This window comes from Marinobacter sp. DUT-1 (assembly GCF_050379415.1).
Taxonomy (GTDB): Bacteria; Pseudomonadota; Gammaproteobacteria; order Pseudomonadales; family Oleiphilaceae; genus Marinobacter.
This window is the reverse complement of the sequence record NZ_JBNRLS010000001.1, coordinates 910470-1025812: the sequence shown is the minus strand read 5'-3', so window position 1 is coordinate 1025812 and position 115343 is coordinate 910470. Positions and strand designations below refer to the sequence as shown.

The 115343-nt window shown below is 61.1% G+C and carries 104 protein-coding genes (2 of these 104 cut by a window edge); 51 read left to right on the top strand and 53 right to left on the bottom strand.

The window, feature by feature from the left end; all coding sequences use genetic code 11:
• On the top strand, window positions 1-640 hold the 3' portion of the coding sequence (locus ACQUTG_RS04715) for a 50S ribosomal protein L11 methyltransferase (protein WP_428918266.1). Its footprint begins 20 nt before the window's first position; only the last 640 of its 660 coding nucleotides appear in the window; its start codon lies beyond the left edge, outside the window; the stop codon is at window positions 638-640.
• A 411-nt stretch (window positions 641-1051) separates the two neighbouring features.
• On the opposite strand, the gene ACQUTG_RS04710 is transcribed toward ACQUTG_RS04715, so the two are convergent.
• Window positions 1052-1456 carry a VanZ family protein gene (locus ACQUTG_RS04710; protein WP_428918265.1) on the bottom strand — a complete coding sequence of 135 codons (405 nt, stop codon included), beginning with the start codon at window positions 1454-1456 and terminating at the stop codon, window positions 1052-1054.
• 97 nt (window positions 1457-1553) lie between these two features.
• Between ACQUTG_RS04710 and cysZ the strand changes: the two genes are divergently transcribed.
• The 6 genes from cysZ to ACQUTG_RS04680 all read left to right on the top strand — a co-directional run bounded on the left by cysZ (window position 1554) and on the right by ACQUTG_RS04680 (window position 9564).
• A complete protein-coding gene (cysZ, locus tag ACQUTG_RS04705; protein WP_428918466.1) occupies window positions 1554-2303 on the top strand; it encodes a sulfate transporter CysZ in 750 nt (249 codons plus the stop codon).
• Window positions 2304-2345: 42 nt separating this feature from the next.
• Entirely contained in the window at window positions 2346-5204 is a 2859-nt protein-coding gene (gene rapA, locus ACQUTG_RS04700) for an RNA polymerase-associated protein RapA (RefSeq protein WP_428918264.1), read from the top strand.
• Window positions 5205-5358: 154 nt separating this feature from the next.
• Entirely contained in the window at window positions 5359-7809 is a 2451-nt protein-coding gene (locus ACQUTG_RS04695) for an acyl-CoA dehydrogenase (RefSeq protein WP_428918263.1), read from the top strand.
• A gap of 77 nt (window positions 7810-7886) precedes the next feature.
• A complete protein-coding gene (crcB, locus tag ACQUTG_RS04690; RefSeq protein WP_428918262.1) occupies window positions 7887-8267 on the top strand; it encodes a fluoride efflux transporter CrcB in 381 nt (126 codons plus the stop codon).
• A gap of 246 nt (window positions 8268-8513) precedes the next feature.
• Window positions 8514-8720 carry a cold-shock protein gene (locus ACQUTG_RS04685; protein ID WP_008172950.1) on the top strand — a complete coding sequence of 69 codons (207 nt, stop codon included), beginning with the start codon at window positions 8514-8516 and terminating at the stop codon, window positions 8718-8720.
• 133 nt (window positions 8721-8853) lie between these two features.
• Window positions 8854-9564 (top strand): lysophospholipid acyltransferase family protein, encoded by a 711-nt coding sequence (locus ACQUTG_RS04680; protein ID WP_428918261.1) that lies wholly within the window; start codon window positions 8854-8856, stop codon window positions 9562-9564.
• A gap of 41 nt (window positions 9565-9605) precedes the next feature.
• On the opposite strand, the gene ACQUTG_RS04675 is transcribed toward ACQUTG_RS04680, so the two are convergent.
• Window positions 9606-10409 carry a dienelactone hydrolase family protein gene (locus tag ACQUTG_RS04675; protein WP_428918260.1) on the bottom strand — a complete coding sequence of 268 codons (804 nt, stop codon included), beginning with the start codon at window positions 10407-10409 and terminating at the stop codon, window positions 9606-9608.
• A 162-nt stretch (window positions 10410-10571) separates the two neighbouring features.
• Between ACQUTG_RS04675 and ald the strand changes: the two genes are divergently transcribed.
• The 11 genes from ald (at window position 10572) to ACQUTG_RS04620 (ending at window position 22785) form a co-directional block, all read left to right on the top strand.
• Window positions 10572-11690 (top strand): alanine dehydrogenase, encoded by a 1119-nt coding sequence (gene ald, locus ACQUTG_RS04670; RefSeq protein ID WP_428918259.1) that lies wholly within the window; start codon window positions 10572-10574, stop codon window positions 11688-11690.
• A 14-nt stretch (window positions 11691-11704) separates the two neighbouring features.
• A complete protein-coding gene (locus ACQUTG_RS04665; RefSeq protein WP_428918258.1) occupies window positions 11705-12277 on the top strand; it encodes a glutathione S-transferase N-terminal domain-containing protein in 573 nt (190 codons plus the stop codon).
• Between the two features lie 339 nt (window positions 12278-12616).
• Window positions 12617-14026 (top strand): carbohydrate porin, encoded by a 1410-nt coding sequence (locus ACQUTG_RS04660; RefSeq protein ID WP_428918257.1) that lies wholly within the window; start codon window positions 12617-12619, stop codon window positions 14024-14026.
• 62 nt (window positions 14027-14088) lie between these two features.
• A complete protein-coding gene (locus ACQUTG_RS04655; protein ID WP_428918465.1) occupies window positions 14089-15333 on the top strand; it encodes an ABC transporter substrate-binding protein in 1245 nt (414 codons plus the stop codon).
• Window positions 15334-15339: 6 nt separating this feature from the next.
• Window positions 15340-16332 (top strand): carbohydrate ABC transporter permease, encoded by a 993-nt coding sequence (locus ACQUTG_RS04650; protein WP_428918256.1) that lies wholly within the window; start codon window positions 15340-15342, stop codon window positions 16330-16332.
• Complete coding sequence (locus ACQUTG_RS04645; protein WP_428918255.1) at window positions 16329-17171, top strand: carbohydrate ABC transporter permease; 843 nt, start codon at window positions 16329-16331, stop codon at window positions 17169-17171. Before ACQUTG_RS04650 ends, ACQUTG_RS04645 begins: the two co-directional genes overlap by 4 nt.
• A gap of 16 nt (window positions 17172-17187) precedes the next feature.
• Complete coding sequence (locus ACQUTG_RS04640) at window positions 17188-18798, top strand: alpha-glucosidase (RefSeq protein WP_428918254.1); 1611 nt, start codon at window positions 17188-17190, stop codon at window positions 18796-18798.
• A gap of 50 nt (window positions 18799-18848) precedes the next feature.
• Window positions 18849-19985 carry an ABC transporter ATP-binding protein gene (locus ACQUTG_RS04635; protein WP_428918253.1) on the top strand — a complete coding sequence of 379 codons (1137 nt, stop codon included), beginning with the start codon at window positions 18849-18851 and terminating at the stop codon, window positions 19983-19985.
• 27 nt (window positions 19986-20012) lie between these two features.
• Complete coding sequence (locus tag ACQUTG_RS04630; protein WP_428918252.1) at window positions 20013-21062, top strand: LacI family DNA-binding transcriptional regulator; 1050 nt, start codon at window positions 20013-20015, stop codon at window positions 21060-21062.
• Between the two features lie 21 nt (window positions 21063-21083).
• Window positions 21084-22040: a carbohydrate kinase family protein gene (locus ACQUTG_RS04625; protein ID WP_428918251.1), complete on the top strand. Its 957-nt coding sequence runs from the start codon at window positions 21084-21086 to the stop codon at window positions 22038-22040.
• A gap of 133 nt (window positions 22041-22173) precedes the next feature.
• Entirely contained in the window at window positions 22174-22785 is a 612-nt protein-coding gene (locus ACQUTG_RS04620) for a Yip1 family protein (protein ID WP_428918250.1), read from the top strand.
• 87 nt (window positions 22786-22872) lie between these two features.
• On the opposite strand, the gene ACQUTG_RS04615 is transcribed toward ACQUTG_RS04620, so the two are convergent.
• Together ACQUTG_RS04615 and ACQUTG_RS04610 are read right to left on the bottom strand one after the other, a co-directional pair.
• The gene (locus tag ACQUTG_RS04615) at window positions 22873-23979 is read right to left on the bottom strand and encodes a PilT/PilU family type 4a pilus ATPase (RefSeq protein WP_428918249.1); all 1107 of its coding nucleotides are present in this window, start codon (window positions 23977-23979) and stop codon (window positions 22873-22875) included.
• 81 nt (window positions 23980-24060) lie between these two features.
• Window positions 24061-26487 carry a xylulose 5-phosphate 3-epimerase gene (locus tag ACQUTG_RS04610; protein WP_428918248.1) on the bottom strand — a complete coding sequence of 809 codons (2427 nt, stop codon included), beginning with the start codon at window positions 26485-26487 and terminating at the stop codon, window positions 24061-24063.
• Between the two features lie 169 nt (window positions 26488-26656).
• On the opposite strand from ACQUTG_RS04610, the gene ilvD reads away from it, so the two are divergent.
• Window positions 26657-28333, top strand: coding sequence for a dihydroxy-acid dehydratase (gene ilvD, locus ACQUTG_RS04605; RefSeq protein WP_428918247.1), 1677 nt, complete (start codon window positions 26657-26659; stop codon window positions 28331-28333).
• Here ilvD and ACQUTG_RS04600 read toward each other — a convergent pair.
• Window positions 28330-30936 carry an EAL domain-containing protein gene (locus ACQUTG_RS04600; protein WP_428918246.1) on the bottom strand — a complete coding sequence of 869 codons (2607 nt, stop codon included), beginning with the start codon at window positions 30934-30936 and terminating at the stop codon, window positions 28330-28332. The two genes, ilvD and ACQUTG_RS04600, sit on opposite strands and share 4 nt — an antisense overlap.
• A gap of 223 nt (window positions 30937-31159) precedes the next feature.
• Here ACQUTG_RS04600 and pbpG point away from each other — a divergent pair, with 223 nt between their 5' ends.
• Complete coding sequence (gene pbpG / locus ACQUTG_RS04595; protein WP_428918245.1) at window positions 31160-32068, top strand: D-alanyl-D-alanine endopeptidase; 909 nt, start codon at window positions 31160-31162, stop codon at window positions 32066-32068.
• Between the two features lie 17 nt (window positions 32069-32085).
• Window positions 32086-32565, top strand: a complete 480-nt coding sequence (locus ACQUTG_RS04590; RefSeq protein WP_428918244.1) for an asparaginase domain-containing protein — start codon at window positions 32086-32088, stop codon at window positions 32563-32565.
• Here the strand turns inward: ACQUTG_RS04590 and rsuA are convergent, their stop codons facing one another.
• The 8 genes from rsuA to ACQUTG_RS04550 all read right to left on the bottom strand — a co-directional run bounded on the left by rsuA (window position 32566) and on the right by ACQUTG_RS04550 (window position 39911).
• Complete coding sequence (gene rsuA, locus ACQUTG_RS04585; RefSeq protein WP_428918464.1) at window positions 32566-33264, bottom strand: 16S rRNA pseudouridine(516) synthase RsuA; 699 nt, start codon at window positions 33262-33264, stop codon at window positions 32566-32568.
• A 5-nt stretch (window positions 33265-33269) separates the two neighbouring features.
• Window positions 33270-34298: a metal-dependent hydrolase gene (locus ACQUTG_RS04580; protein WP_428918243.1), complete on the bottom strand. Its 1029-nt coding sequence runs from the start codon at window positions 34296-34298 to the stop codon at window positions 33270-33272.
• Window positions 34299-34331: 33 nt separating this feature from the next.
• A complete protein-coding gene (locus tag ACQUTG_RS04575) occupies window positions 34332-35540 on the bottom strand; it encodes a lytic murein transglycosylase (protein WP_428918463.1) in 1209 nt (402 codons plus the stop codon).
• 168 nt (window positions 35541-35708) lie between these two features.
• The gene (gene phoR, locus ACQUTG_RS04570; protein ID WP_428918242.1) at window positions 35709-37031 is read right to left on the bottom strand and encodes a phosphate regulon sensor histidine kinase PhoR; all 1323 of its coding nucleotides are present in this window, start codon (window positions 37029-37031) and stop codon (window positions 35709-35711) included.
• A gap of 55 nt (window positions 37032-37086) precedes the next feature.
• The gene (gene phoB, locus ACQUTG_RS04565; RefSeq protein ID WP_343812475.1) at window positions 37087-37779 is read right to left on the bottom strand and encodes a phosphate regulon transcriptional regulator PhoB; all 693 of its coding nucleotides are present in this window, start codon (window positions 37777-37779) and stop codon (window positions 37087-37089) included.
• 76 nt (window positions 37780-37855) lie between these two features.
• Window positions 37856-38743: a 4-hydroxybenzoate octaprenyltransferase gene (gene ubiA, locus ACQUTG_RS04560; protein ID WP_428918241.1), complete on the bottom strand. Its 888-nt coding sequence runs from the start codon at window positions 38741-38743 to the stop codon at window positions 37856-37858.
• Window positions 38744-38827: 84 nt separating this feature from the next.
• Window positions 38828-39373, bottom strand: a complete 546-nt coding sequence (locus ACQUTG_RS04555) for a chorismate--pyruvate lyase family protein (protein WP_428918240.1) — start codon at window positions 39371-39373, stop codon at window positions 38828-38830.
• Window positions 39354-39911 carry a hypoxanthine-guanine phosphoribosyltransferase gene (locus ACQUTG_RS04550; protein ID WP_428918239.1) on the bottom strand — a complete coding sequence of 186 codons (558 nt, stop codon included), beginning with the start codon at window positions 39909-39911 and terminating at the stop codon, window positions 39354-39356. Before ACQUTG_RS04550 ends, ACQUTG_RS04555 begins: the two co-directional genes overlap by 20 nt.
• 300 nt (window positions 39912-40211) lie before the next feature.
• On the opposite strand from ACQUTG_RS04550, the gene ACQUTG_RS04545 reads away from it, so the two are divergent.
• The 3 genes from ACQUTG_RS04545 to tesB all read left to right on the top strand — a co-directional run bounded on the left by ACQUTG_RS04545 (window position 40212) and on the right by tesB (window position 42522).
• Window positions 40212-40379, top strand: a complete 168-nt coding sequence (locus ACQUTG_RS04545; RefSeq protein ID WP_008173532.1) for a rubredoxin — start codon at window positions 40212-40214, stop codon at window positions 40377-40379.
• A 17-nt stretch (window positions 40380-40396) separates the two neighbouring features.
• The gene (locus ACQUTG_RS04540; protein WP_428918238.1) at window positions 40397-41551 is read left to right on the top strand and encodes an NAD(P)/FAD-dependent oxidoreductase; all 1155 of its coding nucleotides are present in this window, start codon (window positions 40397-40399) and stop codon (window positions 41549-41551) included.
• Between the two features lie 113 nt (window positions 41552-41664).
• Window positions 41665-42522, top strand: a complete 858-nt coding sequence (tesB, locus tag ACQUTG_RS04535) for an acyl-CoA thioesterase II (RefSeq protein ID WP_428918237.1) — start codon at window positions 41665-41667, stop codon at window positions 42520-42522.
• Here tesB and ACQUTG_RS04530 read toward each other — a convergent pair.
• The 3 genes from ACQUTG_RS04530 to ACQUTG_RS04520 form a co-directional block, all read right to left on the bottom strand.
• Window positions 42519-45086: an EAL domain-containing protein gene (locus tag ACQUTG_RS04530; RefSeq protein ID WP_428918236.1), complete on the bottom strand. Its 2568-nt coding sequence runs from the start codon at window positions 45084-45086 to the stop codon at window positions 42519-42521. The genes tesB and ACQUTG_RS04530 overlap by 4 nt on opposite strands.
• Window positions 45087-45171: 85 nt before the next feature.
• Complete coding sequence (locus ACQUTG_RS04525; RefSeq protein WP_428918235.1) at window positions 45172-45618, bottom strand: flavodoxin; 447 nt, start codon at window positions 45616-45618, stop codon at window positions 45172-45174.
• Window positions 45619-45696: 78 nt separating this feature from the next.
• Window positions 45697-46800, bottom strand: coding sequence for a GGDEF domain-containing protein (locus tag ACQUTG_RS04520; RefSeq protein ID WP_428918234.1), 1104 nt, complete (start codon window positions 46798-46800; stop codon window positions 45697-45699).
• A gap of 205 nt (window positions 46801-47005) precedes the next feature.
• On the opposite strand from ACQUTG_RS04520, the gene ACQUTG_RS04515 reads away from it, so the two are divergent.
• Entirely contained in the window at window positions 47006-48568 is a 1563-nt protein-coding gene (locus ACQUTG_RS04515; protein ID WP_428918233.1) for an inorganic phosphate transporter, read from the top strand.
• 88 nt (window positions 48569-48656) lie between these two features.
• Window positions 48657-48923, top strand: coding sequence for a hypothetical protein (locus tag ACQUTG_RS04510; RefSeq protein ID WP_092003337.1), 267 nt, complete (start codon window positions 48657-48659; stop codon window positions 48921-48923).
• Between the two features lie 233 nt (window positions 48924-49156).
• On the opposite strand, the gene panP is transcribed toward ACQUTG_RS04510, so the two are convergent.
• The 4 genes from panP to ACQUTG_RS04490 all read right to left on the bottom strand — a co-directional run bounded on the left by panP (window position 49157) and on the right by ACQUTG_RS04490 (window position 53931).
• Window positions 49157-50833, bottom strand: a complete 1677-nt coding sequence (gene panP, locus ACQUTG_RS04505; protein WP_428918232.1) for a pyridoxal-dependent aspartate 1-decarboxylase PanP — start codon at window positions 50831-50833, stop codon at window positions 49157-49159.
• A gap of 190 nt (window positions 50834-51023) precedes the next feature.
• On the bottom strand, window positions 51024-51365 hold the full coding sequence (locus tag ACQUTG_RS04500; protein ID WP_428918231.1) for a DUF503 domain-containing protein: 342 nt from the start codon (window positions 51363-51365) through the stop codon (window positions 51024-51026).
• Window positions 51366-51598: 233 nt separating this feature from the next.
• Entirely contained in the window at window positions 51599-53299 is a 1701-nt protein-coding gene (locus tag ACQUTG_RS04495) for an acyl-CoA dehydrogenase family protein (protein ID WP_428918230.1), read from the bottom strand.
• A gap of 2 nt (window positions 53300-53301) precedes the next feature.
• Window positions 53302-53931 (bottom strand): TetR/AcrR family transcriptional regulator, encoded by a 630-nt coding sequence (locus tag ACQUTG_RS04490; protein ID WP_428918229.1) that lies wholly within the window; start codon window positions 53929-53931, stop codon window positions 53302-53304.
• Between the two features lie 275 nt (window positions 53932-54206).
• Here ACQUTG_RS04490 and ACQUTG_RS04485 point away from each other — a divergent pair, with 275 nt between their 5' ends.
• The 4 genes from ACQUTG_RS04485 (at window position 54207) to ACQUTG_RS04470 (ending at window position 59108) form a co-directional block, all read left to right on the top strand.
• A complete protein-coding gene (locus tag ACQUTG_RS04485; protein ID WP_428918228.1) occupies window positions 54207-54428 on the top strand; it encodes a hypothetical protein in 222 nt (73 codons plus the stop codon).
• Window positions 54429-54701: 273 nt separating this feature from the next.
• Window positions 54702-55724 (top strand): porphobilinogen synthase, encoded by a 1023-nt coding sequence (gene hemB, locus ACQUTG_RS04480; RefSeq protein WP_428918227.1) that lies wholly within the window; start codon window positions 54702-54704, stop codon window positions 55722-55724.
• Between the two features lie 54 nt (window positions 55725-55778).
• Window positions 55779-57923 (top strand): polyphosphate kinase 1, encoded by a 2145-nt coding sequence (gene ppk1 / locus ACQUTG_RS04475; protein WP_428918226.1) that lies wholly within the window; start codon window positions 55779-55781, stop codon window positions 57921-57923.
• A gap of 15 nt (window positions 57924-57938) precedes the next feature.
• Complete coding sequence (locus ACQUTG_RS04470) at window positions 57939-59108, top strand: DUF945 family protein (RefSeq protein WP_428918225.1); 1170 nt, start codon at window positions 57939-57941, stop codon at window positions 59106-59108.
• A gap of 60 nt (window positions 59109-59168) precedes the next feature.
• Here ACQUTG_RS04470 and ACQUTG_RS04465 read toward each other — a convergent pair whose 3' ends face one another.
• From ACQUTG_RS04465 to ACQUTG_RS04445, 5 genes are all read right to left on the bottom strand, one after another.
• Window positions 59169-59417, bottom strand: coding sequence for a YfhL family 4Fe-4S dicluster ferredoxin (locus ACQUTG_RS04465; protein ID WP_428918224.1), 249 nt, complete (start codon window positions 59415-59417; stop codon window positions 59169-59171).
• A gap of 18 nt (window positions 59418-59435) precedes the next feature.
• Window positions 59436-59912, bottom strand: a complete 477-nt coding sequence (gene coaD / locus ACQUTG_RS04460) for a pantetheine-phosphate adenylyltransferase (RefSeq protein ID WP_428918223.1) — start codon at window positions 59910-59912, stop codon at window positions 59436-59438.
• A 282-nt stretch (window positions 59913-60194) separates the two neighbouring features.
• Window positions 60195-61787, bottom strand: a complete 1593-nt coding sequence (locus ACQUTG_RS04455) for a GMC family oxidoreductase N-terminal domain-containing protein (protein WP_428918222.1) — start codon at window positions 61785-61787, stop codon at window positions 60195-60197.
• 26 nt (window positions 61788-61813) lie between these two features.
• Window positions 61814-62452 (bottom strand): hypothetical protein, encoded by a 639-nt coding sequence (locus ACQUTG_RS04450; protein ID WP_428918221.1) that lies wholly within the window; start codon window positions 62450-62452, stop codon window positions 61814-61816.
• A 184-nt stretch (window positions 62453-62636) separates the two neighbouring features.
• Entirely contained in the window at window positions 62637-64082 is a 1446-nt protein-coding gene (locus tag ACQUTG_RS04445; RefSeq protein ID WP_428918220.1) for a coniferyl aldehyde dehydrogenase, read from the bottom strand.
• Window positions 64083-64260: 178 nt separating this feature from the next.
• Between ACQUTG_RS04445 and ACQUTG_RS04440 the strand changes: the two genes are divergently transcribed.
• Window positions 64261-64929, top strand: coding sequence for a TetR/AcrR family transcriptional regulator (locus ACQUTG_RS04440; RefSeq protein WP_428918219.1), 669 nt, complete (start codon window positions 64261-64263; stop codon window positions 64927-64929).
• A gap of 193 nt (window positions 64930-65122) precedes the next feature.
• On the opposite strand, the gene yihA is transcribed toward ACQUTG_RS04440, so the two are convergent.
• On the bottom strand, window positions 65123-65761 hold the full coding sequence (gene yihA, locus ACQUTG_RS04435; RefSeq protein ID WP_428918218.1) for a ribosome biogenesis GTP-binding protein YihA/YsxC: 639 nt from the start codon (window positions 65759-65761) through the stop codon (window positions 65123-65125).
• A gap of 174 nt (window positions 65762-65935) precedes the next feature.
• Between yihA and ACQUTG_RS04430 the strand changes: the two genes are divergently transcribed.
• The 3 genes from ACQUTG_RS04430 (at window position 65936) to ACQUTG_RS04420 (ending at window position 68260) form a co-directional block, all read left to right on the top strand.
• The gene (locus ACQUTG_RS04430; RefSeq protein WP_428918217.1) at window positions 65936-66544 is read left to right on the top strand and encodes a c-type cytochrome; all 609 of its coding nucleotides are present in this window, start codon (window positions 65936-65938) and stop codon (window positions 66542-66544) included.
• A gap of 157 nt (window positions 66545-66701) precedes the next feature.
• On the top strand, window positions 66702-67337 hold the full coding sequence (locus ACQUTG_RS04425) for a thiol:disulfide interchange protein DsbA/DsbL (protein ID WP_428918216.1): 636 nt from the start codon (window positions 66702-66704) through the stop codon (window positions 67335-67337).
• Between the two features lie 62 nt (window positions 67338-67399).
• The gene (locus ACQUTG_RS04420; RefSeq protein WP_428918215.1) at window positions 67400-68260 is read left to right on the top strand and encodes an endonuclease/exonuclease/phosphatase family protein; all 861 of its coding nucleotides are present in this window, start codon (window positions 67400-67402) and stop codon (window positions 68258-68260) included.
• Between the two features lie 67 nt (window positions 68261-68327).
• Here the strand turns inward: ACQUTG_RS04420 and rpmG are convergent, their stop codons facing one another.
• From rpmG to radC, 3 genes are all read right to left on the bottom strand, one after another.
• The gene (gene rpmG / locus ACQUTG_RS04415; protein WP_008173465.1) at window positions 68328-68483 is read right to left on the bottom strand and encodes a 50S ribosomal protein L33; all 156 of its coding nucleotides are present in this window, start codon (window positions 68481-68483) and stop codon (window positions 68328-68330) included.
• Between the two features lie 11 nt (window positions 68484-68494).
• Window positions 68495-68731: a 50S ribosomal protein L28 gene (rpmB, locus tag ACQUTG_RS04410; protein WP_008939672.1), complete on the bottom strand. Its 237-nt coding sequence runs from the start codon at window positions 68729-68731 to the stop codon at window positions 68495-68497.
• Between the two features lie 220 nt (window positions 68732-68951).
• Window positions 68952-69626 (bottom strand): RadC family protein, encoded by a 675-nt coding sequence (gene radC / locus ACQUTG_RS04405; RefSeq protein WP_428918214.1) that lies wholly within the window; start codon window positions 69624-69626, stop codon window positions 68952-68954.
• Between the two features lie 189 nt (window positions 69627-69815).
• On the opposite strand from radC, the gene coaBC reads away from it, so the two are divergent.
• From coaBC to argA, 7 genes are all read left to right on the top strand, one after another.
• Entirely contained in the window at window positions 69816-71012 is a 1197-nt protein-coding gene (coaBC, locus tag ACQUTG_RS04400; RefSeq protein ID WP_428918213.1) for a bifunctional phosphopantothenoylcysteine decarboxylase/phosphopantothenate--cysteine ligase CoaBC, read from the top strand.
• Complete coding sequence (dut, locus tag ACQUTG_RS04395; RefSeq protein ID WP_428918212.1) at window positions 71009-71470, top strand: dUTP diphosphatase; 462 nt, start codon at window positions 71009-71011, stop codon at window positions 71468-71470. The genes coaBC and dut overlap by 4 nt, the downstream gene beginning before the upstream one ends.
• A 92-nt stretch (window positions 71471-71562) precedes the next feature.
• The gene (locus ACQUTG_RS04390) at window positions 71563-74190 is read left to right on the top strand and encodes a phosphomannomutase/phosphoglucomutase (RefSeq protein WP_428918211.1); all 2628 of its coding nucleotides are present in this window, start codon (window positions 71563-71565) and stop codon (window positions 74188-74190) included.
• 62 nt (window positions 74191-74252) lie between these two features.
• Window positions 74253-75149 carry an acetylglutamate kinase gene (gene argB / locus ACQUTG_RS04385; protein ID WP_113861308.1) on the top strand — a complete coding sequence of 299 codons (897 nt, stop codon included), beginning with the start codon at window positions 74253-74255 and terminating at the stop codon, window positions 75147-75149.
• A gap of 20 nt (window positions 75150-75169) precedes the next feature.
• Complete coding sequence (locus ACQUTG_RS04380) at window positions 75170-76420, top strand: acetylornithine deacetylase (protein ID WP_428918210.1); 1251 nt, start codon at window positions 75170-75172, stop codon at window positions 76418-76420.
• Between the two features lie 56 nt (window positions 76421-76476).
• A complete protein-coding gene (gene argE / locus ACQUTG_RS04375) occupies window positions 76477-77646 on the top strand; it encodes an acetylornithine deacetylase (RefSeq protein ID WP_428918209.1) in 1170 nt (389 codons plus the stop codon).
• 13 nt (window positions 77647-77659) lie between these two features.
• Complete coding sequence (gene argA, locus ACQUTG_RS04370) at window positions 77660-78967, top strand: amino-acid N-acetyltransferase (RefSeq protein ID WP_428918208.1); 1308 nt, start codon at window positions 77660-77662, stop codon at window positions 78965-78967.
• Here argA and ACQUTG_RS04365 read toward each other — a convergent pair.
• Complete coding sequence (locus ACQUTG_RS04365) at window positions 78941-80011, bottom strand: aminopeptidase (protein WP_428918207.1); 1071 nt, start codon at window positions 80009-80011, stop codon at window positions 78941-78943. The genes argA and ACQUTG_RS04365 overlap by 27 nt on opposite strands.
• 162 nt (window positions 80012-80173) lie before the next feature.
• Here ACQUTG_RS04365 and ACQUTG_RS04360 point away from each other — a divergent pair, with 162 nt between their 5' ends.
• Both ACQUTG_RS04360 and ACQUTG_RS04355 read left to right on the top strand, forming a co-directional pair.
• Complete coding sequence (locus ACQUTG_RS04360) at window positions 80174-83929, top strand: DUF1631 family protein (RefSeq protein WP_428918206.1); 3756 nt, start codon at window positions 80174-80176, stop codon at window positions 83927-83929.
• Between the two features lie 19 nt (window positions 83930-83948).
• Window positions 83949-84815: a phosphoribulokinase gene (locus ACQUTG_RS04355; protein WP_428918205.1), complete on the top strand. Its 867-nt coding sequence runs from the start codon at window positions 83949-83951 to the stop codon at window positions 84813-84815.
• A gap of 2 nt (window positions 84816-84817) precedes the next feature.
• On the opposite strand, the gene ACQUTG_RS04350 is transcribed toward ACQUTG_RS04355, so the two are convergent.
• The 3 genes from ACQUTG_RS04350 to ACQUTG_RS04340 all read right to left on the bottom strand — a co-directional run bounded on the left by ACQUTG_RS04350 (window position 84818) and on the right by ACQUTG_RS04340 (window position 87238).
• Window positions 84818-85663, bottom strand: a complete 846-nt coding sequence (locus ACQUTG_RS04350; protein WP_428918204.1) for a pirin family protein — start codon at window positions 85661-85663, stop codon at window positions 84818-84820.
• Between the two features lie 133 nt (window positions 85664-85796).
• Entirely contained in the window at window positions 85797-86588 is a 792-nt protein-coding gene (speD, locus tag ACQUTG_RS04345) for an adenosylmethionine decarboxylase (RefSeq protein WP_428918203.1), read from the bottom strand.
• A 227-nt stretch (window positions 86589-86815) separates the two neighbouring features.
• On the bottom strand, window positions 86816-87238 hold the full coding sequence (locus tag ACQUTG_RS04340) for an OsmC family protein (RefSeq protein ID WP_428918202.1): 423 nt from the start codon (window positions 87236-87238) through the stop codon (window positions 86816-86818).
• Between the two features lie 246 nt (window positions 87239-87484).
• On the opposite strand from ACQUTG_RS04340, the gene crp reads away from it, so the two are divergent.
• Window positions 87485-88126: a cAMP-activated global transcriptional regulator CRP gene (gene crp / locus ACQUTG_RS04335; protein WP_007153756.1), complete on the top strand. Its 642-nt coding sequence runs from the start codon at window positions 87485-87487 to the stop codon at window positions 88124-88126.
• Here the strand turns inward: crp and ACQUTG_RS04330 are convergent.
• The 6 genes from ACQUTG_RS04330 to ACQUTG_RS04305 form a co-directional block, all read right to left on the bottom strand.
• Window positions 88123-89010, bottom strand: coding sequence for an alpha/beta fold hydrolase (locus ACQUTG_RS04330; protein WP_428918201.1), 888 nt, complete (start codon window positions 89008-89010; stop codon window positions 88123-88125). The two genes, crp and ACQUTG_RS04330, sit on opposite strands and share 4 nt — an antisense overlap.
• A 104-nt stretch (window positions 89011-89114) precedes the next feature.
• A complete protein-coding gene (gene modC, locus ACQUTG_RS04325) occupies window positions 89115-90197 on the bottom strand; it encodes a molybdenum ABC transporter ATP-binding protein (RefSeq protein WP_428918200.1) in 1083 nt (360 codons plus the stop codon).
• Window positions 90194-90871 (bottom strand): molybdate ABC transporter permease subunit, encoded by a 678-nt coding sequence (modB, locus tag ACQUTG_RS04320; RefSeq protein WP_428918199.1) that lies wholly within the window; start codon window positions 90869-90871, stop codon window positions 90194-90196. The genes modC and modB overlap by 4 nt, the downstream gene beginning before the upstream one ends.
• A gap of 29 nt (window positions 90872-90900) precedes the next feature.
• Window positions 90901-91710 carry a molybdate ABC transporter substrate-binding protein gene (gene modA, locus ACQUTG_RS04315; protein WP_428918198.1) on the bottom strand — a complete coding sequence of 270 codons (810 nt, stop codon included), beginning with the start codon at window positions 91708-91710 and terminating at the stop codon, window positions 90901-90903.
• A gap of 120 nt (window positions 91711-91830) precedes the next feature.
• Window positions 91831-92781 carry a sterol desaturase family protein gene (locus tag ACQUTG_RS04310; RefSeq protein ID WP_428918197.1) on the bottom strand — a complete coding sequence of 317 codons (951 nt, stop codon included), beginning with the start codon at window positions 92779-92781 and terminating at the stop codon, window positions 91831-91833.
• 107 nt (window positions 92782-92888) lie between these two features.
• A complete protein-coding gene (locus ACQUTG_RS04305) occupies window positions 92889-93710 on the bottom strand; it encodes a glutathione S-transferase family protein (protein ID WP_428918196.1) in 822 nt (273 codons plus the stop codon).
• A gap of 61 nt (window positions 93711-93771) precedes the next feature.
• On the opposite strand from ACQUTG_RS04305, the gene ACQUTG_RS04300 reads away from it, so the two are divergent.
• Window positions 93772-94749 (top strand): META domain-containing protein, encoded by a 978-nt coding sequence (locus tag ACQUTG_RS04300; RefSeq protein ID WP_428918195.1) that lies wholly within the window; start codon window positions 93772-93774, stop codon window positions 94747-94749.
• On the opposite strand, the gene ACQUTG_RS04295 is transcribed toward ACQUTG_RS04300, so the two are convergent.
• The 4 genes from ACQUTG_RS04295 to ACQUTG_RS04280 all read right to left on the bottom strand — a co-directional run bounded on the left by ACQUTG_RS04295 (window position 94725) and on the right by ACQUTG_RS04280 (window position 98858).
• Complete coding sequence (locus tag ACQUTG_RS04295) at window positions 94725-95558, bottom strand: substrate-binding periplasmic protein (RefSeq protein ID WP_428918194.1); 834 nt, start codon at window positions 95556-95558, stop codon at window positions 94725-94727. The two genes, ACQUTG_RS04300 and ACQUTG_RS04295, sit on opposite strands and share 25 nt — an antisense overlap.
• Window positions 95559-95690: 132 nt before the next feature.
• Window positions 95691-96746, bottom strand: a complete 1056-nt coding sequence (locus ACQUTG_RS04290) for a quaternary amine ABC transporter ATP-binding protein (protein ID WP_428918193.1) — start codon at window positions 96744-96746, stop codon at window positions 95691-95693.
• Between the two features lie 10 nt (window positions 96747-96756).
• On the bottom strand, window positions 96757-97791 hold the full coding sequence (locus ACQUTG_RS04285; RefSeq protein WP_428918192.1) for an ABC transporter permease: 1035 nt from the start codon (window positions 97789-97791) through the stop codon (window positions 96757-96759).
• 95 nt (window positions 97792-97886) lie between these two features.
• Window positions 97887-98858 carry an ABC transporter substrate-binding protein gene (locus ACQUTG_RS04280; protein ID WP_428918191.1) on the bottom strand — a complete coding sequence of 324 codons (972 nt, stop codon included), beginning with the start codon at window positions 98856-98858 and terminating at the stop codon, window positions 97887-97889.
• 282 nt (window positions 98859-99140) lie between these two features.
• Here ACQUTG_RS04280 and ACQUTG_RS04275 point away from each other — a divergent pair, with 282 nt between their 5' ends.
• From ACQUTG_RS04275 to ACQUTG_RS04265, 3 genes are all read left to right on the top strand, one after another.
• A complete protein-coding gene (locus tag ACQUTG_RS04275) occupies window positions 99141-100241 on the top strand; it encodes a M14 family zinc carboxypeptidase (protein WP_428918190.1) in 1101 nt (366 codons plus the stop codon).
• Between the two features lies 1 nt (window position 100242).
• Window positions 100243-100980, top strand: coding sequence for an alpha/beta fold hydrolase (locus tag ACQUTG_RS04270; protein ID WP_428918189.1), 738 nt, complete (start codon window positions 100243-100245; stop codon window positions 100978-100980).
• Between the two features lie 110 nt (window positions 100981-101090).
• Window positions 101091-101708, top strand: coding sequence for a glutathione S-transferase family protein (locus tag ACQUTG_RS04265; RefSeq protein ID WP_428918188.1), 618 nt, complete (start codon window positions 101091-101093; stop codon window positions 101706-101708).
• Here ACQUTG_RS04265 and ACQUTG_RS04260 read toward each other — a convergent pair.
• The gene (locus ACQUTG_RS04260) at window positions 101699-102814 is read right to left on the bottom strand and encodes a GGDEF domain-containing protein (RefSeq protein ID WP_428918187.1); all 1116 of its coding nucleotides are present in this window, start codon (window positions 102812-102814) and stop codon (window positions 101699-101701) included. The genes ACQUTG_RS04265 and ACQUTG_RS04260 overlap by 10 nt on opposite strands.
• 181 nt (window positions 102815-102995) lie before the next feature.
• On the opposite strand from ACQUTG_RS04260, the gene ACQUTG_RS04255 reads away from it, so the two are divergent.
• Window positions 102996-103610 (top strand): DUF4202 domain-containing protein, encoded by a 615-nt coding sequence (locus ACQUTG_RS04255; protein ID WP_428918186.1) that lies wholly within the window; start codon window positions 102996-102998, stop codon window positions 103608-103610.
• Window positions 103611-103656: 46 nt separating this feature from the next.
• Here the strand turns inward: ACQUTG_RS04255 and trpC are convergent, their stop codons facing one another.
• From trpC to ACQUTG_RS04210, 9 genes are all read right to left on the bottom strand, one after another.
• A complete protein-coding gene (gene trpC, locus ACQUTG_RS04250) occupies window positions 103657-104478 on the bottom strand; it encodes an indole-3-glycerol phosphate synthase TrpC (protein WP_428918185.1) in 822 nt (273 codons plus the stop codon).
• 170 nt (window positions 104479-104648) lie between these two features.
• Window positions 104649-105677 carry an anthranilate phosphoribosyltransferase gene (gene trpD / locus ACQUTG_RS04245; RefSeq protein WP_428918184.1) on the bottom strand — a complete coding sequence of 343 codons (1029 nt, stop codon included), beginning with the start codon at window positions 105675-105677 and terminating at the stop codon, window positions 104649-104651.
• A 14-nt stretch (window positions 105678-105691) separates the two neighbouring features.
• Window positions 105692-106276: an anthranilate synthase component II gene (locus tag ACQUTG_RS04240; RefSeq protein ID WP_428918183.1), complete on the bottom strand. Its 585-nt coding sequence runs from the start codon at window positions 106274-106276 to the stop codon at window positions 105692-105694.
• Between the two features lie 16 nt (window positions 106277-106292).
• On the bottom strand, window positions 106293-107780 hold the full coding sequence (gene trpE, locus ACQUTG_RS04235) for an anthranilate synthase component I (RefSeq protein WP_428918182.1): 1488 nt from the start codon (window positions 107778-107780) through the stop codon (window positions 106293-106295).
• A gap of 236 nt (window positions 107781-108016) precedes the next feature.
• Window positions 108017-108706, bottom strand: a complete 690-nt coding sequence (locus ACQUTG_RS04230) for a phosphoglycolate phosphatase (RefSeq protein ID WP_428918181.1) — start codon at window positions 108704-108706, stop codon at window positions 108017-108019.
• Complete coding sequence (gene rpe, locus ACQUTG_RS04225; protein WP_428918180.1) at window positions 108703-109389, bottom strand: ribulose-phosphate 3-epimerase; 687 nt, start codon at window positions 109387-109389, stop codon at window positions 108703-108705. Before rpe ends, ACQUTG_RS04230 begins: the two co-directional genes overlap by 4 nt.
• 184 nt (window positions 109390-109573) lie before the next feature.
• Window positions 109574-110332, bottom strand: a complete 759-nt coding sequence (locus tag ACQUTG_RS04220; RefSeq protein ID WP_428918179.1) for a molecular chaperone DjlA — start codon at window positions 110330-110332, stop codon at window positions 109574-109576.
• A 6-nt stretch (window positions 110333-110338) separates the two neighbouring features.
• Window positions 110339-111019, bottom strand: a complete 681-nt coding sequence (murU, locus tag ACQUTG_RS04215) for an N-acetylmuramate alpha-1-phosphate uridylyltransferase MurU (protein ID WP_428918178.1) — start codon at window positions 111017-111019, stop codon at window positions 110339-110341.
• A complete protein-coding gene (locus ACQUTG_RS04210; RefSeq protein ID WP_428918177.1) occupies window positions 111016-112062 on the bottom strand; it encodes an aminoglycoside phosphotransferase family protein in 1047 nt (348 codons plus the stop codon). Before ACQUTG_RS04210 ends, murU begins: the two co-directional genes overlap by 4 nt.
• Before the next feature lie 285 nt (window positions 112063-112347).
• Here ACQUTG_RS04210 and ACQUTG_RS04205 point away from each other — a divergent pair, with 285 nt between their 5' ends.
• Window positions 112348-114648: an LPS-assembly protein LptD gene (locus ACQUTG_RS04205; RefSeq protein ID WP_428918462.1), complete on the top strand. Its 2301-nt coding sequence runs from the start codon at window positions 112348-112350 to the stop codon at window positions 114646-114648.
• A 60-nt stretch (window positions 114649-114708) separates the two neighbouring features.
• Window positions 114709-115343 carry the beginning of a peptidylprolyl isomerase gene (locus ACQUTG_RS04200; RefSeq protein ID WP_428918176.1) on the top strand. It continues 712 nt past the right edge of the window, so 635 of the gene's 1347 nt are visible here — the first part of the coding sequence; its start codon is at window positions 114709-114711; the stop codon falls past the right edge of the window.

Below are 115343 nucleotides of genomic sequence, written 5' to 3'. Positions count from 1 at the left end.
CGAACACTTGCGCAAGACCCTGAGCCGGGGCCGGGTGGCAGAGACCCGGCCCGCGGGCTGCCCGGAAATTTCCCTGTGCCTGTTTGACCCGGCGGTGCTGGAGGGCCCCCTGTCCCATGACGAAGCCCAGGCGGTGGTGGCGGAGCCGGCCTACTGGTCGTTCTGCTGGGCCAGTGGTCAGGTACTGGCGCAATGGATCCTCGAACATCCTGATGTTGTCCGGGGCAAGGTGGTGCTGGACTTCGGGACCGGGTCGGGTGTGGTCGCTGTGGCGGCCGCACTGGCCGGTGCGTCGCGGGTGATCGCTTGTGACCTGGATCCGGCGGCCCTGGACGCCGCGGGGGCCAACGCAGCTCTCAACGGTGTGACCCTGGAGTATTGCGATGATTGGAACCGGCGCCCCGAGGGCATCGATCTGGTGACCGCGGCAGACGTACTCTATGACCCGGAAAACCGCCCTTTGCTGGAGGTATTTCTGGCCGCGGCGTCAGAGGTCTTGCTGGCGGATTCCCGGGTCAGGGATCTTGGTAATGACTGTTATGAAAAACAGGCAGTGATCGAAGCCAGAACCTGGCCGGATCTCAACGAATTCGAGGAATTCAACAGGGTGAGGATCTATCGGGCAAAAGCCGGGGGCTGAAAAAATAAAGGGTGACCATTTGGCCACCCTTTCGGAACAGGTCGGCGCGTCCATGCGCTGGGGCAACTGCCTTGTTGCTGGTCCCTGGTCTCCGCTCCCTGGCGCCAGCATCCTAGCCGGCTTTCCGGTTAATTTTCCCTTAAGCGAGGCGTCCCTGTGTCCTTGCCTCTCCCCGCGCTCCGTGCCGGGGTGCATCCAATGCGTCGTCCACTTCCTTGTCATCCCTGACGAAATCACTATAGCAAGGGAGCGTTGACAAACGTGTGACGGGGGCGGGTATTACCTTTTGAATGCTGTATCACATTCTGGCTGTTTCAATCAGATCAATGGGTTAGCTTGAAATGAAGCGCGTTAACCGATGCCCTCGCACTCATTGATGCTGAAAGCTCGCACAGCAATGTAGGAAATATCTCACAATGAATCGGGCGAATCTCTTAAGTCCAGCTTTCCGGCCCTGGGCAGCCCCGGCCAGGGCAGCAGGCCAATAGCGATACCGACGCCATCGGCAAGCAGGTCTTTCAGGGAAAAATCCCGGTAGGGCAGGGTCGCCTGCACCAGTTCAATGGCCAGGCCGAACAGCAACAGTGCCGGCACGTACCAGAGTGCCCGCAGTTCCGGCCAGGCCAAACGGGTCAGGATGGTCAACTCCAGGAAGGCGATCAGGTGGTTGATCTTGTCGCTGGGGGTGGACGGCATGGGGTAGCGGGTGTCCATGGTGGCCAGAACCACGATGGCGATGAGGGACGCCGCCAGCGCTACCCGCCAGAGTGTCCGGTTTTGAAGCAGAGCCAGACCGTGTTGTTTGAATGATGCCATGGGGAGTTTCCGAGGGTCCTTCCGGGCTGTGGGATGTTTGCCAACATGATATGCTTTGCGCCCCGTCACTGTCATTGAAGCGGAGGATCAGCCAGCCATGCTCAAGGGTAACTTTTTTCGCGGACTGGGTTACCTGGGGGAGGGTTTCCGCCTGATTCGACAGCCCGGCCTGCGCCTGTTCGTCGTCATTCCCATTGTCATCAACATCTTCCTGTTCGGAATCCTGTTCTATTTCATGGCCGAGGGCTTTGCTGCGCTGATTGCCATGGCCATGGGTTTCCTGCCGGACTGGACCTGGTTGCAGGCCCTCGACTGGCTGTTCTGGATCCTGTACGGCGCGGTGATCCTGCTGATGCTGGCCTACGGGTTCGTCATTGTCGCCAATCTGATCGGTTCCCCGTTCTACGGTTACCTGGCGGAGCTTACCGAGAAGCATCTCACCGGCCAGGAAATCAATACCGATGACAGCTGGGCGGTAATCATCAAGGACATTCCCCGTGCCCTTTGGCGGGAGGTCCAGAAAATCCTGTACTACCTGCCCCGCGCTATCGGCCTGTTCATCATCGGGCTTATTCCCGTGGTCAACCTGGCGGCGGCGGTGCTGTGGTTCCTGTTCAACTGCTGGATGATGGCCCTGCAATACGTGGATTTCCCGGCGGATAACCACAAGGTCAGTTTTCCGGCACTGCGCCGGCTATTGGGTGATACCCGGCTCTCGGCCCTGGGGTTCGGGTTGCCCGTTGCGCTGGCGGCAATGGTGCCGGTACTGAATCTGGTGGTGGTGCCTGCGGCGGTTTGCGGCGCGACTGCTTACTGGGTGCGGGAAAACGGCTCAGCTCTCAAATAAGTTCTGCAAAAATTCTGCACGTAATATCGGTTTGGAGGCTTCTTGGAAACATCGGATTTTGTCATTGGTCAGCGCTGGGTCAGTCACAGCGACACCGGGCTGGGTCTGGGGATCGTCACGGATATCTCCGGGCGTCGGGTCACCCTGGGTTTTCCGGCCGCGGACGAGGAGCGTACCTATGCCATCGACAACGCGCCACTGTCCCGCATCGTGTTCCAGATCGGCGAGGACATAGAGACCTTTGACGGCGACCGTTACATCGTCCGGGCCGTGGAAGATATCGGCGGTGTGCTTATGTACCACGCCGATGACGGTGAGAATATCCACCAGATCTCCGAAGTGAAGCTGGCCGGCTCGGTCAATTTCTCGGCCCCGCACCAACGTCTGTTTGCCGGCCAGTTTGACCGTAACGGAGCGTTCCGGTTGCGTTATGCCACCGTGCAACACCAGGATCGTCTGCGGGCTTCGCCTGCCCAGGGTCTGATCGGTGCCCGGACCCAGCACCTGCCACACCAGATCTACATTGCCCAGGAAGTGGCCCGGCGCCACGCGCCGAGGGTCCTGCTGGCGGATGAGGTCGGCCTGGGCAAGACCATTGAGGCCGGCCTGATCCTGCATTACCAGTTACACACCGGTCGCGCCAAGCGGGCGCTGATCGTGGTGCCGGATTCCCTGATTCACCAGTGGCTGGTGGAAATGCTGCGCCGGTTCAACCTGCGCTTTTCCATCATCGACCAGGAGCGTTATGACGCTCTCAAGGACGATGAGGATGACATTGACGCCCTGGTGAATCACATCTTCGGCGACGAAAATTCGGAAAATCCGTTCGAGACCGATCAGTTGGTCCTGTGCAGCCTCGATTTCCTGACCAACAACGCCAGCGCCCGCGAGGATGCCCTGGCCGCCGGCTGGGATCTGATGATCGTCGACGAGGCCCATCACCTGGCCTGGGCGCCGGAAGCGGCGAGCCCGGAATACGAGGTGGTGGAATCCCTGTCGGCCCGGACCCGGGGGTTGCTGCTGCTTACCGCCACACCGGAGCAGGTGGGCGTTGCCAGCCACTTTGCCCGGTTGCGGTTGCTGGATCCGGCCCGTTTCCACGATCTGGAGACATTCCGGGAAGAGGAATCCCAGTACGAAAGCATCAACCAGGTGGTGCGTCGCCTGCAGCAAGATGAGGCGATCAGTGATGCCGACCGTGAGGCCCTCCGCGGCTGGCTCGGCGATGAACTGGACCAGCTGGAGCAGGAAAGCGATGCCCGGCAGGCGATCATCGACGCGTTGCTCGACCGCCACGGCACCGGCCGGATCCTGTTCCGCAATACCCGTGCGGCGATCCGGGGCTTTCCCGAACGCCAGCCGGAGCCGGTCCAACTGCCATGCCCGGAACTCTATGACGGCCTCGATGTGGGCCTGGAGGGCCTGAGTCCCGAGCACGGCCGGGCCGAGGAGCGCTGGCTGGCCGAGGATCCCCGGGTCGCCTGGCTGGAGAAGACCCTGCTGGGCCTACGTCCGGCCAAGGTGGTAGTGATCTGCGCCCATGCCGAGACAGCCATGGCGCTGGAGCATTATCTGCAGCTGCGCGCCGGTATTCGCAGCGCGGCCTTCCATGAGCACCTGAGCCTGGTGGAACGGGATCGGGCGGCGGCCTATTTCGCCGACAGCGAGCAGGGCGCCCAGGCCCTGATCTGCTCCGAAATCGGCAGCGAGGGCCGGAATTTCCAGTTTGCCCATCACCTGGTGCTGTTCGACCTGCCCGCCAACCCGGACCTGCTGGAGCAGCGCATCGGCCGGCTGGACCGCATTGGCCAGACCGACGCCATCCGGATTCACATCCCGTACCTGGAGGGTACTAGCCAGGAGGTCCAGTATCGCTGGTTCCATGAGGGACTGAATGCCTTTGCCGAGAGCTGCGCCGTTGGCGTGGCCGTGCAGGAGGCGGTGCAGGACCGCTGGCAGCAGGCCATCGATGGCGACACCGGTGTGCTGGACGAACTGACCGAAACCTCTGCCCATGAAACCGCGCGGCTCAAGACCATGTTGCAGAACGGGCGGGACGCCCTGATCGAACTGAATTCCTGTCGCCGGGACGTGGCCGAGGAGCTGATCGGCCGGATCGAGGAGGAAGAGGCTTCCGCCCAGGTCCGGGATTACATGATCGAAGCCTTCGACATCCTTGGCGTGGACGTGGAAGACCATGGCGAGCACTCGGATGTGCTCAGGCCCGGTGAGCATTACCACGCCGGGCATGTCACCGACCTGCCGGAGGACGGCCTGACCGTGACCTGGAGCCGGGAACAGGCCCTGGAACGGGAAGACCTTGCCTTTATGAGCTGGGAGCACCCGATGGTGACCGGCGTGATGGATTCGGTGACCAGCTCAGGGCTCGGCAAGGCGGCACTGGCCAGCCTCTCGGTAAAAGCTTTGCCACCGGGGACGTTGCTGATGGAGGCCCTGTTCACCGTGCATTGCCCGGCGCCGGAGTCGTTACAACTGACCCGTTACCTGCCGGTATCGCCCCTGCGGCTGCTGGTGGACGTCAATGGCAAGGAGCTGTCTGCCGCCTTGCCCCACGACCGGCTGAATGAGCTGTGCTCCAACATCCGCCGCCGCACCGCACAGGCGATCGTGCCCCAGATCCGGCCCCAGGTAGAGACCATGGTGGATCACGCCGAGCGCCTGTCAGAACCCCATCTGGAGCCCTTGAAGGAGAAAGCTCTGGCCGGTGTCGAGGCCGTGTTCGGCCCGGAAATCCGTCGGCTTGAGGCTCTGCAGAAGGTCAACCCGGCCATCCGGGATGAGGAGATCGACTATTTCCGCAACCAGCTGGCGGCGGCCCGGGAGGCGGTTAGCCATGCCAGCCTGGCCCTGGAAGGGATCCGCGTGATTGTGACCGCCTGATGGCGGTAACCCCCTGACTGAGAAGCAATTGCTGGCCAGCCCTCATCTGATGAGGTACCGTGAACGTAACACAGTGTAGTCTTGGTGCTCCGGGGCCGGCTGGCAGCCGTCAGCCGCCGGAGTTCTCGCAATCCATGGAGGACAGAGAAAACCTATGATGACTTTCATTCTGTTTGTGGTAGCGCTGGCGGGTCTGCTGATCGTCATGCGCCGTGAGGCGGGGGCCAAACCCGCCATCGGTGTGATGGTGGTGGTCGGCTTCCTGTCGTGGATCTTTGCCTCCGGCTGGCTGGCACTGGTACTGTTTCTCGGTGCCGCTGCCACGGCCGCAGCCGGCTTGCCGGGCTTCCGCCAGGGTTGGCTGACCCCCCGCATCTTCGCCATGTTCAAGAAGGTGGCGCCCAAGGTGTCCGATACCGAAAAGGTAGCCCTGGAGGCCGGCACCGTCGGTTGGGACGGGGAGCTGTTCACCGGCCGCCCGGACTGGCACAGCCTGCTGATCAACCGCAACAACGGCCTGAGCGAGGAAGAGCAGGCCTTCGTGGACAGCCAGTGCACCCATGCCATCTCCATGTGCAACTCCTGGGATATCGCGGTGGAGCGGGCTGACCTCCCGAAAGAACTCTGGGACTTCCTGAAGAAAGAGAAGTTCTTCGGCATGATCATTCCCAAGGAATACGGTGGCCTGGAGTTCTCTGCCAAGGCGCAGACCGCGGTACTGCAGAAACTGGCGGCGAACGAGATGCTGATGGTCACCGTCGGCGTGCCGAATTCCCTCGGCCCCGGCGAGTTGCTGGTCAAGTACGGCACCGAAGAACAGAAAAAGTACTACCTGCCGCGCCTGGCCGATGGCCGGGAGATTCCCTGCTTCGGCCTGACCGGCCCGCGCGCGGGTTCGGACGCCACCTCGCTGCCGGATACCGGCATCGTCTGTAAGCAGGAAGTGGACGGTAAGGAAGTGCTGGGTATCCGCCTCAACTTCGAGAAACGCTGGATTACCCTGGCACCGGTGGCGACCGTCGTCGGCCTGGCCTTCCGAATGTTTGATCCGGATGGTCTGCTCGGCGACACCGAAGACTACGGCATTACCTGTGCCCTGATTCCCCGGGACACCAAAGGCATGGAAATCGGCCGTCGCCACTGCCCGATCGGTACGCCATTCCTGAATGGCCCGATCCGTGGCAAGGATGTCTTCATCCCGCTGGACTACATCATCGGTGGCCAGAAGATGGCCGGTGAGGGCTGGCGCATGCTCGTTGAGTGCCTGTCGGTCGGTCGCTGCATTACCCTGCCGTCAGGCGCAGCGGGCGCTGCGGCCTATTCGGTGGGGACTGCCGGTGGCTTCACCCGTATCCGCCGGCAGTTCAACACTCCGGTGGCCGAGATGGAAGGCGTGCAGGAGCCCCTGGCCCGCATCGCTGCCAAGACCTACATCGCCCAGGCCGCGGTGAATCACACCGCCAACATGATCGACAACGGCCAGAAACCGGCGGTGCCGTCGGCGATTCTGAAATACCACCTAACCGAGTTCCAGCGCGGCATCCTCACCGACGCCATGGATGTCCACGGTGGCAAGACCGTCACCCTGGGGCCCCGCAATTACCTGGGCATCGGCTACAGCGGCGCCGCGGTGTCGATCACCGTGGAAGGCGCCAACATCATGACCCGCAGCCTGATGATCTTCGGCCAGGGCGCGATCCGTTGCCATCCCTACGTTCTCGAGGAACTGGCGGCCAAGGACAACGACGACATCCGGGCCTTTGACAAGGCGTTTTTCGGCCACGCCGGCCTGATCTTCGGCAACGCGTCCAGGGCCTTTACCCAGGCGCTGGGCCTGGGCCGTGCCGATGTGCCTTTTGACAGCTCCAGCCGTCGCTACGCCCAGGCGGTGGCCCGGTTCAGCGCCGCGTTTGGTCTGTGCGCCGATGCCGCCATGACCACCCTCGGCAGTGAGCTGAAGATGCGTGAGCTGATATCTGCCCGGCTGGGGGACATGCTGTCCAACCTGTACCTGGCGTCCATGGTGCTGAAAAACTGGCACGAGACCCAGCCGGTCGAAGGCGAGCGGGAGGTGATGGAATACAGCCTGGAGCTACTTCTCAATCGCACCGAGAACGCCCTGGATGAATTCCTGCAGAACCTGCCGAACCGGTCGGTGGCGCTGGCGCTCCGGGCAATCACCATGCCCCTGGGGCGTCGCTGGGATGCGCCCCACGACAGCCTGGCCCGCAAGCTGGCCAGAGCCATCTCCACCGATACCCCGATCCGCCACAAGCTGCTGGCCAGTATCTGGAGCACCGACGGTGAGGGTACGGTCGAGAACCCGGTGGCCCGCTATAACGGTCTGCTGAAGGATTACGACAAAGCCGAGCAGCTTTACCGCAAGGCAACCAAGGCGTATGCCAAGGGTGAGCTGCCGATGACGGCGTTGCATCCCGAGGAGCGCTTTGAGGCAGCTCTCAAGGCAGGCATCTATACCAAGGAAGAAGCGGACTTCATGCGGCAGTACGAGGAGGTTGTGCTGGAAATGCTGACCGTGGACGATTTCCCGTTCGATGCCTTTGCCCGCAACCAGGAAACCGTGATCGACCACAATCCGGCTTGATCATCGCCGGATATTCCGTAGTGTAATGGAAGGCGCCCCGTCGGGCGCCTTCTGTGTTAGGGGTGGAGTTTACTGGCATGTGGCTATCGGTTCTGGCGGTAAGTATGGGTGCGGTGATCGGTGCCAACCTGAGGTGGGCACTGGGGCTCTGGCTCAACACCACCTACCATGCCATTCCCTATGGGACCCTGATCGCCAATCTCGGTGGGGGGTGGCTGATTGGCCTGCTCATGGGGTACTTCACCCATGGCACGTCGCTATCGCCCGAGTGGCGCCTGTTTGCCATCACCGGCCTGTGCGGGGCCCTGACCACCTTCTCCACGTTTTCCCTGGAAATGTTTGCGGCGCTCCAGGAGGGGAAGTGGGGCATGGCGATGGCCGGCATTCTCGCCCACGTAGTGGGCTCTATCCTGATGACCGCCCTCGGTTTTTACACCTTTTCCCTGATCAGGGGATGACTCCCTGGCGGTGGGTATCTTTACCTACATAAATCTTTGAAATTTCGCTTGGCATTCCCGGGATTCCCGCGTAGAGTTGGATCTCAAGGAAAGAGTCAGTAAAGCGTTTCATGAATAAGACGTACCTGTAGTCAGTAGTGCCGTCCTGTTTTTGATTAAGCGAGTTCTGTATTTCCGCAAACGCTGACCGAGCGCCGCTGTGGTGTGAGGCAGTAGAGTAAATGATTGATTTCAGGAAGTTTAAGTATGTCTACTACTACCGGTACTGTTAAGTTCTTCAACGAAGCTAAAGGCTTTGGCTTTATCACTCGTGAAGGCGGCCCGGACGTATTCGTTCACTACAGCGCCATCCAAGGCTCTGGTTTCAAGACCCTGGCTGAAGGCCAGCAGGTCGAGTTCACCGTAACTCAGGGCCAGAAGGGTCCTCAGGCGGAGAACGTTGTTGCTCTGTAATCCTTGACGGATTCAGCAACACGCAAAAAAGGCAGCTTCGGCTGCCTTTTTTTGTGATTTCCCCGGCAATATGTAATCTTTGTCCCCCTGTTGCTCGTTTAACCGGTTGTCGAGAAATACAGGGATTCCCTCCATGCTGTTGCGATTTCTGAAGGCCACCTGGATCCTGTTCTGGGCGGTCCTGCTTACCCTGATCCTGTTCCTGCCCATCGTGATTGCTGCGCTTGCCGGCAAACGGGGTGATGCGGCTTTCCACGGTACCCGGATCTATGCCTGGATCATCCTGAAAGTGTGCGGCATCCGCCTGCGAGTCAGTGGCAAGGAACATATCCAGCCGGGCCAGCGCTACGTCATTCTCAGCAACCACGCTTCCTATTTCGACCCGCCTGCCCTGGTGCTGGCTCTTGGCCTGCAGTACCGGTGGGTGATCAAGAAGGAGCTGCGCAAGGTGCCCCTGTTCGGCCTGGCGCTGGAGACGTCCCGTAACCTGTTCATCGACCGGTCAAAAGGGGCGGACGCCCTCGAGAGCATCAAGCAGGGCGTCGCTCAGCTGCCGAATGGTACCGGTATCCTGCTGTTTCCGGAGGGAACCCGCTCGTGGGACGGCAAGTTGTTGCCCTTCAAGCGGGGCGGATTTGTGATCGCCCGGGATGGCGAACTGCCGATCCTGCCGGTCACCATCGCCGGCTCCCATGAACGGCTGCCCAAGGGGCATGCCGCCTTTACCTGTGGCGAAATCCACATTGTCATCCATCCCCCGGTGAGTGCATCGGACAAGCCGGTGGAGGTACTGATGGACGAGGTGCGGGCAACGATCGGTGATGCCCTGGAGCAGAACAGGTAGGGGCGCGCCCCGGAGCTTTCGGGACGCGCTCTGGTTGCACCTTACTGGGTGAAGATCCGCTGGTAGAACTCCATGGTGCCTTGCCAGGACCGGGTGGCAGCTTCTTCGTCATAACCGATGGGCATGTTGAATTCCTCGGCTACTTTGTCGGCGCCAGGGTTGGTGAAGGAGTGCCGGACACCCGGAAAGGTCACCAGGGTCAGGTCCACTTCGGCATCCTGCATTTCCTTGACCAGGGCGGCGACCTGATCGGAGGGGACCATCTGGTCGGCGCCGCCGGTGTAGACCTGGACCTGCGCCTTCACCTCACCTGCCTGGGCCTTGATCGGGCTACCCAGGGCGCCGTGAAAGCTCACCACACCATCAAGATCGACGCCCAGGCGGGCCATGTTCAGCACCACGGCACCACCGAAGCAATAACCCTGGGCGGCAATGCGCTCGTCATCGACACTTTCATGGTTCTGCAGCAGTTCCCTGGCCTTGAGGAAGCGCGCCTTCATCTGGTCCATGTCCTTGGTGGCTTCCTGCATGAATTTCTGGGCTGTGTCGGGGTGGTCAGTGACTTTGCCCGAGCCGTACATGTCCAGCGCCAGGGCGGTGTAGCCGGCGGCCGCGAGCTTTTCGGCCTGGTCCCGGGCGAACTCGTTATGGCCCCACCACTCGTGAACCACCAGCACGCCGGGGCGCTGACCTTCATCCTCATCGTCCCAGGCCAGATAACCGGTGAAGGTCGTGTCGCCAATGGTGTATTCGATGGTTTCGGTCTGCATTTCGGCGAGAACTCCTGTGCTGGCGAGGGTGAGGCCAAGAGTGGTTGCCAGGGCTGTCGTTTTTATCGGGTTCATGCTTCCTCCTGTTCCTTCTGGTTCTGGTTTTCTTGTGCCGTTTGATACGGCCGTGGCCGGAAACCCGATGCATTCAATTGCGTCATCCGGAATACCGTCCTTTTTACTACACTTGAGCCAGAGACTCACGGATTCACTTTGGCACAGTGCAGGAGATTGTCCATGAAAGTCGGGGTTCCGAAGGAGATCAAGAACCATGAGTACCGGGTCGGCATGATTCCGGCGTCGGTTCATGAAGTGTGTGGTCATGGTCATGATGTGTATGTAGAGGAAGGAGCCGGAACGGCCATCGGCTTTTCCGATGACGATTACCGGCAGGCCGGTGCCCGGTTGGTGGCCACCGCAGAGGAGGTGTTTGAACAGGCGGAGCTGATCGTCAAGGTCAAGGAACCCCAGGCCGGCGAACGGACCCTGCTCAGGCCCGAACACACTCTGTTTACTTACCTGCACCTGGCTCCCGACCAGGCGCAGACCGACGACCTGGTGCAATCCGGGGCGACCTGCATTGCCTATGAAACCGTGACCGATCACGCCGGCCGGCTGCCGCTGCTGGCCCCCATGTCCGAAGTGGCCGGCCGTATGTCGATCCAGGCGGGTGCCCATTGTCTGGAGAAATACCTCGGTGGGCGGGGAGTTCTGCTCGGTGGCGTGCCGGGGGTCAATCCGGCCCGGGTCACCATCATTGGCGGTGGTGTGGTGGGGCAGAATGCCGCCGCCATGGCCGTCGGCCTGGGCGCCCACGTGACAGTGGTGGACCGCAACATGGAGGTGCTCCGGCATCTGGACCACCGCTTCGGTAACCAGATTTCCACTCTGTTCTCCACGGCCCACACCCTCGACCAGGCAGTTATCGAGTCGGACCTGGTGATTGGCAGTGTGCTGATTCCCGGTGCCTCGGCGCCCAAACTGATCACCCGGGACATGGTCCGGCGCATGCCCGAAGGCAGTGTCATCGTGGATGTGGCCATCGACCAGGGCGGGTGTGCCGAGACCTCGAAACCCACCACCCATGACAATCCCACGTACGTGGTCGATGGTGTGGTACATTATTGCGTGGCAAACATGCCCGGTGCGGTGGCTCGAACGTCCACCCTGGCGCTGAATAATGTCACCCTGCCGTTTATTGCTGCCCTGGCCTCCAAGGGGCCGAAACAGGCCCTGAAGGATGACCGCCATCTGTTGGCGGGCCTGAATGTCATGGCCGGCAAGGTGACCTACAGGGAAGTGGCCGAAGCCACCGGGTATACCTATACAAACCCTGAAACCCTGCTGGGAACCTGACAACCGGAGCAGATATGAAGCTGATTGGATCCACCACCTCTCCCTACGTGCGCCGCATCCGTATCCTGCTGGATGAGGAACCTTATGAGTTCATCAACCTGGATATCTACGGCGAGGACCGGGACGAGCTGCGGCGCAACAATCCGGCGCTTAAGATTCCCATGATCGAGGATGATGGGCAGGAAATCTACGACTCCCGAATCATTGCCCGCTACATCAGCGCCAAACAGAACCGTGATCCGTTGACCTGGGACCAGCAGAACCAACTGACGCTGATCGATGGCGCCAATGATTCTGCGGTCACCCTGCTGTTGTCCAAGCGTTCCGGCATTGATGTCGACGCCGATGTGATGTTCTTCAACCTGCAGCGGGAACGGATCATGACCACCCTGCGGACTCTCGCGGCTCAGGTCGAGGAAGGGCAGTTCGAGGCCTGGAACTACCCGGCGATCTGCCTTTACTGCCTGGTGGACTGGCTGGATTTCAGGGACCTGGTGGACTTCACCGGCGTTGAAAGCCTGCTGGCGTTCCGGGACAGCCGCAAGGAAAAGCCCTGGGTAGCCCAGACCGATCCCCGTCAGGCCTGATCTTTCCCCTGCCTTCCTGCTTACGGGTGGTCCATTACGGGCCATCCGGAGCCCCTGAAATTTAAGTTGAATTTAAGTTCTCCTGACGGTTGCAGAAGTGAACTATCGCTTTTATCTTTGGTTGTCACTTAATCAATTAAGATCGGGCTCGGATCACCGTCTCCGGCTTGATGGTTAAGCAAGGATACTGGCTTGAGGCATTGATCGTGGCACCAGAACAGGAGACGCTCCACACCTGACCCCGACGGACCCATTTTTTTGGTCTATCGACTTAATGCATTAAGTCAGCATCGACTGGACGAAAATAAACCTTACAAAAACAAGACGAGGTTCCGACAGATGATCTTTGGTAAATCACCAAACCCCAACCCTCTGGCCCTTGCGGTCACCCTGGCACTTGCCAGTACGTCCCTGGCAGCCCAGGAGCAGCAGAGCGTCGAGGAGCGCCTGGTGGCCCTGGAAGAAAGGCTGGCCGAAGTCGAACCCAAGGCCACTGGCGACGAGGGCTTCTCCTTTAACACTTATGCCCGTTCCGGGCTACTGCTCAATGGCGACCTGCAAAGTGCCCCGGGAGGTCCTTACCTGACCCCGGCAGGCTCCGTGGGCGGTGCCGTGGGGCGTCTGGGTAACGAGCCGGACACCTATCTGGAAGCCATCCTCAACTACAAGCAGGTAGCCGAGAACGGCACCAAATCCCACTACCGCCTGATGATTGCCGATTCCACCACCTCCAGCAACGACTGGACTGCCGGTGACGGCGCCCTGAACGTGCGCCAGGCCTACGTGGAGTTCAGCAATCTGGCCAGTTTCACCGGTATTTTCGAGGACGCCTCGATCTGGGCCGGCAAGCGCTTTGACCGGGATAACTTCGACATTCACTGGCTCGACAGCGACTTTGTCTTCCTGGCCGGTCTGGGTGCTGGAATCTATGACGTGAAATTTACCGACTCGGTGAAGTCCAACTTCTCCCTGTACGGTCGTAGCTTCCTGGATTTTGCGGCTGACACCGATTTTGTGCCGGAAGGCAGTTACAGTACCGATAACCTGATTCTCACCGCCAACAACTACTTCGGCAATGTCCAGTGGATGATCAGTGCCATGAAGGCTCAGGACAATGACGAGCGTGTTGTCGAAGGCAATACCGAGGCCTCGGAGACCGGCGTCCACACTATGCTGGCCTACCACGGCGACAGCTTCTTCGGTGTGTCCGAAGGCAACTTCAAGGTGGCGGTGATGCATGGTCAGGGCCTTGGGGCCGAGACCAAGAACATCGGCGCCGATGGTGACCTGCACGAGGATGCGGTCAGTACCCGCCTGGGTGTCTACGGCACCACCTATCTGAGCGAGAATTGGCGCTTTGCCCCGGCGATCCTCGCCGAGACCAGCGAGGATCGCTACATCAAGGGGGACGAGTACCAGTGGCTGACCTTCAACGCCCGACTGGCCCAGGAGTTCACCGCCAACTTCGAGATGCAGTACGAAGCATCCTGGCAGACCATGGACATCACCACCCTGGGCTATGCTGATCGAAACACCGTCGATGGCGACTACAGCCGCTTCACCATTGCACCCACCTTCAAGCCCCAGGTCGGCGGATTCTGGAACCGGCCCGAAATCCGTGTGTTCGCCAGTTACTCCACCTGGGACGATGAGCTGGAGAACTACGCGGCGGGCGACGCCCTGGGCGCGGACAGTGAGTTCGACAGCGGCCAGTGGACCTTCGGGACACAAATGGAAATCTGGTTCTGAGACAGACAACAACAAACTGAATTGAGGTGATCACTATGTCCAGATTTACCCTGAAACACTGGATGATCGGGAGTGCAGCCGCCTGCCTGATGAGCGGCGGATTGCAGGCAGAAACCATCACCATCTCCTGCGGCGCCGTGGGTGCCGAGCGTCAGCTTTGCGAAGAAGGTGTTGCCGCCTGGTCCGGGAAGACCGGCAACGAGGTTCAGGTGGTGTCCACCCCCAACTCCGCCACCGAGCGTCTGTCCCTGTACCAGCAGTTGCTGGCCGCCCAGTCTGGCGACGTGGATATCTTCCAGATCGATGTGGTCTGGCCGGGCATGCTGGCCCAGCACATGATTGATCTGACCCCGCACATGGACGGCGCCGAAAGCGGGCATTTCGAAGCACTGGTGCGCAACAACACCGTCGATGGCCGGCTTGTTGCCATGCCCTGGTTCACCGATGCCGGGGTGCTGTATTACCGCAAGGATCTACTGGAAAAATACGATCAGCCGGTGCCCCGGACCTGGCAGCAGCTGACGGACACCGCTGAAGCTGTCATGAAGGCTGAACGCAAGGCGGGCAACGACAGGTTCTGGGGCTTTGTCTGGCAGGGCCGCGCCTACGAGGGGCTCACCTGTGACGCCCTGGAGTGGGTGGCCAGCCATAACGGCGGCACCATTGTGAACGCCGACGGCGATGTCACCATCAACAATCCACAGGCGATCAAAGCCCTGGGCCTGGCCAGCGGCTGGGTAGACACCATTTCTCCGCGCGCCGTCCTGAACTACACCGAAGAAGAGGCGAGGGGCGTGTTCCAGTCCGGCAATGCCCTGTTCATGCGCAATTGGCCCTACGCCTGGAGCCTGGCCCAGAGTGATGACAGCCCGGTGAAGGGCAAGGTCGGCGTGGTGGCGCTACCCAAAGGTGGCGAGGACGGACGTCATGCCGGAACCCTGGGAGGCTGGCAACTCGCGGTGTCGAAGTATTCGGAGAACCCGGAGCTGGCGGCTGACCTGGTGCGTTACCTGACCAGCTACGAGGAACAGAAGCGCCGGGCGATCGAAGGCAGCTACAACCCCACGCTCCCGGAGTTATATCGGGATGAAGAAGTTTTGGCGGCGGTGCCGTTCTTCGGCGAACTGTTCGAGACCTTCAAGAATGGTGTGCCGCGGCCATCCTCGGTGACTGGCGAAAGTTACGGCCGCGTGTCCAATGCTTTCTTCAATTCCGTTCACAGCGTGCTGTCCGGCGAGGCGGAGCCGGAGCAGGCCATGGGCGCGCTTGAGCGCGACTTGCGTCGTCTGGGTCGCCGGGGCTGGTAACGGGTCATGTCACACACCACTCCAGCACCCGCAGAAACCGAAGCGGTCGGCAAGACGCCGACCGCCTCTGTCCCCGCCCGGCGGCAGGCCAGTAAGGTGCGCCGCCAGCGCCTGCGAGCGGCATGGGTGTTCCTGATCCCCATGCTGCTGGTGCTGGCTGCGGTGGCGGGATGGCCGCTGTTCCGGACCATCTGGTTCAGCTTCACCGACGCCAGTTTCGCCAACATCAGCGAGTACAGCTGGGTCGGTTTCGAGAACTATCTGGTCTATGACGATGGCATGTGGTTCGGGGTCCTCGCAGATCCCACCTGGTGGCAGGCGGTCTGGAACACCCTGTTCTTCACCGTGGTCTCCGTGGGCGCCGAGACGGTGCTGGGCCTGATCATTGCCCTGACCCTCAACGCCCAGTTCCGGGGCCGTGGCTGGATTCGGGCCGCCACCCTGATTCCCTGGGCCATTCCCACCATTGTGTCGGCCAAGATGTGGGGCTGGATGCTCCACGACCAGTTCGGGATCATCAACGATCTGCTGATGACCCTGGGTATCATCGCCGAGCCCCTGAACTGGACCGCCAACGCGGACCTGTCCATGTGGGCGGTGATCATGGTGGACGTCTGGAAGACCACGCCGTTCATGGCGCTGCTGACGCTGGCGGCCCTGCAGATGCTGCCCTCGGACTGCTACGAGGCGGCAAAAGTGGATGGCATCCATCCGGTCCGGGTGTTCTTCAGAGTCACCCTGCCGCTGATCACCCCGGCGCTGATGGTGGCCATCATCTTCCGGGTGCTGGATGCCCTGCGGGTGTTCGATGTCATCTACGTGCTGACCTCCAACAGCGAGGACACCATGTCTATGTCGGTCTACGCCCGCCAGCAGTTGGTGCAGTTCCAGGATGTCGGCTATGGCTCGGCGGCGTCCACCGTGCTGTTCCTGATCATTGCCCTGGCGACCATCACCTATCTTTACCTCGGCCGCAAACAGATCGGAGGTGAGGCATGAACTCCCGTTTGCTGAAGAAAATTGCGGGCAAGATCGGGTTTACCATCCTGTTGGCAGCGATCCTGCTGTTCACGGTGTTCCCGTTCTATTACGCCATCCTGACCTCGTTCAAGAGTGGCTCAGAGCTGTTCACGGTGGAGTACTGGATAAGCTCTTTCGACTTTGCCAACTACGCGGCGGTGCTGGGGCAGGGTTCGTTCGTCAAGAGCATCTGGAATTCCGTCCTGGTGTCCTTCGCCACGGTGCTGATCGCCATGGGGTTCGGGCTGACCGCGGCCTATGCCCTGGGGCGGGTCCAGTTCCGGGGCCGCAGTGCGGTGCTGATGATCGTGCTCGGGGTCTCCATGTTTCCCCAGGTGGCGGTGTTGTCCGGACTGTTCGAGGTGATCCGTGCCATGAACCTCTACAACGATCCGCTGGCGCTGATCTTCTCCTACACCATTTTCACGCTGCCGTTCACGGTGTGGATACTGACCACCTTCATGCGGCAGCTGCCCAAGGAACTGGAGGAGGCCGCCATTGTGGATGGCGCATCGCCCCTGACCACCCTGTTCAAGGTGTTTGTACCGCTGATGTGGCCAGCCATGGCCACCACCGGGTTGCTGGCGTTCATCGCTGCCTGGAACGAGTTCCTGTTCGCACTCACATTCACCCTCACCGACGACCAGCGCACGGTGCCCGTGGCCATTGCCCTGATTACCGGCGGCTCCCAGCACGAGTTGCCCTGGGGCAACCTGATGGCGGCCTCGGTGATCGTAACCGTGCCATTGGTGGTGCTGGTGCTCATTTTTCAACGTCGAATCGTGTCCGGCCTGACGGCGGGCGCGGTCAAAGGTTAATCAAGGAGTTTTCTGTATGACCCAGCCATGGTGGAAAGGCGGCATCATCTACCAGATTTATCCCCGCAGTTTTCTGGATACCAACGGGGATGGCATCGGCGACCTCAGAGGCGTCACCGAGAAGCTGCCCTACGTGGCCTCGTTGGGGGTGGATGCGATCTGGCTGTCGCCGTTCTTCACCTCGCCGATGAAGGACTTCGGTTACGATGTTTCCGACTATCGCGGTGTGGACCCGATGTTCGGCGATATGGCCGACTACCAGACCCTGGTAAGGGAGGCCCATCGTCTCGGCCTGAAGGTCATCGTCGATCAGGTGCTGAGCCATACCTCGGACGTCCATCCCTGGTTCGAGGAAAGCCGCCAGAGCCGCGACAATCCGAAGGCTGACTGGTTCGTGTGGGCCGACCCGAAACCCGACGGCACGCCGCCCAACAACTGGCTGTCGATCTTCGGCGGTAGCGCCTGGACCTGGGACAGCCGCCGCGCCCAGTATTACCTGCACAACTTCCTGGCCAGCCAGCCGGACCTGAATTTCCACAATCCGGAGGTGCGCCGGGCCCAGCTGGACAACATGCGTTTCTGGCTGGACATGGGCACCGACGGTTTCCGGCTGGATACGGTGAACTTCTACTATCACAGCCAGGGCCTGGAGGATAACCCGCCCGTGCCCGCGGATCAGCCCAGGACCTTCGTGGCCAGTGGCGTGAACCCCTACACCTACCAGCGCCATGTATACGATCTGAGCCAGCCGGAGAACCTGGATTTCCTGGCGGACCTGCGCCGGCTGATGGACCATTACCCGGACACCACTCTGGTGGGCGAGATCGGTGACGACAAGCCACTTGAGCGCATGGCCGAATACACCCGGGGCAACGGCCGGCTGCACATGGCCTACTCATTTGACCTGTTGTCGGACCGCCATGGTCCGGACTGGGTCGGTGACGTGGTGCGCCGGTTCCAGCATGGTCTGGGCGAGGGCTGGCCCTGTTGGGCCCTGAGTAACCACGATGTAGCGAGGGTGGTAACCCGCTGGGGCGAAGGCGTGGACGATCCGGCGGCGTATGCCCGAGTTCTCATGGCCCTGCTGCTGTCCCTGCGTGGCAGCGTGTCCATGTACCAGGGCGAGGAACTCGGTCTGCCGGAGGCCCGGGTGCCGTTTGAAGCCCTGCAGGACCCCTATGGCATTGAGTTCTGGCCGGAATTCAAGGGGCGTGACGGCTGCCGGACACCCATGCCCTGGACGCCGGAACCCGGCGCCGGATTCACCACCGGTGATCCCTGGCTGCCCATCGACCCGGCCCACCGGGAGCTGTCGGTTCAGGGCCAGGAGCAGGATCCGGATTCCACCCTCAACCGGGTGCGCAAACTCATCCAGTGGCGCCAGCAACAGCCAGCCCTGGTGGAAGGTGACCTGGAACTGCTCGAGGACACCGGCGATGCCCTGTGCTGGATTCGCCGAACCGACGAGCAGAGGCTGCTGGTGGCCGTGAACCTGACCGGCAGCGAGATCCGGACGCCCTTGCCCCTCGCTGTCGGCAGGGTCGTCAGTGACCCCGGCTTCGAGGGCCGTATCGAGGGCGGCGACCTCGTGCTGCCGCCCTACCAGGCCCTGTTTGCAGAACTTTAAACTTCGGAGCGCCCGGCCGGAGCCGGGCGATCAACAGAGGAGTCTCCACCATGGCTTGCGTGGAACTGAAGAACATCAACAAGACCTTTGGTAAAGAAGAGATATTGCCGTGCGTGAACCTGCGCATCGAAGACGGGGAGTTTGTTGTCTTTGTCGGTCCGTCCGGTTGCGGCAAGTCCACCCTCCTGCGCCTGATCGCCGGCCTGGAAGACCCCACCGGTGGTGACATCGAGATTGACGGCGAGGTGGTGACCGAACAATCCCCCAAGGAGCGGGGTGTGGGCATGGTATTCCAGTCCTATGCCCTGTACCCCCACATGTCCGTATACGAGAACATCGCCTTCGGACTGAAGCTGGGCAAGGCCAACAAAGGCAGGATCCGGGAGTGGGTGGAAAAGACCGCCCAGGTCCTGCAGCTGGAAAAACTGCTGGACCGCAAACCCAGGGAGTTGTCCGGTGGCCAACGCCAGCGGGTCGCCATTGGCCGTGCCATGGCCCGGGAGCCCCGGATCATGTTGTTCGACGAGCCGCTGTCCAACCTTGATGCCAGCCTCCGGGTCCAGATGCGTACCGAGATCGCCAAACTGCACGACCGCCTGCAGTCCACCATGATCTATGTGACCCACGATCAGGTGGAGGCCATGACCCTGGCCGACAAGATCGTGGTGCTCAACAAGGGCAATGTCGAACAGGTCGGTACTCCCTATGAACTTTACGAACACCCGGCCAGCCTGTTTGTGGCCGGCTTCATCGGATCGCCCAGGATGAACCTCATGCCGGGCAGGATCGCCGGAGGCACAGGCAACGACAGGACGCAGGTCGACGTGGATGGACTTGGTACACTGGCGATCAACCGCGACACTGCTGCGCTGGCAGAGGGCGACGCGGTCACGGTGGGCGTCCGGCCCGAGCACTTCCACCTGGAAGTTTCCGGACCGGATCACGGTCTTGAGGTGGTTAACGTCGAGTACCTGGGCAACGAGGCCTACGTTTACATCGAGCTGCCGGCCATGGAAGAGTTGATGGTGGTGCGCCAGCCGGTACCCTGTGAGATCACGCCCGGCCAGAGGGTGGCGTTGAGTACCGACGCGCACCTGGTCCACGTCTTCGGCAGCAACAACCAGGCATTGCCAGCCCATGCACGACAGCCGGAAACCGCCGGACTGGCCGCGGCGGCGAGCCGTTGACCATAGAAACACACCGGTGGAGAAATCATGACCGTCAGTAATACGCCGAAACGGCTAACCGTGAAGGCGATGGCCGAGAAACTCAATGTCTCCACGGCCACCATTTCCAATGCCTTCAATCGGCCGGACCAGCTCTCTGAGGCGAAGCGGCGCTGGATTCTCGAGGAGTGCAAGCGCCTGGGCTACATGGGGCCGAATGCGGCCGCCCGCAGTCTGCGGACCGGACGTACCGGCATTGTCGGGGTGATGCTGGCGGACAACCTGGCCTACAGTCTGACCGATCCGGTGGCCAACGAATTCCTGCACGGGGTGGCCGAGGTTCTCGATCGGCGACACATGAACATGCTGCTGCTCTCCAGCCACGATGAACAGCGCAGCCGACTGCAGGAATCGATGGTCGATGGCTTTGTCATCTACGGCTGGCTCAAGGAAGAAGAAACCTACCAGCGCCTGAAGCAGCACGGCAAGCCTGTGGTGGTGGTGGACTTCGATCTGGAAGGCTGTACCTGGGTCAACATCGACAACTACGACGGCGCCCGCCGTAGCGCCGAACATGCCCTGCGCACACCGCCGGAACAGGTGGCCATTCTGGGCCTGAGGCTGGTGGACACTGATCGGGTCTGCCGGATCCGGGATCGTGAGCTGTTCAGCGAGACCCGGGCGATTTCGGTCCGGCGCCTCAACGGTTACCTTGATGCCCTGGGAGCGGCTGGTTACCAGGTGCCGTCGGAGCGAATCTGGTCCACGCCCACCAACACTCACCAGGATGCCTACCAGGCCGCGCGCGAGGCACTGACCAGTTCGCCCCGGCCAGACCTGCTGCTGTGTATGAGTGATCGCATCGGGCTGGCAGCCATCCAGGCAGCATTGCAGATGGGGCTGAGGGTACCGGACGATGTCCGGGTCGTCGGCTTCGACGGCATCCCGGAAGGCGCCAATATCCATCCATCTTTGACCACCGTCTACCAGCAGAGTGCCGAAAAGGGCCGGGTGGCGGCCCGTATCTTCCTCGGTGAGCAGGAGGACCGGAATGTCCTTCTGCAGACTCACTTGCTGGTGCGTGAAAGCTGCCCGTAACTGTTCGAGAGGTTCCAGACGATGTCCGATATTCTGTGCTTCGGCGAAGCGCTGATTGATATGCGGGGTGAGCAGGGCGAAGGTGGTGTACATTATGTACCACAGCCCGGCGGTGCCCCGGCCAACGTGGCGGTCGGTGTTGCCCGGCTGGGCGGACGCGCCGGGTTTGTCGGCCAGGTGGGCAATGACGTGTTCGGTCAGACGATTGTCCGCGCGTTGGCCGGTTATGGTGTGGATACCTCCCGGTTGGCGATGTCGGACTCGGCACTGACGGCGCTGGCGATAGTGTCGTTGGATGACCAGGGCGAGCGCAGTTTCAGCTTCTACCGCAACGCCACGGCGGACCTGCTGTACCGGCCGGATCAGTTGCCGGAAAGCGCGCTGGGGGCCTCCCGGATCTTTCACCTGTGCTCTAACACCCTGACCGAACCGGCAATTCGCGAGACCTCACAGCACCTGATGGCACGGGCTCGCCAGGCCGGTTGCCTGGTCAGTTTCGATGTCAATTTCCGGCCCGGACTCTGGCCGGCATGGCAGGAAGCGCCGGAAATCATCGGGCAGATCGCCCGGCAGGCAGACATCGTCAAGTTCAGCCGGGAGGAGCTGGAACAGCTCTATGGCGAGAATGCCGGGGCCGTGCCGGACACCCTTCAAGAGCAGGGAGTGCCGTTGGTGGTGGTGTCGGACGGCGCCGCTACCCTGCGAGCGTTCGCGGGTAGGGAACCCTTGCTGATCGAGCCGCCGCGGGTCCGTGCCGTGGATACCACCGCGGCTGGGGACTCCTTCGTGGCCGGGCTGCTCTTCCGGCTCTGGCAGGACCGGGTTTCCGGCGCCGGTTTTCGGCAGTGGTTGACGTCGGAGGGTGTGCTCGCCGATGCCCTGAAATTCGCCAGCCGCTGCGGTGCGATAACCGCAACCCGGTTCGGCGCGTTTGATGCCTTGCCAGAACCAAAGGATCTGAAAGCTTTTTCTAAATGACAAAAAGGCATTAAAGCTGCCTTTCCACCCCCTCATTCTTGACTATAGTTAAGTTCAGGTACCGTTCTCAGATCCAGCAGCGTGCGGGAAACGTACCTGACCATACCAACAACAGCAAAAAAAGGGGGTGTCCATGCTCCTGCAACATGCCTTCGGTCTTTTCACGCACCCCGATGAAGAGTGGGTGTCCATTCGCAAAGAACATGAAACTCCGCGACGACTGTACGTGGCCTACGTTCTGGTTCTGGCGGCGATCGCACCGGTTTGTGCTTACATCTCGACGGCCTATTTTGGCTGGACGGTGGGTAACGAGCGGTTGATCAAACTGACAGAAATCAGCGCCCTGCAACTGAGTGTACTGACCTATTTCGCCATGCTGGTGGGGGTTTTCGCCCTGGGTTATGCGATTAACTGGATGGCGAAGACCTATGGCGCCAAGGAAGAGCACGTGCCGTCCAACGGCATTGCACTGGCGGCATACTCCTGCACACCGCTGTTCCTGGCAGGCTTCGCCCTGCTGTATCCGGTGCCCTGGTTCAATGCGATCGTATTCCTGATTGCTGCCTGCTATGGCGCCTGGCTCATGTATGACGGCCTGCCGATCGTCATGGGTATCGAAAAGGAGCGGGCGGTCATGTATGCCGGTGCCTTGCTGACCGTGGCCCTGGTGATCCTGGTGTCCACCCGTGTCGGTTCCGTCATTCTCTGGAACTTCGGCGTCGGTCCGGTGTTCGTCAGCGGGTGATCAGCGACAGCGTCGCCCGACCATCACGAAATGCAAACGAAAGAAGGGAGCCGGGTGGGCTCCCTTCGAGGTTTTAGCAGCGGGCTTTCAGTTGCCGTCGTCGATGCGGAGTCCCGAGCTGGCCGAGCCCATCTTGCCTTGTTCAAGACGGATGGCCACTTCCAGATTGTGTCTTGAGTCTGCATTGGAGAAGGCCTCGTCCTTGGTGATTTTGCCTTGGTGGTAAAGGTCCAGGATGGCTTGATCGAAGGTCTGCATGCCCATTTCCCGGCTCTTTTCCATAACCTCGCCAATGCCGCCAATCTCTCCTTTGTTAACCAGTTCCTTGATGTAGGGACTTGCAAGCATCACTTCGACTGCCGGGACCCGTTTGCCATCCACACTGCGTAAGAGGCGTTGGGAAACCACTGCCCGCAGGTGCAGGCTGAGATCCATGAATAGTTCCCGGTGGGCCTCATCCGGGAAGAAGTTCACAATCCGGCGCAGCGTCTGGTCCACATTGCTGGCGTGCAGGGTGGAGATACACAGGTGCCCGGTCTCTGCGTAGGTTAGCGCCTGTTTCATGGTTTCCCGGTCCCGGATCTCGCCAATCATGATTACGTCCGGGGCCTCACGCATAGCGCGCTTCAGAGCGTCGGCGTAGGAGTGGGTATCGACACCGACTTCCCGCTGGTTGATCACGCTCATGCCGTGTGTGTGGGTGTATTCGATAGGGTCCTCGATGGTGAGAATATGGCCACTGCGGTGCTGGTTCCGGTAATCGATCATCGACGCGAGCGTGGTGGATTTGCCAGAGCCGGTGGCACCCACGACCAGGATCAGGCCCCGGGGTTCCATGATCAGCTGCTCGAGCATGCCGGGCAGGCCAAGGGACTCAATCGAGGGAATGTCGGTTTTGAGGTAGCGGATGACCATCGCCACTTCGCCACGTTGCCAGAATACATTGACCCGGAACCGGCCGATGTGGTCCACCCCGATGGCCATATCCAGCTCCAGATCCCGTTCGAATGAGGCCCTCTGGCGATCGTTCATCACCGAATACGCCAGCTTCTTGACGGCGCCGGGCGGAAAGGGGGTCTGGGTCAGGGGCCTGGTCTGGCCTTCGATCTTGATCATCACCGGCGTGCCGGTGGAAAAGTAGAGGTCCGATGCGCCTTTGTCGGCCATGATTTTGAGGTATGCGGGCAACTCCATAAAACTGTCTCGCTATCCACGGTTCGAAATACAAATGCTAGCTCAGAAACCAGAGACTTGCCGCCGAAAGTGCTCGCTGGCTCAGGCAGTGGGCAGCCCCCGGGTAATGACCGAGGGATCTCCCCGACCTTCGACAGCAGCCAGTTCTGCGCTCGACAACCATTCGCCCGGCGGCTGTTCCATGACCTGGGCACAGGCGGCCAGCGCGTGGCCCCAGGAACACTGGTTGGCAAACAGCATACCGGCCACGTTCAGGGTCCCACCCTGATTGATGTAGCCCAATACCCGGGAGTGGGCCGGCTCCGGAAACAGGGTATGCAGGTGCCCGCGGAAGACTTCCGGGCGCATGTGGGTCAGGCAGACCCGGCGCTTCAGACGGTGGGGGAAGAGCCGTTCCCGCTCGAATTCGGAGGCGCAGACGGCGGCCTCATAGGCGTCCCGGGGCTGGCGGAAACGGCCGGGTTCCTGCACATAGACCAGACGGAAGGGGGTTCCGGTCTCCCGCAGGCGCTCGCAGGCCCGGATTGCTTCTGACAGCTGATAGGCCCCATTGGCAACCAATAGCAACGGTTCCCCTGCACAGGTGTCCTCATCCACTACCAGGGCGCCGTGCCGGGCCAGGGTGTCGGCTTCACTGGCGTCAAAAACACAGGGGCGCTCCCGCTTGGGCACCACCATGCAGGTCAGCCGCCCGCGGTCGCTATAGACTGAAGGCAGCGCGGCCAGGGTACTGTTGTAATCGGCCGGGAAGATCACCCGGGAGACATCGTTCATCTCGCCCAGCAGGCTCTCGCAGAAGGTGGTGTCCTGATGTGACTGTTCATTCTTGCCGTTCTCCCAGGTGTGGGAACTGGCAATAACCGGGAAACCGAGCCAGCGCGCGGGCCGGCCCACGGCTTTCTGGTGCCGGGCGAAAATCAGTTCCTGCCGGATCGCCCCCAGCATCTTGACGCAGAAAGCCTCATAGCTGGCTACCAGGTTGATCCCGGCCTTGTTGGCCAGGCACGCGGAGATCACTGCTTCCTCGTTCAGCACGGTGATGATCTTGCCGTGGATATCTTCCTGGTCATTTTCGGGATCATTCACCCGGTGTTTGAGTGTTTTCAGGACACCAGTCAGCCGGTTGCTGGCAAGTTCGTCCGGGTTGCCGACCCGTGCCCGAAGGGCCGGGTTCTCGGCAACCAGCGCCCGAAAAAAGTGGTCCACCGCCTTCATCGGTGATGACGACGGCTCCCGGCATGGTGCCAGCCGGGGAATGACCGGGTCCTCCGGGTTGCGGCGTGCCAGGGGATGATCGCGCTCCAGGGGACGGTTCTGGAGGCCATGCTCCCCCAGTTTCCGGACCGCGTCCTGCAGTTCGTCCGGGCTGACCCAGAGTGGCGTGATATGGGTATGGAACAGTTCCCGTGCCCGGGCGTCGATCCGGGGGTTGCCGGGCAGGGGCAGGTTGTGGGCGGCATTGCTGCCGGCGCCATAGAAACCGTAACCCTTGACCGTTTCGGCGATGCCGTAAGGGATGCGCACCGGATAGCGTATCTCGCCGCTGGCCGCGGCTTGCCCGTGATCCTTCAGCGCCTCCTCCATGGAGAACAGGGCACAGACAAAGGCCGCCGGGTCGCGGCCGTCGAAACGGACCGGATCAAAGCCCCGGTGGCTCAGATGCGCCTCGAACCGTTCGAGCCCCTCCCGGGTGCCCAGCTCGGTGCGCTGCTCGATGCGTCGGCCGTTGGCAATCATGATCGGCAGAACCAGCCCGCAATCCTCCTGGCGCCACCAACGGGGAACCCAGTCACTGCCACGCTGTTCCTCGGCGGCGCCATCAGAGAGAAATGCCACCAGGGATTCGCCCGGCAACGGCATGTGGGCGTACTGGAGTTCCGCGAAACCCAGGTAGCCACCTTCAATGATGCCCCCGGCGGTATGCGGGTTGACGTGGCTGCCGATCGGCGCCGCCATGGAACCATCGGGTTTCTGGCGGTAACCGTAGAAATCCTCAGCCAGCCGCGTCAGGCCCTCGGCGCCGAGGTACCGCTCCTGTTGCTCGGGATGGAGATTGCCGGTCAGGACGTTGAGTGCGTCCACCGCGGCCACGCAATGGCCCTGGCCCATCAACCAGCTCCGGGTCTCGCCGGTAAGGCTATTGAGGGCGAGGTAGGCAGCGTAGGCCGGGACCATGTTGAGTGCACCACCGGTATGGCCCTCCGGGCTGGTTTTGAAATCCTGGGGGGTAAGGGGTGCTCCGGTGGTGTCCACACGTCGGGTGTAGGTCATGTGCACCACCAGCCACAGACCGGCGCTGGTCAGGCGGTCCAGCGCCGCCAGTCTTTGATAGACCGCTTCTGTGTCCGGTTGCAGTCCTCGCTGCACCAGGCGCTCGGCCAGCGATTGAACCTGTGCGCAGGTGGCCTCTGAATGACGGACGACCCCGTAGCCACGGCGCCACAGAGCGAATGCCGGGCGGGAATGGCCGGTGCTGGGCACCGGCTGGGATTGTGTTGGCGATGGCATCGGATGCCTCCGTGGCTGGACAGATCTGTCAACGATTGTAGAGGCTGGTGGCATGGGGGTGCTTGATGCAGGTCATTCGGGACTGCATATTGTTTCCGGCCGGTATTTTGAGGTTAACCGCCGAATCTGAGATCCTGAACCGATAATTCCTGAAGATCTGGAGGCTGCCATGACAGACGACAAACGCCGTCAATACTCATCTCCGGTGGTGGATGGCATTGGCAAGTCCGCCAGTCGTGCCATGCTCCGGGCCGTGGGCTTTACCGATGAGGATTTCCGCAAGCCGCAGGTGGGCATTGCCTCGACCTGGAGCAATCTCACGCCCTGTAACATGCATATCAACCGGCTGGCCGAGGAATCTGCTGACGGTGCCGATGAGGCGGGCGGCAAGTCTCTGATCTTCAATACCATCACCGTGTCCGATGGCATCGCCAATGGTACCGAGGGCATGAAGTACTCCCTGGTTTCCCGTGAGGTGATTGCCGATTCCATCGAGACCACCGCCGGCTGCGAGGGCTTTGACGGCCTGGTGGCTATCGGCGGCTGCGACAAGAACATGCCCGGTTGCCTGATGGGGCTGGCCCGGCTGAACCGGCCATCGGTGTTCGTCTATGGCGGCACCATCATGCCCGGCAAGAACCACACCGACATCATCTCGGTGTTCGAGGCGGTAGGCGCCCATGCCCGGGGCGACCTGGACCTGATCGAGGTTAAGCAGATCGAGGAGACCGCCATACCCGGTCCGGGCTCTTGCGGAGGGATGTATACCGCCAACACCATGGCATCGGCCATTGAGGCCATGGGCATGAGCCTGCCCGGAAGTTCGGCCCAGAATGCGGTCTCCGAAACCAAGGCGGAGGATTGCCGGGCGGCAGGTGCGGCGGTGCTGAACCTGCTGGAACTGGGTATCCGGCCCTCGGATATCATGACCCGCAAGGCGTTCGAGAATGCCATCACCGTGGTCATCGCTCTGGGCGGCTCTACCAATGCGGTGCTGCACCTGCTGGCGATGGCCAGTACCATCGGTGTGGAGCTGGATCTGGAGGACTTCACCGAGATCGGCAAACGGGTACCCGTGCTGGCGGATCTCAGGCCCAGTGGCCACTACATGATGTCCGAGCTGGTGGCCATTGGCGGTATCCAGCCCTTGATGAAGATGTTGCTGGAGCGGGGGCTGCTGCACGGTGACTGCCTGACGGTGACCGGCCGGACGCTGGCAGAGAACCTGGCGGACGTTGAGCCCTATCCGGAAGGCCAGGACATCATTCATGCCTTCGGGGATCCCATCAAAGCAGACAGCCACCTGCGTATCCTCTACGGTAACCTGGCGCCCACAGGGGCAGTGGCCAAGATCACTGGCAAGGAAGGTACCCATTTCACCGGTCGCGCCCGGGTCTTTCATTCCGAGGAGGAGGCCCAGGCACGGATTCTTGACGGCACGGTGGTGGCCGGGGATGTGCTGGTGATCCGCTATGAAGGCCCGAAAGGCGGCCCCGGCATGCGGGAAATGCTTAGCCCCACGTCAGCGATCATGGGCAAGGGGCTCGGCAGTGACGTGGCGCTGATCACCGATGGCCGTTTTTCCGGTGGTAGCCACGGGTTCGTGGTCGGTCATATCACGCCGGAGGCGGCGGAAGGCGGCCCCATTGCACTGGTGGAGGATGGCGACACCGTGACCATCGACGCAATCAGCAACCGCCTCGAGCTGGACGTATCTGAGGCGGAGATGGAGCGTCGGCGACAGGCCTGGCGGGCGCCGGCGCCGAGGGTGACCCGGGGAGTGTTGGCCAAATACGCCCGAACCGTCAGTTCGGCATCCAGAGGCGCGGTCACAGACCTGCCCTAACTCGCCCCCGGCCGCACCGGTGGCCCCCAGTAGTAGCCCTGGCCGTACAGGCCTGGGAACTGCTGGAGCCAGATGGCGATGGCTTCGTCCTCGACCCCTTCCACCACCACATCCAGATCCAGGCTCTCGCCCAGTTCCAGGGCCACCTGAAGAATCTTCTGGCGCCTGGGATCAGCCATGATGTCCTTCAGGAAGCTGCGGTCGATTTTCAGCTCGTCCAGGTCGAAAGTGGCCAGGGTGCCGAGAGAAGAATGCCCGGCGCCAAAATCGTCGAGGGCGATACGAAATCCGGTGTCACTGAGCTCGCCGATGGTCTTTCGGGCGATGCGGGGGTCGCTCATCATAGCCGTTTCGGTTATCTCCAGAAGAATGTTCTCTGGAGCCAGGCCGTGGCGGTGGGTAATGCCGGCAGCGACCCGGTGGAATCCGGGCCGGGCCAGGTCCTTGGCGGAGATATTGACCGAGACTGCAATCTGCGGCCCGAATCGCTTGCGCAACGCCGCAAAGTCCCGGCAGGCGCGATCCAGTGCCCAAAGCGTCACCGGGTGGATCACCCCCACCTCTTCCGCCAGGGGAATCCACTGGTCCGGTGACACCCGGCCGAACTCACTGTGATGCCAGCGGATCAGGCCTTCCAGGGAACCGATACGTCCGTCGCGGATGTTGACCTTGGGCTGGTACTCCAGCCACATCTCACCGGCTTTCAGGGCCGCCTCGACATCCAGGATCAGGAGTTGCTGACGGTATTGCCGGTGCGCAACCGAGGGGTCATAGACGGACAACGGACGGCTGTCATCCAACGACGCGAATCCGGCGGACGACAGCACGGAGGCTGCATCCCGGCCATGCTCGGGAGCATGGGCGAGCCCGAGTGTTGCAGCCCAGGAGAAGGAAAACCGCCCTTCCCGGAAGTTCTCGCCCAGCCAACCGGTGATGGCGGTCAGGGCCGGGTCGTCCTGGCTTCCGTCCTGGTCCCGGTAGAAGGCGAAGGCGTGGTTGGCGGTGTCGAGCGTGGCCAGGGCATGGCCGTTGATGGTCACCAGCCGACCGGCCAGGCTGCGTTTCAGGAAGCTATTGAGTTGTCGAAGGTACTGCTTCAGCAGATCTTCGGCGGTGCGATACCCCAGGGCCTGTTCGACCTCGTTGAACCGGGCCAGCCGGACGATGCAAAGGCTGAAGGGGGTCTGGCTGCTGTCAATGGTTTCCAGGGTCTCTTCCAGGACGGGACGGTTGGGCCGGCCGGTTACCCGGTGGGTTTTCATCAGCTGGTCGTATCGTTGCTCGATCCTGGTGCGTAACTGTCGCTCCTGGCGGACCCGGATATCGGAACCCATCCGGCGCTTGCGTTCCTGCACCAGCAACCGGCCAACGCCGCTGGTCAGGATCAGCGAGCCAAGGGCGGCTCCCAGGAAGAAGGCCGAGTCGGTCAGGTAGTTGACCGGCAGCCAGCCGACAGTACGCATGGATGTGACGATGGCACCAATGAGAATGGCCAGGATCGATAGGGCAAAATAGCGGCCGTAGACATGCCGCCGATGCCACAGGGCAAGGCTGAAGATGAACAGACCACCCAGGGCGCCGATCACCAGGAAGGCGTCCTGTCCAACCCAGGCCAGGGCGAAGGGTGCTGCCAGCAAGTGCAGTCCGCCCATTACACTAAGCAGCCTGAGAACCACCGCCGCGACCTTGCCCACTGACAGGAAATGGGGCGTGAACTCGCACAGGGCGATCAGACATAACGGCAGGGTGACGCCGAGCAGTGCGTTGAGCTCAGGGCGTTCGGGCCAGAGCAGCCAGAGCCCCAGGCCTTCCATGATCAGCTGGCTATAGATAACCGCGACCATGAGCACGCTCAGCCAGGCCAGACCGGGGCGTCTGAGCCTGAATACAATGCTCAGGTTCAGCAGCAGGGCGAACACCAGCAGGCCGGTTATGAAGGCTTTCCAGGCGAGGTTGGCAGCCCCCTGGCTGATGACTTCGTCAGCCCGGGCCAGGGAGACGGGCAGAAGTACCGGACCGTTATTCCGGACCTCCACCAGCAGTGTTGTCGTCCCCGGTTCCAGGGTCACCGGCCAGATCCACTGGGGCAGGCCGATAAAGCGGTGATCGAACGGATAGAGATCGCCCAGGGTCGCCAAGTGCTCCATGCGTCCGTCCGGATGGATCAGCACCGGAGTCAGGTGGTCCAGGTAGGGCGCGTCGACTATCAGCTTTCGGTCCACCGGGGCGCCGGAGGTGTTGCTCAGCTGCAGACGATAGGTGACCGGCCGGTAGGGGTAGCCTGCGCCAGAGTGATCCAGGTCTCTCGAGGTCCAGCCATCCGCGCGCTGCCAGGAGCCGGTGGCAAGTACCGTTTGCAACGGCCCGATCCGGTAATCCGAATGCGTGGGCAGGGTCACGCCACGGGCGTCTGCCATTGAAGGGTATTGCGGCTCATCGTGGACCATGTTGGCGGGTAGCAGCCACAGAGTGGCAGCCAGCCCGTAGGCAACGCTTGCCGCCAGCAGGACCAGGGGCAGCCATCGTCTGAGGCGTGTCGCGGGGTATCGCAGGCCGACAACCGGAGCTGGTGCGTTGGCGTGGCTTTGGGCATGCGAATCCATTCGGAGGGAGTCCTGACTGCCGGTGACGTGACGGTTGCACAAGGGTTACATTAATTAACGAAATGTAACTTCATGAATTAACGGAAATTTTACAGATTTTTAAGTTATTTTGCATTTGCTGGCCAGTACGCTTCGGGGAAAATGTGACATGTCAGACATTCGTCTCCGCTGATATAGTGGGGCGCTATCACCGAGGCTCGATACAGGGGGAGCAGTGACAGGTATGATCGGGAAATTGAAAAGCGGGGCGTTGCTGCTTCTGGTGATGGTTCTGGCGACCACCACGCAGGCCGGTACGGGTCCGAATCTGGCGTCGGTGAACGCTGCGGTGGCCCGCGTTGGTGACGATAACCTGGTCTTTGGAAAGAACGCGGACCGGCAGGTGCCCATCGCCTCCGTCACCAAACTGATGACGGCCCTGGTCGTGCTGGAATCCGGCCAACCGCTGGATCAACCACTCACCTTCCATGAACGTCACACCCCGGCGGCCAATAATGCCTACACCCGGATCCGCGTGGACTCGACCCTGCCCCGGTCAGAGGTGATCCGGATTGCCCTGATGTCCTCGGAGAACTTCGCCGCCTACACCCTGGCCAGCAATCATCCCGGCGGCTACGACGCTTTTGTGGACGCGATGAATGAAAAAGCCCGGGCTCTGGGTATGTCAGGTTCCCGGTTCGTGGATCCCACCGGTTTGTCGGCGCTCAATGTCTCCACGGCTTCGGACCTGGTTCGCCTGGTCAATGCCACCCTGAAACATCCCGAGATCCGGGATTATTCCACCACCGGTTACTACCGCGCTCACTTCCGGAATCCCAGGTACAGTCTTTCCTTCGGCAATACCAACCCGCTGGTGCACCGGGACAGCTGGGGGGTCGAGCTGAGCAAGACCGGTTACCTGTCCGAGGCGGGGCGTTGTCTGGTGATGGTTTCTGATATGAATGGCGAGAAGATTGTAACCGTCCTGCTGGATTCTCTGGGGACCCGGTCGCCGCTCGGGGATTCCGGGCGCATCAAACGCTGGCTGGACACCGGAGAGCCCGGTAGCGTCGCAAAGGCGGCCCGGCGCTATGAGCAGGAGAAGAACGCGGCCTATGCGGTTGCCGACAACGGCCCCTCCACAGTGAACTGACAGGGACAGCTTCGACCATGATCGAGATCTTTACCACCGGCGGCACCATCGACAAGGTGTATTTCGACGCCAGCAGTCAGTTCGAGATCGGCGACTCCCTGTTGCCCGAATTGTTGTCGGAATCCAACATTCACGACGGCTATCGTATCCATGAGGTGTTGCGCAAAGACAGCCTGGATATGACTGAAGACGACCGGGCCAGGGTGTTTGATGCGGTGGCCGGTTGTGAGGGGCAAAAGATCCTGATTACCCATGGCACGGATAGCATGGCCGAGACGGCGGAACGCCTGTCGTCCCTGTCCGACCGGACCATCGTGCTGTTCGGAGCCATGCAGCCGGCCCGGATGCGCCGTACCGATGCCGTGTTCAATCTGGGCTTTGCCTGGTCGGCGGTGCAGCTGCTGCCGCCGGGCGTCTACATTGCCATGAATGGCGAGGTGTTCGAAGCCGGGGCGGTCCGCAAGAACCTTGAGGCCAAACGGTTCGAGCGGATCTGATCAGCCCTGACTGACGCTGGCGATCTCCTGCCCGGTCAGAGCGCGATATTCACCGGGGGCAAGTTGCGGGTCCAGGGCGATGTCTCCGACCCGGATGCGATGCAGCGCCTTCACGTGGTTGCCCACGGCGGCCAGCATGCGCTTGACCTGGTGGTAGCGCCCCTCGGAAATGGTCAGCTCAATCACGGTGTCATTCACCCGTCTGACCTTCGCCGGCCGGGTTTCTCTCTCTTCATTACGTAACACCACGCCTGTCACCAATGCCTGCTCCGCCACGTCCGTCAGTGGTTCCCCGAGAGTGACCCGATAGGTCTTCGGACAATCGGTCCGGGGCGAGGTGACACGATGGGACCACTGGCCGTCGGTGGTCAGCAGCAACAGGCCGGTGGTGTCCAGATCCAGGCGTCCGGCGATGTGCAGGTCCCGGGACAGCCCTGGAGGCAGCAGGTCCAGAGCGGTGGGATGTTCGCTATCAGTGGTGGCACTGACCACGCCTGCGGGCTTGTTCATCATCAGGTAGCGCTCGCCGGGCAGGATCAGGGGCTCGCCGTCGAGAGTGACGCGGGCATCTTCGGGAATTTTCCGGTTGGCGGTTCTGCAGACGGCGCCGTTGACGGTAACCGCGCCGGTGCCAATCGCCCGCTTGGCTTCCTTGCGGGACAGTTCAGTGCAATTGGCGATGAACTGGTCCAGGCGCAGAGGCATCAGCAGCTTTGTCCCGGCGCCGGTGTGCTCAGGGAGGCAAGGCAGAATACGTCGCTTCGGCCGGTCACCCGATCCCAAAGATGTGCCATGGCCTGGTCATTGACGGCCGGCCTGGGCAGGCGGCTGCTGGTGACCGGCAGGAACCGACCACCATTATTGCGCGCAATATCGAAGGTGAAGGGGTGCGCTCCGGGGAGGCCAAGGCGGATGTCGGTAGCGGTAACCCGGTTGCCGTCGGTGCCGTAGTCCAGGAACCCTCCGGTGAACCATTCCAGGCGACGTACTTCCGGTAGATCGGCCACGGCTTGCGCCAGTTGCGGGTCGCGGGGAAAGGTTTCCAGGGTTAGCGGCTGATCACCGTCGAGGAAGCCGGTAACGATTTCTACGCGTTGCTCGTCGTTCATGGCGGTGGCCCGCCACAACACCGTGTTGAACGGCATCGGCTGGACCATGAGCCGGGCGTTGTCCATTCCGGCCTGTGCCAGCGCGGGCGTGACCCGGTTGGTGATGATCTGCTGTGCGGCCAGGGTCCAGCCAAGATAAAGGGTGGAGAGAGTCAGGCCAACGGCAATGGCACGCGTGCCCGGCGGTCGGACCAGGAAAAGTAGACATCCGGCCAGCAGTGGCAGGGTGTAGGCCGGGTCGATGATGAAAATGCTGTTGATGGCAACCGGTCGGCCAAACGGCCAGAATAACTGGGTACCATAGGTGGTAAAGGCATCCAGTATCGGGTGGGTCAGCAGAACCAGACCGGTCAGCAGTAGCCATCGTTTGAAGTCCAGCATGGGTTTCCAGCGCCACAGCAGCCAGGCCAGCAGCAGTGCCAGCGGGGCCAGCACGAAGAGCGAGTGGCTGAAACCACGATGCTGGGTAAAATTGGCCACGGCGGAGCCATAGTCGATGACCACGTCCAGATCGGGCAGTGTGCCGAGCGCACCGCCGATCAGGAGTGCCGTCCGGCCCAGGGTCTTGCCAGCGACCGCACCGGCGATGGACGCTCCGAGGGCAACCTGGGTTATGGAATCCATGACGCTTTATCGACCTCTGTCTTACGTATCGAATCAGTTAGCGATAGATACGTTCAGTCTGGCCAGAACGGCTTGTCCTGGATAGCCGTCGGCAACCATGCCGGAGGCGGCCTGGAACTTGCGAATGGCCGATCTTGTGGCCGGACCGAGGATGCCGTCCGGTTTGCCGGTGTCGTAGCCGCGATCAGTCAGGGCCTCCTGCAGTTCCATGATGTTGTCCCGGGAAAGGGCCGGTGCATCCTCCGGTGGCGGGTTCTGCAGCTTGCCGGCACCCGCCACCCGGTCCGCCAGGTGGCCGACCGCGATGGCGTAGAACTCGGAGCGGTTCCAGCCCATGATCACCCGGAAGTTGTCGTAGACCAGAAATGCCGGTCCCTGGTGCCCGGCAGGCACCACGAGTTTGGCCTTGATGTCTGCGCGGGACAGGGCATTGCCAAAGGCATCGGTGATGTCCATCTCCCGCCATTCGCTCAATGCCAGGCGCCGGCCATCGGCCAGGCTGTAATCGAAGCCGTCGGGCAGCAATACCTCGCGCCCCCAGCGGTAGTCCCCGTCCCAGCCCATGGACTGCAGGAATTTTCCGGCAGACATCATGGCATCGGGCAGGCTGTTCCAGAGATCCCGGCGACCATCGCCATCGGCGTCCACCGCATGCTGGAGAAACACCGTCGGCATGAACTGAACGTGTCCCATGGCTCCGGCCCAGGATCCCTCCATCTGGTCGGCGGGTATCGCGCCCTCATCGATGATGCGCAGGGCGGCGATCAGCTGCTGGGTGAAGAAGGTGCTCCGGCGGGCATCGCAGGCCAGCGTGGTCAGGGCGTTGGGCACGGACATCTTGCCGAAATAGCTGCCGAAGTTGGTCTCCAGGCCCCAGAACGCCACCAGATAAGGCGCCGGAACCCCGGTTTCATCCGTCACCCGCTGCAGCAAGTCCCGGTGCTCGGCGAGCATCTCCCGGCCCTTACTGACCCGGGCCTCATTGACCCGACGGTTCAGGTAGTCGGCGAAGGTGGTGGTGAATTCCGGCTGCCGGCGATCCAGTTCGATCACCCGGTCCAGGTGTTCCACCTGCGCCATTACCTGGCGGGCGGTGGCCTGGCTGACGCCAGCCTCGATGGCTTGTTGCTCGAGCCGGGCCTTGCACTCGATAAAGGCCTGCTGGTTGATTGGCTCAGCCTGCTCCTGGGCGAAAGCGGTGCCAGTGGCGGACCCCAGGAGGCTGGCAATGATCAGGGCCAGGGGCCCGCGGGATGTCCTTGAGAGAGTGAAGCGCACTCGATACCTCGAACCGGATAGTCTTGGGTGGAAGCTGTTGTTGTCATGGTAGCGTGTTTTCAGGCTGTGAAAATACCGCAATCACCGGGAGGGGATGACAATTGTTTAAGCTTCCGGTTCCCCGGAAGCCGTTTAATCGTTCGCCGTGGTTTCCGGTACCCGCTCGACCAGCCTTTCCCGCGGGAAGTGGCAGATGAACTCGCTGCCCTCGCCAATCCGGCTGCGGATTTCAAGGTTGCCATCGTGGTTCAGCAGTACGTGCTTGACGATTGCAAGCCCCAGCCCTGTGCCGCCGGTATCCTTGTGGCGGCTCGGGTCGGCCCGGTAGAAGCGTTCTGTCAGGCGGGGGATATGTACGGGATCGATGCCTATGCCGGTGTCCTTGACCGAAAGGTGCGCACCCTCCCGGTTGGTGGTCCAGGAAACAGTGATGTGGCCTTTAGCCGGGGTGTATTTCACGGCGTTGAACACCAGGTTCGAGAAGGCGCTGCGTAACTGGCTTTCATCACCCCGCAGCAACCGGTGGTCGGTAAGATCGATGGTAAACTCATGCTGCTTGTCGCCACTGAGCGCCTTGGCATCGTGACAGATCTGTTCGATCAGGGCGTCGACGTCGGTCAGGGAATCGTCCACCGTCTGCTCGCCGGTCTCGATCCGGGACAGAAGAATCAGGTCGGTGATCAGGGCTTCCATGCGGGAGGACTGGGCCGCCATGGTGTTGATCGCACGTCGCCATTTCGGGGGTAGCTCGTCGGCATGGTCCACCAGGGTTTCCAGGTAACCGCTGATCACCGTCAGCGGGGTGCGCATCTCGTGGGACACGTTGCCGACGAAGTCCCGCCGCATCTGTTCCAGCTGGTAGAGGCGGGTGACGTCCTTGGCGACGATCAGCCGGTCGTCATCGCCAAACAGGCTGATCTGGATCTGCAGATGGATGTGGGGCTTGGCCGGAGAGTTGATCTCCAGCGGTTCCCGGTAGTCCCGGGAATCAAAGTAGCTCTTGAACGACGGGTTTCGAATCAGGTTATGGATGTACTGGCCCTGGTCGGTATTGCGTCGGAAACCCAGCAGGTGTTCGGCCGAGCCGTTCCACCACTCCATCGCGCCCCGGGAGTCGGTCATGATGACCCCGTCGCGCATGGCATTGGTGGACTCCTGCACCCGGTTGATCCGTGCACGCAGCCGGTCCTGGGTGCGCAGGTGGTTCTGGTGCAGCTTGTTCAGGCCATCGAAAATATCGCCCCACATACCAATGCTCTGGGGAGCTTCATCGGTGCCGCTGGGGTTGGCCAGCCAATGATAGAGGCGGCGCGCCTGGACCAGGGTCCACCACAGGTAGACCACCAGCCCGAAGGTCAGGCCCCACAGCGGCCTGTCGAAAATGAAGCCCACCAGTGTGGTAATGGCGAGCCCGGCAATGATTATCCGCAGGTAGCGTGACCAGTTATGGTGCATCGAAAGCTGCCTTGTGTCAGTTCCGGCCTGATGCAGAATGGATGGCCGGCAGTGCTTATGCGGCTCTGGTGGAGAAGCGGTAACCGGTTCCCCGAACAGTCTGGATCAGGTGGTCGTACTTGTCCCCCAGTGCCTTGCGTAACCGCCGGATGTGGACATCCACGGTGCGCTCCTCGACGTAAACGTTGCCGCCCCAGACCTGGTCCAGAAGCTGGGAGCGAGTATAGACCCGTTCCTGGTGTGTCATGAAGAACTGGAGCAAACGGTATTCGGTCGGGCCCATGGTCAGAGCGCCTTCCTCAGTCGTTACCCGGTGGCCGACCGGGTCCAGGGTGAGGCCATCCACTTCGATCGGGGTGTCGACACCGGGCGGGGTGGCACGGCGCAACACCGCCTTGAGACGGGCAACGAGCTCGCGGGGGCTGAACGGCTTGGTGATGTAGTCATCGGCTCCCACTTCCAGGCCCTGGATCTTGTTGTCTTCCTCGACCTTGGCAGTGAGCATGATGATCGGTATGTCGGCGGTGGCCTCGTCTTTCTTCAGTCGCCGGGCCAGCTCGACGCCGCTGGTGCCCGGTAGCATCCAGTCGAGCAGGACCAGATCGGGTTGTTTGTCGACAATCAGGGCATGGGCTTCCCGGGCATCCGCTGCCTCAATGTAGTCGTAATCTGCCATTTCGAGGGCCACGGCAATCATTTCCCGGATGGGGGCCTCGTCATCGACGATCAGGACAGTTTTTCCGTTCATGGTTTGTAACCTGTGTCAGACCTTGATTTGTTGCTGCCTCATTACAACGCCGAAGTATGACAAGTATATGACAGCCTCAGCGGAACAACAGGTCGATCACCAGCCCCGCAAAGACCGCAAAGCCGGCCCAGTTGTTGTTCAGGAAAGCCTTGAAGCAGCCCTCCCGTGCCCGATCCCGGGCCAGGTACTGATGATAGACAAACAGGCCGGCCATGACGGCAACGCCGAGGTAATAGAACACGCCCAGCTCCGCCCGGTGGCCGACCATCACCAGGATCAGGATGACCAGAGCCTGAAGCATGCCGATGATAGCCTTGTCGGCATCCCCGAACAGGATGGCGGTGGACTTGATACCGACCTTGAGGTCATCGTCCCGGTCGACCATGGCGTAGAGGGTGTCGTAGGCGACGGTCCAGAGCACGTTGGCGGTAAACAGCAGCCAGGTCAGCTGGCTGAGTTCGTTGGCCTCCGCCGCCCAGGCCATGGGGATGGCCCAGGAAAAGGCGGCGCCCAGGAACAGCTGGGGCAGGTGAGTGTAGCGTTTCATGAACGGATAGATGAACGCCAGGAGGACCCCGCCAAAGGACAGGTACAGGGTCAGGGTGTTGGTGAACAGGATGACCATCAGGAACGAGACCAGGCACAGGCCGGCGAACAGGGCAACCGCCTCCCAGGCCTGGATGCGTCCGGCGGTCAGCGGTCGGTCCCGGGTACGCTTGACGTGTTTGTCCCAGTCCCGGTCGGCATAGTCGTTGATGGCACAGCCGGCGGCACGCATGAAGAAAACGCCGAGGGTGAAGACGATGACATTGCCGATGCCGGGGTTGCCGTCCCCGGCGAGCCAGAGTGCCCAGTAGGTGGGCCAAAGCAGGAGCAGTGAGCCGATGGGGCGATCGATTCGCAGCAGCCTGGCGTAATCAGTCAGGCGGCTCTGGACATGTTCGGGCATGGCGTTCGGGATCATGGCGCGCATCCGGTTGCAGCAAATGGAAAAACCGACAGATCTGCGGATTATAGCCAGCCGGTTCCCGCCGGTTAAAGGCCGGGCTCAGGAATAAAGGATCGGCAGCAGGTATTCGCCCACGAGCAGGGCATGATTCCCGTCATGGAAGATCGAGCGGCGGGCCAGGCGGGGTTGTTCGCTGCCCTGCGGAACACACAGGCCGGTTTCCAGGGGGCCGCGTTGCCAGCGGGGGCTGCTGAACAGGTAGGCACCGAGGGGTTTGTTGCCCAGGTTGCGAAGGATGCGGTTGCGCCCCTCCAGGCAGTCCAGGGGAATGATGGTGCGGGCCAGCACCCAGGGGCGCCCGTCACCGCACAGGCGGACCTCGCGGATCCACGCCTGCTCGCGCTCGGGTATGGCAAGACGTTTGGCCTCCTCGAGAGTAGGGCGACCGAAGCCTTCCCGCTGGATCTCGACGTGGAAGGACTGGCGGCATTCTTTCTGCAGCGCGCGGGTAAAGGAGCCCTCCAGTTGCAGCCAGTAACTGGCCGGGCCACGAACCTCCGGGTTGCGGAGGCTGGCTGCGGCAAGAGAACGGTACCAGCGGGTCAGGGGAATGCCCGGTTGGTGCTCAGAGTCCCTTGACGGCATAGATCCCGGGGGCGTTGCGCCAGTAGCCTTTGTAGTCCATGCCGTAACCGAACAGGAAGCGGTCTTCCACTTCCAGGCCGGTGAAGTCGGCCTTCAGGCCGGGGCGGGCCTTGCGGTCATGCTGCTTGTCCACCAGCACCGCGGTCAGGACCTCGGATGCCCCATGGGCCAGGCAGTAGTCCGCAATCGCGCACAGGGTAGTGCCTTCGTCGAGAATGTCATCAACGATCAGTACGGTACGGCCATTCATGTCGGCTTCGGGCTGGAGCTTCCATTCCAGGATGCCGCCGGTGGTTTCCTGGCGGTATCGGGTAGCGTGGAGATACTCGGCCTGGACCGGGAAGGTAAGCCGGGTCAGCAGCTGGCCGGTAAGGATCAGGCCTCCGTTCATTACACAGAACACCAGCGGATTGCTGTCCTTGAGACGGGCGGTGATGTCGTCAGCCAGCTGGCCGATGGCAGCCTGTACCTGCTGTTCGTCAACCAGGCAGTCGGCCTCGGCCATGACCTGGTTCATTTCGGCGACGGTATCGGTCATAACGGTCGGATCCTGTCTAAAACGGGCGATTATACCGGAGTGGTTGGTCAGAAGGGAGGGGCGGTTTCGGGGGCCAATATCTGTATTTATGGCTATTGGCAGAAAACTCTCCGGGTGGCCGTCCGTAATGGCATTGGTGTCGGGGAAGGCGGCCGGTATGATGACCCGTAAAGCCATGGTGGCCTGCAATGACAGGAGTCAGTAGCCGGGAACAGGCAAAATAACTTGCGTGTACGATTGTCGGACAATTAATATGCGCGCAGCGTTTCAACTATATGCGAATGTTCGGGGAGAGTATTGATGAAAAAGTGGCAGTGCGTGGTCTGTGGACTGATCTATGACGAAGCCGAGGGCTGGCCGGAAGACGGTATCGAGCCGGGTACCAAGTGGGAAGATGTCCCCGAGGACTGGGTGTGCCCGGATTGTGGTGTGGGCAAGGAAGACTTCGAGATGATTGAGATCGGTTAACGCACGGGAGTACCGCTATGTCTGAACAGGCCCCCATCGTTATTGTCGGGACCGGTTTGTCCGGCTACTCCCTGGTCCGGGAGTTCCGCAAACAGGACAAGGAAACCCCGGTGGTCATGGTTACCGCCGATGACGGCGTCAGCTATTCCAAGCCCATGTTGTCCACCGGGTTCACCAAGGGCAAGGATGCCGATGGCCTGGCCCAGGCGTCCACCGAGGCCATGGCGGAGCAGCTCGGTGTCCAGCTCCGGACCTTCACCACGGTGACCGGTATCGAGCCCGGGGCCCACGAACTGATTCTCGGGGATGAAAGACTGAAATACAGCAAGCTGGTGCTGGCATGGGGGGCAGATGTGATTCGCCTGACCATTGCCGGTGATGGCCAGGAGCGTGTGTTCTCCATCAATGATCTGATGGACTATCGGGCCTTCCGCGAGGCGCTGGCGGATGGCCAGCGGGTGGCGATCATGGGCGCCGGTCTGATCGGTTGCGAATTCGCCAACGATCTGCGTAATGGCGACTACGAGGTGGACGTCATCGCGCCGTCGGAAGTGGTGATGCCGGGCCTGTTACCCGAAGCGGCCGCCAACGCGGTCCAGCAGGAACTTGAGAACCTGGGCGTGCGGTTTCACCTGGGGACCGTGGTCGATCGGATCGATCGTCACAACAATGGCGTCAGGCTGACCCTGGCCAACGGCGAGAGTCTTGAGGCGGATGTTGTTCTTTCCGCTGTGGGTCTGCATCCCCGCACGGGCCTGGCCGAAAGCGCCGGCCTGGATGTCAGCAAGGGCATCAAGGTGAACCGCGCCCTGGAAACCTCCGCCCCGGACATCTATGCCCTGGGGGATTGCGCCGAGGTGGATGGTCATGTGCTGTTGTATGTGCTGCCGCTGATGGCCTGTGCCCGGGCGCTGGCCAAGACTCTCACCGGCGACCGCACGGAGGTGAGCTATGGCACCATGCCGGTGATGATCAAGACCCCATGTTGCCCGACGGCCGTGTGTCCCCCCCCGTCCGGCGCCGACGGTCAGTGGGAAGTGGAAACCGAGGGTACCAGTGTGCGTGCGCTGTTCCGCACTGATGCGGGCGAGGTGCTGGGGTTTGCGGTGACGGGTCGCTTCGCCGTGGAAAAACAGGCCCTCGCAAAGGAAGTGCCACCCATTCACACCTGAGCCCTCCATGGCCTGTGGCAGTGGTGTCGTCTCAGGCCATGCATGCTTGTCATTGCGAAAAAGCCGTACTTGGGGTAGAAAACCCCTTCGTGAGCTAATTAACAGGAGCAGGCATGCTAGAAGTCACACAGAAGCTGGTGGAGCTGCTGGACCTTTCGCCCATCGGCGACGATCACTTCCAGGGCGACAGTGAAGACCTGGGGTTTCCCAACGTGTTCGGTGGCCAGGTTCTCGGCCAGGCGCTGATGGCGGCCAGCCGCACCGTTGAGGGTCGTCTGTGCCATTCTCTCCATGCCTATTTCCTGCGTCCGGGCAACCACAGCATGCCGATCGACTACGAGGTGCAGCGGGTTCGGGACGGTGGCAGCTTCTCCGTACGCCGGGTGATCGCCCGTCAGGACGGCAAGGAAATCCTGACCGGCTCCATGTCTTTCCAGGGCGAGGAAGCGGGGTTCGTGCACCAGTTTGATATGCCCACCGCACCCGATCCGGATACTCTCAAGTCCGAGCAGGAGCTCGGCAGGATCCTGGCGCCGCAGGTGCCGGAGCGGTTTCGGGAAACCCTGACGCGGGATCGACCTATCGAAATTCGCCCGGTGAATCCGGTCAATCCGCTGCAGCCGGAGAAGCGACCGCCCTACAGGCAGAGCTGGTTGCGGGCCCAGGGGCCGCTGCCCGAGGACCCGGTGCTGCACCGGTGCCTGTTGACCTATGCCTCCGATTTTCACTTCCTGGCCACGTCCATGCAGCCCCATGGCCTGACCTTCACCAGCAAGAATATGCAGGTGGCCAGCCTCGACCACGCCATATGGTTCCACCGGGATTTCCGCATGGATGAGTGGCTGCTCTATGACAAGGACAGCCCCAGCACCTCGGGCGGCCGGGGCTTCAACCGGGGCAACTTCTATAATCGGGACGGAGTGCTGGTGGCATCCACCACCCAGGAAGCCCTGATCCGAAAACGTTCCTAACCCAGCTTGCGAGAGGGCTGGCGGCCATTGGTATTGAGCCAGTCCAGGAACTCATCCACTGGTAGCGGCGGCGTGACCAGATAGCCCTGGATCATGTCGCAGCCCATATCTCTCAGTAGATCCGCAGTCGCCTGATCCTCCACGCCTTCCGCCACGACCTGGTAGCCCAGGTTGTGGCACATGTCGATGGTGGTCTGGACAATCACCCGGTCGCCGGCCTCGCTGGGCAGTTCTGTGACCAGGGACCGGTCGATCTTGATCTCGCTGGCGGGCAGCTGCTTGATGTAGGAAAGCGATGAGTAGCCTGAGCCGAAGTCGTCAATGGAGACCCGGATTCCGGCCGTGTTCAGGGCATTGAGGGCCTCCAGCGAGTTGGCCGGGTCCAGCATCATCGAGGTTTCGGTGACCTCGAAAGTGACTGCGCCCCGGTGGCCATCGTACTGATTCATCAGGCGTTGCACGTAGAGGGAAAAATCCGCCTCGCGCAGGTTGTTGGGCGAGATGTTGGCGGACAGCTCCAGGTCCCAGCCCTGTTCCAGCAGTCGTGTGCGAAGGCGGAGGGACTCCTCCAGCACCCAACGGGTCAGCGGCTTGATCAGCCCGGTTTGCTCCGCCAGAAGGACGATCTCATCCGGGCTTACTGTCTTCTGGCGCCCGGGCCACCGGATCAGCGCCTCCATTCCAACCACCCGGCCTGTGACCAGGGATTGCTTGGGTTGCAGGTAGAGCGCCAGCTGGTGGCCGTCCAGGGCCTTGCGCAGTTCCGAAACCATAGTCAGCCGATCCGCGCTGTAGGCATCCCGGGAAGGCTTGTAGTAGGCCATACCCCGGTCCCGGGCTCGCTCGGAACCTTCGGCGATGATGGCGCGGCGGATCAGGGTGTTGGCGTCGCTACCATGGTCGGGGAAGATGGCCACACCCATGCGCGGGTCCAGGGGAACCTGCATGCCCAGGTAATCGATTGACTGCCGCAGGCTATCCAGGCCGAGAATCACGGACCTGGGGGAGGCTTCCGCCAGGGTGGCATCGACAATAAAGCCGAAGGACTGCTGGTCGAGGGAGGCCAGAAAGTAGTTGCGCTCGTCGGTCTGCTCGACCGGCCGGGCACCCGGTATGGTCTGGATTACGGAATTGTAGTGCCGGGCGGCGAGTTCCAGGATCCGGTCGGTGTTGCGGTGGCCGAGGGTTTTGGTGACCGAAGAAAGGTTGTTCAGATGCACCACGGCGACGCCGTAGCGCTTTTCGGGATGCCGCATGATCAGGTCATTGAGCATCATCTCGAAGCTGCTGCGGTTTGGCAGGCCGGTCAGAGGGTGGTGCAGAGCCTGATCCATCAGCCTCAGTTCCACGCTACGGCGGGCTTCGAGGGCGTGGAGCTCGGCTTCCCTGGCGAGCACCTTGTCCTGGCGTTCCTGGTAGATCCTGCTTGCCATGGCCAGGGCGAGCAGGACGGCCTGCAGGGCCGAGCCGATCTGCATGGCATAAACGCTCAGGAAGCTGTTGGGTAGCAGGCCGTACTTGTTGGCTGCCGTCACCGCACTGCCCAGGGTCAGCGCACCCCATGCCAGGGTGTAGTAGATGGCCTGCCGGTTGCCCCGGAGCCATTGCTGGGGGCCGAGCAGTGTCAGCAGCAGACAGCTGGGTATTGTCAGGGCGACCACCAGCCGGATTGCGGTGTTGTAGTCGGTCAGGAAAGTGGCCAGCGCCGCAAAGGTATTGAGGATGATCGCGAAGCTCACGATCCGGGCGGTGGCGGGGCTCTGGTTCTTTAGTTGGAGAAACGCATGGGCGAACCAGAGCGTAAAGACCATGGCAAAGGGAATGCCCAGCACCATGGACCGGTTCTGTATCTCCGGATTGGCCGGCCACAGCAGTTGGTAGGCAATACCATTCAGACTGCCGATAATCACCAGGTAACCCAGGGTGGAGAGCACGTACAACAGGTAGATCTTTTCCCGCAGCGCGACGAAGATGAACAGGTTGAAGCAGATGACGGTAATCAGGATGCCGTAATAGACGGCATGGATCAGATCTTCGAAAAACGCGCTTTCGAAGAAATCCTTGTCGTGCCACAGGTGCACCGGCACCTGCACGGCTCCGCTGGTGCTGACTTCCAGCAGGATCTGCTGATTGGCGTCAGGCGCATGCTCAAAACGGAACAGGAAATTGCGATAGAGCACCGGGCGTTCGAGGAAAGGCAGCCGGTCGCCGGCCGTGGCCTCGGTTACTACCTCGCCGTTTTCCAACAGGAAGAAGCGGATGTGGTCCAGGTGAGCGTAACCGATTTCCAGCAGATTGATGTCGCCCCGTTCAGGAACCGGGAAGCGCAGCCACACGGTTTTTCGGATATAGCCGAAGTTCGGGCTCGGGTCTTCCAGTGATTGCCAGCCGTCCATCGCCAGGGCCTGTGCCGGGGTTGCCGGTGAGTCCGTGTCGGTCAAAAGGAAATCCATGTCCGGACGCACGCTTTCACCGGCAGCAAAGGATGGGGCTGCCAGGAGCGATAGGGCCATCAGGGTGAACAAAAGCTGGAGCGGGCGGGTCAGGGTCACAGGTTGTCGCATTTCTTATCGTTGTCTCCCGAGTATGACCCGTCGTTACCGGTGGCTCAAGCGCCGGATCGGCCTTCGCTGCGTTAGCAGAATCCGCTCAGAGTTGCCGGATCCAGTTGCTGACCCAGGGCAGTGCTTCGCTTTCCGGCTCCAGGGTTTCCATGGCATCGATGCGCAGGGTGTCTCCCACTTTCCGGGCGGCGGTCTCGTACAAGGCTTCCTCTATCAGCTCGCCGGCTCCGCAGAAGGTGTCGCCGTAGGAGCTGTCTCCGAGCACGATGATGCCAAAGGGGCGCCCGGGTTGCTGCGGTAGTTGCTCTCTCAACTCCACATAGAAGTGCAGCAGGTTCTCCGGGATCTCGCCCTGGCCCGTGGTCGAGGTGCAGACCAGCAAAGGCTCGTCATTGGTCGTGATGTCGGAGAGTTTCGGGTTCTCCAGCACGGAGACCTGATGGCCTTCCGCCTCGAGTTTCTTCCGGATCTCCCGTGCGGTCATCAGGGCACCGCCGTAAACGCTCCCGACCAGAATGCGTATCGCTGTCATTGTGAGTCCTGTGAATGTTGGCGTATTCGGGCCTTGTACCCGAGTCGCGCCTGATCATAGCGAGCGAGATGCACGGTCTCAAGAAGGCGAACCCACGGGGTGGTCTTCGCTCCGGCTGCGAACTCTGGGTGCGATGCGGTTGCGGCCTGCGTCCTTGGCGTTATAGAGGTTGAGATCAGCCTGTTTCAGCAGATCATCGATGGAGGCGGCCTTGGCGATGGAGCAGACCCCGGCACTGATGGTCACCGGCAGGTGGTGATTCTTGAAGCCGAACCTGGCCTCGGCCACCTCCGCCCGCAACCGTTCGGCCAGGGTAAGAGCCTGCAGCAGGGAGGTATCCGGAAGCAACAGGAGGAATTCTTCGCCGCCCCAGCGGGCGGCCACGTCGGTCTGGCGGATAACATCCTGCACCAGGGCCGAAAACTGGCGCAGAACGGCGTCTCCGGCGTCATGGCCGTAGTCGTCGTTGATGGTCTTGAACAGATCCAGGTCGATCAGCACGATGGAGAAATGGTGTCCGGCACGTTGGTACCGGGAAAATTCGCTGACCAGCCGGTGTTGCATGTCCCGCCGGTTTGACAGGCCGGTCAGTTCGTCGGTCCTGGCAGCATGCTCGTGGGTCACCACCAGTTCCAGCAATTCATTGCGGGCCTTCAGCCGCCCGGCTTCCAGTACGAAGCAGAAGATGGACTCGAAAGTGAGGGTGGCAAAGAAGCGGATCTTGAAGTCACTGGAATACTCCGCAGTGATGAACGGCAGATCGGGGAACTGGAACACCACGGCGGCAACCAGGTAACAAACAAGCAGGACCGCCGTGCCGGCTTTCAGGTTGGTCAGGAAAAACAGCAGGGGCGGAAAGACGTAGAACCAGAGTGGGCCGGTGTTGCTCTCGCCGCCCGAGGCAATCAGGTACACGAACAGCAGGCCCACCACCACAATCAGGCCGCCTTTCTGGCGCGCCCCGTTGCCGCTGAAGGCAAAGTACACCATGTTCAGGCCCACCAGAACGGAGCAGGACCAGAGCACCCAGGCATGCAGCGTGTGCGCTGAGTACCACGCCTTCAGACCGATACCCAGCAGGAAGACGATGGCCGCGGATGATAGCCATGTCAGTAACCGCGATACCTGCGCATCCTCGCGTGCACCGGCAGCCTGGTGACTGATTGACTGGGGCTGGCTCATAGGGAGTTCAGGATTTTATTGTATTTTTTGGCGTCATATCTGGCCATTATGCGCCAATCTGTTGTGCATTCGCGGTCCTGGATCACACTTGCGGATGCTGCGTATCCACATGACGGTCAGGTTTCAATTTCGTGACAAAAAAATTATAGTTGCCGCGCGGCCCACCGGCCTGATTACATTCTGACCAAATGAGACCTGATCTGTTATGGCCCGTTCAACCGGATTCCTGGATACCGTCCTCACCAGCCCTTCCACGGAAAGATACAGGGTCGGAATCAGCCTGCTGTTTCTTCTCGGCATCTGGCTGACTGTTGGTTCTTTCAGCGATGGAATGCCCGGCAGCATGCTGTTGATGGCTGCGGCTGTCATAGGCGGTTACATGGCGATCAACATCGGTGCAAATGATGTCGCCAACAACGTGGGCCCGGCCGTGGGCTCCGGAGCGCTGTCCCTGGGGGCGGCAGTCCTTCTGGCTGCAGTCTTCGAGGCTGGCGGCGCGCTGATTGCCGGGGGCAATGTGGTGTCCACCATCAAGGGGGGTATCATCGATCCGTCCAGTCTGGATGATGGTCGGGCGTTTATCTGGCTGATGACCGCGGCACTTCTGGCCGGTGCCCTGTGGCTGAATCTGGCCACCTGGATGGGCGCGCCGGTATCCACCACCCATTCCATTGTTGGCGGTGTCCTTGGGGCTGGTATTGCCGCCGGTGGCTGGGGCATTGCCGACTGGGCGGTCATGGGCAAAATTGCCGCCAGTTGGGTGATCTCGCCGGTCCTCGGCGGGGCGCTTGCGGCCCTGTTTCTGTTCGCCATCAAGAAAACCGTGCTCTACCGCCAAGACGTGGTGCCGGCGGCCCGCACCTTTGTCCCCTGGCTGGTGGCCATCATGGCCTGGGCGTTCGGCACCTACCTGATGATCAAGGGCGTCAAGAAAGTCATCAAGGTGGACTTCCTCGAGGCTTCCCTGGTGGGCCTGGTCGCGGCCGCGGTGGTGTTTGTGATTGTTCGTACCCTCGTCGGCCGGAAGGCCTCCACCATGGAGAACAGCTCCGCCGGGGTAAACACTCTCTTCACCTGGCCACTGATCTTCGCCGCTGCCCTGCTCAGCTTCGCCCACGGTGCCAATGACGTGGCCAACGCCATCGGCCCGCTGGCAGCCATCAACGATGCCCTGTCCGCCGGCGCTGTCGTCGCCTCCGCCAGTATCCCCCTGTGGGTGATGATGGTCGGGGCCCTGGGTATTGCCGTCGGCCTGATGCTGTTCGGCCCACGCCTGATCAAGACCGTGGGCAGCGAGATCACCGAACTGGACAAGACCCGGGCGTTCTGTATAGCCCTCTCTGCGGCACTGACCGTGATCCTGGCGTCCCAGCTGGGGCTGCCGGTTAGTTCCACCCACATCGCCATCGGTGGTGTCTTCGGTGTCGGTTTCCTGCGTGAATACCTGAAGCGCAATTACGCCACCCAGCTGCACAAGATCATCGAGCACCACGACCCGGATGAGCAGGAGCGTCTCAAACCGTTCCTGGACGACTTCCGCAATGCCTCGGTGGAAGAGATGGAGAGCCTGCTCAAGCAGGCCAAGAAACAGAAGCAGCAGGTGCCGCTGTCCAAGTCCGAGCGCAAGCGCCTGAAGAAGATTTACAGGGAAGAAATGGTCAAGCGTTCACACCTGGTAAAGATTGCCGCAGCCTGGATCATTACCGTGCCGGCCTCTGCCATCATGGCCGCGATCCTGTTCTTTACCCTCCGGGGCTTGTTGATCTGACCGGGCTGGTTGTCTAAACCGAGTTTGGTCATACTATCTGAAAAAGGGGGTGTCTCGCCCCCGAGCCTATCTGTCCGGGGAGTGAAGTATGAGTTCATCCGTTGAAAGCCGTCAGGCTAAGATGATTGACGAGCTGAGGACCTTCATCAAGAAGGTGCTCAGCGATCCGACCATTGCCGTGAAGTCCATGGAAATCGCCCGCAAACACCGCGGCCAGCCCAACGCCAACGAGCTGATTGCCGAGGAAATCAGTGCCAGCACCAATATCCGGATTCCGGAGAACTGGAGCGAGGCGGACCGGATGTTCCTGGATATCATCCACGATGTGCTGGATGACGAAGAGGCGCTTTACTGATCAAGATATTGCGAGACCTTCGTAATGTCTGGCCAGGGCCGAATGCGCACGATTGGTCTGACTGAACCTCGGAGCGGGGAAGGGGGAGGGATCTCCCAAAACCGTGCGGAGCCATGGATGGCGGAGCCGAGCGTACAGGGACGTATTCACAGCGTGTTTTGGGAGATCCCTCCCCTTTTCACGCGGACTTAGGTTAACCCCCTTGCCTTGAAGCCTGTCTAGCACCCCAGACCTCAGGCCTGTCGTGCGCTCGGCTCGTGTTGCTTGAGAACCGCGTCGGCCATCTGGTGCAGGATCGTCATCTCGTCAGAAATCCCTTCGTCTTTCGACAGCTCCCGCTGTTCTTTCAGAATATCCGACAGGATTTCCCTGGTGGTCAGCGGATTGGCCAGCACCACCCGGAAAACGATACACGGGAAGTGGTAGTAACGGGCCGGCTCCAGCCGGGTCCGGGAGACGAACGCCTTGCCCCGCTCCCGCTGGGTTTTCTGGATAAACTTGGTGATCCGGTTCAGGCAGGTGTTCAGCTTTTCCGCCTGTAGCTCATCCGCCACCGCAAGCGCCTGCTGCACGTCCTCCGGGCAGTAGCGGTAGGTGAGGATGTTCAGCTCCGGCTTGGTGACCAGTTCGAAATCCGCCTCGGCGTTGATCATGTCGGCAAACGTGTGGGCCTTCTCGATACCCTGGTCGATCAGGATCTCGTAGCCCTCGCGGCCGAGGATCTTCAGGCCGGAATGGATCAGCATGGACATGCCCGGGCGGGAGCCTTCCAGGGTGGTGCTGCCCAGGTCCCGGGAGCCCTTACGGATGATGTACTGGGCGTGATGTTCCACCGCGGTTGGCAGGGTGGGGTCCTTGAACACCACCAGGCCGGCGCCCATGGGCACGTACAGCTGTTTGTGGGCGTCGAAGGTGACCGAGTCCGCCTTCTCGATGCCGCGCATCAGGGGCTTATAGGTACGGGAGAACAGGGTCGGCCCGCCCCAGGCGGCATCCACGTGGAAGTGGGCGCCGAATTCCCGGGCTATGTCGGCCACGGCATCCAGCGGATCCACATTGCCGGTTTCGGTGGTGCCGGCCACGCCACAAATGGCCAGGACCTTGATCTTCTGCTTCTGCAATTCCAGACACTTGCCCCGCAGGGCATCCGGCTGAAGACGGTTCTCGTCGTCGGTATCCACCGGCACCAGGGCATCGCGGCCGAGGCCGAGGACGTCGGCAGCCTTGCGCAGGGAGTAGTGGCCGCGGCGGGACACCAGGATGGCAGCACCTTCATAACCGTAGTATTTCAGGGCCCGGAACAGACCTTCCTGGTGCAGACCGCGGAAGCTACCTTCCGCCGGGAAGGCGCGGTTGCGTGCGACCCACAGGGCAGTCAGGTTGGCAATGGTGCCGCCGGAGCACATGACACCCAGGGTGTGGCGGGGGTCGTGCATCCACTTGCGGTAGAAGGAACCGTCTTCCTGGTACACCAACCGGTGAATCATGCCCAGCACCTGGCGCTCCATGGGCGTAAAGGCCTTGGAGGTTTCGGTCTTCACCAGGTTCTGGTTCAGGGCGATCATGATCTTGGACAGCGGCAGCATGAAGTAGGGCAGCGCCGAGGTCATGTGCCCGATGAAGGCCGGGGACGCGGTGTGTACCGAGTTGGCCACGAGCTTGTCCAGCAGGAACTGGGCCTGCTCGGACACGAACACGGGTTTCTCCGGGATGTTGTACTCGGCGAAGTCTTTCTCGACTTCCGACAGGTCCCGTTCGACCGCAACGATGTGCTCCTGCAGGAAGCCTGCAAGGTTGCGGGAGATGTCCTGGTCGATTCGGCTGAGAGTGGATTCCGGTGCCTCGGGCACGGTGAATACACGGTACATCGCCTCGACCGAGGCCTGGGCGGATTTTTTCTTTCCGGTCATAGGCACCACACAGAATCAGTGGTCGTCCGCGGGGCTGGTTCCGGATGCCCCCCGGATTCGGCCGGATCCATGTCCGGCATTGGCAAACTGTAAACCTGCATCTGGCAGGTGCGCTGACGTCCCTGAGGGGGCGTAGTATACGGCCTGGCAGGCGGCTGCGCCACACGCCACTGCCACGGAGCCCCGGGAATCAGAGAATTTCGCGCTGCACTTCCAGTATGGCAGCATCAATGCGTTCCTGGATTGCTTTTTCAACCAGGTCCAGGCGTTGGCTGATCTGCTGGGAAGAGGTGCCCAGGGCGGCGATGGTCCAGGTGGCGCAGTCGAGGGCCTCAAGGTCAGCGGTCTCGGCCACCGCCAGGTCCGGTTCTTTGCCCCAGACGGCCCGCAGTGCGGTGAACACCTTGCGTTTGGCTTTGAGGTCTTCGCAGCCATAGAGCTGGAAGTGCAGGGTCATAACGCCCACATGGGGGGTGATGACGGGCTGCTGGCGGTTGCTTTCGTTGAGCAGTTTTCTGAGTGCTTCAGACATAGACTTGGGTGCAGGAACCGACGGGGAACCCCTTTCCAAAACACGCTGTGAATACCCCTCTGGGGTCCAGCCAGCAATCCTAGATTGCTGTCGTTCTGCTATCGCATGAAGCTTCGCTTCATCAGCGCTCTGCTTCCCCCCTGTACGCTCTGCTCCGCCATCCATGGCTCCGCAAGGTTATGGAAAGGGGTTCCCCGCCGGTTCCCGGATCTCTCGGTTGGATTCTATTGTCTCTAGCCTACTACAGGGGTGGCACGTTTGATAATGGCCGCGGCGTCGGTGCCCGAGGGCAGGTTGCCGTAGTTCATGCCGCCGTTGCTCTCCAGTCGGGAGGCGCAGAAGGCGTCGGCCACCGCACTGGGGGCATTGCGGATCAGCAGTGAGGCTTGCATGGCCAGCGCCATGCGATCCACCAGATTGCGGGCGCGGTACTGGAAATCGCTGATGTCGGCGAAGTCGTTCTGCAGCTGTGCCAGGAAGCGGTCGAAGCGGGCGTCGGCGCCTTTGGCCTCGGTGGCCTCGCGGAAGAAGGCCTCGAGGGTGTCGGGTTCTTTCTGCATGGCCCGGAGGGTGTCCAGGCATTGCACGTTGCCGCTGCCTTCCCAGATGGCGTTGACCGGGGATTCCCGGAACAGGCGGGGCATGATGCAGTCTTCCATCACGCCGCTGCCGCCGATGCATTCCATGGCCTCGTAGGCGTGGTTGGGGGTGCGTTTGCAGATCCAGTATTTGCCGACCGGGGTCGCCAGGCGGGCGAGCAGGCGTTCGTGTTCCTGGTCCTGGTTGTCCAGGGCGCGGGCGATGCGCATGGTGTAGGCCAGCGCCGCTTCACTTTCCAGGGCGAGGTCGGCCAGGACGTTCTGCATCAGCGGCTGGTCGATAAGACGGTTGCCGAAGGCGCTGCGATGACGGCAGTGGTGGGTAGCCTGCGCTACGGCCTGGCGCAGGCCGGCAGAGCTGCCGATCATGCAGTCGAAACGGGTCATGGCGACCATCTCGATGATGGTGGGAACGCCTCGGCCTTCCTCGCCCACCATCCAGGCCAGGGCGCCGCGAAGTTCCGCTTCACTGGAGGCGTTGGCGATGTTGCCCATCTTGTTCTTCAGGCGCTGGACCTGCCACGGGTTCTTGGTACCGTCCGGGCGCCAGCGGGGCATCAGGAAGCACGACAATCCGCCCGGAGCCTGGGCCAGGACCAGGAAGGCATCGCACATGGGCGCAGAGACGAACCACTTGTGGCCCACCAGTTCGTAGGCCTGGCCGGGGCCTTCTGTGCCGATCGGGTAGGCAAGGGTGCTGTTGGCCCGGACATCGCTGCCGCCCTGCTTCTCGGTCATAGCCATGCCGATGGTGACGGAACTCTTTTCGGTGTGTGGCACGTTGCGGGGATCGTAGCTGTTGGCCAGGATCTTCTGTTCCCATTCCCGGGCCAGCTCCGGTTGTTTGCGGATCGAGGGGATGGCGGCAAAGGTCATGGTGACCGGGCAGCAGTGGGCCGCCTCGACCTGGGAGTGCATGTAATACTGTGCGGCCCGGGTAACATGGGCGCCGGTGCCGGGGTTGGTCCAGGGGCTGCTGTGCAGGCCGTTTTCCAGGGCGATGCGCATCAATTCGTGGTAGGACGGGTGGAAGTCCACTTCGTCGATGCGATGGCCGAAGCGGTCGTGGGTATTGAAGGCCGGTTTGTTGGCATTGGCGCGAAAGCCGAGATCGATGGTGGCAGCCTTCCCCGCCAGGTCGCCGAAGGCACGCAGGGTGTCCACGGCGTGGCCGGCGCCTTCCCGTTCCGCGGCCTCCCGGAGCGCCTGGTCGTGGTCGAACAGGTTGTAGTTCTCCAGGGCTGGCGGCTGGTTGGTGACTTCATGGGTCACCGCAAGGTAGCGGTCCCCGGTGAAGGGTGCGCTTACTTCGGGCTTGGGCTGACGGGCGGTCATGGCTACCTCCTGGTGCCGGTCAACCCCTGCATGCAAAAACGGATGATGGAGTTGACCAGTTTGTTTTTGTCGATATCGGCAATGGTTATCTGGCCGGCCAGCGTCGGTGACAGCGGGCCCACCAGGCTTTCAGCAATGGCGCCGACCAGGCAGGTACTGCTCTGGCGGGCGTCCTGATCCGGAATGCAGCCTTCCTCGATGCCATCCCGGATCGCCTTTTCAAACAGTTCGGCGTAGGCCCTGCGATAGACCAGCCGTTCTTCTTCCAGTTTCGGGTCCACCGGCTCGGCAATCAGTGCCCAGGCCATCATCGGCCCGCGCATGGCCCGTTCCGCGAACTGGCGGAGCGCGGCCTCGAGCCTGACGGCGGCATCCCCGTTGGTATTCAGGGCTTCCGCGACCTTATCCACTTCACGCTGGGTAGCGGTCCGGAAGATTTCCGCAAACAGGTCCTCTCTGGATTCGAAATGCCGGTAAATAGTTCCCGTGGCAACGCCGGCCACGCCCGCAATGCGGGTAATACGGGCACTCCGGAACCCTCCGTTGGCGACGCATTCATAGGTGCAGTCGATGATGCGTTGGCGTGCCTGCGCCTTGCGCTGGCGCATTTTCTCCGTTTCGCGATAGGCCATGCCGGCTCCTTGTAAGCAGTGAATCATTATTCATTTCTTGTGTCAACGAATCAGGGTGCGCATCCCCTGTTATTTTGTCACGTAAAATCATGGGCTTATTTCTTGTTACAAAAAATTACAAAAAAGGCGTTGCCAGGAAATAGCGCGGTAAACAAAACGAGATTATAAAGACGCCAAGACGAGGCCGCAGGCGGTATTTTCGTCGAAACAGAGTGAGTTCACCCGCCGGGTCGGACATCACTTTCGGACCTGTTTTCGTTGATGGAGAGAAGACCATGAGTGAATTCGACGAAAGCAACCTGGAGCAGTCAGGAAACTGGAGCAGCGACAGCGACGACACCCATTCCGTTGCCGGTCGCGCCCGGGTACGTGCGCAGCTGGAGGCTGACATTGCAGCCTTCTTGCAGCAGGGCGGCCAAATCCAGCAAGTGGATACCGCCTTCCGTTCCGACTCGCCTCGCAAGGTGGACGTGGGGTTCAATAATCGTTCCCTCTGATTTCGGCAGGGGGTGGAGCAGCTCCGCCCCCTGTCCCTTGACTGGCCGTTTCACGATATTTTGCTGCTGATGATAGCAGCTGGCTGGGTAGTTGGCCGACTCTGTCCATTGCCCCATACGGGGCCTGTTGTCATATAACTGTCACCGACCCCTGCTACGGTCTCCCCGGCAACTGCAACCACGGGCCCTTGCCGTGTATCATGGCGAGAGCAGGCGTTCCGGCGCCAGGCAACCAGTCCATCCCTACACTGTTGCTTTACCAGGAGGTTACCCGTGCCAAGTTCCACGTCCCGTTCGTTCCCCGCGACCCGTTTGCGCCGCAACCGGGCCAGCGACTTTTCCCGCCGGCTGGTCCGGGAAAACCAGCTTACTCCGGACAACCTGATTTATCCGGTCTTTGTGCTGGAGGGGGAAGGGCAGCGGGAGACGGTGCCGTCCATGCCCGGTGTTGAACGTCTGAGCATTGACCTGCTGGTTGAGCAGGCAGCGGAACTGGTGGATCTGGGGATTCCCGCGGTGGCCCTGTTTCCGGTGGTGCCGGCGGACAGGAAGAATCTATCAGGCTCCGGTGCCTGGGATTCCGACGGCCTTGCCCAGCGGGCAGTGCGCGCCCTGAAAAAAGCTTTTCCGGAACTGGGGGTTATTACCGACGTGGCGCTGGATCCGTTCACCACCCATGGCCAGGATGGCATCATCGATAATGACGGGTATGTGTTGAATGATGTCACCGTTGAAGCCCTGGTAAACCAGGCACTGTCTCACGCCGACGCCGGCGCCGATGTGGTGGCACCCTCGGACATGATGGATGGCCGGGTTGCGGCTATCCGGGACGCCCTGGAGACTGCCGGATATGTGAACACGCGGATACTGGCCTATTCTGCCAAGTATGCGTCGAGCTACTACGGCCCGTTCCGGGATGCGGTGGGTTCTGCGGCCAATCTGGGTAAAGGCAACAAGGCGACCTACCAGATGGATCCCGCCAACAGCGACGAAGCCCTGCACGAGGTGGCGATGGACCTGGCCGAGGGGGCTGACATGGTGATGATCAAGCCCGGCATGCCCTACCTGGACATCGTGCACCGGGTAAAGAAAGAGCTTCAGGTGCCCACCTTCGTATACCAGGTGAGCGGTGAATACGCCATGCACATGGCAGCAGCGGAGAACGGCTGGCTCGATGGCGACGCGGTGATGATGGAGAGCCTGATGGCCATGCGCCGGGCCGGCGCCGACGGCATCCTGACCTATTTTGCGGTTCGGGCCGCCCGTCTGATGCGGGAACAGCGGTGCGGATCCTGACACACTGGAACGCAGCCCCGGCCAATCGGGGCGCAAGCGCGGAATCGAGGAACGATGACAACTGAAACAGCGAAAACACAGGCGGTGGTGGATGGTGACCAGAGTGTTCCGGCGCCGGTGGCAGTCCCACCCACCGGTGAAGAGATCAATCTGGATGCCAGCGAAAACTACTTCAATCGGGAACTGAGTCTGCTGCAGTTCAATTATCGGGTGCTGAAGCAGGCTCTGGACACCACCCATCCGCTGATCAACCGCCTGATCTTCTGCTGTATTTTCAGCAGTAACATGGACGAATTCTTCGAGATCCGGGTTGCCGGTCTGCGCCAGCAGATGAAGTATGGCCGTGAAACCATCGGTGCCGACGGGATGATGCCGGAGCAGGCCCTTGGCGAGATCAGCCGGGTTGCCCACGAGTATATCCACGAACAATACGACATCCTCAACAATGTCCTGATTCCGGAAATGGAGCGGGAAAACATCCATTTCGTCCGCCGCCGGGAATGGACGCCGGAACAGGCTGAATGGGTGCGCAACTACTTCGAGGACGAGATCCTGCCGGTGGTCAGCCCCATCGGCCTGGATCCGTCCCACCCGTTTCCCCGCCTGGTCAACAAGAGCCTGAATTTCATTGTTGAACTCGATGGCAAGGATGCCTTCGGCCGCGAGACCGGCATGGCGATCGTGCCGGCACCCCGGTCCCTGCCACGACTGGTACGTTTGCCGGACGAGGTCTGTAATGGCGGTGAAAACCTCGTGTTCCTGTCCTCGATGATCCACGCCCACGCTGACGAACTGTTCCCGGGCATGGAAGTGAAGGGCTGCTACCAGTTCCGTCTGACCCGTAACGCCGACCTCGAGTTGGAAGACGACCTGGAGGATCTGGCCTCGGCCCTGCGCGGTGAGCTGCTCAGCCGCCGTTTCGGCGACGGCGTACGACTCGAAGTGGCAGACAATTGTCCACAGGAACTGGTGCAGTTCCTGTTGACCGAATTCGGCCTGACCGAGCGTGATCTGTACCAGGTGCATGGACCGGTGAACCTGACCCGGCTGATGGCGGTCGGTGGCTTGGTGGATCGGCCGGACCTGACCTATTCCGGCTTTTCACCCTCCATCCCCCGGCTGATCCGCAGTAAGGAGTCGATGTTCGACGCCATCCGCAAGCGCCCGATCCTGCTGCTGCACCCTTATGAGAACTTCAGTCCGGTCGTGGATCTGTTGCGTCAGGCTGCCAAGGATCCCCAGGTACTGGCCATCCGCCAGACCCTGTATCGCACCGGTGCCGATTCCGAGATCGTCGAGGCCCTGGCGGACGCGGCTCGCCGCGGCAAGGAAGTCACTGCCGTCATCGAATTGCGGGCGCGCTTCAGTGAGGCCGAGAATCTGGAGTTGGCCAGCCGCCTGCAGGAAGCGGGCGTGATCGTGGTGTACGGCGTGGTGGGTTACAAGACCCACGCCAAGATGATCCTGATTGTACGCCGCGAAGAGGGCCGCCTGCGGCGTTACGTGCACCTGGGAACCGGCAACTACCACGCCGCCAATGCCCGGTTGTATACTGACTACAGTTTCCTGACCTGCGACGAGTCCATCGGTGACGACGTCAACAAGCTGTTCCAGCAGCTCACCGGCATGGGCAAGGCCCTGAAAATCAAGAAACTGTTCCATTCACCGTTCACCCTGCACAGCCGCCTGTTGAGTCTGATCGACCGGGAAGCGGGTTTCGGCGAGAAGGGCCGGATCATTCTCAAGTTCAATGGTCTGACCGAGATCCAGCTGATCAAGGCGCTGTACCGGGCGTCCCAGGCCGGGGCCAAGATCGATCTGATCATCCGGGGGATCTGTTGCCTGCGCCCGGAAGTGCCCGGGCTGTCCGATAACATCCGGGTCCGTTCGATCATCGGCCGGTTCCTGGAACACACCCGGGTCTACTATTTCGGTAACAACGGTCGCCCGGAGGTGTACTGTTCAAGTGCCGACGGCATGGAGCGGAATCTGCTCAGCCGGGTGGAGACCGCCTTCCCCATCGAGGACCCGGCGCTGGTGGCGCGCCTCCGGGAAGACCTGGATACCTACCTGGCCGACAACTGCCAGTCCTGGATGCTGCAGCCGGATGGCAGCTACATCCAGAATCAGCCGGCCGAGGATGAGGAACGCTTTGCATCCCAGCTGGTCCTGCTCGAGCGACTGACGGGCAAAACCTGACAAACGGAGGCGCCAGTGAAGCGCGCATGGATTGTGGCTGGTGTGGCACTGCTGGCTGGTGGTGGCATCCTGCCCTGGGGCGTTGGGTACCTGACCGAGCATCAGTGGCAGCGGGCGGTCACCGAGGTGAACGACACCCAGCCGTTCATGCAGGTGGACACCCGAGATTACCAGCGCGGCATACTGGGCGCCGAGGTGCGCGGCACGCTGGTGCTGCAGGATCCCGAAGCCGGCGAGAACCGCCCCCTGGAGTTCGTCGCCCACGTCACCCACGGGATAACCGGCAGCCTGATGACCTTCGAGCCGGCTGGCGGCTGGTCCTCAATGGAGGCTGACTGGTTTCCGGGCGAGGATCCCACATTGACCCTGGAAACCCGGCTCTGGGGTGAGGTGACGCTGAAGCTGGATCTGCCCGAGTTGACGATCTCCGATCCCGATATGGAGGTTCGGGTTGTGGGCCTGCAGCTGGACCAGTCCCTGGAGCACCTGAGTGGCGATGTCTGGACCGGGCAGGGGGAAGTGCGGCTGGATTCCCTGGGGGTCTCCCCGGTCGGCGGCTCGCCGGTCAGTCTGTCGGACGTGATTGTCACCAGTACCAGTGAACCCCGGGACGACGACACCCGCCTGGATTCCCGGGTCGAGTTCAACCTGGGTCAGGTGGATGTCTTGGATGGGGCCTATGGTCCGCATCGGCTGGTCTTTGCCCTGGACAACCTGGAGGTCGCCAGCTGGAATCAGTTGGCGAACGGGATGGCTGAGCTTCAGGCCAACACCCTGGAGGGCGGTCAGAATACCGGGTTCGAGCGGCAGATGCAGGCCATGGAACAGGTCAACCAGGCGTTTCGACGCCTGGCAGCGGCGGGTTTTTCCATGGCCATACCGGAGCTCAGAGTAGCGACACCGGAAGGTGATATCCGGGGCCATATGGAAATCCGCCATCCTGAACTGGATGCGGAGCAAGCGTCGTCAATGCTGCTGGTGATGCAGGGGCTGACCGGTGATCTGAATCTGACCTTGCCCCTGGCACTGGCCGAGCAGAACCCGGCAGTCATGCTGCAGTTGGCGCCACTGATCAAGCAGGGGTTGTTGGTCCAGGAAGGGGACCGCCTGGTGATGAAGGGGCAAATGGAAGATCTGCTTCTGACGGTGAACGGTATCGAGATCCCGTTGCCGCCTCTGCTCTGATTTTTACAGGTCCGGATACAGAAAAGCCCCGGACTCCGGGGCTTTTCTGTATCCGGTCACTCAGTTGCCGGTCAGGCGATGGTATTTCTCCATCAGCTGTTCGCGGTTTTCCGGGCGCTCGGGATCCAGCGGAATGCAGTCCACCGGGCATACCTGCTGGCACTGGGGTTCGTCGTAGTGGCCGACGCACTCGGTGCACTTGTCGGGATCGATCACGTAGATCTCATCACCCGGGGAAATTGCCTCGTTCGGGCATTCCGGTTCACAGACGTCGCAGTTGATGCATTCGTCGGTAATCATCAGGGCCATCTTGCGGGTACCTCAGACTCAGTTGAACTTCTGCTTCAGAGCGGCCTCAACGGCGGGATCGACGAATTCTGATACATCTCCGCCCAGGGAGGCGATTTCCCGGATCAGGGTGGAGGAGATGTAGGACAGGTGGTTCGAGGGTGTCAGGAAGACACTTTCCACTTCCGGGGCCAGCCGGCGGTTCATGTCCGCCAGCTGGAATTCATACTCGAAGTCGGAGACGGCGCGCAGGCCCCGCAGGATGACGGTGGCGCCCTGTTCCCGGACGAAGTCGGCCAGCAGGTTGCTGAAGCCGGTGACGGTCACATTCGGCAGGTGGGCCGTTGCTGCTCTGACCAGTTCACAGCGTTCTTCCAGGTCGAAGAGGGGCTGTTTCTTGGGGTTGTAGGCGACGGCGACGACGATTTCGTCGAACATGCGGCCGGCGCGTTCGATGAGGTCGGTGTGGCCGTTGGTGATTGGGTCGAAGGTGCCCGGATAGATGACTTTGGACATGCACAGCTCCTTTCTTCGCTGGGTGCAATCATATCAGCATTCTCGGGGGTTCTGTAGTTGCCTTATGCGGTCCCGGGGCCCTGGAGTAGGTATGAGAGTGATGGGGGTGCGGCCAATTGGGAGGGTTGTTCCGGGAAACGCTCAAGCACGTCCCTGTGGCGCTTGAGCTCCGCCATCCATGGCTCCGCACATTCCCGGAACAACCCTCCCAATCGGCCGCCTCTGACTTCCTGCAGGCCGCCCCGATACTCTGGGACAAGTGGTACGAACGTGTCGAGTCGATCAGATCTTGAGTCGATTGGCCAGTCGCGTACTGTTCCGCGCTGAAAGTGCATAAACTGACAACTGCGGATTCGCCCCGATGCTGGTCGGGAAGATCGAGGCGTCGTGGACGCTCAGGTTGCTGACATGGTGGTGTTCCCCGAAGCCGTTGACCACCGATTCTTCCGGATTGGCGCCCATGCCGCAGCCGCCCATCTGGTGGGCGGTGAACAGGCGGACGCGGTGCAGTTCCATGGGGAGCTGGTCGATGGCGGCTTTGGCGTCGGCCCAGCTACTGTACCAGTCGGAGTCCAGATGCATGAGGCGGACGCGTTTGGCGCCGGCGGCGAACTGGATTTCGGCCATGGTGTAGAAGGCGCGGCGCAGGCCGTCCCAGAGGTAGTCGGTGACCGGGTAGTCCAGATACGGGCTGCCGTCGTCGCGCAGGCCGATGGTGCCGCCTGGGCTGTCGGGGTGGAAGCCGTCCCGGAGCAGGGCGATGACGGAGTTCATCCAGGGCAGGCGGGCCATGGTGTTGATCTGGGTGTCACCGTGGCCCGGGATGACGCCGCTGGACATGGCAGGATGCAAAGGGGGCACTTCGAGTTTGTAGCCCACCGGGCCGTCGACGCCGCCGCTGAAGTTGAAGTGGTCGGAGTAGATGGACTGGGGCGCGCCGTAGAAGGGTTCGACTTTTTCGGGCATTTCCGCGACGCAGGCGTTGACCGGGTGGATGAAGGACCGTTTGCCGATCCGGTTATGGGGGTCGGGGATACCGGAGCGCAGCAGCAGGCCCGGGGTGCCGATGGCACTGGCGGCGGCGACGAAGTGTCGGGCCTTCAGGGTGACGGTGATGCCGGAGGGCGTGATGCCGTCGGCGGCCATGGCGCTGGCCTGGAGGTGGTCGACCCGGTCCTGGTCCATCACGAGTTTGTCCGCCCGCAGGCCGTGGATCAGGTGGGCATCGTTATCCAGTGCTCCCGGAACGGTGGTCAGCAGGGCGCCCTGTTTGGCGTTGGTGGGGCAGCCGACGCCGCAGTATCCCAGGTTCCAGCAGCCTTTGACGTTGCGGGGAATGACTTTCCAGCTGTAACCGAGCTGGTCGCAGCCCTGGCGCAGGATGTCGTTGTTGACGTTGGGTTCCACCGCCCAGGGTTCCATGTTGTGGCGTTGTTCCCGGCCATCGAACCAGGGGGCCATGGGGTCCGGGGCGAGAGCGTCCAGACCGAAGCGTTCGGCCCAGTAGTTCAGGGTGGCGTCCGGGGTGCGGAAACTGCTCGTCCAGTTCACGGTGGTGGAACCACCAACGCAGCGGCCCTGGAGAATGGCGATGGCGCCATCTTTGGTGACCCGGCTCATGCCTTCCTGGTACAGGCTGGCGTAGGCGCTGAGCTCGTCCATCTTGAAGTCTTTCTGATAATACAGCCGGCCCTCTTCCACAAGGATGACCGACAGGCCGCTTTTGGCCAGGATCTCGGCGGTGGTGCCGCCCCCGGCGCCGGTGCCGATCACCACGACATCGGCTTCAAGGGTGCGGTTCTCGGTCAGGGTGGCGCCATCGGTGACTTTCCAGCCGGATTCCAGGCCCTGGGCGATACGATCTTTTAACTGCATGGTTGGCTCCGTCAATCAGCTGGGTGTCACACGTTCTGGAACTGGGGGAGGGCATCCACCGCCCATTGCGGCGGCCCCGGGTAACCGGAGAGATGCCAGAAATCCTCGTAACCATAGAACGCCACGTTGCTGATCTTGGTCAGGGCAATATAACCGTTGTTGAACAGGCCGATACCGCTGGTACGCCAGCGCTCCAGGAACGCATCGGCCTCCTCGGCAGTCACCTTGGGCCAGCTCGACCACACCCGGGCGATGGTGACGCGGGTCAGTCCGAAGTTGAGCAGATCGAACAGGCGCCGCAATTCCTTCTGGTTCGCCGGCCCGAAGTTGTGGATGCCCGCATCGATTCGCTCGATGGTACCGGCGATTGCCATGCGCCGCGCCTGCGGCTGCTCCGGCAGCCCGGGGCCGATAGTCGCCGGGAGCAGGGCCTCGAACAGCTGGATATCGTCGGAAGTCAGGAAACGGAACTCGTAACTGGCATCCATGCGCGTGCCCACCGCGCTCACTCGGCCGGCTGGGGTCGAGCTACAACCGCTCAGGCCGGCTGTGGCGCTGACGGTACCCAGAAAAATGGCTCCGCCGAGTCCGGTTTTCAGAAAACTTCGGCGGTCAAGGTTGGCGAAATCGGAGGAAGTTGAACGTACTTCGGATTGATCGTTCATCGGACCTTTCTCTTTTATTGTTGTAATGCGGCCTGCAACCAAACCGGGCGTCGGTGATGGGCATTCCTTTCCGGGACTGTGCAAAACAGGGATGTTTTGCTCAAGCCTACAGGGACGTATTCACGGCGTGTCCCGGAAAGGAATGCCCATCGCCGACAGGCACCCAGACTCACAGGCAAAAGAATCAGCGAATAAAGAACCGGTAAACCAGCCTGTGCATGGCGGTCCCGTGCGGAGCATAGACAAACTTGCCGCTGTTGAACTTCTGCTTGGTGAAGATCCCCCGGTGATGGGAGAAAGTCAGGAAGCCTTCGCGACCGTGATAGTGCCCCATGCCGGAATCCCCGATACCACCGAACGGCAGATCGTCCTGGGCCACATGCATCAGCGCATCGTTGATGCACATGCCGCCGGAGTGGGTGTTCTCAACCACGTGCTGCTGCTCATCCTTGTCGTAACCGAAGAAGTACAGCGCCAGCGGGCGTGGACGGTCATTGATGTAGTGGATGGCCTCATCCAGGGTGCCGTAGGCCACCACCGGCAGGATCGGACCGAAAATCTCGTCCTGCATCACCTTCATGTCCGGGTTTGCCTTGAGAACCAGAGTCAGCGGAATCTTCCGGGTGCCATCCTTCAGGTCCTCACGGGCCGGGTTGATCTCGATCAGCTCCGCGCCTTTCTCCCTGGCGTCTTCCAGGTAATCCTGCAGACGGTCGTATTGGCGCTCGTTGATGATCGCGGTGTAATCGTCGTTGTCCCGCAGGCTCGGGTACATTTCTGCGAAACGGGAACGGAATTCATCCACAAAAGTCTGCACCCGGTCTGCCGGGCACAGCACATAGTCCGGCGCGACACAGGTTTGTCCGGCGTTGAAGGCCTTGCCGAAGGCAATGCGCTGGGCTGCGTCTTCCATGGGTACATCCGGGGAAACGATAGCCGGCGACTTGCCGCCCAGCTCCAGGGTCACCGGCGTGAGATTCTCCGCCGCCGCGCGCATCACCAGCTTTCCGACCGACGTGGAGCCGGTGAACAGCAGGTGGTCAAAGGGCCGGGAGGAGAAATCGGCAGCCACATCCGCTTCGCCATTGATCACCGCGACCAGGTCCTCGGCAAAGTTGTCTTCGATGATTTCCTTGAACAGCGCCGAGGTGTGCGGGGTGTACTCGGACATCTTGATCATGGTGCGGTTGCCGGCGGCCAGGGAGGCCACCAGGGGACCGACCGCCAGGTACAGCGGGTAGTTCCATGGCACGATCACGCCTACCACGCCCTTGGGCTGGTAGTGCACCTTGTTGCTGGCGGGCTGGAACAGCACCGAGACATGGCGCTTGGACGGTTTCATCCAGTCGGCGAGGTTCTTCAGCGTGTAGTTGATGCCCTGGATCGACGGCATCACCTCGGCAATCAATGATTCGTCCCGGGACCTGCAGCTGAAATCCCGGTCAATGGCTTCCACGAGGCGGTCCTGATTGCTGAGCAGCGCGCGTTTCAGGCGCTTCAGGTTGTCCTGCCGCTCGGTCAGCGAGGGCGAGGGATTGCCCCGGAAGGCCTTTTTCTGCGCTGCGAATACCCGGTGGGTATGCTGGATGTGTTTTTTGCTCTCCGTGAGCTGGACGACGGTAGCAGCCATGACATTCTCCCCTGGGCAGCCGGCACCACGACCCGGCAACCTGTTTTGTGGTGTGGCCAAAAAATAGCCAGTTTGCATCAGGGACTATTATTAGAGTATATACTCTAGGCAGTCAAGCAAGCGCCGATGGCCGATCGGGCCAGTCGAGCGAAAGATCACAACCAGTGCTCACAACTTTATGAAAACGAGAGACAAAATCCTCCTTGCCAGTCTCGATCTGTTCAATGAACGAGGCGAGCGCAATGTCACCACCAATCACATTGCCGCCCACCTGGCAATCTCGCCCGGTAACCTCTATTACCACTTCCGCAACAAGTCGGACATCATCTACGAGATCTTCCTCGAGTATGAAAAACTGGTGGACTACTACCTGGATATCCCCCGGGACCGGTCGCTGACCCTGGACGACCTGACCTTTTATCTCGAATCCGTGTTTGACGGACTCTGGAGCTACCGGTTCTTTCACCGGGACCTGGAATACCTGCTCGACAGCGATACCCGCCTGCGCAAGGATTACCGGGAGTTCACCAATCGTTGCCTGGCGGCGATCAGTCAAATCTTCGAGAAGATGTCGGAGGCAGGGATCATCGAACCCCAGCCCGAGGACCTGCGCTCGGCCATGTCGCTGAACGTCTGGCTGGTGATCACCAACTGGATGGCGTTCCTGAAAACCGCCCATGCCGCAGATGAGCCGGCCAGCCTCAGCCTGACGGAATTGAAGCAGGGCATCTACCAGGTGCTTACCCTGGAGATCCCCTATCTGACCACGGATTACCGGGAACAGGTGATGGCGCTTCGGGAAAAGTACCGGCCGTCACTTCCGGAGTCGGCCGGGCCGGCCGTCTGAACCGGGCAGAGTAAGTGAAAGGCGAAGTGTTGGGTAAAAAATGAACGATTCGGGAACTTCAGGCGTGGATGCCGGTCTTAGAAGTGACGTTGGGAATTCGGACATTCCTTGCGTCTCCTGAGTGAGTTCTCAGGTTTTAGCACGTCGCAAACCCTGACGTTTCACCGGTCTGTCGCCTGGCAGACCGGTTTTTTTATGCCAGTTCCGGCGCTTCCCCCTCCAGCCAATTGCTCAGTGCATCCCGACATTCTTCAACGCCCCGTTTGGAAGTGGCCGAGAACATGATCAGGTGCTCCACGCACTGGTAGGTTTTCAGCTTTTTGGCGATGCCCAGCATGGCGGTCTTGGCCTGACCGAATTTCAGTTTGTCGGCCTTGGTAGCCAGAATCATCAGCGGAAGGTGGTTATGTTCGCACCATTCCACCATCATTTGGTCGAAATCAGTCAACGGGTGGCGGATGTCCATAACCAGGACCAGGCCCCGCAGACACCGGCGGTCATTCAGGTAATGGCCCAGGTGTTGCTGCCAGTCGTCCTTCATGTCCCGGGATACCTTGGCATAGCCATAGCCCGGTAGGTCCACCAGGCGGCACCCTTCCCGGTTCAGGGAGAAGAAGTTGATCAGGCGGGTGCGTCCGGGAGTCTTGGAAGTACGGGCCAGCTTGCCGTTGGCGGTGATGGCATTAAGCGCACTGGATTTGCCGGCGTTGGAGCGACCGGCAAAGGCGACCTCGGCCCCGACATCGGGCGGACACTCTTCCAGCCGGGACGCGCTGATCAGGAATCGGGCGCTGTTAAAAGAGATGGATTTTTGAGTCAGATCAGGGTCCACAACAGTTGGCTTTCCTTTGGATTTCAGTTATTGGCGATTAATGTATAATGCTACACCAATTCCGGGCGGCGCGCTGCGCGTGGCCGCTTTCAGTCCCGGTTTTGAGCCTGCCTGGTCAGCGCCTGCCGGCTGCATGATGAAGAATACCTTTAAGATGAGAGAAGCGGAGCGAGCATGAAAAAACTGATCGCAGGAGTTGTTCTTGGTGTAAGCCTTACAACGCTGGCACACGGAGCAGGAGATCCCCAGGCAGGTGAACAGAACGCAGCGGTATGTGCAGGCTGTCATGGCCAGGGTGGCCAGAAGCCGGTAATGGGTGTGTACCCGAAGCTGTCCGGACTGGGTGAGAAATACCTTTATGACCAGCTGGCTGCTATCAAGGCCGGTGACCGTGCCATCCCGGAGATGACCGGTCTTCTGGATAATATGTCGGAGCAGGATCTGCAGGATCTGGCGGCTTATTTCGATAGCCAGGACATGATCGTGAGCCAGGCCAGCCCGGACACCATCGACCAGGGCGCAGCACTCTACCGTGGCGGCAACCTGGCGACCGGTGTGCCGGCGTGCGCGGGCTGCCATAACCCTCAGGGCAAGGGTAACGAGCCGGGTGGCTACCCCGCTTTGGGTGGTCAGAATGCCGAGTATGTCATCAAGCAGCTGCAGGCTTACCGTGACGGCTCCCGAAACACCGGTTCCAACGCCGCCATCATGATGGACGTTGCCGCCAAGCTGACCGACGCCGAAATCGAGGCTGTCGCCAACTACGTTTCCGGTCTCAACTGATATCGGAACGTGTTGCTGGAAAACCCCGCCCTGGCGGGGTTTTTTGTTGCTTGCTTACCATCCTGTAATACACCGCTGTCGGCTCCGTTGTGGAACTTTTGCCGATTGCTGGGTCATAATCCCTCACAAAATGCATTCAGGAAATCGGAGACGTTGAATGATCAGATCACTTGGAGTGGCAGCATTTCTGGCGATGGCCGTCGCCGTTACGGGAACCGCCAGTGCCCAGAGCTGGGAGGAGGGTGTGCACTATCGCAAGCTTGAAACGCCGGTCCGCACCGCAAGTGAAAGTGGAGTCGAGGTGGCCGAGGTGTTCTGGTACGGCTGCCCCCACTGTTACAACTTCAAGCCGTTGGCCGAGGCCTGGGAAGCCGATGCCCCGGATTACGTGAATTATGTTCGTATTCCGGCAGCGCTGGGGCGTTCCTGGGAGCCCCATGCCAGGGCGTTTTACGCCCTCGAGGCCATGGGTGAGCGGGAGAAGGTGCATGATGCTCTGTTTGATGCCCTGGCCGGTGAGCGCCGGCCCCTGAACGACGGCGAATCCCTGGCAGATTTCGTTGCTGGGTACGGTGTGGACCCGGAGGAGTTTCTCAAAAATTACAACAGCTTCGGTGTGAACGCGAAGATGCAGCAGGCCCAGGCCAAAATTCGCGGCGCACGGGTTACCGGCACACCGACTATGCTGATTGATGGGAGATACACAGTGACGGCCTCCATGGCTGGTGGTCACGAGGCCGTATTGAAGGTTGTGGATTACCTGGTGGAGAGGGAGCACGACGCCGGGCAATGACAGATAGCCCGGTGGCGCGGCCTTGCCACCGGGCCATAAAGGCAGGAAGAGACTGCCGGCCTATGTACAAGCGTATTCGCAAACAGATTGATGGAATGCTGAAGTCGGAGCAGGAGCCGAGAGGTCGCTGTTCCGGTTTCGAGCATGTGCCGGAATTCGAGCCCCACCGCCATATCCGGCTGCTGACCTTCAATATCCAGGTGGGCATCAATACCACGTCCTACCGCCACTATTTGACCCGCAGCTGGCAGCATGTCCTGCCTTATCGCAATCGTATCGAGAACCTGGATCGGATTGCCCGGCTGGTCAGCAATTACGATGTGGTGGCGCTGCAGGAATGCGATGGCGGCAGCCTCCGTAGCGGTTTTATCAATCAGGTGCAATACCTGGCCGAGGCGGCAGGAATCCCTTACTGGTATCAGCAGCTGAACCGGAACATGGGGCAGATTGCCCAGCACTCCAATGGCCTGCTCAGCCGGTTCCGCCCTCTGGATGTCACCGAGCACCGTTTGCCGGGGCTGATTCCCGGGCGGGGTGCCATCATCGCGCGCTATGGTGTGAAAGAGGATCCCCTGGTGCTGGTTCTGATGCACCTGTCCCTGAGCAAAGCCGCGCAGCAGCGGCAGTTGGGCTATATCCGGGAACAGATTGCGGATTATCGGCATGTGGTGCTGATGGGCGACATGAATGCCCACGCCGAGCAGCTTCTGACCCAGACTCCTCTGAAACAGACCGACCTGATTCCATTACCGGAGACCGCGCACAGTTTTCCGAGCTGGCGCCCGGAGAAGGCGCTGGACCATATCCTGGTCAGTCCGAGCCTGGAAATCCGCCGGTCAGAGGTGGTGAGCTATCCGGTCTCCGACCATCTGCCCATTGCCATGGATGTGGCGTTGCCGAAGGGGTACCTGGAAACCTTCTGATGTTTTTCACGGGCACAAAAAAACCCGGCAGATCATGCCGGGTTTTTTTGTGAAGGCCGGATCAGGATTACTTGATCTTGGCTTCCTTGTACGCAACGTGCTTGCGGACAACCGGATCGTACTTTTTGATCTCGATCTTTTCCGGAGTGTTACGCTTGTTCTTTTTGGTCGTGTAGAAGTGACCAGTGCCTGCTGAAGATACCAGCTTGATTTTCTCGCGCATGATGCGGCTCCTTATACCTTCTCGCCGCGGGCACGAAGATCGGCCAGCACAGCGTCAATGCCTTTTTTGTCGATGATGCGCATGCCCTTGGTGGATACGCGCAGCTTCACGAAACGCTTCTCGGACTCAACCCAGAAACGATGGTTCTGCAGATTCGGCAGAAAACGACGACGAGTGTGATTCATCGCGTGGGATACGTTGTTACCGGATACCGGACGCTTACCGGTAACCTGACAAACTCTGGACATACTTGCCTCCGACCTGAGCAGTGGTCTCTATCAATACGAATTCGTTTTTAATGCGTCTCTGGTTGCCGGGGAGCCTGCTTGCTCCCTGTTCGCGCCTTGTAAACGGAACGCTGCCTGCCAGACGCCGCCAGAAAGGGACGCTTTTATACCAGAACTCGCCCCCCAACGCAAAAAATTGTTGGGAAATTGGCCAGTATCCGGGGCGTCATTTTGCTGACAGTCACATCAATCCTCTTTCGGCGAAGGATATTACCTCACCGTGGCCGACAACCATATGGTCAAGAACCCTGATATCCACCAGACCCAGGGCCTCCTTCAGGCGTCGGGTCAGGGAAATGTCGGCCTGGCTGGGTTCCGCCACACCCGAGGGATGGTTGTGGGCAAAGATGACCGCAGCAGCGTTGTCCTCCAGTGCCTGGCGAACCACCTCCCGGGGGTAGACGGCGGCGCCGTCGATGGTGCCCCGGAACAGTTCCCGGTAATGGAGGACCCGATGGCGGTTGTCCAGGAACAGACCGGCAAACACTTCGTGGGGATAGGTTCCCAGCCGGCTGGTGAGAAACCGGCGGGTGTCGGCCGGTGAGCGTAGTGGATCACCCTGGCGCAACGGTTCGTCCATCACCCGCCGGGACATCTCCAAGGCGGCCTGGACCTGGGCGTACTTGGCGGTGCCCAATCCCCTGACCTGGCAGAATTGCCGGCGGGAGGCCGTCAGCAGCCCGCGCAGGCCGCCGAACTCGTCAATCAGGTGCCTTGCCAGGGCCATCACTGGCATGCCGGCGGTGCCTGTGCGGAGAAAAATGGCCAGTAATTCGGCGTCGGAAAGGGATTCTGGGCCGTGCGCCAGCAAGCGTTCCCGGGGGCGCTCGTCTGCCGGCCAGAGAGAAGTGGGCATGCCTGGCTTCCTTGCATCTGGTGGTGGTTGTGTTGGCGCTTCCTGCACCGTGAATGGTTTCTCAGGGTTACAAAGGTTACTTGAAAAAGTAACATTCGGTAAATGTTAAGATTTCCGCTCCGTGCTGTTCCTGATAACCGAGCGTGCTATCTTATAACCCTTTTCAATATAAGGAATTGTGGAGCCGATATGGGCGCCAAACGAATTCTTTTGGGAGTAACCGGTGGCATTGCCGCCTACAAGAGTGCCGAGCTGGTGCGGTTGCTGAAAAAGGCCGGCTGCGAGGTTCGTGTGGTGATGACCTCCGGTGCCGAGGCTTTCGTAACTCCGCTGACGTTTCAGGCATTGAGCGGCGAGCCGGTGCGGACCTCGCTGCTGGATCCCGAGGCAGAAGCCGGCATGGGTCACATTGAACTGGCCAAGTGGGCCGAACAGGTGGTGGTGGCTCCGGCCTCGGCCGATTTCATGGCCAGGCTGGCCAACGGCTTGGCCAATGACCTGCTGACTACCGTCTGCTGTGCCACTGATGTGCCCATTGCCCTGGCGCCGGCGATGAACCAGGCCATGTGGCGCAATTTTCGGACCCAACGCAACCTGGCGATGCTGAACGAAGATCCCCAGATCAGGGTCTGGGGCCCCGATCAGGGCGATCAGGCCTGTGGCGATACCGGTCCCGGCCGCATGCTGGAGCCGGAAGCTCTGGCGTCGTTGATTCTGGATGAGCACCAGGGTCCGCTAAGCGGCAAGCGGGTAGTGATCACCGCGGGGCCTACCCGGGAACCGCTGGACCCGGTCCGATACATCAGCAATCATAGCTCCGGCAAGATGGGCTATGCGTTGGCCGATGCGGCCAGGGCTGCCGGCGCCAGGGTCATCCTGGTGAGTGGGCCGGTAACCATCGCACCGCCACCGGGCGTGGACGTACGGTCGGTAATGACTGCCGAGGATATGCTCACACAATCCATGGCTGCCGTGGATGAGGGGTGCGACGTTTTCATTGCCACCGCGGCCGTGGCTGATTACCGCCCGGAGATTTGCGCCGGCGACAAGATCAAGAAATCCAGCTCAGCCATGTCCCTGGCGCTTGTGCGTAATCCGGATACCCTGGCGACGGTGGCGGCGCGCGCGGACGCGCCCTATACCGTGGGCTTTGCGGCGGAAACTACCGATGTGGCCCGTTATGCCACCGACAAGATGGCCCGGAAGAAGCTGGACATGATCGTCGCCAACGACGTTTCTGCTCCGGGACTGGGCTTCAACAGCGACAACAACGCGGTCACGGTATTCTGGCCCGGCGGGCAGGAACAGATCGGGCCGGACAGTAAACAGACCATTGCCACCCGGCTGGTGGCGCTCATTGGTGAACACCTGGAAGCGACTACATGACTAAAAAGACCTTGCAGGTCCGGATCCTTGATGACCGGATCGGTACCAGCCTCCCGTTTCCCGAGTATGCGACCGAAGGTTCTGCCGGCCTGGACCTGAGAGCCTGTCTGAAAGAGTCGTTGGTGCTGGAGCCCGGGCAGACCCAGCTGATCCCCACCGGGCTGTCGATCCATATTGCCGATCCGTCCCTGGCGGCGATGATTCTCCCCCGCAGCGGGTTGGGCCATAAGCACGGCATCGTACTGGGTAACCTGGTCGGCCTGATTGACTCCGATTACCAGGGAGAGCTGATGGTGTCCTGCTGGAATCGTGGCAACACCACTTTCACGGTCAACGTAGGCGAGCGTATCGCGCAGCTGGTACTGGTGCCGGTCGTGCAGGCGGACTTTGAAGTCGTGGATGAATTTGACGCCAGTGTCCGGGGCGAGGGTGGCTTCGGCTCTACCGGGAGCCACTGATTGCCCCGGGTTCATGCCGGCCTACTGTCGGCCGGCTATACTTGGCGAATAACTGCCGGTTCAGGACGAAAAATAACATCGCAGGATAGACTATGAAGTTCGGCTGGAAAAAGACTTCAGAAGACGCGTCAGACGACAAGCCAGCGAAGACATGGAAAGCACGCAAGGGCAGGGGCAAGGCCTCCGGGCCCCGCCTGAAGCGCCTGACTTCCATCGCAGTCAGTCAGGCCCTGGTTGTCGTGCTGGCAGGGATCGTCTCCGTCGTGTTGCTGCATTTCATGGTGGTCCAGCCGTCCGGAAACAAGCGCCTGCAGGTCCAGCAGAATCATGAGGTGGCGGCCGCAGCCGAGCGACTGAACAGCTATCTGGAGCTGCTGCAGCAGAGTGTCGAGGGTCTGGCGACCCAGGCTTACGTCCAGCGGGCGATCCAGAGCGGCGAATCCGTGGCGGCTGAAGAGCAGCTCGCGGGCGCCCTGCCGGGTATCCGGGCTGTCTATCTGTTTCCTTCCGGCGCCATTCCCCGTTCCACCGATGACGATGCCCTCCTCGGCTTTGCCGGTCTGGAGTTGGCGCGCACGGCAGAAGCCGGAGACAAGCTCTATCCGGATGCCTTCCCGCGGGAAAATCGCTGGTTTGTGCAGATTGCGACCCCGGTCCGCAACCCTGAGACCGAGGCGGTGACGGGCAGCCTGCTGATGGTGTTCGAGGCGTCACAGCTGCAGCCATTACTGACGGTGGTCAATCCGGAACTGGGTGGCCAGCTGGCGCTGGTACAGACCGTCTCCGATACCGCCCGGACGGTTGTGAGCAAAGGCAACGGTAATGGTGATCCGGTCAGCCGCACCCTGGTCAATCCCGACTGGTCGGTTTCCTACCGGCCGGCACGGGTGCCCGTACCTCCGGTGGACATGGTCGTTATTGCGTTGATGGTGGGTGTGCCAGTTCTGTTTGCAGCCATTGCGGTCTGGCTCCTGCTCGGCAGCGCCCAGCGCAGTCTGCGGCAGGATGTTGCCGCCCTGGTCCAGTGGGCACAGAAGGTGTTTGGTGGCGAGCGCTCCCGACCTCCCGGTTTCCGGTGGGACATGATTGCTTCCGCCGGAGAGGTCCTTTACCGGTTGGCCCAGACGGTGGATAAGCGTATTTCCCGGGCCACCAATACGGCTCCCGCCTCCCCGGGGGGCAGTCCGGTCAAAGCCGGAGCGGAGGACGAACCGCTGTTCCAGGAAAAGGGCGTGCTCGACATCGATATGATGGACGGGGACGAGGATGTGCTGGGTTTCAGCGGCGAAACCAGCCCGTCAGGCGGTGAACCCGTTCTGGAAGCGGCGCCGGCTGCGGCTCCAGCTGTGCAACTGTCTCCGGAGATTTTCCGGGCCTACGATATCCGGGGTATTGTCGGTGAGACCCTTTCCGAGGATGTGGTCCGGGTTATTGGTCAGGCAATCGGCTCCGAGGCGATTACCAGAGGCGTCGATGCGTTGTGTGTCGGCTATGACGGACGCCACTCCAGTCCCGGACTGGCCGATGCCCTTGCCCAGGGGGTGATGGCGGCAGGCTGTAACGTTATCCATATCGGAGCGGTACCCACACCGGTGCTCTATTTCGCCACCCACGAGCTGCAGACAGGTTCCGGGGTAATGGTAACGGGTAGTCACAACCCGGCCAATTACAACGGGCTGAAGATTATGCTCGGCGGCGAGACTCTTTCCGGTGAAGCCATCCAACAGCTTTACCAGCGGGTTGAAGCGGGTGACCTGGTAAGCGGCCAGGGAGACCAAACCTCCCAGGATGTGCGCCGGGCCTATCTGGACCGGATCGTGGGCGACATCGCGGTGGCCGCGCCCCTGAAAGTGGTGGTTGACGCCGGTAATGGTATCGCCGGTGAACTGGCACCTCTGCTCATTGAGGAGTTGGGTTGTGAGGTCGTGCCGTTGTACTGCGAAGTGGATGGCGATTTCCCCAATCATCATCCGGATCCCGGCAAGCCGGCCAACCTGGAAGATCTCATCGCCCGGGTCCGGGCAGAGGGTGCGGATCTCGGTGTCGCCTTCGACGGCGACGGGGACCGACTTGGCGTGGTGACCAATACCGGCAAGATCATCTGGCCCGACCGGTTGCTGATGCTGTTCGCCCGGGATGTGGTGTCCCGTAATCCCGGCGCCGATGTGCTCTATGATGTCAAGTGCAGTCGCCGCCTGGCCAATGTGATCTCCGAGGCCGGTGGCCGGCCGATCATGTGGAAAACCGGGCACTCCCTGATGAAGGCCAAGATGAAGGAGACCGGCGCCTTGCTGGCCGGCGAGATGAGTGGCCATATCTTCTTCGGTGAGCGCTGGTACGGCTTCGATGACGGCCTTTATTCCGCTGCCCGGTTACTGGAAATCCTCGGGATCGAGGACCGGCATTGTGACGAGGTATTCGAGGATTTTCCGGAGGATGTCAGTACCCCCGAGCTTAATGTCGAAGTGACCGAGAGCAGCAAGTTCGCGATCATTGAGCGACTCGCTGCCGAGGGGGATTTTGGTGACGGCAACATCAGTACCATCGACGGTATTCGCGTAGACTATGCCGATGGCTGGGGGCTGTGCCGGGCCTCCAATACCACGCCGGTGCTGGTGCTCCGGTTCGAGGGTGAGACTCAGGAGGCCATGGAGCGGATCCGGACGGTGTTCCGGGAACAACTGCAGCGGGTGGCCCCCGATATTGTGACCGAATTCTGACGATTTCGGATGCCCGCAGACCCGGTCGGGTTATCAATGTTTTTTCAAAGGTAAGGAACGACATGGCGCTGGATCGTGAAACAGCAATGCAGGTGGCTTCGGTGCTGAGCCGGGGCCTGCCCTATATCCAACGGTTCACCGGCAAGACGGTGGTGATCAAATATGGCGGTAACGCCATGGAGAACGAGGAACTCAAGAGCAGTTTCGCCCGGGACGTGGTACTGATGAAGCTGGTCGGTATCAACCCGATCGTGGTGCACGGTGGCGGCCCCCAGATCGGCGAATTGCTGGAGCGCCTGAATATCGAATCCCGCTTCGTCAACGGCATGCGGGTCACCGATTCCGAAACCATGGATGTGGTGGAGATGGTGCTCGGCGGCCAGGTCAACAAGGAAATCGTATCCCTGATCAATGCCCATGGCGGCACCGCGGTCGGTCTGACCGGCAAGGATGCCAACCTGATCCGGGCCCGAAAGCTCGAGGTGGTCAACCGGTCCCCGGAGCTGGAGCGACCGGAGATCATCGATATCGGCCACGTGGGTGAGGTCGCCAGTGTCAATGTGGATGTCATCGAGATGCTGACCCGCAGCAATGTTATCCCGGTGATTGCGCCCATCGGGGTGGGCCCAGACGGCGCCTCCTATAACATCAATGCCGATCTGGTTGCGGGCAAGGTGGCCGAAGCCATGAAGGCCGAGAAGCTGATCCTGCTGACGAATGTTTCCGGTCTCAAGAGCAAGGATGGCAAGGTTCTCACCGGCCTTACCGCCCAGCAGGTGAACGAGCTGATCGAGGATGGCACCATCCACGGTGGTATGCTGCCCAAGATCCGCTGTGCCCTGAGTGCGGTGGAAAACGGGGTGCGCACCTCCCACATCATTGATGGCCGGGTTGCCCACGCCTGCCTGCTGGAAATCTTTACCGACGAGGGTGTCGGCACTCTGATTTCCCGCAACTGATCCACCCGAGGAGTTTCCGGATGAAGCGGCTGCTGACCCTGCTGATTGTGCTGGCCCTCTTGAGTTTTGCAGCCTTCAAGGGGGCCACCTGGTGGCTGGCCGACCAGCGTCTGGCAGAAGCCCGTCTGGCCCTGGACGATTACGGGGTGCTTGAGCGGGGTACCATTGGTTCCGGCATCGATGGGCGGCTGTTACTGACCAATGCCCGGTGGCAGGATTTCCGTCTGACTCAGCCACTGGAGTCGGGCCGTGTTGAATTCGACGCCCGCTCGCCGCTGGCCCTGCTGACCGTTCTGGCCGATCCGGACAACCTGCCGCCGGCATGGTTGCTCCGGGCCGAGGGCCTGGGCCTCGTACTTGATGCCACCATGCTCCGGAACTGGGTGACCGCCGAGGGCACCAATGTGGAGGGCGACCCGGCACTGCTGGTACTGCCCTGCGCGCCCGATCCGAGGCAGCAGCTGGGCAGTGGTGACCTGATGCGGATGGGCATTACCGGTCTGGCGGGCGAGCTCCTGTTGGAGCAGACAAACGATGGCGTGCATGCCGAACTGAACACCGCAGGCACCGGCAGCCTGGAACTGGACTGGCCTGGTGCCCGGGTAGATCTGGTGACACCGGAAGATACTTTGGCCAGTTCGGATGCACCGATGGCGGTCACCCTCAGGGATGGCGGCCTGATGCGTCGGATTGCAGCCTACTGTTCCCGGGAAGCGGGGCTGGATACCATGGAGTGGGCACGCCGTGCGACCGGAGCGCTGGAACAGGGTTTGAACGCCCGGGGGCTGGCGGCCAGTGAACAGCTGCTCGCGCTCTACCGTCAGTGGCTGCTGGAGGGTGGCGTGCTGAACCTTGCCATCGAGCCATCAGAGCACTGGTTGGGCATCCCGGTCAGGAATCCGGGTGCAGAAGGTCAGGAGGCTGACTGGCAAGTGGCGTACAATGGAGCGGGTGTTCCGGATGTATACCTGGAGGCCCTGCCGCCCGAGCCCGAGCTGGAGGACGAGGCTTCGGCATCGTCCCCCGGTCCTCGCGAGAATCCCTCGGTGGAGGGGTGGTATGCCGAGCCTTTGGCAACGGCTGGCTCGTGGGTCGGTCGCCGGGTCCGGGTCACCCTTTCCAATGATAATGTGGTGGAAGGGCGCCTGGTCAGTGTCTCCGAGCGCGAGCTGGAAGTGGCCCGGGTGGTGGCCGGCGGCGAGGTGGCCTATCCGATGCTGTTAAGCGCGGTATCCGGCTTCGAAGTCTGGCGTCGTGGCCGCAGCGAATAACACCTGATCACCCTTGATCACCCATGATCAAGCCCGGACGAGGCTGAGAGGATACTATGGCACAGTCTGCAGACACCAAAGCGGCGGTTCCGGAACTCAGGGACATGCTGGCCCGGCTGATTTCCCTGCCCTCCATCAGCAGTGCCTCCCCTGAGTGGGATCACAGTAATGAAGCGGTCGTTCGCACCCTGGCCGAATGGCTGGAACCCCTGGGCTTCGTGGTGGAAATCCTCGAAGTGCCCGGTACGCCCGGCAAGTTCAACCTTATTGCCACCCTTGGACGGGGCGGCGGCGGGCTGGTGTTGTCCGGTCACACCGATACCGTTCCCTTCGATGACAAGCGCTGGCAGAGTGACCCGTTCACCCTGACCGAGCGGGATAACCGCTGGTACGGTCTGGGCACCTGCGACATGAAGGGCTTCTTTCCGTTGGCGATCGAGGCAGCCAGGGCTTATTCGAACTCCAGGCTCAAACAGCCGCTGATCATTTTGGCAACAGCGGACGAAGAGAGCTCCATGAATGGTGCCCGGGCCCTGGCCGAAGCCGGTAAGCCCAAGGCCCGTTATGCGGTCATCGGCGAGCCCACCAGTCTCAGGCCGGTGCGGATGCACAAGGGCATCATGATGGAGCGGTTGAAGTTTGAGGGCCAGTCCGGTCATTCCTCCAACCCGGCCCTGGGCCGCAATGCCATGGAGGGTATGCATGAGGCCCTGACCGAACTGCTGACGCTCCGGAGCCAGTGGCAGCAGCAGTACCGGAACCCCAACTTTGAAGTCCAGTTTCCCACCCTGAACCTGGGCTGTATCCACGGTGGTGATAATCCCAACCGGATTTGTGCCCAGTGCGAACTGCACTTCGACCTCCGACCACTGCCGGGCATGGCCATGGAGGACCTGAGGCAGGCAATACTTGCCAGGGTCCGGCCCGTAGCCGAGCGGCGGGACCTTGGGCTGATCTTTGAGCCCCTGTTTGACGGGGTGCCGCCGTTCGAGACGCCGGCCGATGCGGCTCTGGTCCGGACCTGTGAAAAACTTACCGGACACACGGCCCACGCGGTGGCCTTTGCCACGGAAGCGCCGTGGCTTCAAAAGCTGGGTCTGGAGACCCTGGTGATGGGGCCAGGATCAATTGACCAGGCGCACCAGCCGGATGAATACCTGGAGCTGTCTCAGCTGGAACCGACAGTGCGCATACTCCGGGGACTGATTGAGGAGTTTTGCCTGTGACGGAGAAGCGGAATTGAAATCGAACGAATGGTTGCACGGTTTCCGCCACTCATCGCCCTACATCAACGCCCATCGCGGCCGGACGGTGGTGCTGACGATTCCGGGCGATGCCATTGAGCACAGCAACTTCATCAATATCATCCACGATATTGCCCTGTTGAGCAGCCTGGGTGTGCGCCTGATCGTTGCCTTCGGCGCGCGTCCACAGATCCAGGCCCGGCTGGACAATGCCGGCGCCGAGTCCCGTTTTGATCGGGGACTGAGGATCACCCCCGAGCAACACCTGCCCATGGTCATGGAGGCCATTGGTGGTCTCCGAGCCTATCTGGAGAGCCAGTTGTCCATGGGGCTGGTCAATTCACCCATGCATAATGCCCGGATCCGGGTCAGCAGTGGCAACTTCGTCACCGCCCGCCCCGTGGGGGTGCTTGACGGTGTCGATTTCGGTTACACCGGCCGGGTCCGGCGGATCGATGCCAGCGGTATCGAGAAGCTCCTGGAGCTGGGGCATATCGTGATCCTGCCGCCCATGGGCTATTCACCGACGGGAGATACCTTCAACCTGTCCTATGAAGATGTCGGCAGTCAGGTTGCAGCCGCCGTGCAGGCCGAGAAGCTGATGGTGTTCATCGACGATCAGGGTTTGCTGGAGGAGGATGGCACCCTGATCCGGGAGCTGTCGGTCCGGCAGGCCTCGGAGCGCCTGGCGGCAGGGACGGTTACCGGGCACGATGCGGATCTCCTGAAGGCGGCATGCGATGCCTGCGTCAAGGGCGTTCGTCGGGCACACATCATCAGCTATGAGGAAGACGGGGCGCTGCTTGGCGAACTGTTCACCCTGGATGGTTCCGGCACCCTGGTCAGTGGTGACAATTACGAGAAGATCCGTCAGGCCCGGGTGGAGGACCTCGGCGGTATCCTCGAGCTGATCCAGCCGCTGGAAGAGCAGGGGATCCTGGTGCGGCGCTCCCGGGAAATGCTGGAAACCGAAATCGATCGCTTCGTGGTGGCGGAGCGGGACGGTACCATCGTCGGCTGTGCGGCCCTTTACCCTTATCCTGAGGAAAACGCCGGGGAACTGTCCTGCTTTGCGGTTGATCCTTCCTATCGCCGGGCCGGACGGGGAGATGAGCTGCTGGCGATGATCGAGAAGCTGGCCCGTGGCCAGGGAATCCAGAATCTGTTTGTCCTCACCACCCAGACCGAACACTGGTTCCGGGAGCGCGGTTTCCTGCCTTCCAGCGTCCAGTCCCTGCCTGGCCCCAAACTGGCGTCCTATAACAGTCAGCGCAACTCAAAGGTTTTCTGCAAACCTCTGTGACAGCTGGGTTAATGCCGCGCTCCGCTGATCCGGCGGACGCTGGCCCAGCTCTTCCACCGCCCGGTAGAAGGCCCGGAAATCATGGTCATGGTCCGACAGCAGCTGGCGGAATCCGGGGACGAACTGGTTGTACTGCCGGAACAGGGCCAGGTTGGCGTTGTTGAGGGTGACCGGGGCAGGGCCGAACGGGCCGGGCTCGTCCCAGGTCTCTGACAGTTCTCTGTAATCGTCAGCAAGCTGCGTGAGGATTCCCTGCTTTCGTGTCCGCAGGTTGTCCGGGGCCAAGGTATCCGCCTGCCTGTAGAGTCTCTCCAGGCTGCCGGTGGCCTCGCGGACCAGAGCCAGGGTCTGGGTTCGCCGTTGTAATCGGGCCAGGGCCGCGTCGAAACGGTCGGCTTCGCCCCGCTGGCTCAGCCACAGCCGGAGCCCCTCCAGTTCCACCGCGGTGGCAAAGCTTTCGTTGAAGGTGGTGTCTTCGGCAATGTAGACCACGCGATGGGCCAGCTCGTGGAACATCAGGGCAACCATGCGATCCTCGCTCAGGCGGGTGAATCCGCTATGCAGCGGATCGTCAAACCAACCCAGGGTGGAGTAGGCGGTGACACCCCCGATGAAGGTGTCGTAACCGTCCTCGCGGAACCGGGCCTGCTCGTGTCTGGCATCCTCCAGGCTGAAATAGCCCCGGTAGGCCTGGCAGCCGACAAACGGGTAGCACCAGCGATGAGGCTCCAGGGAGAACTCCGGTACCACCACCAGGTTCACCACCACCCAGGGTCGGTCCAGTTGCACGTATTCCAGAAAGGCCTCGCCCACCGGCAGCGCCAGTTGCCCACGGGCAAAATACCGGGCCTCCATCGCCAGCTCCAGTTTTTCCCGGGTCTCGGGGAGTGTCTCTGCGCCACGGATGACCTCGGCCACCGGTTCGGCCCTGGTCATGAGGCTGAAATGACCGGAAATTGCCTGGGAGTAGTAGCCAATGGTCGTACACCCGGAAAGGCCGGTAATCAGTAGCAAAAGAAGATAGATCTGACTAAGCTGTTGCATGGATCTGGGTGTTATACTTGGGCCGGTTTCCAGTCAGGATCTCGCCACTATATAACAGACATAATACCCATAGTAGCCGGTGGCGTATTCCACCGTTTCAGGGACCCAAACCGGCCCCGGGTGCTCAAGGGTCGGCTGGTGGTACGAAAAATCAGGTTGTTCATGGAATCAAGAGAACGTCGTAGAAGTCCCCGCCAACCTATCAAACTGGCTGCCCAGATCGACCTGGGTGGCGGTGAATCCTGGCCCTGCCAGATTGCCGACTTTTGTGCCGAGGGGCTGTTTGTCCGCTATTCCGGCGAAACCTCCAGAAAGCTTGACCAGGCTCTCGCCCGTGACGCAAAACCGGAACTGATCGTGCGCTTCCGCAGTGCAGATGGCCGTCGTGCCCATGAACTTCACGTCAGTATCGTTCGTCGCATTGACGGTGCCATGGGGGTGAACTTCACTCGCTCGAATCCCGTAGCCCTGGACGCCATGATTGCCCAGTGCGGGGGCTCCCGGCATCAGGAACGCTCCTCCCTGCATGCCCCGAATGACCGAATCCAGTTCGTCCTGCACCAGTGCGCCAAGGCGGTTAGCCAGTTTATCGAGCCCCTGATGGATGCCTGTGTTGTCCAGATGGTCGCCGGTCTGAAACAGGCTGCCCAGAAAGCAGCCAACGATCAACTGGCCAACGAATTCATGGATGCCTCGGGTCAGATCCAGGCCCGGCAGCGGGTGATCTGGCACCACATGTCTCGAAACCTGGAATCGCCCCTGAAACCGGCTCCCAAGGGTTTTCCCGGCTCCGAACTCTCCATTGTCGACAAGGGCGAATTCGAGGACTGGTTGACCATCCGGGTGATGGTGACCAAGGCTGATACCCAGTACCGTGGGGATCTTCTGCAGCTGAAGCTGCGCCTGGACAAGCTGGGTATAGCCAATGCTACCGGGCACCACAATCCGCTCGGTCCGGCACTGGTGTGCGAAGCCTTCCATGCCAGCCTCAGCCAGCTGAAACTGTCCCGGGATGTGGAGAAGGTTTGTCTCAAGGTGTTCGAACAAACCGTGCTGCAACAGCTCGGTCCGCTCTATGAGGAACTCAATAGCATCCTCATTCGACACGGTGTGTTGCCGGATCTGGATCTGAGCAAATATCTCACTGAGCACACCATCAGGAAGGAGGAACCCCGGAGAGCGAAACAGCCTGAGCCGGTATCCGAGACACCGGAACCCGCCCCCGCCCGGGTACAGCGGATCCGAGAAGCGACATCCGGGCGCGCCGGGTCTTCTGTCGGGCGTGCGGGTCAGGAATTCCGGGGCTATGCCCAGGCTGCCCAGACTGCGTTCGCCACGGTACGCAACCTCATCTCCACCCTTTCTGCGAGCCGCCTTGCAGGCGGTGATGCCGAACCAATACCGTTCCCTCCCAATGCCCAGCCGTTGTCAGCGGGTGAGTTCCAGCGCCAGTTGCAGCAGCTTCAGGTGCAGGCAGGGGAGGCGGTGGCTGAAAATCTGCCCCTGAAGGAGCGGGTAGTGGAGCGGGTTCGCGAGAGCGGCGACCAACGGCTGAACGAGGAACAGCAGGAAACCCTGGATGTGGTCGACCGCTTCTTTCGCAGCGTGGTTGAGAGCCCCAAGCTCAGTGACTATGCCCAGAGCCGGATACGGCAGCTGGAGGTGCCGGTCCTGAAGGTGGTCATGCGGGATCCGGCTTTCTTTGATGATCAGGACAGTCCGGTGCGCGGTGTCATGAACCGCCTGGCCCAGCTTGGTGTGAAAGGCGGCCGGGTGAACTCGGTGGTGCAGCGCCGGGTGGATGAGCTGATCCAGCGAATCAACACCGACTTCGAGCAGGATACCGGGGTGTTCGAGCAGACCGTCCGGGAGCTTGATACCCTGATTGACCGTCAGAATCTGGTCTACCGCCGCAATGTCGAGCGGGTTACGGCTGCCGCCGAAGGGGCTCAGAAGGTGGCGGAATCCAAGAAGGCGGTGGCGGAGGTTCTCAACCAGCGGGTGGCGGGCCGCAAGGTGCCGAAGGCAGTCCTGAGCCTTCTTGACGGCGGCTGGCGGGACCTGCTGTCGCTGACATGGATCCGCCAGGGCCCGGACAGCCAGCTCTGGCAGGACTACCTGTCGGTGATCGATTCGCTGCTGGCTTTCGCCGACGATCCGGGCAGTAACATCAATCTGCCGGAGTTGCTCAGGGTGATCCAGGATGGCCTGGCGTCGATTTCCAGCAACCACATGCCCTCGTCCCAGATTCGCAACGAACTCAAACAGTTCCTGGTACGCCGCCCTGATCAGCAGCCGGAACTGGTAGAGGTACCGCCGGCCCGCACCGCCGAGGACGAACAGCGGGAACTTTCAGACCGCGAGCAACGCAGTCTCCAGCGCTGGATCAATCGTGCCCAGCAGCTGCGGACCGGGGACTGGCTACGGGATCAGGATAATCCGGACAAGCCCCAGTACATCCGCCTGGTCTGGGTTGCCCGGGGCTTCAGCCGTTTCGTATTTGTGAATCACCAGGGTATGCGGGTAGTGGAACTGGAGCTGGAAGCACTGGCCCGGCAGATGCGTAAGGGTGTTATCGTGCCGGATAACCAGTACGAGCGCCCGCTGGTGGATGAAAGTATCGACCGCATGGTGCGGAAGGTCTATGACCAGCTGTCCTGGGCCTCTACCCACGACGACCTGACCGGGCTGCTGGGAAGGCGGGAGTTCGAGCGTATGCTGGATCAGCAACTGGCCCGTCGGGAAGATGAGCGCGCCCTGGTACGGCTGGATCTCCGTCGCTTCCGGATTCTCAACGATACCGCCGGCTACCAGGCCGGCGACGATGCCCTGAAACAGGTAGCCGACCTCCTTTGCAGTCACGTGGGAGACGGCATGCCGCTGGCGCGCCTGGCCGGTAACGAATTTGCCATGCTGCTGCCCGCTGAGGACGCCAGGGAGGCGGCCGGCAACCTGATCAAGGCGATAGAGGCCACCGGGTTCAGTTTCAGTGGTCGCAGCTACCAATTGTCCGCCAGTGCCGGTATCGTGCCGACATTGCCGGGCCTGGTGAATGCGGAGCGCTGGCTTCGTGCCTCGGAGCAGGCGTTGACGGCGGCCAAACAGCAAGGCCATGGTCAGGCCGTTGAATACGTGCCGGATGCGGATGATCAGGCCCGTCAGGAGCAGATTGCTGCCAAGGTTGCCAGCCTGGGTGACCTGAACGAGGAGCGCATGCTGCTGCGGTGCCAGAAGATCATCCCCCTGCACGGTCGGACCTCCATGTCGCCCCAGTACGAGATCCTGATCAGCATGTACGATGATGCCGGCAATCTGATTACCGGTCGGGATTTCGTCCGCATGGCCGAGCGTTATGACCGCATGCAGGCGGTCGATCGCTGGGTGGTCGGGCAGATGCTCGACTGGCTCCGGGAGCGTCAACCGGACCCCCGTCACCTCGGTGGTGTCTGCATCAACCTGTCCGGCTACAGCCTGAATGACCAGTCCCTGCTGGAATTCATCTATGAAAAGCTGAGCGAGAAGGATGCGCCGATCGAGAGGATATGGTTTGAACTCACCGAAGCCTCGGCCATCAACGACATCCAGGCGGTGGCGGAGTTTATTCGGGAGATGAAGGAACTGGGCTGCCGGTTCTGCCTGGGCAATTTTGGCAGCGGCCCCAGCTCCTTCAATTTCATGCGCTCCCTGCCGGTGGACCTGATCAAGATCGACAGTGCCTTCACCAGCCAGCTCACCACCAGCGAAATGGATCGCGCCATGGTCCGGTCCATGGTGGAGATGGCGCACTACATGCAGCGGGAAGTCATTGCCTCACAGGTTGAATCCCGCGAGGTTCTGGATATGCTGAGGCAATTGGGCGTGGATTACGCCCAGGGATTCGTGGTGGAGAAGCCCCGATCCCTCGACAGCCTTCTGTAAACCGGGACAGGCAGAGTCCATGTCAAAGCGTCATCCGATCATTGCCGTGACCGGCTCTAGCGGTGCCGGTACCACGACCACCGGGCAGATCTTCAGCCGCATGTTCGCCAGTGAGGGCTTGCGCGCGGCCATGGTCAGTGGTGACAGTTTTCATCGCTACAACAGGGAACAGATGGCCCGGTTGGCGGCCAAGGGCCAGTTCGGTGAGCGCAACCATTTTGCCCTGGCTGCCAATCATATCGACAAGCTCGAGGCGCTGTTCTACGACTACGGTCACACCGGTAATGGCCGCTATCGCCAGTATGTTCACGATGAGGACCATAACCTGATTGCAGCCGGCCACAAGGCGGGGACCTTTACGCCCTGGGGACCGCTGCCGGCAGACACCGATCTCATGTTCTACGAGGGATTGCACGGCGGGGTGGTGAGTGACACCTACAACATCGCCCAGTACGTGGACCTGCTGATAGGGGTGGTTCCCATTGTGAACCTGGAATGGATCCAGAAGATCCACCGGGATACCCACAAACGTGGCTACAGCCAGGAGGCGGTGGTCCAGACCATCGTCAATCGCATGGATGATTACGTCCACGATATCGTGCCGCAGTTCGCCCACACCCACATTAACTTCCAGCGCGTGCCCCTGGTGGATACGTCCAACCCGTTCGTGGTCCGGGATGTGCCCACCGAGGACGAGAGCATGGTGGTGATCCGGTTCCGGGACCCCTCGGAAGTGAAATTCACCCAGTTGCTGCAACTGATCTCCGGCAGTAGCGTGTCCCGTCACGATACCCTGGTGGTTCCGGGACCGAAGATGGCGCTGGCCATGGACCTTGTGCTTCGGCCCATGGTCCAGCGCCTGATGAACCGGAAGACCTACGCCTGACCTCAGGCGGTCAATCGGCCGTCCCGGTAGTCCCGCAGCGCCTGCTCGATTTCCTCGCGGGTATTCATCACGAACGGACCATACTGGACCACCGGTTCACCAATCGGCTTGCCGGCGATCAGCAGCAGCCGGGCGCCACTGGCTCCGGCGCTGACGGTAATCCGGTCACCGTCATCAAGAACGTTGGCGGCGCTGCGCCGCAGGGCCTGATCACCCAGACTCGCGTCGCCCTCGTACAGGTACAGCATGCCGTTATGGGCCGCCGGAACCGGCAGCGTTACCTGTCCGTTCGGGTTCAGCTGAAGGTCCGCATAGAGCGGCTCGGTACTGCGGCCGGTCACTGCGCCCTGATGGGTTGTGCCATCGACCGTCACTGTTCCCGCGATCAGCCTGATAAGGCCGCCACTGACCGCAAGCTCCGGAATGTCTTCGGGCTGGATGTCACGGTAGCCGGCATCGGTCATCTTTTCCGCCGCCGACAGGTTCAGCCAGAGCTGGAACCCGCGCATCATGCCTCCCTCCTGCTGCGGCATCTCGGAATGGATGATGCCCCTGCCGGCGGTCATCCACTGGACTCCACCATTGCGCAGGTCCCCCCGGTTACCCAGATGATCCTCATGGAGCATGTGCCCCTCGATCATGTAGGTCACGGTTTCGAAGCCACGGTGGGGGTGGGAAGGAAAGCCGGCAATGTAGTCGGCTGCCTCGGAGGAGCCGAACTCATCCAGCATCAGGAACGGGTCGAGCCGGACCGACTGGTGCTGCCCCAGTGAGCGCTTGATGCGGACACCGGCACCGTCGGAGGTTTCCAGTGCGGGAATGATCTGTTTAACGGAACGAAGCGTCATGTCGTCCTCCTGCTGTTTGACAGGGTTCTATTTAAACCGGTCGTCACGGAGGATGAAAACGCAGAATTCTGGTGGGCGAGATCAAAAAAACTGAAGGAAAAACGGCGGCGCCGAAGACCGCCGTTGCAGGAGCTTACTCCACGTTCCGGGAATAGAAGATTTCCAGCATTTCGCGCCGCAGGCGATCCTCGATGGACTGGGCTTCGGCCGGATCCAGGTCGCTGGCATTGACGCCAAACACGTAGTTATCCAGGTCGAAGTTCTTCAGCATCATCTTGGTGTGGAACAGGTTCTCCTGGTACACGTTCACATCGATCATCTGATAGGCATTCTGGGTATCCTCGGTCAGGTAGTTCTGAATCGAGTTGATGTCGTGATCGATGTAATGCTTGGTGCCATCCACGTCCCGGGTGAAGCCGCGGACGCGATAGTCCACGGTGACCACATCGGAGTCGAAGCTGTGGATCAGGTAGTTCAGTACCTTCAACGGCGAAATCAGGCCACAGGTGGACACGTCGATGTCGGCCCGGAAGGTACTGACGCCATCGTGGGGGTGGCTCTCGGGGTAGGTATGCACGGTCACGTGGCTCTTGTCCAGGTGCGCGACGATGGTGTCCGGCAGCGGGCCCGGGGATTCCTCGTTGTTGGCTTCGCCGTCAGTAATCTCATGCTCGGCAATGAGCATGGTTACGGACGCCCCGTGGGGCTCGTAGTCCTGGCGAGCGATATTGAGGATGTTGGCGCCGATGATCTTGACCACATCGGTCAGGATCTGGGTCAGACGTTCGGCGTTGTACATCTCGTCGATGTAATCAATATAGGCTTCGCGTTGTTCTTCGGTCTGCGCGTAACAGATGTCGTAGATGTTGAAGCTCAGGGATTTGGTCAGGTTATTGAAACCGTGCAGCTGGAGTTTGGTTTCCATGCTCAGCCCCTCCGGACATTGGAGATGAATGACTGCAGGGCACTACCTTGAGGCGTCCGCCCTGCCGAGGCCGCCACCGACTACTGACCGGGTGACTTATTGGTCACCTTTTGCGCAGACCGGCGGAGAAGGCGCGTATTATGCACACCGCAAGTGACGTTGAATAGTATCTGCAATGACATTTTAGCATCTGTAGTTCCCGCCGGTTCCGGCTGGATGGACAGACCTTACTCCGCTTCGCGGACTTCATGGCTGTGGCTGATCTCCACGCCGGCCTTTTCCAGCATGATCGAAGCGGAACAGTATTTCTCTGCCGACAGGCTCACCGCCCGCTGAACCTGCTTCTCCTTGAGGTTGTGGCCGGTAACGACAAAATGCAGATGGATTCTGGTGAAAACCGCCGGCACGGCATCGGCACGTTCCGCTTCCAGTTCCGCGTGGCAGGCAGTCACATCCTGGCGGCTCTTTTTGAGGATACTCATCACGTCAAAGGAAGAGCATCCACCGAGGCCCATCAGCAGCAGCTCCATAGGGCGGGGCCCCAGATTCTCGCCGCCGTGGTCCGGGGGGCCATCAATCTGTACGCTGTGGCCGCTGCCACTGGTAGCCCTGAAGCTGGCATTGCCGGTCCAGTCGACGGTTGCTTTCATATCGTGATGGTCTCCGTTGGTCAGAAAGAGGGGTGATGAGGCCGGATGCTAGCACAGTCGGAATGCCCCGGCAGCCGCCGAAAACGGTATCGAGGTCAAGGTGTGCGCTCTTTCCGGTTGCCCGCCATTGGCCTTCTTGTTATAAGTTGGCGTGTTTTTGAAGAAAAATTAACGAACCCGCAGGGAAAGCCGGGTGAATTATAAACATCGGGACCCGCCAGTATCTGAGGAGGCATGACTCGCACTATGGCTACTATCGTCAAGCCGGTTGAGCAGAAAACCAAGCACCTGGACTATTTCCTGTCCCAGTGCCACCGCCGGCGTTACCCCGCCAAGAGCACCATCATATACGCCGGTGACAAGAGCGATTCCCTGTTCTACATCGTCAAGGGTTCCGTCACCGTCATCATCGAGGATGACGATGGCCGTGAAATGATCATGGCCTACCTGAATGCCGGTGACTTCTTCGGTGAAATGGGCCTGTTCGATAACATGGACTCCCGCAGCGCCTGGGTCAAAGCCAAGACCGAGTGCGAAGTGGCCGAGATCAGCTATACCAAGTTCCGCGAGATCGCCCAGCAGGATCCGAGGGTGCTGTACTTCATCGGTGAGCAGATGGCTTCCCGCCTGCGTCAGACCACCCGTAAGGTGGGAGATCTGGCTTTCCTGGACGTCACCGGACGGGTGGCCAGAACCTTGCTGGACCTGTGCAAGGAGCCGGATGCCATGACCCATCCCGATGGTATGCAGATCAAGATCACCCGCCAGGAAATCGGTCGTATTGTCGGCTGTTCCCGGGAGATGGTGGGGCGGGTGCTCAAGACCCTGGAGGATCAGGGCCTGGTACGGGTCAAGGGCAAGACCATGGTGGTATACGGCACCCGTTAATCAGGCCAACCTCCTGCGAATGCGAATTCCCTGATTGCGTCCGCCACCAGATCGGGCGCAGTCAGCGGTGCCCAGTGTGGCGCGTCCACCTCCGTTCTTGTCAGCTTTCCCGTCCACCGAACCTGCCGCTCAAACAGGTGCTCCCCGACGTAGTTGTCTCCTTTGGGAATGATCAGCTGCACCGGGCACTGCGTGTGGCGGAGTGCCGGGCGCCACAGCCGGGGCAGGAAATTGGCACGGTAGAGTTTGACACCAAACATGCCATCACCCTGCTGCAGTTCGCTGAAGCGGGCATCGGCAATGCCTTCGTGTTTGCTCAGGATCCCGGGCCAGGCCCGGTCCAGACCCAGCCGCCAGAGAGTTTCGGGCAGTACCGGTAGCTGGAACAGGAAAACGTACCAGGAACTGGCCAGTTGCCGGAGTACTTTGGCGGTACCTCCGCCTCGCAGATCCGTCGCCTGTTCCCTCAGCCAATAACCGACATGATCCAGACAGGGACCGGAGATCGAGGAATAGGAGCGAATCCGGCCCCTGAGAGGACCGGAGGTCACCGATTCCCAACTCTGGATCGAACCCCAGTCATGTGCCGCCAGGTGAAAGGTACGACCGGGCAGCAGTTGGTCGACTACGGCCTCAAGATCGCCCGCCAGTTCCTGGAGCCGGTAGTCCCGGGTCTTGCCGGGTTTGTCGGAAAGCCCGGCGCCCCGGACGTCATAGCGGACCAGGTAAAAATCCGGAATCAGTTTCTCGACGACCCGGTCCCAGACCTGGTGATTGTCCGGGTAACCATGAACCAGTACCAGGGCGTCGTTGCCGGGGTCGCCCTCGGTGACGGCATGGAGCGTGATGTTGCCACTTTGGACGCGATGGTTGACCCGGTTCATGACGGCTCCTGTCGGTGGGCATCGGATGAATTCAATGCCTACAGGTTAAACGCTGGGGCCGTCACCGGCTGCGGCCAAAGAGGCCATAGCTCGTGCTCGGGGTGTCAGTCGACGATGGCAACCGACTTCACCTGCATCCAGACCCGCTGGCCGGGGTGCAGTGACAGGGTGTGAACCGACCGGCTGGTGAGCCGGGCCAGAAAGGGGGTATTCCCCGCCATGAGTCGGACCATAGACGTGCCCGGGCTCAGGTCCGAAGCGATTTCATCAATGGTGGCGGGCACCAGGTTCTGGGTGCTCTGTTCGGTGAGCTGGCTAAGGGCAATACTGATGTCCCTTGCCATCACCTGCAGGCGAATCCGTTGTCCGGTGGACAGTGCGGCGTCGTCCCGCAACCACAAGTGGCCACCGTCAAAGTCGGCCCGGCAAAGATGCCATTGCTCATCGCGCTGGCCGATCACCGCATCCATGATCACACCGGCGTCCTCCTCAAGGCCGAAAGGTTGGTCGGTGCGGGCCAGAGTCTGTTGCAACGGTCCCTCGGCAACCACCTGGCCGTTGTCCATCATCACGATGTGATCCGCAAGCCGCGCGACCTCAGCAGTGGAATGGGACACATAGAGGATGGGAATGGCCAGGGAATCCCTGAGGGTTTCCAGGTAGGGCATGATCTCCTGCTTGCTGCGTGCATCCAGGGCCGAGAGCGGCTCGTCCATCAGCAACAGATCGGGGCTGGTCAGCAGTGCCCGGGCAACGGCGACCCTCTGGCGTTCACCGCCGGACAGGCGCTCGGGCATGCGCTCGAGCAGGTAACCAAGTCCCAGCCAGTTCACCGCCTGGTCAAAGCCGATCCGGCGCCGGGCCTCCGGAATCCGGCGGAAGCCGTAATTGAGATTCCGGCGCACGCTCAGGTGCGGGAACAGGCTGGTTTCCTGGAAGACATAGGCCAGGGAACGCTGGTGCACCGGCAGGCTCCGGGAGCCGTCCTGCCAGGTTTCGCCATTGACGGTCAGGGCGCCGTCGGCGGCCTGGAGTCCGGCAATGCATCGCAGCAGGGTGGTCTTGCCGCAGCCGGAGTGTCCGAAAAGCGCGGTGACGCCAGTGCCCGGCAGCTCCAGGTCGACCTCGAGCCGGAATGCTCCGAATCCGCACTGGAAGCGCGCCTGGATGCCAGCGGAACCGGTCATTTCATCACCCCGGGCTGAAGGCGGCCGTTGAGGCTGTACAGGCTCAACAGGACGATAAAGGAAAACGCCAGCATGCCGGCGGCCAGCCAGTGTGCCGAACCATAATCCAGGGCCTCGACATGGTCATAGATGGCCACTGACAGCACCTTGGTCTCGCCCGGAATATTGCCTCCGATCATTAGTACCACGCCGAATTCGCCCACCGTGTGGGCAAAGGTCAATACCGCGGCACTGAGAAAGCCGGGGCGCGCCAGCGGCAGGACCACGGTGAAAAAGCGGTCCCGTGGCGATGCCCTGAGTGTCGCGGCCACCTCCAGCAGGCGTTGGTCAATGGTCATGAAGCTGTTCTGCAGGGGCTGCACAGTGAACGGCAGGGAGTAGATGATCGAGGCAATCACCAGGCCCTCGAAGGTGAACGGCAGTAGTCCGAGGCCCAGCTGTTCGGTCAGTCGTCCCACCAGGCCATCCGGCCCCATCACGATGAGCAGGTAAAAGCCCAGCACGGTGGGTGGCAGCACCAGGGGCAGGGCAATGAGGGCAGATACCGGTTGCCGCGACCAATGCTGGCTGCGGGCCAGCCACCAGGCCAGCGGGGTGCCGATGATCAGTAACAGTATTGTGGTGATGCCTGCCAGTTTCAGTGTCAGCCAGACGGCCTGCCATTCCGGGCCCATGAAATCTCCGTCGCCTAGGTCTGCCGGGTTCAGGGCTCCGGCCTGTCACCGGTATCGTAGCCGTCTTTTTCGATGATTGCCCGTGCTTCGTCGCTGCCCAGGAACTCCAGCCAGGCCCGCGCGGTTTCCGGATATTTGCTCCGGGCCAGCAGGATGGCCTGCTGGTCAATGGGTTGGTGCAGCGACGCGGGGACGACCCAGCTGGCACCGTTCTCGCCGTCCCAGGCCCGCAGCTGCGCAAGGGCGACAAAGCCCGCCTCGGCATTGCCGGTGGCGACAAACTGGAAGGTCTGGGCGATGGAATCACCACGGACCAGACGGCGCTGGACAATGCTTTTCAGGCCCAGGGCGTCAAGCACTTCCATGGCGGCGACACCATAGGGCGCCGTACGGGGGTTGCCAATGGCCAGCCGCGGGCCCGTGCTGGCAGCAAGGTAGGCCTCAGGGTCATTGAACGCATCCACGGAACGGCTCCACAGGGCGAGCCGCCCTCGGGCGTAGGTGAAGCGGCTGCCGGCCACCCCCAGTTCCTGCTGTTCGAGCAATTCCGGTCGGTGCCGGTCAGCGGCCAGGAACACGTCGAAGGGGGCGCCCTGGCGAATCTGGGCATAGAGCTTGCCGGTGGAGCCATAACTGGCGCGGACCTGATGGCCGGTCTGCTGCTCGAACAGGGGAATCAGCTTTTGCATGGTGCCGGTAAAGTTTGCCGCGACCGCTGCGGTCAGGGTTTCGGCGCTGGTGGATACCGCAACGGTTGCCAACAACAGGCCAGCCATGCCGGCACAGATGCTCCGCCAGCCAGGGCATCGGCGGGAATATGGTTCGGGAGCTGCTGCCATGGGTCCTCGGCGTTTGGTTCATCAGGGATTACTGAAGTCAGATCATGCCACAGGCCGGGGCGGTATTCGAACCCGGGTAGCCCTTGCCGAGAGCGGGTGAGGGGCGGGATCTGCCCGGATTCAGTCCCGGGCCTTTCGCGAATCCCGCGGGCGAACCGGTCGCTGCCATTCCGGGGCACGCCATAAATGGCTCAGTCGTGACCACATGCCTCCGGGGCGCGACATGTCGCGGAAAAGATCCACGTACTCGTGGGTCCAGAGCACCAGCAGGTTGTTCGAGGGAACCGGCCGGGTTATTCCATAGTCCGGCGGGTCCTTGGCGTCTTCGTCCACGAAGGTTCCGAACAGCCGGTCCCAGACAATCAGGGTGCCGCCGTAATTGCGGTCAATGTAGCCGGGGTTGCGGCCGTGGTGCACCCGGTGATGGCTGGGGGTATTGAACACCAGTTCGATCCAGCCGGGCAGCCGGCTCACCAGAGTGGTGTGGATAAAGAATTGGTACACGAGGGAAAAAGCATAGGCGACACCGATCCAGACCGGATTGAAGCCGATCAGGGCGAGGGGCAGGTAAAAGATCCACATGCCGTTGAAGATGTTGGTGGCATTCTGGCGCATGGCCGTGGAGAAGTTCATCCGCTCGGAGGAGTGGTGTACCACATGGGCGGCCCAGAACCAGCGCATCCGGTGACTGGCCCGATGCATCCAGTAAAAACAGAAATCGACGCCGAGGAAGGTCAGGAACGCGGTGAGCCAGTTGAGATCGAGATCCAACAGCCGGTAGTGGTAGCACAGGGCATAAACCGGGAAGGCGATCACGCCGGCAAACAGCAGTTCGGTGACCTGGTAACCGGCGCCGAGCGCAAAGTTGCGGACCGCTTCCCGGGCATCCATCAGCCTCGGATCATGGCGGATCTTCAGGTATTCCCACAGGGCCACGGCGATGAAGACCGGCGTGGCAAACACGAAGATCAGCTGGCGCTCATCCAGGGCCAGCCAGGGCGCAACCTGCTGCCAGAGTGCCATCAGGCCGCTGTCTTCGAGCACGGCCTGCATCATGTTCATCAAAGCCATAACCTGTTCCGATCCGGTCATTACCTGGAGTCTATATTGGCACAGGCGCTCAGGATTGCATTGTCGGTTTGCGTCAGGCCCATTGGCGTTTTACGCCAATTTCCGGTTCAGCGCTGACGGTGTTCCCGGTACAGGCGGGCCAGCGGCTCGATCTGTTCCCGCCACTGGTCGAGCCAGTTTCGCATGTCCGGCAACAGCCGCTGCCGCTTTGGCCAGGGCACCGGGTATTGTGGCGGCTGAAACAGCGGCGCGAGTAGTGCACCGGCGGTGAGGTCGGCACGGGAGAAACGGTCGCCGGCCAGGTATGGCCGCTGCTGGTAGGTGTCTGCCAGTTCAGTAAGCAGCGTTTCCAGAACCTGCTGCGAGGAATCCGCTGTTTTCTGGTTGATCTTCATCCAGTCTCGCATGATTTCGTCAACCCGGCTGAAGGCCAGGCTCAGCAGAATGCGGTTATAGAAGGGAGTGCCGGAGGCCAGCATGGGAACCACCAGCTTGGGACGCTGCAACAGATAATGATAGGCCCAGCAACGCACTGCCGGGCCGGCCTCGTCATCCAGGCGTTTTTCCCAGGCCAGTGCCTGGTCCCGGATTTCCGGGTCGGACGGGGTCAACGGGTGTTCCGGAAACGTCTCGTCCAGGTAGTCGATAATTGCGGAAGAGCCCTGGATGATCTCGCCATCGTGGTCCAGTACCGGGACCGAGGAAGCCTTGCCTGTGAGCGCCCGGATGGTCTTGACGTGCTGGCCGGGCAGCAGGCTCACCGGCTGGTAGCGGATACCTTTGTAGTCCAGGGCCCAGCGGACTTTCTCACTGTAATGGGAAATGGCGAACTGGTAGAGCCGGACGGGCATGGCAGCAACCTCAGTGATATGAATCAGGTCACCTACCATACCGTCGAATCCGCAACTCGGCCAGCGGACCTTTGTCATGGCGGTGCCGGTGCGACCGGCTTACAATACCCGTCCTATTATCGGGATCAACGGAGAGATCATGTTTGTACGATACCGCACAGGGACAGCCGTTCTGATCATTGCCGGACTGCTGGGAGGTTGTGCCGCCACCGGGAAGTCCGGCGCCGGGGCCGAGCCGCAATCGGTCTTTCACTGTGGCCAGATGGAGATCCGGGTCACCCCCGGGGAAGAAGAGGGCCTGCTGGGAATCGATTACCTGGATCGTCGACTGCTGCTCAAGCCCTCCAGGAGCGCTTCAGGTGCCCTGTATGTAGCGCCGGGTGATGACCAGACCCGGTTCTGGAACAAGGGGGAACGGGCAACCTTGACCCTCCGGGGCGAGACCTACCCGGAATGCCTGGTGCCCGGGGCGGTGGAAATGCCATTCGAGGCCAGGGGCAACGAGCCGTTCTGGCGAGCGGTGGTCTCCGGTAACGAGTTCCGGCTTGAACGTCCCTTCGAAAAGGACAGCGTGAAACGGCTTGAAGTGGAAAAGGTGATGGCTGACCGCCATGGCCGGGAATTCCTGGCCAGAGGCGACGAGCTCAATGTCCGCCTGACGGTGGCCCGCCAGTTATGCCAGGACAGCATGTCTGGCGCCCAATATCCGGCCCAGACCCGGTTGACGGTGAACGGGCAAACCTACAATGGCTGCGGGGGGGATCCACAGCGGTTGCTACGGGGCGCAGAGTGGGTCGTGGAGGACATTGCCGGTGGCGGTATTATCGACAGCTCCCGGGTAACCATCCGTTTCCTGTCTGACAACCGGGTTGCCGGGCTCGGATCCTGCAACCGTTACACCGGTAGCTACCAGCTGACCGGCGAAGGCATCGGGTTCGGTGCCATTGCCGCAACCCGTATGGCCTGCGCACCGGCACTGATGGGTCAGGAAGCCCGTTTCCTCCGGATACTCGGTGAGGTTTCCCGGGTACGGATCGGGCCCGAGGGGCAGCTGCAGCTGAGCACCCCGTCCGGGGCAACCATTACCGCGTTTCAGTCCACCGGGGACACGCCGTAGCCCGCGAGGATTTCCGTCAGGCGGCCGGAGGCCCGGAGCTCCCGGATACCACGGCTGAGCGTATCGGCCAGCTCTGCCGAGCGGGGACTGGCGGGCGAGAAGGCAATATAGACCTGCGTGTTGTAGAGAGCGCCTGCGCTGCGGAGCTGAACGCCGGGGAGCTGATGGCGGAGGGTCCAGGCCATGACATCCCGGTCCTCGGGCAGAACATCGGAACGCTCCTCCAGAATCAGTTTGATGGCGCGCTCCAGGGGCGCCGGCCCCGAGAGAATCCATATCCGTTTCTGGTTGTCACGGTTACGCAGGATGTAGTCATCCAGTTCGGGGGAATAGGAATAGCCGTTGAGGGCAATCAGGGTCTGGTTCTGCAGCGAATCAATGCCCTCGTATTGCCAGTCCTGTCCGGGCTGGGTGTACAGCTCGATGTGGGAGGTGCCCAGGGCTTCTTCCGGGAAGACGAAGGCTGGGGCGTCTGAGATGAACGCACCGATGACGCCATCGATATGGCCGGTTTCGGCCTGTTCCAGTGCCCGCGCCCAGCTCATGTTCACGTAGCTCACCTCAAACCCCGCCAGTCCAAGGGCCTCGCGGGCCAGATCCACCATGTAGCCTTCGAACGCGGATCCGGAGACGCAGTTGTGGGGGCACCAGGGATCGGCGGCCAGAACCACAACCCGGTTTGCCGGGGAAGGGGTGTCTATGCCGGGCGAAGCGGCCGGCTGGATCTGTTCGGTCGGAGAACGGGGTGGCTCTTCCGTTGAGCAGGCCGAGAGAAACAACGTCAGTATGAGAAGGAAAACCTTGTGCATTGATCGGGACCGGTTAACCGCAGGTGAGCGGCGACTGCATTCATCATAGCCCCTCTCCTGCGGTTTGTAATCATCCCGCACCTGATGTCCCCAGCGCCACGCAGTAGATCAGCGAATTACCCGGACGGGACACTAGGCCCGTTGGCGTGACTCCGTTGCTGCGGCCGTCGGTACAAGCGCCCTGGTCAGGTCCTTCATATGCAGAGAGCCTACCTGTTGGCCATCCCGGACCACGCGGAATGCCAGGTCGGTATCGCCCCCGGAATGTTCCAGTACGGTCTCGAGGTTGTCCCGTTCGGAGATATCCCCCGCGTAGGTCTCTTCGGCCTCGCTGCCCGGCTTCATGACCGAGCGCACCCGCAGCACCCGGGCCCGGTTGATGTCGGAGATGAAGTCGACGATGTACGGGTCTCCCGGATTGAGGAGAATGTCCTGGGGATCCCCTTGCTGCACCACTTCACCATCCTTGAGGATGACCAGGTGGTCGGCCAGCTTGAGTGCTTCGTCCAGGTCGTGGGTGATGAACACGATGGTCTTGTGCAGCTCCTCCTGCAATTCCAGCAGCAGGTCCTGCATGTCCGAGCGGATCAGCGGGTCCAGCGCTGAAAACGCCTCGTCCATCAACATGATCGGGGCATCGGAAACCAGCGCCCGGGCAATCCCGACACGCTGCTGCATGCCGCCGGACAACTGGTGAGGGTACTGGTTCTCGTTGCCTTCCAGGCCCACCCGGGCCAACCATTTGCGGGCGTCAGCCTCAAAATCCGAGGTGGTGTAACCGCGGATGGCCTTGGCCATGCCGGCATTCTCCAGCACTGTCTTGTGGGGGAGCAGGGCGAACTTCTGGAACACCATCGACATGCGCTCCCGTCTGAGCTTGCGCAGCTGTTCCGCGTTGTAGCTGAGCACGTCCTCGCCATCGATCCGGATCTCCCCGGCCGTCGGCTCGATCAGGCGGTTGAGGTGGCGGATCAGGGTCGATTTTCCGGACCCGGACAAGCCCATGATCACGGTGATTTCACCGTTGCGAATATCCACGTTAATGTCCCGCAGGCCGAGGACATGATTCTGCTGTTCCAGCAGGTCGGCCTTATTCATGCCCCGGCGCACATACTCCAGAGCCACATCGGGAACCGGGCCGAAGATCTTGAACAGGTTTCTGATCGAAATCTTGATATCGTTTGCCACGAGATCTTCCTCACTGCTTCTGGGATGCATTGATACGTGCGAGCGATGCCTTGGTGACCCGGTCGAGGATCACCGCCAGGATGACGATGCCCAGGCCAGACACCAGACCAACACCCAGTTCCAGGTTCCGGATACCCCTCAGGACCAGCACACCCAACCCGGGTGCGGACACCAGGGAGGCGATCACAACCATGGCAAGGCTCATCATGATGGTCTGGTTCACCCCGGCCATGATGTTCGGCAGTGCCAGCGGGATCTGGACCTTGTAGAGCTTTTGACGGGGGGTCATGCCGAAGGCATCGGCCGCCTCAATCACGTCCTTGTCCACCAGTCGGATCCCCAGGTTGGTCAGGCGGATAACCGGGACAATGGCGTAGAGGATGATGGCAATGCCATAAAGCTTGGACTCGGTTACGCTGAACAGGAAGATCAGCGGAATCAGGTACACGAACGGCGGCAGCGTCTGCAGCATGTCCAGTACCGGGATGATGAGTCGCTGCAGGGTGTTGCTCCGGGCCATGGCGATTCCGATCGGCACGCCAAGCAAGACGCACAAAAAGGCGCAGACAAAGATAATGGCGAGGGTCTGCATGGCGTAGTCATAGTGATCGATGAACGCCAGCAGTATGATGCTGCCGCCAACGAACGCCATCAGTTTCCAGGATTTTGTGACCAGATAAACCACTGCCAGCAACAGCGGTATGACGATCCACCAGGGCGTATTGAGCATGGCGTACAGGGCACCATCCAGGAACCAGCTCAATGGCTGGGTCAGTGGATCGAGCACCAGGCTGAGGCTGTCCTTGATGGCGAGAAACCCCTGCTCAAGCCCCTTGGTCAGTTCCCGTGACTGGGGAAAGGCGGCGCAGGATTCGTTGAGCGCATCCATCGAGGGGAATGGTGCGTCCCAGATCGATTCCGGTTCGGTGCTGTCGCCCTTGGTCTTGGCCAACAGGGCGGCCATCGACATCGGGGCATCGCTCTGGCCTTGCGAGCACCACTCCTCAAGCCCGAGTGATGAAAATAACGAATCGTAGGTTGCCATCAGAGGTTAGCCTCTCCTGGGTATCTGGAGTCGGTTGGATTGGAAAGAAAGCCCGGGAGGGGCCGATAGAGGCGTCCCGGGCGGGGGTAGGCCGATCAGTTATCGAGAATGGCTGCCAGATTTTTCCGGGCCGAGTCGTTCAGCCAGGTGGACCACTCGTCGCTGTTATTGCTCAGGTAGTACACCGCTGCTTCCTCGCCGGACGCGTTGTTGGCGTCCATCCACGCCAGGATCGAGCTCATGGTCGAGGTCTGGAACGTCAGATTGCTGAGCATCTCGGCCACTTGCGGCTCACGCTCCTGGAAGTCCGTGGTCACCGAGGTCAGGATGGTGGCCGCGGGGAATTCGGAAACACCCGGGTTCTCAACATCCGGGGTCTGGTTCCGCTTGTGAACCTTGGGCTTGTATTCGCCCAGCTCCACTCGGGTCATGTCGTACTTACCCAGCGGTACGGTCGGGCCCCAGTAGTAACCGAACCAGGGTTCCTCGTTCTGGACCGCGGAAGCCATGGAAGAGGCGAGGGTTTCACCGGAACCGTGGTTGAAGACGTCGATACCGGACTCTTCAAGGTCCAGGGCACGAATCAGGTTGTCACTGACCACGCGGCAGCCCCAGCCATCGGGACAGTTGTTGAAACGACCGCCGACCAGTTCCGGGTTGGCCATCACGCCTTCGATGGTGGTGAGCTCCGGGTGCTTCTCCGCCAGGTAAGTGGGGATCCACCAGCCTTCAACACCACCCGGCTCCAGCACCTTGCCAAGGCGCTCAACCTTGCCCTGTTCTTCCAGACGGAGGTACGCCTCGCCGGCAGAGTTCAGCCACAACTCGGTGACGATGTCCGGTTCACCGTTCTCGGCCACCGAGGTGACAGCCGGCACGGTATCGGAGGGAACAATGGTGACATCGCAGCCATAGCCCTGCTCCATGATGAATTTGGCGACATTGGTAACGACCGTATTGGACGCCCAGTTCATCTCGGTAATGGATACTTCACCACACTGGTTGGCCTGGGCCATGCCGGGGATTGCCGCCGCACACAGGAGCGCGACAGAAGTAATCTTCTTCATGGTTACTTCTCCTTTGGAGTTGGTAACGCAGTAGAGCGCTTACAGGAATGACCAAACTGCGATCGCACAGGATCGGAGGGAGGGGTTGTTTTTGGAACCGCTACTGCGTTCTTCAAAACAAGATTTCTCGAAAGAATTCCCTTTCTAGCATAAGGAAATTGAATCGAGATTCAAGGAAATGGCCCAAAAGCGTCGTTTTTGCCGTCATATTTTCCGCGCGCCTGTCAACAATCTGTAGCTTCGGGGGGTTATCGTGAAAGGTTGTTGGCTGGAGGTGTTTGCATGACCGAATTACGTGATCTGACTCCCCACACGGCGATTGCCAATGAGCAATCGCAGCGGGGAGAGCGACAGCGGAAGCAGTTGAGAACCTTCCTGCCCGAGATGACGGCACTGGAGCGGATGCTGGCCGAAGCACCGGTGCAGGTGGAGAGTCGTGTGATTGATCATGTCGCCCTGGACGATCTGCATTTGCCGATTTACCGGGTAGATATCGGTTCGGCCAGGTCGGAGGCCCCCGCGGTGTTGCTTGTTGGCGGAGTACACGGGCTGGAGCGGATCGGGTCCCAGGTGGTCATGGCCTGGCTGGATGGCCTGCTGAAAAGGCTGACCTGGGATGAACAGCTGGCGACGCTGCTGGAGCGGGTTCACGTAACGGTTCTGCCCATCCTCAATCCGGGCGGGATGTACCTGAACCAGCGCAGTAACCCCAGTGGTGTGGATCTGATGCGGAATGCACCGATCACCGCCCAGGATCGCAGCGCGTTCCTGCTGGGTGGCCAGCGACTGTCGCGCAGGCTGCCCTGGTACATCGGAGATCCGGAGCAGGGCATGGAGGTGGAAAATCAGGCATTGGAAACTGTCATCCGGGAACTGTTGCCGGGACGGTCGTTCAGTGTTGCCCTGGATTGCCACAGCGGCTTTGGCTGGCAGGATCAGATCTGGTTTCCCTATGCCTACCGGCGACGACCCATGCGTCGGATCGCCGCCGTGATGGCCCTGAAGCTGATCTGGGAGCAGGCCTACCCGAATCACGACTACAAATTTGAGCCCCAGTCACGCCATTACCTGACCCATGGCGATCTCTGGGACTACTTCTACAAGCAGATCAACCGGGATAACCCCGGCGTCTTCCTGCCCCTGACCCTGGAAATGGGATCCTGGCGCTGGATCCGGAAGCGCCCGCGGCAGCTGTTCCGGCTCGATGGCCTGTTCAATCCCCTGGTGCCCCATCGGCACAAGCGGGTGCTACGCACACACCTCACCTGGATCGACTTTCTGCTCAATGCCGCCGCCAGCCACCGGAACTGGTTGCCGGAGCGGGAACAGGAGACCATGCTGAGGGAAGCGGCGATCATGCACTGGTACCGGAATTCGATCTGATATGCACTGGATACTGTTGCGGGGACTGACACGGGAGCAGGCGCACTGGGGGGATTTTCCGGTGGCGTTGCAGTCCGCGTTTCCCGGGCACCGTTTCCACGCGGTTGACCTTCCCGGCACCGGTGTCCATTACCGGCAGGATAGCCCCGGTACCATCGAAGGCATACGTCGGCAGGTCTGCCAGCAGGTCAATCACATCCCACGACCTTTCGGCATCATTGCCCTCTCCATGGGTGGCATGGTGGCACTGGATTGGGCCCAGAACGCGGAACTCGGGGAAATCCAGCAACTGGTGATGATCAATACCAGTTCCGGGTTCAGTCCGCCCTGGCGGCGGATGCGGCCTGCGGCCTGGCCCAGGGTTCTCAGGTTGCTGGCGCGTCGGGAGCTGTTTGACCGGGAGCGGGATCTGTTGAACCTGACCTCCAACCGGCCGGTGCCCCTGGCCCTGGCCAAACGCTGGTACAGCATCCAACGCCAGCGCCCGGTCAGCCTGGCCAATGCTTTCAACCAGCTGCGGGCCGCGGCGCGTTTTACCCCGGCACCCCGGCGACCGCTACCGGATGCCCTGTTGCTGGCCAGCCGGGGGGACCGGATCGTGCACTTCCAGTGCAGCGAAGCCCTGGAATCCCGCTGGCAATGGACCCTCCGATTACACCCCGACGCTGGCCACGACCTTCCGCTGGACGAACCGGGGTGGACACTGGAGCAGATCCGGAGCTGGCTGCCACGGAGTTAATCAGAGGCTCCTTAACAGTTGCTTGACGCAACTGTTTTTTGCGGTCAGTCTCTGTGCTGTTCTCAGCAATCATTTTCATCCATCCAACACCCGGAACGGAGCCGACCCCAATGAAGATCTTTGAAACAAAAACTGCCCCGAATCCCCGCCGCGTGCGCATGTTCATGGCCGAGAAGGGCCTGCTGGACGAGGCCGAATTCGTCGAGATCGACCTGCAGAAGGGCGAGAACCTGACACCGGAATACGTCGCCCGCAATCCGATGAAGAAAGTGCCGGTGATGGAACTGGATGACGGAACCTGCATTGCCGAGACCATGGCCATCTGCCGCTACTTCGAAGAGGCCTACCCCGATGCGCCCAAGCTGCTCGGTGAAACGCCGCTGGAAAAGGCTCACCTCGAACAATGGCTGCGCTGGATCGACTTCTACTTCTTCATGCCCACCGGCATGTGCTTCCAGCACACCACCGGCTATTTCAAGGACCGGATGAATCCCATCAAGGAATGGGGTGAGGAGTGTGGTCAGGGCGTCGAGAAGTTCATGCACTTCCTGGACAAGCACCTGGAAGGCAAGGAATACATCTGCTGCGACCGGTTCACAGCCGCCGACATCAATGCGTTTACGACCGTGGCCTTTGCCCGGGTGGTGAGCATCCGGATCAAGCCGGAGCAGACCAACCTGCAGGCCTGGTATGACCGGATCAAGGCGCGGCCGTCAGCTCAGGCTTGAGCCAACGTAACCGGTTCTCTGGCCGGATCCATCCTCACTCGGTTCCGGCCTTCTGATTTCGCTTGGTAAAGCCCGAGATCTGCGCTTGCAATCAGGTTTTCCGCTGAGTCCTCTTCGTTGAAGCAGGTCAACCCCAGGCTGATGGTTTGCCGCACAGAAATTTCCCGGCAACGATCCGGGTCTGGGCAACGGATGGGTGTGTTGGCCATGGCGGCAAGAATTTTACGAGCGACCTCCATGGCTCCTTCAGAGCCAGTGGCAGGTAACAGTACCAGGAATTCCTCACCTCCCCACCGGCAGACGGCGTCCTGTTGACGCAAGCTGGCGCCCAGGCGGACGGCTGTCTCCCGGAGTACCAGATCCCCGAAGTCGTGTCCATATGTGTCGTTGACGGCCTTGAAGTGGTCCAGATCTCCGATAATCAGGCAAAAGCGCTCCTGTTTATCACGCCGGGCACGGCTTATGGCATGTTTGATCAGTGGCAGGAAAGCGTGCCGGTTGAGTAGACCTGTCAGCTGGTCAGTGGTTGCCAGTTCTTTCATCCCCTGCTCGCTCAGGAATTGATGTTTGCCCAAACGACGCATGATTTCCGCGACAACCAAACCGATTATCAGCATGAGCAAAGGGCTAAAAAGGAAGGGAGCTAATCTGATTAGCGGAACCTCTACGAGTATGGCCGTAACGAGGAAAAGTATTAGGGGGATGGCGATCTGGATAAACCAATCCCTCATTCCCACAGTGGCGAGAAGGGTCACGCCTAAAAAACTGATCTCAAGCCTTCCACTGAACTCATTGAGCGATTCAGGCCAATGCTTGGCGTAGACCAGGAACAACCCCGACATCATCAGCGACAGGGAGAGTGACATCATCCTGATGAACGTTTTCGGGCGCCAATTGGGTTCACCGCAATAATGTGCCAGCAATGTGATAATGGTGCTGATGAAAACAGGTAACCTTGCAAGGGACTCGATCGACCAAAGCTCAGGATTCTGGGTGCCTCGTAAGTCATAGCTGAACTGATACGCGAGAAGAGCAGCGAGCAAAAGCCAGCCACTATAGAACGCAAAAACCCACTGCGTGCGCTCTTGGTAGGCCTGATAGGTCATTTGCCACTTCGGGGGAACAGGTGGATCACTCAGGCGCACGGTTTGAAGTTACTCCCCGAAAGTTTCAAAATGCATATTAAATTCTGTCCACAACCTATATGAAAAGCAAGTTCTGTTAAGTAATTCACACTTTAGTGACTTTACCTATACGGTAATTGTTTTATCCATTCCGGAGTTCCAGATGTCTGTGTCCGAGAGACTCGCTTGTACCCTGAGCCAAATTGATAAAGCCAACCAGGCCGACCCGAACCGGGAGGAGCTGGGTGGCGAGGCCCTGCCTCGGGAGTATGTCTACAGTCTGCATATGACCCGCTGGTTGTTTGAACTGGAACCTGAGCCTGGTGAGCGCATGCAGATCGCCTGCCGGGCCCAGCACATCGAGCGCTGGACCATGCCCCGGAGCGAGTTCGGTGAGGGCCGGAAGAATTATTACCAGTGGCGCCAGGCCTGTGGCCGCATGCATGGCCGCCGGGCGGCGGAAATCATGGCCGAGTGTGGTTATCCCGAGGAGGAGTGCCAGCGGGTGGAAACCATCCTGACCAAGCGGGAACTGCGCCAGGATCCGGACACCCAGTTACTGGAGGACGTGGCCTGCATGGTGTTCCTGGAGCGCTATTTTGCGCCGTTCTACGAGGAAAAGCCGGAGTATGACCGGGAAAAGTGGCTCCGGATTGTGCGCCGGACCTGGGGCAAGATGTCGCCCCGGGGGCATGAGGCGGCTCTGAAGTTGGCCAGCGGGATGCCGGCGCATTTACTGGAGTTATTGCAGGAAGCTTTGGCTGGTACTCGGGAGTAATACCTGGTGCACAGGCCGTCGGGTGGGCCTGTATCTGACTCCTCAGTCAGCTTTCTGGAAAAAACAGCTCTTTGAGCTTTTCGCCCGGCTCCTCCGCCCGCATGAACGATTCCCCTACCAGGAAACCGTAAATACCACGGTTGGTCATGGCTTCCACATCGTCCCGGGTCATGATCCCGCTCTCGGTGATGGTCAGCCGGTCCTGGCCGATCCGCTCGTGCAGGTCGAACGTGGTATCCAGGGACACCTCGAAAGTGTGCAGGTTCCGGTTGTTGATGCCGACCAGGGGCGTTTCCAGGGTTAGGGCGTCGTCCATCTCTTTCGGGTCGTGCACCTCCACCAGCACATCCAGCCCGATCTCCCGGGCGATGCCTTCCAGTTCCTGCATCTGGTAACGGGTCAGGCAGGCGGCAATCAGCAGGATACAGTCGGCGCCAATGGCGCGGCTCTCATAGACCTGGTAGGGCGCCACCATGAAATCTTTACGGATGACCGGCAGGCCGCAGGCGGCACGGGCGGCTTTCAGGTAGTCCTCGTGGCCCTGGAAGAAGTCACGGTCCGTCAGCACGGACAGGCAGGCCGCACCGCCTTTCTCATAACTCTCGGCGATCTCCGCCGGCACGAACGGATCCCGCAGGATGCCCTTGCTGGGAGAAGCCTTCTTGATCTCGGCAATCACGGCAGGGGTCTGTTGCTCGATGCGTGAGCGCATGGCATCGGCAAATCCCCGAGCGGGTGCCTGGTCCCCCGTCATGGCCTTCAAATCGTCAACGGTGACGCGGCGTTTGCGCTCATCGATTTCCTGCCATTTCCGGTCAATGATTTTTCGAAGGATGGTGGGAGTTTTATCCAGATGTCTGTCTGTCATGTCAGGCCCGTACCGGTAAATAGTGTGCGAGAGCGGAAGGGGAGGAGCTTTCCAAAACTGTCTGCAGCCAGGGATGGCTGCAGTCAAGCCCTACAGAGACGTACTTGCGGGCGTGTTTTGGATAGCTCCTCCCCTTCCTATCGTCCGGCTGCGAAGTTAGCAGGCCGGTATTAAAAACACTGCGAAAAATCAGCCAGCTCGGACATCTTGCCCGCAGCCAGCCCCGATCCCATGGCATCCAGCGCCATCTCAACGCCGGCTTTCGGCGTATCCGCCAGGCCGGCAATGTAGATGGCCGCACCGGCGTTCAGGGCGATGAGATCCCGCGCCTTCTCGGTGATCTCATCGTGCTCCCGGCCGAACGCGGCCTTGATCAGTTCCAGAGATTCCTCGGAGGAACCCACGTCCAGACCCACCAGCGACTGACTCTTGATGCCGAGATCTTCCGGGGTGATGTCATATTCGGTGATCTCCCCGTCCTTGAGCTCGGCCACGTGGGTGGCAGTGGCCAGGCTGATCTCGTCCAGGCCGTCCTTGGAGTGAACCACCATGATGTGCTCCGCGCCCAGGCGCTTCATCACTTCGGCCATCGGACGGCACAGCTCCCTGGTGAACACGCCGAGCAGCTGACGCTTGACTCCGGCCGGGTTCGTCATCGGGCCGAGGATGTTGAAGATGGTGCGGCAGCCCAGCTCCTTGCGCGGGCCGATGGCGTGTTTCATGGCGCCATGGTGAGCCGGGGCAAACATGAAGCCGACGCCGATCTGCTCCACACAGCGGGCCACCTGCTCAGGGGTCATGTCCAGGTTGATGCCCGCCTTCTCGATGAGATCCGCGCTTCCACTCTTGGACGATACGCCCCGGTTGCCGTGCTTGGCGACATAACCTCCGGCCGCTGCCACCACGAAAGAGGCCGCGGAAGAAACGTTAAACAGGTTGGCGCCGTCGCCGCCGGTACCGACAATGTCCACCAGTGGTTCAGCGTTGACGGTCACTCCGGTGGCCAGCTCGCGCATGACTTCGGTGGCGCCGGTAATCTCGTCAATGGTCTCGCTCTTGAGGCGCAATCCCATCAGGAAAGCCCCGATCTGCGCATCGGTGGCCTCGCCGTTCATGACGATACGCATGACCCCTTTCATTTCCTCCCGGGAAAGATCCAGGTTGGAGGCGATCCGGTTCAGAGCTTCTTTCATGTCCATGGAGAGTTGGCCTCTTATTTGTTTGTTCTCAGGAAGTTGCGCAGCAGTTCATGGCCCTGTTCGGTCATGATCGACTCGGGGTGGAACTGCACGCCTTCGATGGGCAGGGTTTTGTGGCGCACGCCCATGATTTCCTCGATGGAGCCGTCATCATTGCGGGTCCAGGCGGTGACTTCCAGGCAATCCGGCAGGGTGTTCTGGTCAATGACCAGGCTGTGGTATCGGGTGGCCTGTAACGGATTGCTCAGCCCCCGGAACACGCCGATGTCCTTGTGGTAGACCGGCGAGACCTTACCATGCATGACCCGGCCTGCCCGGACGATGTCGGCACCGTAGACCTGGCCGATGGCCTGATGGCCCAGACAGATACCGAGGATGGGCAGCTTGCCGGCAAAGTGGCGGATGGTGTCCATGGAAATGCCGGCTTCGTTCGGCGTGCAAGGACCCGGTGAGATCACCAGCCGTTCCGGTTGCAGAGCCTCGATCTGCTCGATGGTGATTTCATCGTTGCGATACACCCGGACGTCAGCGCCCAGCTCCGCCAGGTATTGCACCACGTTGTAGGTGAAGGAGTCGTAGTTATCGATCATCAGCAACATAATCCGTTCCTCCGCCTCAGTGGTCGTAATCGTTGTAGGTCATGGCCACGGCACGAAAAATTGCGCGGCCCTTGTTCATGGTTTCTTTCCACTCGAGGCGGGGAACTGAGTCCGCTACCACTCCGGCACCGGCCTGGATATGCAGGGTGTTGTCCTTGATCACTGCGGTGCGGATGGCAATGGCGGTATCCATGTTGCCGTTGAACGAGAGATAGCCCACCGCGCCCCCGTAAACGCCGCGCTTGACCGGCTCCAGTTCGTCGATGATTTCCATGGCCCGGATCTTGGGGGCACCGCTGAGGGTGCCGGCGGGCAGGGTAGCCCGCAGTACGTCCAGGCAGCTGGTATCTTCCTTCAGTCGGCCGGTCACGTTGGAGACGATGTGCATGACGTGGGAGTAGCGCTCCACAATCATCTTGTCGGTGACCTTGACGGTCCCGGTTTCCGAGACCCGGCCGGCGTCGTTGCGGCCCAGATCGATCAGCATCAGGTGCTCCGCAATCTCCTTCGGATCGGCCAGCAGTTCATTTTCCAGCGCCTTGTCCTCGGCATCGGTGGCGCCGCGTTTGCGGGTGCCGGCGATGGGCCGCACGGTCACCTCTTCATCTTCCACCCGGGCCAGGATTTCCGGGGACGAGCCGACAATGTGAAAGTCGTCCAGATCCAGGAAGTACATGTATGGCGAGGGATTGAGTACCCGCAGGGAACGGTACAGGTTCAGGGGCGGTGCCTCGAAGGGAATGGACATACGCTGGGAAATAACCGTCTGCATCACGTCGCCATCCAGCACGTATTCCTTGATCCGGTCGACGGCCGCTTCGAAGCGGTCCTGGGTGAAACCGGAGATGAAATCACCCTCGTCCACAGCCTTGCCGCGCAGGTGCTCCGGAGTACGGGGGGCATTGGCGGTCTGCCGGTGCAGCCGTGCTTCCAGTTCGTCGATGCGGGCCTGGGCCTGATCGTAGGCGCCTTCGGTGGCCGGGTCGACGTGGACAATCAGGTGCAGCTTGCCGCGCAGGTTGTCAAACACCACGATCTCGTCGGAGACCATCAGCAGGATATCCGGGGTGCCGATCCTGTCCGGCGGGCAGGAATGGCGCAGGCGCTTTTCGATGTAGCGCACGGTGTCATAGCCGAAATAGCCCACCAGACCGCCATTGAATCGCGGCAGCTCCGGCAGGTCCGGGGCATTGAAGCGCTTCTGGTACTCGTCGACGAACGCCAGCGGGTCTTCCACCTCTGCCTGCTCGACCACCTTGCCGTCCCGGCTGACTTCAATGCGGTGGTCATAGACCTTGAGAATTTCCCGGCTGGGCAGGCCGATGATGGAATAGCGGCCCCACTTCTCACCACCCTGGACGGATTCGAACAGGTAGGAATAGGGGCCACTGGCCAGCTTCAGGTAGGTGCTCAATGGTGTATCCAGGTCTGCCAGGACCTCGCGATACACGGGGATACGATTAAAGCCGGCGTGGGCGAGCTCGGAGAACTGCTCGGGTGTCATGTGTCGGTTTCCTGAATTCTGATCTGCATTTGCACGGAAAGGCCGGATGCCATTCCGTCGGGTGGTACGGTCTCGACAGGCGCGCGCCCGTCAGCCGCCAGGCCTGTTCAGCCGGTGCGCCATCGCCACCATCGTGTTGCGCGGGTTGTGAGGATGCCTCGCGCTGCAGTCAGATTCAGTCCCTGCACGGCAGGAATCTCCCGATACCAAGTGTTCAATGAAACGTCCTTGTGAGATTACAAAAGCTCGGCCAGTGAATCAACAATCGCGTCGGCCCCCAGGGTTTCCACCGATCCCCCGAAGTTGTAACCATAACGGACGGCCACGCAGGGAATGCCGGCGGCAATGGCGGCGTTCACATCGGCCGCGGAGTCGCCGACCATAACCGTCGTGCCGCGGGTGCCGCCGAGCTGCTCCATGGCATGCAGCAGTGGGCCAGGGCAGGGTTTCTTGACCGGCAAAGTGTCGCCGCCGACGCTCAGGTCGAACCAGTGGTCCAGATCCAGCTGCCTGAGCAGAGGCGCCACGAACTGTTCCGGTTTGTTGGTCACCACCGCCAGCCGGCAGCCGCTGTTTTTCAGGTGCGCCAGGCAGGCTTCCACCCCCGGGTAGACACGGGAGTGCTGGCCGTTGATCCGGCCGTAGTGATGGAAAAAGATCGCGAGGGCATCCTTGAAAAGGGCGTCGTCTTTCGGCTGCGCCGGTTCCCAGTCGGTCTTGCCGGCCAGGGCACGGCGCACCAGAACAGCGGCGCCGTTGCCCACCCAGTCCCGGACCTTGTCGATACCTGCCGGTGTCCGGCCCAGGTGCTCCAGCATCTGGTCCACCGCCGCGGCCAGGTCCGGTGCGCTGTCTACGAGGGTGCCATCCAGGTCGAACAGGGCAACGCCCGGCCAGCGGGCATTGAACAGGCCTTGGAGACTCATCCGCCAATCACCTTGCGCGCCTGCTCCAGTTCCTCCCGCATGGCGTCGATGGTGGTCTTGTAGTCCGGGGTATTGAAAATGGCAGAACCGGCGACGAAGGTGTCGGCACCGGCTTCGGCGATTTCCCGGATGTTATCGGTTTTCACGCCGCCATCGATTTCCAGCCGGATGTTGTAATTGCTGGCATCGATTTTCTTGCGGGCTTCGCGCAGCTTGTCCAGGGTGCCGGGGATGAACTTCTGGCCGCCAAAACCCGGGTTGACCGACATCAGCAGCACCATGTCGAGCTTGTCCATCACGTAATCCATATAGCTCAGCGGCGTGGCCGGGTTGAACACCAGGCCGGCCTTGCAGCCGCCGTCCCGGATCAGCTGCAGGGAACGGTCGATGTGGTTGGACGCCTCCGGGTGGAAGGTGATGTAACTGGCGCCGGCATCAATGAACATGCGAATCAGGTCGTCCACCGGGGACACCATCAGGTGAACATCAATGGGAGCGGTGACGCCGTGCTTACGCAGGGCTTCGCAGACCATGGGGCCGATGGTCAGGTTCGGCACGTAGTGATTGTCCATCACGTCGAAGTGCACCACATCGGCACCGGCGGCCAGCACATTGTCGACTTCCTCGCCCAGGCGGGCAAAATCGGCGGAGAGGATAGATGGGGCAATCAGGTACGGATTCATGATGTCTCTCTCAGTGGTGTTCGATAACAGTTCAGGGTGGTACGGAATCCGGAAGGTCCGGTTCCGGCCATGCCGTTCAATCGCTGGCCAGTTTACCAGTTTGGACCGGTGTTTTCGCCGCCGAAAGATCCGCACCTGTGCGTAGGAGTGCCGGCCATCGATGCCCTGATGGCCGGGTTTGGCTTCAAGCCGAGTGGTTCCGCTGCTTGATCAGCTCCCAGGCTTGCTGGTAACGCAACAGCTGCTCCTTGGCGATGGCCAGTTCCCGGGGGGACAGCCCCTTCTGGGACAGTTTATCCGGGTGGCATTCCGAAACCTTGCGACGATAGGCACGTTTGATCAGGGCCAGGGAGTCGCGGCGGGCGACACCCAGTAACTGGCAGGCCTGGTCATAGGTTTCCGGGCGGGAGGGCATGTCGGCCGCCCGGACCCAGACCTTGCTGGCGTAACTCTCCAGAATGTGATCGCCAACGCCCACCGGCAAGCCCATCTGGTCGATGGCGTCTTCACAGCGGTAACGTCGGGGCTTGCCGGGCGGCCCCTGGATCTGCGCCGCATGGCACAAGCAGATGGCGACGGTCAGCGCCGGGGCGGGCCAGAGTCGGCGGGTAAGGCGCAGTGACAGCCCTCTCAATGGCGGAAGCTCTTCCGCTTTCTTGCCATGCTGGAACCACTGGATCGCCCGCTGGCGCTGGCGCCCGGAAAGGTTCAGTGCCCGGATCAGCGCCTCGGCATTGGTGATGTCAGCCTCGGTGACCCGGCCATCTGACCGGGCGATATAGCCGAGAAAATAGAACAGCGGGCGACGGCACCATCCTGGCAGCCGGACCCGCTCAACAAAGGTGGCAGCCTGGTGCCCGCAGGCGGACAGTTCCCGGAGCAGGCTGGTGAACTCGGCCTGTAGGTGGGGCGGGAATGTCGGGCTGCCGGTGCTTTTTGGCATGGTGCGTCAGGCCTCGCGCGCCGACAGCCGGCGGTCCAGTTCCCGAAGGCGCTCCGGCGTTCCCACATCGACCCAGCCGCCGCCGTGGTAACGCCCGGCAACCCGGCCCCGGGCCATCGCACGGCGCAGAATCGGCCCCAGTTTTCCCGCGTTATCGTCGAGGCCGGCAAACAGGCGGCGATGCAGCAGGCTGATGCCGGTGAAGGTCAGTTTGCGGGGGCCGTCACTGGCCAGTTCACCGGACTCCGTCAGGTGAAAATCACCTTCGGGATGGTGAGGGCGGTTATCGGTGACGACCAGCACCGCATCCCGGTCCGGGTCCGGTTCCAACACGGCTAGGGGAAAGTCGGTCCAGATATCGCCATTGATGACCAGGAACCAGTCCGAACCGGAGGCCGTGAGCAGGGGCAGGGCCCGGATAATGCCTCCGGCGGTTTCCAATGGTTCGCCCTCGCGGGAGTATTCCAGGGACAGCCCGAAGCGCTCACCCGTGCCCAGGGTGTACTCGATCTGGTCGCCCAGCCAGGCATGGTTGATCACCACTTCCCGGAACCCGGCTCGCTGCAGGTGTTCCAGGTGATGCACGATCAGAGGCTTGCCGCCGGCGCTGAGCAGGGGCTTGGGGGTGGTCAGGGTCAGCGGGCGCATACGTTCACCCCTGCCAGCGGCCAGAATCATCGCTTTCACAGCGGGGTGTCCTCCAGTGCCGGCGCCGGGCCGATTCTCTCTTCGATCAGAGGCATGACCGTGTCCGCCAGCCACTCATGGAAGTGGCGCAGGGCCGGCTGACGGGCGCTGGCGCGGATCAGGTAGTTAACGGTGCGGGGAATGTCACCCAGATAGCCCTGTTTGCCGTCACGGATGGCCAGACGAGCAAAGATACCGGCGGCCTTCAGGTGCCGCTGCATACCCATCAGCTCAAACCATTGCCGGAAGGTATCGGGATCGGCGTGGTGCAGACCCTTCTCCAGAGAGGCCTGTCGGAAAGACTCCAGCCACTGGCTCAACCGCTCCTCCGGCCAGGAGATGTAGCAGTCCTTGAGCAGCGATACCGCGTCATAAGTGACCGGGCCTGTAACGGCGTCCTGGAAGTCGATAACGCCTGGCCGACCGATTCCCGGCCGGATCAGCAGGTTCCGGGAGTGATAGTCCCGATGTACCGTCACTTCCGGCTGCGCCAGTGCGCTTTCCCGGAGAAAGGCAAAGGTGGTTTCGAGCAGGCAACGGGCTCCATTATCCAGCTCCATGCCCAGGTGACGTTCCAGCAACCAGTCCGGGAACAGGGCCATCTCCCGGTCCAGGAGAGTGGCATCGTAGGGCGGCAACGGGTAGTCCGGAGGGGCGGGCAGTTGCTGGATTGCAATCAGCTCTTCCAGGGCTTCCCGGTAGAGTGCATCGGCGTTGCCTTCAGTCAGTCCGGCCAGCATCAGCTGGTCGCCAAAGTCCTCCAGGAGCAGAAAGCCCTGCTCGAGGTCCTCCGCTTCAATGGCCGGCACCGCTACGCCGTGACGGTGCCAGTGCCGGGCGATGGCCAGGAACGGAACGCAATCTTCATGTTCGGGGGGCGCATCCATGACAATGAATGGAATCTGCTCGCCGCTGTGCTGTCGGCGCCATACCCGGAAATAACGGCGGAAGCTGGCATCTCCGGAGACGGGTTCCGCCTCGGCATGCTCGAAACCGGAAAACTGCCTGACCCAGCGGGTCAGTGACTGCTGGCGCGTGTCCATAGGGGTGGTTGATTGTCCCGACATATTTGTTGGCATTGATTTCGAAAGTTAGCAGAGGAGTATAAAGGGGGTAAAACGGTTTTACAGCGGAGTTTCCGTTAACAAGCTGCAAGGGCCCGTGTAAACTAGGCGGCTCGAATTCAGGCCCCGAAATCCACTTTCCGGAACAGGAATCCTGCCACCGTGCAATCCGCCATCTGCTGTCCGAAGCGACCGGTCCGCCGGTTGTCTGGCCGGATCCGTCGGATTTCCGGCGCGGCCCTGGCTACCCTGTCGGGATTGGTCCTGGCTGTGCCGGCCGGAGCTCAGGGCGGCACATCACCTTCGGCAGCGGAGATCGATTGGCGCCCCCGGGCCGAGCTGCCCGCCGGGGTTCGGGACCGGTTGCCGGTGTTCTGTGAGGGTGGCTACCTTCCCTCCGGCACCGGAGGTGTGGGTTCTACCTTCTCGGGGCAGGGCGCGGACGCTGGGGAGCCATTGGAGGCCAGTGGCCTGAACGCTCGTTACGAGATTGACCGGGAGCTCTATCTGCAGGGTGATGTCCGGATTCGCCAGGGTGGTTTCGAGGTCACCGGCTCGGAGGCCCGGTACGACCAGCAGGCAGGATCGGTTTCGGTCAGCGGCCCACTGGTGAGCCGGGGCAACGGATTCCTGCTCACGGGTGAGTCTGCAGACTACAGCCTCGAGAGCGGGCGCTTTGATATAGAGACTGCGACCTTCCTGCTGCACGGTCCGGAAATGCGGGGCAATGCCTCCAGTCTGTCCCGAATCTCCGAAAACCAGGTGCAGATCCGCGATGGCCTGCTGACCACCTGTGGTCCCCGGCAGAATGACTGGGCGATCGTGGCGTCGGATATCAAGCTGGACCGGGCCGAGGGTTTTGGCACCGCAAGGCATGTTCGCCTGGAAGTGCTGGATGTTCCGGTGTTCTACTGGCCCTGGGCCAGCTTCCCCATCGATGACCGCCGCAAGACCGGTTTTCTCTACCCGCAGTTCGGATCGTCCAGTGCCGGCAGCGGTGCCTTCCTGGCGGTGCCTTATTACCTGAACCTGGCACCCCACTACGATGCCACACTGACCCCTCAGTACATCCATGGCCGGGGTCTGTTCAACGAGGCGGAAGGCCGCTACCTGAGCCGCTTTGGCGAGAGCGTGCTGCAGGTGGGCTACATCAACCAGGATTCCACCTTCCGGGATGAAAATCCCGGCGAGAGCGGCGAGCGCTGGGCACTGGACGCCAGTACCCGGGCCAGGTTTGGTCAGGGTTGGACCGGCTACGGGGATTATTCGGTGGTGAGCGACAATGACTACCTGACTGACCTCAACCGCAGCCTGGAGATCAACCAGGCGACTCATCTCCGGCGCCGGGGCGGCGTGCGTTATCGCAGCGCCAACCAGTACTTCGAGACCTACCTGAACGATTATCAGACCATCAGCGAATTTATCGCGGATCAAGACAAACCCTACGCCCAGCTGCCGGAAGTGCTGTATGGCGGAACCACCGAGGCCGGCTGGTTGGAGGCCGGGCTGGAGAGCCAGTACACCTGGTTCTACCGGGACAACGACAACCTGACCGGCCTCGATCGGGCCAACGGGCAGCGCTTCCGCGCGGTGCCGGAGCTGGCGGTGCCGTTGCGTGCACTCTGGGGCTTCAGTCGCCCCTCCGTGAGCGTTGATTACACCCGGTACGAACTCGAGGATTACAGTCTCGGTGATGGCAGTTTTGATCGTACCGTTCCGGTGGCAGAGTGGGATAACGGTCTGTATTTTGACCGCCGCTCGGAATTGTTCGGCCTGCCATACAACCAGAGCCTCGAACCACGACTGTATTACGCCTGGGCAGATGCCGACGCGGATCAGAATGACATCCCGGATTTCGATACATCGATCAAGAGTTTCCGGTTCGATCAACTGTTCGAACCAGACCGTTTCAGCGGCGGGGACCGGGTGGGCGATACCAACCAGTTGACCGTGGCCCTGACCAGCCGCTTCAATGACTTGATCACCGGGGCGGAAAGGGCGCGGGTCAGCATTGGCCAGGTGCAATACTTCCAGGACCGGGAGGTGACCCTGTTTGGTGCCGGAGGCAGTACCCGGAGCCGCTCGCCACTGGCCGGGGAGCTGGTGCTCAGTCCCCTCGATACCCTGGAAATCCGGTCCTCCGGCCTGTGGGATCCGGATACCGGCGAGACCGAGGAAGGCCGCAGTCAGCTCACCTTCCACTCGGAAGATTACCGATACCTGGCCAGCCTTGGGCATACCTACAGCAAGGATGAACTGGAACAGTCGGATATTGCAGCGGTTGTTCCGGTCTCAGACCGTGTTAGCCTGATCGGCCGGTGGGTTTACGATTCCGACCTTGACCGGACAGTGGGATCACTTGCCGGGCTTGAATACAACAACTGCTGCTGGAGCGTCCAGGTGGTGCATCAGAACTATCTGACCGACGACCAGCAACTGGATACCCGCCTCCTGTTCCAGATCCAGCTCAAGGGCCTGGGCGGCAGTGGCGGTGCCTCGGCCCGGATTTCCGAGGCGATATACGGGTTTGATGAAAGGGAGCGCCGGCGTTTCGGAACTCCCTGAGCCTTGGCCGGACCAAGACCGCAGGCCAACGGTGTACACCATTTTTGATACGAGGTGATTATGAAGGCGACCTTTCGCCAGGGTGTGACAACCTTTCTGATGTTCCTGATGCTGGCGCTCTCTGTGTCGGCCCAGGCCGAGCGCAAACTGCTGGACCAGGTTGTCGCCATCGTCGACGACGGCGTGATCCTGCAGACCGAGCTGGAAGCCCGGATCAATACCATTATCAGCCGTCTGCAGGCCCAGGGGACCGGCCTGCCACCCCGGGACGTGCTGGAGCAGCGAGTGCTGGAACAGCTGATCACCGAGTCCATCCAGTTGCAGATGGCCGACAAGATGGGCATGCGCATCAGCGACAACGAGCTGAACGAAACCATGGACAACATTGCCCGCCAGAACAACATGACCCGGGCCGAGTTCGAGCAGCAACTGGCCGCGGAAGGCGTGAGTTATCGCCAGGCCCGGGAGCAGATCCGCAACGAGATGCTCACCAGCCGTGTCCAGCAGCGACAGGTGGGTAACCGGGTGCGGGTGACTGACCGGGAGGTGGAAAACTACCTGCAGACTCTGGAGGCCCAGGGCGGCAATACAGCCGAGTATCGGCTTGCCTATATCTTCATCGAAGTGGATGACCCGACCAGTGAGGCTTCGGTCGAGGCGGCTCGCACCAAGGCGCAGAATCTGCGCCAGCAGAT

Coding starts and splice junctions, on each gene's coding strand:
- ACQUTG_RS04260 (WP_428918187.1), bottom strand. CDS start 102,814: ATGACCTATCAGGCCTACCAAGAGCGCACGCAGTGGGTTTTTGCGTTC.
- ACQUTG_RS04540 (WP_428918238.1), top strand. CDS start 40,397: ATGTCTGAACAGGCCCCCATCGTTATTGTCGGGACCGGTTTGTCCGGC.
- rpe (WP_428918180.1), bottom strand. CDS start 109,389: ATGAATCCGTACCTGATTGCCCCATCTATCCTCTCCGCCGATTTTGCC.
- cysZ (WP_428918466.1), top strand. CDS start 1,554: ATGCTCAAGGGTAACTTTTTTCGCGGACTGGGTTACCTGGGGGAGGGT.
- crcB (WP_428918262.1), top strand. CDS start 7,887: ATGTGGCTATCGGTTCTGGCGGTAAGTATGGGTGCGGTGATCGGTGCC.
- ACQUTG_RS04500 (WP_428918231.1), bottom strand. CDS start 51,365: ATGTCTGAAGCACTCAGAAAACTGCTCAACGAAAGCAACCGCCAGCAG.
- ACQUTG_RS04600 (WP_428918246.1), bottom strand. CDS start 30,936: ATGGATTCGCATGCCCAAAGCCACGCCAACGCACCAGCTCCGGTTGTC.
- ACQUTG_RS04485 (WP_428918228.1), top strand. CDS start 54,207: ATGAGTGAATTCGACGAAAGCAACCTGGAGCAGTCAGGAAACTGGAGC.
- argB (WP_113861308.1), top strand. CDS start 74,253: ATGGCGCTGGATCGTGAAACAGCAATGCAGGTGGCTTCGGTGCTGAGC.
- ACQUTG_RS04630 (WP_428918252.1), top strand. CDS start 20,013: ATGACCGTCAGTAATACGCCGAAACGGCTAACCGTGAAGGCGATGGCC.
- ACQUTG_RS04240 (WP_428918183.1), bottom strand. CDS start 106,276: ATGTTGCTGATGATCGATAACTACGACTCCTTCACCTACAACGTGGTG.
- ACQUTG_RS04350 (WP_428918204.1), bottom strand. CDS start 85,663: ATGACGCTTCGTTCCGTTAAACAGATCATTCCCGCACTGGAAACCTCC.
- ACQUTG_RS04515 (WP_428918233.1), top strand. CDS start 47,006: ATGGCCCGTTCAACCGGATTCCTGGATACCGTCCTCACCAGCCCTTCC.
- modC (WP_428918200.1), bottom strand. CDS start 90,197: ATGACCGGTTCCGCTGGCATCCAGGCGCGCTTCCAGTGCGGATTCGGA.
- ACQUTG_RS04425 (WP_428918216.1), top strand. CDS start 66,702: ATGATCAGATCACTTGGAGTGGCAGCATTTCTGGCGATGGCCGTCGCC.
- ACQUTG_RS04445 (WP_428918220.1), bottom strand. CDS start 64,082: ATGGCTGCTACCGTCGTCCAGCTCACGGAGAGCAAAAAACACATCCAG.
- ACQUTG_RS04530 (WP_428918236.1), bottom strand. CDS start 45,086: ATGCGACAACCTGTGACCCTGACCCGCCCGCTCCAGCTTTTGTTCACC.
- pbpG (WP_428918245.1), top strand. CDS start 31,160: ATGATCGGGAAATTGAAAAGCGGGGCGTTGCTGCTTCTGGTGATGGTT.
- ACQUTG_RS04450 (WP_428918221.1), bottom strand. CDS start 62,452: ATGAACGATCAATCCGAAGTACGTTCAACTTCCTCCGATTTCGCCAAC.
- ACQUTG_RS04300 (WP_428918195.1), top strand. CDS start 93,772: ATGTTTGTACGATACCGCACAGGGACAGCCGTTCTGATCATTGCCGGA.
- ACQUTG_RS04380 (WP_428918210.1), top strand. CDS start 75,170: ATGAAGCGGCTGCTGACCCTGCTGATTGTGCTGGCCCTCTTGAGTTTT.
- ilvD (WP_428918247.1), top strand. CDS start 26,657: ATGACAGACGACAAACGCCGTCAATACTCATCTCCGGTGGTGGATGGC.
- modA (WP_428918198.1), bottom strand. CDS start 91,710: ATGGCAGCAGCTCCCGAACCATATTCCCGCCGATGCCCTGGCTGGCGG.
- ACQUTG_RS04580 (WP_428918243.1), bottom strand. CDS start 34,298: ATGGATTCCATAACCCAGGTTGCCCTCGGAGCGTCCATCGCCGGTGCG.
- ACQUTG_RS04465 (WP_428918224.1), bottom strand. CDS start 59,417: ATGGCCCTGATGATTACCGACGAATGCATCAACTGCGACGTCTGTGAA.
- ubiA (WP_428918241.1), bottom strand. CDS start 38,743: ATGATCCCGAACGCCATGCCCGAACATGTCCAGAGCCGCCTGACTGAT.
- ACQUTG_RS04295 (WP_428918194.1), bottom strand. CDS start 95,558: ATGCACAAGGTTTTCCTTCTCATACTGACGTTGTTTCTCTCGGCCTGC.
- ACQUTG_RS04490 (WP_428918229.1), bottom strand. CDS start 53,931: ATGGCCTATCGCGAAACGGAGAAAATGCGCCAGCGCAAGGCGCAGGCA.
- ACQUTG_RS04520 (WP_428918234.1), bottom strand. CDS start 46,800: ATGAGCCAGCCCCAGTCAATCAGTCACCAGGCTGCCGGTGCACGCGAG.
- ACQUTG_RS04230 (WP_428918181.1), bottom strand. CDS start 108,706: ATGAGTCTCCAAGGCCTGTTCAATGCCCGCTGGCCGGGCGTTGCCCTG.
- ACQUTG_RS04440 (WP_428918219.1), top strand. CDS start 64,261: ATGAAAACGAGAGACAAAATCCTCCTTGCCAGTCTCGATCTGTTCAAT.
- phoR (WP_428918242.1), bottom strand. CDS start 37,031: ATGCACCATAACTGGTCACGCTACCTGCGGATAATCATTGCCGGGCTC.
- ACQUTG_RS04665 (WP_428918258.1), top strand. CDS start 11,705: ATGAAGCTGATTGGATCCACCACCTCTCCCTACGTGCGCCGCATCCGT.
- trpC (WP_428918185.1), bottom strand. CDS start 104,478: ATGACAGACAGACATCTGGATAAAACTCCCACCATCCTTCGAAAAATC.
- ACQUTG_RS04615 (WP_428918249.1), bottom strand. CDS start 23,979: ATGGAGTTGCCCGCATACCTCAAAATCATGGCCGACAAAGGCGCATCG.
- trpD (WP_428918184.1), bottom strand. CDS start 105,677: ATGGACATGAAAGAAGCTCTGAACCGGATCGCCTCCAACCTGGATCTT.
- ACQUTG_RS04685 (WP_008172950.1), top strand. CDS start 8,514: ATGTCTACTACTACCGGTACTGTTAAGTTCTTCAACGAAGCTAAAGGC.
- ACQUTG_RS04365 (WP_428918207.1), bottom strand. CDS start 80,011: ATGCAACAGCTTAGTCAGATCTATCTTCTTTTGCTACTGATTACCGGC.
- ACQUTG_RS04280 (WP_428918191.1), bottom strand. CDS start 98,858: ATGAAGAAGATTACTTCTGTCGCGCTCCTGTGTGCGGCGGCAATCCCC.
- ACQUTG_RS04525 (WP_428918235.1), bottom strand. CDS start 45,618: ATGACAGCGATACGCATTCTGGTCGGGAGCGTTTACGGCGGTGCCCTG.
- tesB (WP_428918237.1), top strand. CDS start 41,665: ATGCTAGAAGTCACACAGAAGCTGGTGGAGCTGCTGGACCTTTCGCCC.
- crp (WP_007153756.1), top strand. CDS start 87,485: ATGGCTACTATCGTCAAGCCGGTTGAGCAGAAAACCAAGCACCTGGAC.
- rpmB (WP_008939672.1), bottom strand. CDS start 68,731: ATGTCCAGAGTTTGTCAGGTTACCGGTAAGCGTCCGGTATCCGGTAAC.
- speD (WP_428918203.1), bottom strand. CDS start 86,588: ATGGAAACCAAACTCCAGCTGCACGGTTTCAATAACCTGACCAAATCC.
- trpE (WP_428918182.1), bottom strand. CDS start 107,780: ATGACACCCGAGCAGTTCTCCGAGCTCGCCCACGCCGGCTTTAATCGT.
- argE (WP_428918209.1), top strand. CDS start 76,477: ATGGCACAGTCTGCAGACACCAAAGCGGCGGTTCCGGAACTCAGGGAC.
- ACQUTG_RS04635 (WP_428918253.1), top strand. CDS start 18,849: ATGGCTTGCGTGGAACTGAAGAACATCAACAAGACCTTTGGTAAAGAA.
- ACQUTG_RS04305 (WP_428918196.1), bottom strand. CDS start 93,710: ATGACAAAGGTCCGCTGGCCGAGTTGCGGATTCGACGGTATGGTAGGT.
- ACQUTG_RS04655 (WP_428918465.1), top strand. CDS start 14,089: ATGATCGGGAGTGCAGCCGCCTGCCTGATGAGCGGCGGATTGCAGGCA.
- ACQUTG_RS04590 (WP_428918244.1), top strand. CDS start 32,086: ATGATCGAGATCTTTACCACCGGCGGCACCATCGACAAGGTGTATTTC.
- ACQUTG_RS04210 (WP_428918177.1), bottom strand. CDS start 112,062: ATGGACACGCGCCAGCAGTCACTGACCCGCTGGGTCAGGCAGTTTTCC.
- ACQUTG_RS04270 (WP_428918189.1), top strand. CDS start 100,243: ATGCACTGGATACTGTTGCGGGGACTGACACGGGAGCAGGCGCACTGG.
- ACQUTG_RS04510 (WP_092003337.1), top strand. CDS start 48,657: ATGAGTTCATCCGTTGAAAGCCGTCAGGCTAAGATGATTGACGAGCTG.
- ACQUTG_RS04680 (WP_428918261.1), top strand. CDS start 8,854: ATGCTGTTGCGATTTCTGAAGGCCACCTGGATCCTGTTCTGGGCGGTC.
- ACQUTG_RS04330 (WP_428918201.1), bottom strand. CDS start 89,010: ATGAACCGGGTCAACCATCGCGTCCAAAGTGGCAACATCACGCTCCAT.
- ACQUTG_RS04550 (WP_428918239.1), bottom strand. CDS start 39,911: ATGACCGATACCGTCGCCGAAATGAACCAGGTCATGGCCGAGGCCGAC.
- ACQUTG_RS04640 (WP_428918254.1), top strand. CDS start 17,188: ATGACCCAGCCATGGTGGAAAGGCGGCATCATCTACCAGATTTATCCC.
- rpmG (WP_008173465.1), bottom strand. CDS start 68,483: ATGCGCGAGAAAATCAAGCTGGTATCTTCAGCAGGCACTGGTCACTTC.
- ACQUTG_RS04495 (WP_428918230.1), bottom strand. CDS start 53,299: ATGACCGCCCGTCAGCCCAAGCCCGAAGTAAGCGCACCCTTCACCGGG.
- ACQUTG_RS04620 (WP_428918250.1), top strand. CDS start 22,174: ATGCTCCTGCAACATGCCTTCGGTCTTTTCACGCACCCCGATGAAGAG.
- phoB (WP_343812475.1), bottom strand. CDS start 37,779: ATGAACGGAAAAACTGTCCTGATCGTCGATGACGAGGCCCCCATCCGG.
- ACQUTG_RS04390 (WP_428918211.1), top strand. CDS start 71,563: ATGAAGTTCGGCTGGAAAAAGACTTCAGAAGACGCGTCAGACGACAAG.
- modB (WP_428918199.1), bottom strand. CDS start 90,871: ATGGGCCCGGAATGGCAGGCCGTCTGGCTGACACTGAAACTGGCAGGC.
- ACQUTG_RS04650 (WP_428918256.1), top strand. CDS start 15,340: ATGTCACACACCACTCCAGCACCCGCAGAAACCGAAGCGGTCGGCAAG.
- panP (WP_428918232.1), bottom strand. CDS start 50,833: ATGACCGGAAAGAAAAAATCCGCCCAGGCCTCGGTCGAGGCGATGTAC.
- ACQUTG_RS04360 (WP_428918206.1), top strand. CDS start 80,174: ATGGAATCAAGAGAACGTCGTAGAAGTCCCCGCCAACCTATCAAACTG.
- ACQUTG_RS04675 (WP_428918260.1), bottom strand. CDS start 10,409: ATGAACCCGATAAAAACGACAGCCCTGGCAACCACTCTTGGCCTCACC.
- ACQUTG_RS04625 (WP_428918251.1), top strand. CDS start 21,084: ATGTCCGATATTCTGTGCTTCGGCGAAGCGCTGATTGATATGCGGGGT.
- ACQUTG_RS04695 (WP_428918263.1), top strand. CDS start 5,359: ATGATGACTTTCATTCTGTTTGTGGTAGCGCTGGCGGGTCTGCTGATC.
- ACQUTG_RS04285 (WP_428918192.1), bottom strand. CDS start 97,791: ATGGCAACCTACGATTCGTTATTTTCATCACTCGGGCTTGAGGAGTGG.
- ACQUTG_RS04255 (WP_428918186.1), top strand. CDS start 102,996: ATGTCTGTGTCCGAGAGACTCGCTTGTACCCTGAGCCAAATTGATAAA.
- coaBC (WP_428918213.1), top strand. CDS start 69,816: ATGGGCGCCAAACGAATTCTTTTGGGAGTAACCGGTGGCATTGCCGCC.
- radC (WP_428918214.1), bottom strand. CDS start 69,626: ATGCCCACTTCTCTCTGGCCGGCAGACGAGCGCCCCCGGGAACGCTTG.
- ACQUTG_RS04610 (WP_428918248.1), bottom strand. CDS start 26,487: ATGCCATCGCCAACACAATCCCAGCCGGTGCCCAGCACCGGCCATTCC.
- ACQUTG_RS04430 (WP_428918217.1), top strand. CDS start 65,936: ATGAAAAAACTGATCGCAGGAGTTGTTCTTGGTGTAAGCCTTACAACG.
- ald (WP_428918259.1), top strand. CDS start 10,572: ATGAAAGTCGGGGTTCCGAAGGAGATCAAGAACCATGAGTACCGGGTC.
- ACQUTG_RS04545 (WP_008173532.1), top strand. CDS start 40,212: ATGAAAAAGTGGCAGTGCGTGGTCTGTGGACTGATCTATGACGAAGCC.
- ACQUTG_RS04710 (WP_428918265.1), bottom strand. CDS start 1,456: ATGGCATCATTCAAACAACACGGTCTGGCTCTGCTTCAAAACCGGACA.
- ACQUTG_RS04555 (WP_428918240.1), bottom strand. CDS start 39,373: ATGCCGTCAAGGGACTCTGAGCACCAACCGGGCATTCCCCTGACCCGC.
- ACQUTG_RS04660 (WP_428918257.1), top strand. CDS start 12,617: ATGATCTTTGGTAAATCACCAAACCCCAACCCTCTGGCCCTTGCGGTC.
- ppk1 (WP_428918226.1), top strand. CDS start 55,779: ATGACAACTGAAACAGCGAAAACACAGGCGGTGGTGGATGGTGACCAG.
- ACQUTG_RS04455 (WP_428918222.1), bottom strand. CDS start 61,787: ATGCAGTTAAAAGATCGTATCGCCCAGGGCCTGGAATCCGGCTGGAAA.
- ACQUTG_RS04340 (WP_428918202.1), bottom strand. CDS start 87,238: ATGAAAGCAACCGTCGACTGGACCGGCAATGCCAGCTTCAGGGCTACC.
- ACQUTG_RS04265 (WP_428918188.1), top strand. CDS start 101,091: ATGAAGATCTTTGAAACAAAAACTGCCCCGAATCCCCGCCGCGTGCGC.
- ACQUTG_RS04220 (WP_428918179.1), bottom strand. CDS start 110,332: ATGCCAAAAAGCACCGGCAGCCCGACATTCCCGCCCCACCTACAGGCC.
- dut (WP_428918212.1), top strand. CDS start 71,009: ATGACTAAAAAGACCTTGCAGGTCCGGATCCTTGATGACCGGATCGGT.
- ACQUTG_RS04355 (WP_428918205.1), top strand. CDS start 83,949: ATGTCAAAGCGTCATCCGATCATTGCCGTGACCGGCTCTAGCGGTGCC.
- ACQUTG_RS04275 (WP_428918190.1), top strand. CDS start 99,141: ATGACCGAATTACGTGATCTGACTCCCCACACGGCGATTGCCAATGAG.
- coaD (WP_428918223.1), bottom strand. CDS start 59,912: ATGTCCAAAGTCATCTATCCGGGCACCTTCGACCCAATCACCAACGGC.
- ACQUTG_RS04645 (WP_428918255.1), top strand. CDS start 16,329: ATGAACTCCCGTTTGCTGAAGAAAATTGCGGGCAAGATCGGGTTTACC.
- ACQUTG_RS04420 (WP_428918215.1), top strand. CDS start 67,400: ATGTACAAGCGTATTCGCAAACAGATTGATGGAATGCTGAAGTCGGAG.
- ACQUTG_RS04310 (WP_428918197.1), bottom strand. CDS start 92,781: ATGGCTTTGATGAACATGATGCAGGCCGTGCTCGAAGACAGCGGCCTG.